The following is a 113,984-nucleotide window of genomic DNA, read 5'->3' as shown; positions in this document are numbered from 1 at the left end:
GAAGTCGGCGCGGCGAGCCCCGCAGCGTCCCCGAACCCCGTGACCTTCCGGCGGTCGAGGTCGATCCGGACGACCTTCGGCCGTGCGGTTCCGGCGGTGACGTCGACGGCGATGAGTCGCCCGTCAGCAGCGAACGTCGGCCCTTCGAGCAGCGGTCCGTACCCGGTGCCGGCTTCCGGTGCAGGCGCGACCTGGACGACGCGGCGTGCTGTCCGATCGTCCGTGCGCGCTGTAGCCGGGGCCGCGTCGTCCGCGGGCGCAGCGCAGCCCGACAGCATGACTGCTGCGGCCACCGACATCGTCAGCACCGCGCCGATTCGTACTCCGCCGGATCGCGCGGCTCGTTCCCGCGGCGTACCGCTCGTGTGCAGCTGACGCATCAGGAGGCGCTGACGGCGAGCTCCGACACCAGGACCTCGTCGATCGAGGTCTCCCGCCACTCCCGGAGCAGCTGGTGGAACCGCACCGGGCCCGGGCTGTACCCACCGCCGCCGCGCTTCCGGGTGCCCTCTCCGTTGTAGTAACCCGGTGTGCACTCCGCCAGGAACGCCGCGTTGTCCACCTCCACTTCCCGGATGGTGTCGAGCCAACGCTCCTCTGCCTCCACCGTCGGTTCGACCTGCCGCGCACCCTCGTCACGAGCGTGCTCGAGGATCGCCGCGATGTGGGTCGCTTGTTCCTGGAGGATGTGGACGAAGTTCACCGAGTTCGCGTTCTGCAGTGCGCCCAGGTGGAACAGGTTGGGGAACCCGTGGGACACGAACCCGTGCAGGGTCCGGGGGCCTCGCGCCCACGCCTCGAGCAGTTGCGTGCCGTCCCGGCCGTGCACGGGCAGTGTCCCGGAGACGACCCCGGAGACACCGGTCTCGAACCCGGTGGCGAAGACGACGGCGTCGACTTCGTACTCGGTGTCGCCGACGACCACGGCGGTCTCGGTCATCGCGGTGATCCCGCCGGTGTCGGCGGTGTCGACCAGTGTCACGTTCGGACGGTTGAAGGTCTGCAGGTACTTGTCGCTGAACGTCGGCCGCTTGCACATGTACCGGTACCAGGGCTTGAGGACCTCTGCGGTCGCAGGGTCCGTGACGACGGAGTCGACCCGCGCTCGGATCTGGTCCATCTTGCGGGCGTCCGCGATCTCGATCAGCCGGTCGCGTTCCTCCGGGTCGAGCGTGTCCTCCGTCTGCCCGGTCAGCATCGTGCGTTGCAGCGCCGCGGTGGAGGTCCATCCGTCCTGGATCAGGTCCACGTCGGTCTCCTCGCCGGAGACGACCGCGAGGAAGTTCTCCATGCGTTCCTGCTGCCATCCGGTCGGGAGGCCCGTGGTCCAGTCCGCGGGCAGGTCGCGGTTGTTGCGGATGTCGACGCTCGACGGGGTGCGCTGGAACACGGTGAGGTGTTCGGCGTCCTCCGCGACGAGGGGGATCACCTGGATGCCGGTCGCACCGGTCCCGACGACCGCGACGCGCTTGTCGGCGAGGCCGGTCATCCCGCCGGTCTGGTCGCCACCCGTGTAGCCGTAGTCCCACCGGCTGGTGTGGAACGTGTGACCCGTGAACGTCTCGATGCCCGGGATGGCGGGGAGCTTCGGTTGGGAGAGCGATCCGGAGGAGACGATCACGTACCGGGCGCGCATCGCGTCGCCGCGGTCGGTCTGGACGTCCCACTCGGCTGCGTCGTCGTCCCATCGGAGCTCCGTCACGCGGGTGTGGAACAGCACGTCGTCGTACAGGTCGAAGTGCCGTGCCATCGCCATCGCGTGCTGCCGGATCTCCTCCCCCGGTGCGTACCGCCGTGTGGGGACCGTCCCGACCTCCTCGAGCAGCGGCATGTAGACGGAGGCCTCGATGTCGCAGTGGATGCCCGGGTACCGGTTCCAGTACCACGTCCCGCCGAAGTCGCCCCCTTCCTCGGTCATGCGGATGTCGGTGAAGCCCGCCTGCCGCAGCCGGGCCCCGGTCAGGAGTCCGCCGAACCCACCGCCGACGACGAGCACCTCGACGCGGTCGGTCTTCTCCGGCCGGTCGGTGCGGGGCGTGTAGGGGTCCGTCGCCCAGTACCCGAACGCTCCGCGTGTGCCCTGGTACTGCCGCAACCCGTCCGGGCGGACGCGTCGATCCCGTTCGACCCGGTACCGGGCGCGCAGCGCGTCCAACTCGGTCTCGCTCATTGTGCTGTCCGTGGCGATGTCCGTCATCGTGCTCCTCGCGATGGGCCTGGCGGCAACAGGTGTTGCCGCTCCGACCAGTCAACCTCGGGGCCATCAGTGAATCAAACGCATGATTTAAATTCTCGGGATACTTCCACGTGCCGCGAACGGGAGGTCCTCCGAACGGTGGACCTGGGTTCACGCCGGCGCCGGCCCGGCAGCACGTCCGGTCACCAGCGCTTCGGCGAGCCACAGGGACGACACGACGTCGACGAGGGAGCCAGCCACCGCCGGCCAGTCCGTCCAGATGCGAGCGCCGCCCCGTTCCAGCGCGCGCTCGTGCTCCGCGATGACCTGGGTCAGGAGGATCCGGCCCATCGTCATCCGTTCAGCGCGGACGCGGGCCGGGAGGTCCGGGAGGCACCGCTGGATGCCGTGCATGATCCGCATGAGACCGGGCGCTTCTCTCGCTTCGTCCATCGCGATGTCGGCCCATGCGGGATCGGTTGCGACCTGTGCGCTGAACCGGCCGTACCAGGTCGGGGAGCTCAGGGACTCGAGGTGCGTCGTGGTCGGACGCACGAAACACGCGATCCAGTCTCGGATGTCATCGGACCCTTCGACTCGTTCCAGTTCTGTGAGTCGGAGCGCGTTGATGGCGCCTTGGTGTCGGGCGAGGATCGCGCGGATGAGCTCTGCTTTGCCACCGAAGTGGTAGCCGACGGCCGCGGTGTTCCCCTGCCCGGCCGCCTCCCCGATCTGCCGGCTCGACACATGAGCGATCCCGTACTCGCCGAAGAGCTGTTCGGCGGCCGTGAGGATCGCCTCCCGCGTGGCGGCGACGCGGGACGCTCGGGTGTGCTGCTGGGCGTCGGTCATGGAGGCTCCTCACGGTCCCAACGGAGCCTAACGACCACGCGGCACAGCCGCGCCTGCTGTGTTGCGTGCCCGACCCGACCAGGGCCGGCAGCGACTGCTGCCAGCCCTGGTCGCTCGCGACGCATCAGTCGGTGTGCGCTGCGTTCGCCTGGTCGAGGACGTGCTGGATCATGCCGAGCTGCTCGGCACCGCCGAGTGACGCCACGAACCGACGGACAGGGGTGCTGCCGATCATCCTGAGGATGTCGATCCCGGTTCCGTGCACGGAAGTGTCGTCACCGCCGCCGAAGGCACCGGTGAGCATCGGCTCGAACGCCGCACCGGCGACCGGGTCCTGCAGGAGCTCCTCGATCGAGGACTCGAGGGTGAGGTGCACGCGACGGGGCTCACCGGCGACGTCGACGTGCCCCGTGGAGCGGACGTCCCGGCTGGATGCTCCGATGTCGATCCGGTAGGAACCCGGCTCGATCGTCCATCGGGCGAGCCGGGTGTCCCAGACGCCCAGGTCGTCACGGCGGACGTGCAGACGGACACGCCGCTGTTCGCCGGGCTCGAGGTACACCGACGTGAACGCCTTGAGCTCCCGGACCGGCCGGACGTGGGTCGACCGGTCGAGCCCGGTGTAGAGCTGGACGACCTCCCGGCCCGCTCGAGATCCGGTGTTGGTGACGGTCAGATGAGCGGTCACACCGTTGTGCTGGACGTCGAGTTCGAGGTCGGAGTAGTCGAACGAGGTGTACGACAGGCCGTGCCCGAAGGGGAACGCCACGCGCACGTCCCGAGCGTCGTACCAGCGGTACCCGACGAAGAGCCCTTCGCCGTACCGGACGTGCAGGTGCTCACCGGGGAAGTTGCCGAAGGCGGGCACGTCCTGCAGGCGCTCGGGAAGCGTCTCACCCAGCCGACCGGACGGGTTCACGACGCCGAAGAGGACGTCAGCGATCGCCCCGCCGGCGCCCTGACCCAGCAGCGGCGCGTCGAGGATCGCGGATGCCTGCTCCGTCACCGCGGCGAGCTCCAGCGCTCCGCCGTGCGAGAGGACGACCACCACGTCGGGTTGGACAGCGCGGACCGCGGCGAGGAGTGCGAGCTGGTCCGCGGGCAGCGCGATCGAATCGCGGTCGAAGCCTTCGGCCTCCTGGGTGCCGGCGAGGCCGAGGAACACCACCGCCACGTCCGCTGCCCGTGCGGCGGCGACCGCTTCGGTGCGGAGGCGCTCGGACACCCCGGGGTCCTCAGGATCGAAGCCCTGAGCCCATGCGACCGTGGCGGACGAAGCGGCCTTGCGGATCTCCTCGAGCGGCACCTCCATCCGGAGAGCGTTCACGAAGGAGCTCCCCCCACCCTGCGCACGTGGGACGGTGGCGAAGTGGCCGATGACGGCCACGGATGCTCCGGGGGACAACGGGAGCGTCTCGTCGTTCTGCAGGAGGACGATGCCGGCTGCTGCTGCTTCCCGCGCGAGGTCGTGGTGCTGCTGCTCGTCCCAGGCGATGTCGTCAGCCGCGGCGTGCGTCCGGATCGCGAGTTCTGCGACGCGTTCGGCGGCGGCACGAACCTCGCGGGCGTCGATCAGGCCGTTCTCGACTGCGTCCGCGAGGGCGCGGTCGTGGGACCCGTCGCTGTTGGCGGGCATCTCCAGGTCGACTCCGGCGTGCACGGACGCCACCCGGTCGTCGACGGCTCCCCAGTCGCTGACCACGGCGCCCGTGAACCCCCACTCTGCGCGCAGCACGTCGTGCAGGAGCCACCGGTTCTCGGCGACGGGGACGCCGTTGAGGCGGTTGTACGAACACATGACGGTCCACGGTTCGGCGTCCTGCACCACCCGCTGGAAGGCACGGAGGTAGATCTCGCGGAGCGTGCGCTCGTCGACGTCGGAACTCGACCGGAAGCGTTCGTGCTCGGTGTTGTTCGCCGCGAAGTGCTTCAGTGACGCGCCGACGCCGGTGCTCTGCAACCCCGTGACGTAGGAGGAGGCGAGCACGCCGGTGAGGTGCGGATCCTCGGAGTAGTACTCGAAGTTCCGCCCTGCGCGGGGATCACGCTTCATGTTGATCGCCGGGCCGAGCACGACGTTCGCCCCAGCGGCGCGGGCCTCCGTGCCGATGGCGCGTGCGACCCGTCCGACCAGCTCGGGGTCCCACGACTGTGCGAGCCCCGTACCGGACGGGAACGCGGTCGCGGGGAGGCTCGGCCGGAGCCCGAGGTGGTCGGCGCCCTTGGTGAGGTCCTGCATGCGCAGACCCGCCGGGCCGTCCACCATCGTCACCGACGGTACGGCGCCGAGCGCCTTCGTGGCGACGAAGTCAGCCCCGCTGCTCAGCGCCGCCTGCTGTTCGAGGGTGAGCGCGTCGACCGCGTCGGCGGGGCTGACCGAGACCTCGGTCGGGGGGACGGTGGGTTGGGTGGTCATCGGACTCCCTTGATGAACCAGACGGCGAAAGCGCCGAGGACGGAAAGCACGATCCCGATCGGGAACAGTGCGAGGTACCCGCCGAAGAGCAGGATGACAGCGCCGGCGACGGCGGGGGCGATGACCTGTGGCAGGGTGGCGGCGATGTTCACCACGCCGAGGTCCTTGGCGTACGAGCTCGCCGAGGGCAGGACGTCGGCCATGAGCGCCTGGTCGACCGCGCTGAACGCGCCGAACCCGACCCCGGCGATCGCGGAGAGCAGCAGCCATGCGCCGTAGGTGTGCGAGACCATCGGGATGACCAGCGCGATCGCCACGATGAGCGACGATGCGAAGACGAACGGTTTGCGGCGACCTCCGAAGCGGTCGGAGATCGGCCCGCAGACGGCCGTCGAGACGATGATGCCGGCGAGGTTGAGGAGACCGGCGACGGGGACGGCGGCCGCGGCGTCGGCACCGAGTCCGATGTAGTCCTGCAGGATGTACAGCTGGTACCCGAGTACCCCGAAGTAGCCGGTGTAGAGCAGCAGCCGGCCGGTGAACGCCCAGAAGAAGTCCGGGTGGCGGACCGGGTTGATCCAGAACGTGTGCAGGAAGAGGCTGACGGAGAACGGCTCGCGGTCGGCGTCCTTGCTCGCATGGTCGGGGTTGAAGACCAGGAAGAGGGCGAGCACGACGACGACGAGGCCGGCGAAGATGACGTACCCCGTGCCGACCGACCGCGCGAACGTCGCCCCGACGACCTGACCGGCGGAAGCGCCCACGAGCGCCCCGAGACCGGCGAGCGCCGAGAAGGTACCCCGAGCTCCCCGCGGTACGCGGTCGGGCAGGATCGCGCTCAGTGGCGCCTGCATGAAGTTGATGGCGAGCTGCAGGATGACGTAGGAGATCGTCACCTGCACGATCCCATTGGCCGAGCCCATGCCGACCAGGGCGAGCCCGGCCACGATCGCTCCGCCGAGGATCCACTGGGCGCGCTTCCCGAACCGCGATCGCGTGCGATCGGAGACGAGACCCGCGACCGGCTGCGCGATCATCGCGACGACGGCACCGATGGTGGACACGAGCGCGAAGGACGCCACCTTGCCACTCGAGTCGAGTTGCTCGAGCTGGAGTGGCAGGAGGACACCGGGAACGGCGCCGTTGATGAGGAAGAGGCTGATGTTGGCCGGGATGATCCACGCCAGGAGGCGGCGCATGGTCCCACGCACGAGGGGAGCAGGCTCGGTCGTCCCGCCGAGGACGGGTGGCTCGGAGCTGCGGTCGGACGTCGTCGTCATGGTCGGGTTCCTTCGAGGAGGCGCTCTACGGTGAGCGTGCCTCGATACCGTACAACGTTCGAGTTTCAAACTCAAACGTTGTCCTGGTTTCAGGACCGACCGTGCTCCACATCCGCTCCGACCAGTTCGAACAAGTACCGGATGTGGGCGGACATGTCGATCGACTCGTCGAGCATCCACTGGGTCTGCAGGCCATCCGTCACCGCGGCGAGGATGGTCGCGAACCGCGTGGGATCGAGGGAGGCGGGCATGCGCCCCGCGGCCTGCTCAGCGACGACCATCCTCCCGATCCGCTCCCGGTACTCGGCGAAACGTTCCTGGAAGTACGGTCGAGCCGGATGGCCTTCCTCCGCCGCGGCCGTCGAGAACTGCGCGTAGAGCTGCACGAGCCCAGGCACCTCGGCGTTCCGCCTGCCGATGTCGATGAGCCCCTCGATCTCACCCGGGACGGCTGGTGGCTCCTGTGCCGCGGCGTCGGCATCGCGCCGACGCAGGATCTCGATGAAGAGCTCCTCCTTCGTCCCGAAGTAGTGCAGCAAGCCGGACGTGCTCGTACCGGCCGCTTCGGCGAGGTCACGCACCGTCGTCTTGTGGAACCCCCGCGCGGCGATGACCTCGAGCGCGGTCGCCAGGATCGCGTTGCGCTTCTCGATGCCCTTCGCGTACGCGCCCCGTTCCGCCATGGGATCGAGCATAGCCACCGGTGTCAGGACGCCAGGCCCGCGCCCGGTCGGTCGTGTTCGATCGCGGATCGTAGACCCGGACGCGTTCCATGCGTACTCCCTTCCGATGAGATCGGCCGCTCCACTCGGACTAGGTACGCCAGGTGTTCCGCTGGAACGCTCGGTTCATCGACTTCCGGATGAAAGGACAGCAACCATGGACAAGAGCGTCATGACCAAGAGCTTCTCGGAGCGGGCGAAGGATCGACTGTACGAGGCGTGGGACGCGTGGAAGCCGGGGTACGCGGACTGGGTCGCGTGGTCGAACGAGCTGTACCACCCCGATGCGGAGATGATCGCGATGAGCGGGGATGCTCCGGAGGTGTTCAGCGCGTACCAGTCGAAGATGAAGGGGTTCCGCGATGCCTACGACATGGAGATGGGCGTCATCGAACGCTGCATCGTCGCTGACGGTGTCACCGCGCACACCTACCGCATGTCCATGACGCCGAAGGGCGCGGGCCCGGAGGCGACCGTGGTGATCCCGGTCACGGAGTTCAACCACTTCGCCGACGTCCCCGGGTACGACAAGCCGATGGTCGTCAAGCTGGAACTGGTGACCGCGGGGTCCCTGTGATGCGGGTCATCGATTCGCAGCTGCACCTGGGGCCAGGCCAGATCGACACCACCCTCGCTTCCATGGACGCGCTGGGCATCGACTCGGTCCTCGTGGACGAGTTCTGGGCACGGCACCCGTCCGGGCACCCGGATTTCTTCGAGCCCGGCCGACGGTTGCCCGGTGGAGCCTGGCGCAGCGCCTTCCCGACGGCCGAGACCGCCGCGCTCCTGCACGAGGACCGTTTCGCGACCGTCGTGCGCGTGGATCCGGACGACGACGGTCTGTCATGGCTCGTCCCCGCGCTCGCGGCGGAACCCCACGTCAAGGCGCTCCGGGTCCTGCCGACGTGGTCGGAGGGGGCCGCCAGGGCTTTCGCCGAGGGATCCTGCGACCGTCTCTTCGGCCTCGCCGCCGACGTGGGACTTCCGGTGTTCGTCTACACTCCGGGTCGCACAGCCCTCCTCCGCGGGTACCTTCGTCGGTTCCCCGCCCTCACGGTCGTCATCGACCACTGCGGCATGCCGCAACCCGGACTGCCGGTCCCGTCGCCGAGCGCAGAGCCCGGCGACGGGAGGACGCACCCCTTCGACGCCGTCCTCTCGCTCGCCGAACACGGCAACGTCGCCCTCAAGTGGAGCCACGAGCAGGTGGTGTTCGGGTCGGAGCAGTACCCGTTCCTCGGGACGCGTCCCCATCTGCGCCGCGCGCTCGACGCCTTCGGGGCAGAACGCATCATGTGGGCGGGCGACCACACCGCGCTCCCCGGGATGCGCTGGTCGGAGGTGCTCCACGCCGTCCGTGACAACCCCGAGCTGGGTGCCGCGGAGCGCGACGCCGTCCTCGGCGGCACCGCGGAGCGGATCCTGCGGTGGACCCCCGGCGCCGGTGCGGCGGACGGTGTCGACCCAGCGTGATCCGCTGCGGGCCATCCACACCGAACGTCCTGTGGCTCGCGCACGGACACTCAGGACGCGACGAAGAACCGGTCCGCGAAGTTGTCCCAGACCGCCAGGAAGTCGACCGACGGGTCCATGACCCATTGCCGCTCGAGCCCGGTCCAGAACGCGAGCAGTTCCCGCGCAGCGAGGTCGGGGTGCGTCTTCCACCGGACCAGTCGCTCGAAGCCTTCGTACGTCGACTGCTCTCGTCGGACGAAGTACTGGTGAGCAGGGTGTGCCGGATCGACCGCCTCCGCGCCGAGCACGACGTAGAGCCGGACGAGCTGACCGCGCTCGAGATTGCGCAGCACCCTCCCCCGGAGGAAGACCTTGACCGACTCCGGCGTGGAGATCGCGTTCGAGGCGGGCGGGTCCGTCGAGTCGACCTCGTCCCGGTAGGCCAGTACGGCCGCGAGCAGGTCGTTCATCGACGGGAAGTGATGGAGGACCGAGGGGCCGCGGATACCGCACGCGTCAGCGACATCGGTCAGGGACACGGCGTTGAAGCCGGCGACCGAGATCAGCCGCGTGGCTTCGGTCACGATCTGGCGCCGCCTGACCTCGGGAGCGAGACGGGTCTGCGTCCGCTTCTCCCTGGGGGGTGCTGTCGTCACGTGCTACTCCCTGACTTGTTGTCCGGACCCATTGTATTCGCAGCACGATCGGCGCTAATCTAGCGACCACTAGGTCTTATCTAGTGGTCGCTAGATTGGTGTCGTGCGCTGTGATGCGACGTTCCTCGGTCCGGCGGACCGCGAGTTGGCTCTCTTCTTCACAACAACGAGGTTATGAAATGACAGACGCGCCCGATCCGACGTCCCTTCCCCCCAACGCCTCGGGCACCGCGGGAGCCGCCTTCGAGCGTGCTGCCGAGGAGTTGGGCATGGCGAGCTCCACTCCATCCGCACGAGGTGACCAGGGGCGGATGCCGAAGCGCCGCATCCTGCCGGCCCTCATCGCACAACTCACCCTGTACATCGCCTTCGTCGCACCGTCGTCCTACTCGCTCGCGGTTCGCATCCAGGACCTCGCGCCGGAGTCCCGTGACACCGCGCTGTCGCTCGCCATCGGCATCCCCTGCGCGATCGTCATCCTCATCACGCCACTCGTCGGCGTCCTGAGTGACAGAACGCGTTCCGCCTGGGGGCGCCGGCGGCCGTGGCTGCTGGCCGGGATCGCCACCGGCGCCGCCGGCTCGGTCATCATCGCCGTCGTTCCGAGTCTCGGCGCGCTCATCGCAGGGTGGACCGTCGCCTACATCGGGTACACGATCACCGCGATCATGATCCTCGCGTTCTTCGGGGACCAACTCCCCGAGAACCAGCGCGGCCGCGTCATGGGCCTGAACGGATCCATCACCTACATCGGCCCGATCATGGGCATCCTCGTCGCCACACAACTGCACGAGTCCCCCGCTGCAATGTTCCTCGTCCCCGGCGCCCTCGCGCTGATCGGCGGCCTCGTCTTCGTCCTCGTGATGCGAGACGAGGTCGTCACCACTCCGAAGGTCGCCGTCCGGATGAGCGAGATCTTCAACGGGTTCTGGTTCAACCCGCGGAAGTACTCGAACCTCGGGTGGGTGTGGCTCAGCAAGGCGCTCGTCTTCCTCTCCCTCGCATTCACGAGCATCTACTCCGTGTTCCTGCTCACGTCGCGCCTCGGATTGGACGCGGCAGCAGTCGGAGGAGTGGTGGCCTTGACCGGAGTCGCCGGTGTGGCCACCTCCATCATCGGAGCGATCGGCTCGGGTTGGGTGTCCGACAAGGTCGGGAGCCGCAAGCCCTTCCTCTTGGTCAGTGCGCTGCTCATCGGCGTCGCCGCCCTGATCGTCGGCACCACGGGCAGCATCCCGCAGTTCGTCCTCGGTTCGATCCTGGGGTCCTTCGCCATCGGCGTCTACGGCGCCGTCGACCAGGCAGTCCAGCTGGACGTCCTCCCGCAGGAGGAGGACCAGAACGGACGGTTCCTGTCCACGCTGGGCCTCGCCAACCAGATTCCCCAGGCCGTCGGCCCCTTCCTGGCAGGTGCCGTGGTGGCGATCGCGGTCGGCAACTACACGGCCGTCTACATCGTTGCTGGCGTCTGTGCTGTTCTCGGTGCCGCGGCGATCCTGCCCATCAGCCTCGGCCGACGCTCACTCGAGTCCACCACGAGCATCGAGGTCCCGCGGTGACGCCGACACGACCGCCGGGACGGGTCGGCACCATCCACCGTCCACAGTCCACAGTCCACGACGAAAGAAGACCGCGTTCCATGAGCACACTCCCCACGTCCTTCCTCTGGGGCGCGTCGACCGCGCCACACCAGGTCGAAGGCAACAACATCAACAGCGACTGGTGGACGTACGAGCAGATGATGCCGCACTTCGGGCCGAGCGGCGACGCGGTCGACAGCTACCACCGTTTCGAGGAGGACATGCGGCTGCTGGCCGACGCCGGCCTCACCGCTTACCGCTTCGGGGTCGAGTGGGCGCGCATCGAGCCGCTGCCGGGCCAGTTCTCGGTCGCCGAACTCGCGCACTACCGGCGCATGATCGACACGGCGATCGGGCTCGGCCTGACTCCGGTGGTGACCCTGCACCACTTCACGGCGCCGCGGTGGTTCGTCGAGGAGGGCGGCTGGCTCGGCGACACAGCCATCGCCCGTTTCACGGCGTACGTCTCCCGCGTCGCTGAGATCCTGGACGGCGTGGAGTGGGTCTGCACGATCAACGAGCCCAACATGCTCGCGCTGATGGTGCTCATGTCCCGAGCCATCAACCCCGACGCGGTCCCCGCGTTCGCCACACCGACCGTGCAGACCCGGCAGGGAGTCGTCATCCCCGCACCGACCCTCGAGGTCGGGCAGCGGCTCGTCCAGGCGCACCACGCCGCGCGGGACGTGCTGCGGCAGCGGACCGACGCGAACGTCGGGTGGACAGTCGCGTGCCTCAACCTGTGGGCGACACCCGAGAACGCCGAGCACCTCGAGCGGGAGCGCTCCGCACGCGAAGACCTCTACCTGGAGGCGGCTCGCGGCGACGACTTCATCGGCGTGCAGGCGTACTCCACCCGCGAGGTCGACGAGAACGGTCTCGTCACCGCAGCCCCGCACCCCGACAACACCCTGACCGGTGACGCCTACCGGCCGGAATCGCTCGGCATCGCCCTGCGCCACGCAGCCGACGTCGCCGGTGTGCCGGCGCTCGTCACCGAGAACGGCATCGCCACGGCGGACGACGACCAGCGGATCTCCTACACCACAGGCGCATTGGCGGGTCTGCTCGCGGCCGTCGCCGACGGCGTCGACGTCCGCGGGTACCTGCACTGGTCGGCACTGGACAACTTCGAGTGGGGCCACTGGGAACCCACCTTCGGACTGATCGCCGTCGATCGCTCCGACTTCTCCCGCCATCCCAAACCGAGCCTCGCCTGGTTGGGTGGCATCGCCCGCAGCAACGCCGTGGACCTGGAAGCGACCCCATGAGCACGTACCCTGCTCCCCACCTCGACCCAGCCAGACCCGTCGATGAACGAATCGACGACCTCCTCGGCCGGATGTCCGTCGAGGACAAGGCGGGCCAGCTCAGCCAGTACTTCTACCTGGCGGGGTTCGGCGAGCCACCGGCAGACCTCGACATCGACTCGCTCCCCCCGGAACACCAGGCGTACCTGCGGCAACCGAAGATGGTCGAGGACGCGATCGCCGCCGGCCACGCCGGCTCAGTCCTGTTCGTGACCAAGGCCGACATGGCCAATCGGCTGCAGAAGCTCGCGGTCGAGACCGCACCCCTCGGGATCCCCCTCCTCTTCGGGTTCGACGTCATCCACGGACTCCGGACGATCTTCCCGCTACCGATCGCCCTGGCCGCGTCCTGGGACGAAGGGACGATCAGCGCATCGCAGGCCGTGGCGGCACGCGAGGCCCGCGCTGTCGGCATCCACTGGACGTTCGCACCGATGGTCGACATCGCCCGAGACGCTCGCTGGGGTCGGATCATCGAGGGCGCCGGCGAGGACCCGCACCTCGGAGCGGCCGTCGCTGCAGCGCAAGTCCGCGGATTCCAGGGCGATCTCGGCTCCGAGAACGTGCTCGCGGGTCCCAAGCACTTCGTCGGCTACGGCGCCGCCCGCGGTGGCCGCGACTACGACGACGTGGAGGTGTCCGATTCCGAACTCCACAACGTCTACCTGCCTCCGTTCCGAGCGGCGATCGAGGCCGGCGCGCAGAACGTCATGAGCGCCTACATGGACTTCAACGGCGTACCGGCGAGCGGGAACGCGCGCCTGCTCACGGACCTCCTCCGGGACGACCTCGGCTTCGACGGTTTCGTCGTCTCCGACGCCAACGCGGTGAAGTCGATGGAGACCCAGCACTTCGCGGCGTCGCCCACCGAAGCCGCTGTGAGGGCGATCACCAGCGGGCTGGACATGGAGATGTGCACGTTCGACCCGGCGTTCTCCCGCCTGCCGGACGCCGTGGCCCGAGGGCTGGTCAGCGAGGACGTCCTCGACACCGCCGTCCGCCGGATCCTCGCGGTCAAGTTCGCCCTGGGGCTCTTCGAGCACCCGTACGTCGACGCCGGGGCCAGCGACGCGATCCTGTCGACCGAGCACCACCGCGAACTGGCGCGGGTCGCCGCAGAGCGGACGATCGTGCTCCTGAAGAACGACGGCACTCTGCCGCTCGCCGCCAGCACCGCCGGCTCCATCGCCGTCATCGGGCAACTGGCCGAGAGCAAGCGCGACACCCTCGGCCCCTGGGTCTTCGCCCACGCGACGGACGAGACCGTCAGCATCCTCGAGGGGATCACGGCGCGAGCGGACGGCGAGGTCCGGTTCGCACCGGGCGCGGGGATCCCGTCCCGCGAGTTCGCGTCGATGTTCGATCGCTCGGACCCGACCGTGGTGAACACGCCAGCCGACCACGACGACGACGCGGAGATCGATCGCGCGGTCGCGATCGCGGCGGACGCGGACGTCGCCGTCGTGGTCGTCGGGGAGCGGCAGAACCAGATCGGCGAGAACGCCTCGAGGTCGACGCTCGACCTCCCCGGCCGGCAACTCGAGCAGCTGCAGCGCATCGCGGCGACGGGCACACCGGTCGTCCTGGTCGTGATGTCGGGCAGACCGCTCGACCTGCGGTGGGCGGACGAGAACGTCCCGGCGATCCTCCAGGCCTGGTATCCGGGCAGTCGCGGTGGTGACGCCGTCGCCGACGTCGTCTTCGGGGACGTGTCCCCGGCCGGGCGCCTGCCGTTCACGTGGCCCCGCCACGTGGGTCACGTGCCGATGGTCTACTCGCACCTCCGGACCTTCCAGCCCGAGGACCAGGACAAGCGGTACTGGGACGAGGAGTCGACCCCGCTCTACCCGTTCGGACACGGACTCAGCTACGGCAGCTTCACCTACGACCAGCTGCGGACGGATCGTGACCAGGTCGCTCGAGGCGACACGGCGACCGTCTCCGTGCAGGTCACGAACACCTCCGACCGCGCCGCGGACGAGGTGGTGCAGCTCTACATCCACCAGCGACACGGCACGTCCTCCCGACCAGTGCAGGAGCTGAAGGGGTTCCGGCGCCTGGCGTTCGCTCCGGAGGAGACGAAGACCGTCACCTTCACGCTCGGCCCGGACGAGCTCCGCTACTGGAGCGCGGTCACGGGGGGCTGGGTCCAGGACGCCACCGTGTTCGACATCTGGATCGGTGGCAGCTCGCAGGCCACGCTCATGACCGAGCTCATCGTCGTCTAGCCGACGACGCAGCGATTGGTACCGCCTCGAGCGATCGAGGCCGAAGGACGACAGAGAGAACTCGCATGACCACCACTTCCTTCAACCTGGGTTGGACCGTCCGGCCGAAGGTCAGCCCGTACGCGCAACTCCAGAACCCGCAGGGCGCCGGAGTCCCGGTGACGCTGCCCCACGACGCCACGATCACGCGGGAGCGCTCGGCTGACGAACCCCAGGGCGGACGCAGCGCCTACTTCCCCGGTGGGGTGTACGAGTACACGAAGGTGTTCGACGTGCCGGCGGAGTACCGGGGGAAGCGCGTCTCGGTCGAGTTCGAGGGCGTCTACCGGGACGCCATGGTCTTCGTCAACGGAGCATTCGCCGCCCAGCGCCCATCCGGGTACTCGACCTTCGTGGTCGAACTGGACCCGTACCTGCGCTACGGGGAAGCGAACACCATCCGGGTCGATGCACGCGCCCACGACGACTCGCGGTGGTACACCGGCGCGGGCATCTACCGCGACACCGCCCTGATCGTCACCGATCTGGTCCACATCGCCCCGGCCGGACTCCGGGTGTCGACCCCGGACATCGAACCCGCGCGCGCTGTCGTCGAAGTGGCCGCCGAGATCAGGAACGACAGCGGCGGTACGCGGACCGTCGTCGTCGCGACCGACATCACCGATGCGACGGGGGCGATCGTCGCTCGTGGGAGTTCGCCGGTCACCGTGCGGGCGGGTGGCTCAGCGGTCGCACGACAGCGCCTGTACGTCACGCGACCGTCCCTGTGGAGCGTTGAGACGCCGACGCTGTACCGGGCCACCACGCGCGTCACGTCGGGAGGCACGGAGGACGACGCCGAACCGCTCGACGTCCGCGAGACGACGTTCGGTGTCCGCACGCTGCAGCTCGACCCTGAACACGGCCTCCGCATCAACGGCGAGCGCGTCAAACTCCGCGGCGCCTGCGTCCACCACGACAACGGGATCCTCGGTGCTGCGACGATCGCACGAGCGGAAGAACGTCGCATCGAGATCCTGAAGCGCGCCGGGTTCAACGCGATCCGCAGCTCGCACAATGCTCTGAGCCCGGCGATGCTGGACGCCTGCGACCGCCTCGGGATGCTGGTGATGGACGAGACCTTCGACATGTGGACCGAGGGCAAGTCCACCTTCGACTACGCCCTGGCGTTCCCCGAATGGTGGGAGCGCGACGTCGAGGCGCTCGTCGCGAAGGACCACAACCACCCGAGCGTCGTCTTCTACTCCATCGGCAACGAGATCCTCGAGACCGGTGATCCGCTGGGATCCGAGTGGGGCCGCAGGCTCGCCGAGAAGGTCAGGTCCCTGGACCACACCCGTTTCGTGACGAACGGTATCAACGGCTTCGTCTCGGTGCTGCGGGATGTCGTCCAGATGATGGAGGCCCACGGTAGCGACCAGGGTGGCGCCGCCGAGGGCGGAGTCAACGGCCTGATGAGCTCAGCGGCCGACTTCATGAACCAGGTGAGCGCCTCCCCGCTCGTCACGTCGAAGACGGAGGAGTCCTTCTCCGTCCTCGACGTAGCAGGGCTGAACTACGGCGACGCCCGCTACGTCGTCGATAAGGACCTGTTCCCGGACCGGGTGATCGTCGGCAGTGAGACCTTCCCACCGCAGATCGCGCGGTACTGGCGACTCGTCGAGGACAACGCGCACGTCCTCGGTGACTTCACCTGGGCCGGGTGGGACTACCTCGGCGAAGTCGGTATCGGCCGCGTCCAGTACACCGACGAGCCGCCCGCGTTCGAGGCTCCTTTCCCCTGGATCACAGCCTGGGTCGGGGACATCGACATCAGCGGTCACCGCCGCACCATCTCCTACTACCGCGAGACCGTCTTCGGTCTGCGCCACGAACCGTACATCGCCGTTCTCCGTCCCGAGCACTTCGGCCGTCCGACCAGTCAGGGCATGTGGGCGTGGAGCGACACCCTCTCCAGCTGGACCTTCGACGTGCCTGACGAGACGATGACACAGGTGGAGGTCTACAGCGACGCCGACGAGGTCGAGATCCTCGTCAACGGCGTCTCGGCAGGCCGTCAGCCCGCCGGCCGGGATCACGCATTCCTCGCTCGGTTCGACGTCCCGTACGCACGCGGGGAGATCACCGCGATCGGCTACACCGGCGGACGAGAACACTCCCGCAGCCAGGTGGTCTCCGCCTCGGAGCGACGGCGTCTCGACGTCGTGCCGGACCGCACCACGATCCGTGCGGACGACACCGACCTGTCCTTCGTCACCATCGAGATCCGTGACGAGCAGGGCATCCTGGCGACGACCGAGAACCGACCCGTGACGGTGACCGTCGAGGGTGCAGGAGTGCTCCAGGGGTACGGCAGCGCCCGCCCTGACAACCCGGAACGCTACGACAGCGACACTCACGACACGTTCGACGGTCGGATCCTCGCGGTCGTCCGACCGACCGGTGCGGGCCCGATCACCGTCACCGCCACCTCGGCTGGGTTGGAACCCGTCGCCGTGACCGTGACATCGCAGGAGTGCCCATGACCGGTATCGACCGCCACGCGCTCGTCACCCGTCACGACGTGCATCTCACCGAGGCGCGTCCCGACCACGTGCTGACCGTCGGGAACGGTGACTTCGCGTACACCTGCGACATCACCGGGATGCAGACGTTCACGACGTTCCACGACCCGCTCGCCGCCATGACCCGGGCCACAGCAGCAGGCGACCCTGGGGCCGCCTCACGCGGACCCACCGTGATCAACACGGCCACGATGAGCAACTGGGGCTGGCACGAGATGCCGAACCCGAACGGCTTCGTGCTGGACGATGCCCTCAGCGAGCACACCACCAGCCGGGGCACGGTGCGCTACGCCGACAAGTTCGACATGCAGGCCGCCATGCAGGGCACGCTCCCTGCAGACCATCTCGCCGGCGCATGGCTGAACGCCAATCCGCAACGGATCGACCTGGGACGGATCGGTCTGCTCCTCCGAGAGACCATGGACAGCCCATGGCTGGACGACCCCACTGGCCTGCAGGACCCATCGCAGCGCCTCGACCTCTGGACCGGAACGATCACCTCGACGTTCGAGTTCGCAGGCGAACCGGTCACGGTGACCACCGTCGCCTCGCCGTCCACCGCCACCGTCGCGTTCCGTGTCGAGTCCGCGCTGATCAACGCAGGTCTGCTGCGGGTCGGAGTCCGGTTCCCGTACCCGAGCGATGGGTTCTTCCACACGGACGACTGGGCGCATCCGGACCGACACCTCACCGACGTCCTGCCGAGCGACACAGGGAGGACACGCCTCCGTCGTGAGATCGACGGCACCACCTACGACGTCTTGCTCGACCACGGCTCCGCAGGGCTGACCGCCGCAGCGGAACCGCACACGTTCGAGTTGTCGTCGTACGCCCAGCGGATCGAGATCGTCGCGACCTTCAGCCCGGACGCCGCCGACGAACCGGCCGACGAGCGCGTCCCGTTCTCCGTCGTCGCTGCCGACTCAGCCGAACACTGGGCGGAGTTCTGGCAGTCCGGTGCTGCGATCGACTTCACGGGCAGCACGGACGCACGAGCCGACGAGCTCGAGCGGCGCGTGGTGCTGTCGCAGTACCTCACTGCCGTGCACGCAGCCGGCACCCTCCCTCCCCAGGAGACGGGGCTCGTCACGAACTCGTGGCAGGGCAAGTTCCACCTCGAGATGCACCTGTGGCATGCAGCCCACTTCGCCACCTGGGGTAGACCGGAACTCCTCGCGCGGAGCCTCCCGTGGTACCTGTCGATCGCTGACTCAGCGCGGGAAACCGCCCGGATGCAGGGGTACGAGGGTCTGCGATGGCCGAAGCAGGTCGGACCGGACGGACGTGAGAGCCCCGATCCCACCGGCTCACTCCTCATCTGGCAACAGCCGCACTTGCTGTACCTGCTGGAGCTCCTCTGGACGAGCTCCGCAGGCGACCGCCACGCGGAGCTCCTCGACGACTTCACGCAGGTCGTTGACGACACGGCCGCGTTCATGGCGTCGTTCGTCGAGGAGCGCGACGGTGTGTTCCACCTCCCCGCACCCCTCATGCCGGCCCAGGAGTTCTACGAGACCGCGACGACGGAGGACCCGACGTTCGAGCTGGCGTACTGGTGGTGGGGACTGGAGCTCGCGCAGCGTTGGCAGGAGCGGTCAGGACGCCCCCGGAGAGGAGACTGGGCCGATGTCCAGGCCCGACTGGCGATGCCTGGGATCCTGGGCGAGCATTACGCCGCGATCGCAACGGATCCGCATCTCCGGCGAGACGACCACCCGTCGCTCCTCGCTGCTCTCGGTCTCCTGCCGCCGACACCGATCATCGATCAGGACCTGATGGCTGCCACGCTCACGAGCGTGTGGGAGGCGTGGGACTGGTCGTCGGCTTGGGGGTGGGACTTCCCGGTCATGGCCATGACTGCTGCACGGATCGGACGGCTGGATCTCGCCGTCGACGCCTTGCTCAGGGACGAGGCCAAGAACACGTACTCCGCAGTTGGTCACAACGCACAGATCGGCTCGATCCTGCCCGTCTACCTGCCCGGGAACGGGTCGTTGCTCGCCGCTGTGTCACTCATGGCCTCAACGGGATCGTTCCCGAAGGAAGGGTGGATGGTCCAAGCCGAGGGGTTCCTGCCCTGGCCGTGATGCCGTGGTGTCGTCGAGCAGGCCTGGAGCTTTCTCCCTCGGCCGGTACCGCTCCAGGCGACGAGGCCGGCCGGTTCAGGCGATGAGCCCGGCTTGGTAGGCGTACGCGACCAGTTGGGCCCGGTCGCGGGCGCCGACCTTGGCCATCGCACGGCTCGCGTGGGTCTTCACGGTGAATGGTGAGACGAACAACTCCGCTGCGATGGTGTCGTTGTCATGGCCCTCAGCGATGCTGAGGACGACGTCCCGTTCGCGGGCTGTGAGGGCAGTGAACCGGTCGGCGAGGTCGGCGTCGACGACGCGGACCGGGCTGTCGGTGACGTGCCCGATGAGCGCGGCAGAGGCAGCTGCGGACAGGGCACCTCCCCCGGCGATGACTTCCTGCAGGCTCGCGATCAGCTCAGCTGGTCCGACGCCCTTGCCGAGGAACCCGTTCGCACCAGCCCGGAGCGCCGCGAGGACGGTGTCGTCGTGCTCGAAGGTGGTCAGCACGACGATGCGGGTCTGTTCGGACGGGATACCCTCCCGGATGCGTCGCGTCGTCTCGACGCCGTCGATCCCGGGCATACGGACGTCCATGAGGATGAGGTCGACATCGTGGTCCCGGAGGAAGGCGAGCGCGGCGAACCCGTCCCCTGCTTCACCGACCACGGCGAAGTCGGGGTGCACGTCGATGATGGTCCGCAGTCCGAGCCGGATCATCTCTTGGTCATCGACCAGCAGCACGCGTGTCACGGGGTTGCTCCTTCGCTCCATGGGATCCGCGCCGTGACGGTGAAGACGTCGTCGTCGGTGCCGAGCTGCAGGGTGCCGCCGGCGGACTCGACGCGTTCGCGCATGCCGACGAGTCCGTACCCGCTGCCGTGGGCGGTCGGCGGTGTGGACGCGATCGGGTTCGTGACGCTGATGATCAGGTCGGCCTCGTCCGTCAGCACCGTCAGCGCGGCCTCACCGGTGCCGTACCGGTGCGCGTTGGTCAACGCTTCTTGCGCCACCCGGAACACCGTCACCCCTACGGCCTCATGCGCTCGGCGAGCTTGGTCGGTGATCTGTACGTCTATCGACAGGCCGGCGTCCTGGAACGAGGAGACCAGCTCGTCGATGCTCGACAGGCCGGGTGTGGGGCGGCCCGCCTGATCGTCGTCGGCGTCGTCGCTGCGGAGCATGGCCAGCGTCCGTTGCGTGTCACTGAGGATCGACTGCACCGCTGTGCGCGCCGCGACCAGCGACCGCTGGGTCGCGGCGTCGTCACGGCCGGCGGCGACCTCGACCGCGCCGAGGTGCATGCTCACGACGGCGACCTGGTGGCCGACGATGTCGTGCAGGTCACGGGCGATGCGGACCCGCTCCTCCGCCACTCGCCGCTCAGCTTCGGCCTCCCGCGTCGCGATCGCGTCGCGGGTGCGCTGCTCGAGCGACTCCCAGTACTGGCGCTGCAGCCGCAGTGCCGCGCCCACGGCACCCCCGGCGACGACGGCGACGATGACCGCGACGGCGTCGAGACCGACTGCGCGGCCAGCGGACAGGAAACTCGCGAGCCCGAAGATGACGGCCATCGCCAGCGCCGTGATCCCGGTGCTGCGCGTGGGCGGCAAGCCGCGCAGGGTGAGTGCGAACAGGACGAACACCACGACGGTGCATTCACCGATCGGGTCCCGCCCTCCGACGATCACCACGACGACGCCAGCCATCGTCAACGCGAGACCGACCTGCGGCAGCCGGACGGCGACGAGCGCTCCGGTGAGGGTCACGAGTGCGCCGACACCGGCGAGCAGACCATCGCCGTCGGTGGCGATGACGACCAGTTCCACGATCATCGCGGTCACGCTCACCCACAGCGGGAGGCGCTCGAGCACAGATTGCGCGCGCAGCCACAGCGGGCGCGGCGTCGCGGACACGCTGGGCGTCGGAACGGTCATCCCTCGATTGTGGAGGACGCCGCTGCTCTGCGCGTACTCCATCTGCATCAGGTTCGTCGGTCCCGGAGCACGACGGGCTCGGGTGCTCCCTCGGCGATGCTGGTGATCACAGTCGCACCGATCAAGGGACACGTCATGACCACGCTCATCGCCACCTCACCTTCCATACCGCCGATGTTCGTCTCGACGCCGGCGGAGCTCGACGACGGGTACGGCCAGCAGGTGCGCCGAACTCGTGCCGGGACGATCGCGCGCGTGCCGTTGCTGCCGCTCTGGGCAGCGGTCGCCACCACGAGCGCGGTGTTGCGGTTCGCCGGCTTCATGGTGCTGGCCACGTCGATGCTCCTCGAGAGCGCAGCGCGGGGCATCATCTCCCGCTGACGAACCCGCCCGCGCTGCAACGCCCTGGAGCGCGTGGGTCAGCGGAGGTGTTCGAGGAGGTGCGCGGTGAACGTGGCCATCAGCGTGTCGAGCGTCACCTTCGGGGTGGAGCCTGCGTAGTAGAAGTCGTGGTCGACCCCGTCGAACCGTCGGGTCTCGACCGGCGCACCGACCTCCACAGCACGCGCGGTGAACTCCTCGATCGAGGGACGCAGCGTGTCGTACTCCGCCGTGACGACCAGGGTCGGTGGCAGTGCGCGGAGCTCGGGCTCGGAGAGGAAAGCGGGCGAGACGAGCGGGTTCTTGCGGTCTGTGCTCTGCAACGGGTAGGCCGCGTCGACCATCTCGAGCATCCCGGCGTTGACGAACGGCTTCTCGATCAGCAAGGTCGCTCCGGCGGGCGGGATCGACAGGTCCACAGCGGGCACGATGAGGGCGGCAGCGCGAACAGCAGGACCGTGCTCGCGTGTCGACTGCGTGAGCGTGCCGAGGGCGAGGTTCCCACCTGCGCTGCTGCCGGTCACCGCGATCCGGGTACCGTCCCATCCCATGGTCTCCCCGGAGCGGGCGACCCACGTGAGCACGTCGAAGCACTCCTCCAACGCCTGCGGGAACCGGGCTCTCGGTGATGTGCTGTAGTCCACGTTCACGACGACGCTGCCGACTTCGCCCGCGATCCCTCGAGCGAGGTGGTTGTCCTGCAGCGGGTTCCCGATCACGAACCCACCACCGTGGGTGTTGATGACCACCGGCGGCGTGACACCGTTCCCGGCGAGCGGGGCGTCAGCGGGAGGCCGCGTGATGTAGCAGCGGATCGAACCGTGACGCGTGGGGACGTGCACGATCTCGTTGTCGGGAACGGTACGGGAAGTGAGTTCCACCTTCGGTGCCCGGATGATGCGCGTGACGAGGGTCGACATCGCCCAGGTCCGGACGCGCATGCCGAGGGGTGCGGCCATGATGTGCTCTCTCATTCGGTCGGGGCTGCTGATGGGATCTGCGGGTCGAGCGTCCTCGCTGGTGCGTGCGACGGACGCAGTGAGGGGGCGCCTCGCAGCGCCCTCCTCACTACGTCCCGGCTACTCGTCGCGCGGCGCGCCGGATCGGACGGAGTCCGGAACGGAGGGGGCTGCCGTTGCGGCTGGGTGGCCACCGGCGGCGGCGTCCTGTCGCGCCTTCTCGAGTTCGTCGGCTTCTGCGCCGCCGATGGCTTCGCCCCGAGCGACCATGCCGGCCGTGTCGGAGAGCTTGATCTGCGGCAGGAACAGGGCGAGCAGGAACGCCACGGCGATGAAGGGCAGCAGGTACCAGAACACCGGCGCGAGGGAGTCAGCGTACGCGTTGACGATGCCGTCCTGTACCGCCTCCGGCAACTTCGCCACGGTCGCCGGGTCGATGCTGCCCGCCGAGGACGCGGCATCGGTCGCGGAACCGCCGGCGCCGCGGAACACGTCGGTCAGCGACGTGGTCAACCGTGCGGTGAACAGTGCACCGAACACGGCGGTGCCGAGAGATGCACCGACCTCACGGAAGTAGTTGTTCGTCGAGGTGGCGGTCCCGACCTGCGATGCGGGCACGGCGTTCTGCGCGACGAGGACCACGACCTGCATGATCAGGCCGAGGCCAGCGCCGAAGACGAACAGGTACACGCAGATCAGCCAGATCGGGGTGTCCGCAGCGAGCTGCGTGAGGCAGAGCATCGCGGCCGCGACGAGGATCGTGCCGACGATCGGGAACACGCGGTAGCGGCCGGTCTTCGAGATCAGGTTGCCGGACGCGATGGAGGTCCCGATGAGGCCGACCATCATCGGCAACATCAGCAGGCCCGAGACCGCGGCCGAGGTGCCGGATGCCATCTGCAGGAACGTCGGGACGAAGCCGATCGCGGCGAACATGCCGATGCCGAGCACGAGACCGATGCCGGTCGCGAGCAGGAAGGTGCGGTTGCGGAAGAAGGACATCGGGAGCACCGGGTCCTCGACGCGGGTCTCGACGAGCACGAGCAACGAAGCGGCGACGACGAGGCCCGCGAACCAGGCCCACGTCTCGAGCGCGTCCCAGCCGTGGTCCTTGTTGCCGCCGAACTCGGAGAAGAACACCAGGCACGTCGTGGCAGCGGACATCAGGAGCACGCCGAGGACGTCGATCCTCTTCTCGGCCTTCTTGGTCGGCAGGGTGAGTGCGAACCAGGCGATGCAAAACGCGGCGATCCCGACGGGGATGTTGATGTAGAACGCCCAGTTCCAGGTGAGGTGGTCGACGAAGAAGCCACCGAGGAGCGGGCCACCGATGGCGGAGAGGCCGAAGATCGCACCGAGCGGGCCGAGGTACTTGCCGCGCTGCGAGGCGGGGACGATGTCCGCGATGATCGCCTGCGACAGGATCATCAGACCACCTCCACCGAGGCCCTGCACCGCACGCCACACGATCAGCTGTGTGAAGTCGCCGGCGAACGCGCAGCCGGCTGATGCGATGGTGAACAGCGCGATGGCGATGAGGAACAGGTTCCGCCGCCCGAGCACGTCACCGAACTTGCCGTAGATCGGCATCACGATGGTGGAGGCGAGCAGGTACCCGGTGGTCAGCCACGCCTGGTGCGCGACACCGCCGAGCTCGCCGACGATGGTCGGCATCGCGGTGGAGACGATCGTCTGGTCGAGGCTGGAGAGCAGCATGCCCGCGATGAGCGCCGAGAAGATGGTCCAGATGCGGCGCTGGGTGAGCAGGAGTGGCCCGTCGGACCGTCCTGCCCGGTTCGCGCTCTTGGTCGAGCTCATGGGGTGTTCTCCAGTTCGTTGATCGAGTGTGCCGCTGTGAGCGGCGTACTGCTGGCCGGGACAGCCGGGCTGTCCGAGTTCGCCATCGCTGTGACGAGGCGGAAGTTGGTGCGGAGGATGTCCTCGAAGGGCGGCCCGTCGTCCTCGGCGAAGAACCGCCACGCGGTCGCTTTGAGCAGTGCGCCGATGATCTCGGCAACGAGCCGCGCGCGGTCGTCGGCCGGGTCTGTCCATCCGAATCGGGAGCGCATGGCGTCGCCGACGAGGTTCATCTGCTGGTCAGTCGCGGTGACGAATCGCGCCACGAGGGAGGGCTCGCGTTCCAGGACGTCCCGCATGAGGGCTTCTTCGCCGCGGTCGAGACCGACGACGTGGAGGTGTTCGATCGCCAGGGCGACCGCCGCTTCGAAGGGAGCGAGGTCGGGATCGACCGCTGCTCCCGCAGCGAAGGTGGCAAGCAGGTCGTCTTCGACGCCGAGCTCGATCCCGAGCACGACGTCTTCCTTCGAGGCGAAGTGGTTGAAGAAGGTCCGACGGGACACCCCGACTTCTTCGCAGAGCTGCTCGATGGTGAACCCGTTCAGGCCGTCCGCGATCGTGCGGCGACGGGCCGTGGCGATCATGCGACGGCGAAGCAGTCGCGTCCGCTCAGTTGTGTTCACACTCTGCAGTTTTGCACTTTGCCGCAAGAAGTGCAACTACCCGAAGTCGGAGGTGCCGACTTCGTTGGCCGTGTGGCATGGATGCAACAACGCTCCGTGGTGCGGACGAAAGTGTCCGGCACCACGGAGCGTCGTGGATCCGCGGGTGGATCAGGCCGTGTGGAAGCGGCGGAAGGCTTCCTCGAGCGTCTCGGTCGGGTGACCGGTCAGCGTGGAGAGGACCGTCGAGGGTCCGTCGAGCGCGCCGTCGGCGACGGCGGCGTCGAGGCCGACGAGGAACCCGATCGTGCCTTCGTCGAGACCTGCAGCGACGAGTGCTTCCTGGTGCTCCTCCGACGAGACGCCGGCGTACGCGACGTCGCGTCCGAGGACACGGCTGGCGGTGGCGGCGAACTCGGCGCCGTCCCAGGCGGTGTCGCCGGCGAGCTCGAGTGTCTCGCCCCGGTGTGCGTCCGCCGCGGCGACGACGGCTGCGGCTTCGGCGTAGTCGGAGCGGGAGGCCGAGGCGATCCGGCCGGTGCCGCTGCTGGCGAGCCACTGGCCGGTTGCCGCGATCTGGGCGAACGCCTGCTCGTAGTTCTCGTTGTACCAGTTGTTCCGGAGCACGGTCGCCGTGACGGGCGAGGCCGCGAGGAGGTCCTCGGTGGCCTTGTGCTCAGGAGCGACGAACAGCGTCGACGTATCAGCGCGGGGAGCGCTGGTGTAGACGATGTGCTGTACGCCGGCCTGCTCCGCAGCACGGATGGCGTTGGTGTGCTGCGGCACACGCTGACCGACCTCGCTACCGGAGACGAGCACCAGGGTCTCGACGCCGTCGAACGCGGACGCGAGGGCCGCCGGATCGGTGTAATCGGCAACGGCGGTGCGGACACCGGAGTCAGCGAACAGCGCGGAGAGGCGCTCGGCGTTCCGGCCGATGGCGACGACGTCGCTGGATGGGACGCCACGAGCGAGGAGGTGTTCGACGATCAGGCGACCGAGGTTGCCGGTCGCACCGGTGACGGCGATCGTCACTTGATGACCCCGAGACCGTCGGTCCATCCGATCTGCTCGGAGACGGCCAGGCCCATCTGGAGGAAGCCGATGCCCTCGAGCTCGTGGGCACGGGCGAGGGGGCCGGCGTCGTAGGCGTCGAGGCCACCGGCGGTGATCGCGTCGCGGAGAGCGGCCTTCGCGTCGGCGTCGTCGCCGGCGATGAGCACGGCGGTCTTCTTGCCGCCGACGCTCTTCGTGGCCAGCGCGCCGGCGAAGTTGGTGTTGAACGCCTTGACGACGTGCGACTCGGGCAGGCGGGCGGCGAGGTCCGCGGCACCGCTGCCGGCGTCGAAGACGACCGGCTGGAAGGTGGCGAAGTCGACGGTGTTCGTGATGTCCACGACGGTCTTGCCGGCGAGGGCGCTCTTGTACTTGTCGGCGATCTCGGGGAGGGCGGCGTACGGCACTGCGAGGACGACGATGTCGCCGGCGAAGGAGGTGGGCTCGTCGCTGTGCTTGATCGACTCGACGGTGGCTCCTCCATCGGAGAAGACGGAGGCGATCGCGGTGCCCATGTTGCCGGTGCCGAGGATGCTGATGCTGGTCATGATGCGTGCTCCTGTTTCAGAGGTGGTGCGGTTGGAGAGGGTGATCAGAGGGCGGCGAAGCCGAGGATCGCGCTGACGATCGAGAGGATCGCCAGGACGATCGGAGCCGCCGGGGACTCCTTGCGGCGCACGTGGACGACCACGGCGCCGAGCATGAGGACAGCGAGGAGGATCGCGGCGATCGGGGTGAGGACCGGAGCGACGCCGAGCAGCAGGGGCAGGATCAAGCCGATCGCACCGAGGACCTCCGCGAGGCCGATGAGCTTGACGTGACTGCTGGCGAAGTCGGCTGCCCAGCCCATGCCGCTACTGGCGAGGGCCTCCGCGGGACGGGCCAGCTTCATCAGGCCGGCTCCGAGGAACGCGAGTGCCAGGAGGCCGTTGATGATCCAGAGTGCGATGAGCATGATCTTCCTTGTGCTTGAAAGTTGAAGTAACGAGGTCGACAATACACAGGGTTTTGTTGAACGGTCAAGTTTTTTCTGCGACGATGTGCGCATGGACGAACCGCGCTGGCTCAACAAGACCGAGGCGGCAGCCTGGATGGATCTCCTCGCGATCATCGAGCTGCTGCCCTCGGCGCTCGACGCGCAGCTCAAGCGTGACTTCGCGATGACCCGCTTCGAGTACAACGTCCTCGCGATGCTCAGCGAGTCACCCGACGACAGCGCTCCGATGAGCAGCCTGGCCTTCCTCACCAACGGCTCACTCTCCCGTCTGTCACACGCGGTGACGAAGCTCGAGAAGCGTGGGTGGGTGCGTCGCGTGCCGTCCGAGACGGACAAGCGCTCGCTCGTGGCCACCCTGACAGCGGACGGACGAGCACTCATCGAGCGGGCGGCTCCGCATCACGTCGAGGAGGCTCGACGCGCGTTCTTCGACGCGATCCCGCCCGAGCGGGTCGGCGATCTCGCCGAGATCCTGCGGCCGATCGCCGCGAACCTCCTGACACCGGACCCCGCCTGCGGGCCGGCGGTCCGCGCCGCCGCTGCGCCGGTGGCTCACGACTGACCGACGACTCCACAGGCCACCCACTCCACAGACCCCCGACCGCTCGGACTGGCACCCGTCAGTCCGTTGCTCCGCCGTGCCCGCTCATCCGATGCGGCCGCCCCTCTCAGAACGGAAGTCCCATGAGCACGATCGACACGACAACCCGCCGCCCGAGCCGCCTCCGCGGGGTCCTCGTCGCGACTGTCCTCGCCGCCGTCATCGGCAGCATCGCCAACGCGATCATCGCCGTCAGTGCCCTCGCGGCCGGTGCTGACCCCGCAGTGCAAGGCCTGACGCCGCCGGCCTACATCACCTTCACCGTCGTCGGGGTCCTGATCGGCGCGATCGGGTGGGCGCTCATCAGCCGCACGCGTTCGGCTGGGCGCGCGCTCGCGATCCTCGTCCCGGTCGTACTGGTGCTCTCCCTCATCCCCGACGTGCTCCTCGCCGTCAGTGGTGACTCCGCTGCGATGACAGCAGGAGTGGCGCTGGGCATCATGCACCTCGTGACGACGGCGGTTGCGGTGCCGATCTACCGCACGTTCCTCCCGATCGCACGCTGACTCCTCCTCCCGCCCGCCAGCTGACGACACCTTCGTCGCCCAGCTGGCGGGCGTCCTGCATCCAGGCCCGCTCCTGCCGCGACGAGCCATCAGGAACCGGTTCCAGGAGGTTGTTGACAGTTCAACAAAACCGCGTACAGTGATGGGCATTACTTGATCGTTCAAGTATCCGGTTCCGGCAGCAGCAGCTCGCGCGGCCCGGGACCCAACGACGTCGAACTCTGCAGGAGCAGCAATGAACCCCCTCGACACTTCTTCGGACCCGCACCCCGCCCCGAACGCGGCCGCGCCTGGCACCCCGGACCGTGAGGTCGCGGAGTTCGGCGCCGTGCACCTCGAGGTCACCGACCTCGGCCGTTCCACCGCGTTCTGGACCGATGTCATCGGTCTCGTCGTGCGGTCCGAGTCCCAGGACGAGGTCGAGCTCGGTACGAAGGCGCGGACGCTCGTCACCCTGCACCCGGGCGCTCGGACCGGATTCCTGCAGGGCCACAGTGGGCTGTACCACCTCGCCGTGCACCCGCCGACAGAAGCGGACTTCGCACGGATCCTGCTCCGCCTCATCCGGGTCGGCTGGCAGATCTCGCCGACCGACCACGTCATGTCGAAGGCGATCTACCTCCTCGACCCGGACGGCATCACCGTCGAGATCACCCTCGAGACGCCGGAACGTCTCCGCGGGTTCCACTTCGACGACAACGGCCCGTACGTGCTCCGCCAGGACGGCAGCCGTTCCAACGGTCGCGAGCCGCTCGACGTTCGCACCGTCCTGAACGCACTGCCGGACGACGACACCGCCCTCCCCGTCCCGGAGGGCACGAAGATCGGCCACGTTCACCTGTACGTCGGTGACCTCGAAGCCGCATACGGCTTCTACCGCACGTTCGGGTTCAACCAGGCCGTGTGGGCACCCCGATTCCACATGGGCGACCTCGGTGGTGGCGGCGCGTTCAACCACCGCATCGCAGTGAACACCTGGCAAGGCGTCGGCGCACCGCAATCACCCGCAGGGACCGCCCGCATGCGCGCCTTCACCCTCCGCCTCGACACCCACGAGCGCCTCGACCACGTCCTCGGAACCGTCGACGGACCCATCGAGGAATCCGACGCAGGCTTCCTCGTCCGTGACCCCAGCCTGAACACGCTGCTGCTCTCCGCCAACTGACCACCGCTCCCAGCCGAAGGACAAGACCATGAGCACCACCGACGACAACAAGACCATCGCCCGCGCCTTCTACGACGCCTACAACGGCAGCGACCTGCAGGGCGCGTTCGACACCTACGTCTCGCAGGACCTCGTCAACCACACCAACGGCGGCGCGATGGACAGGGACATGTGGATGGGTTCCGACCTCGCCGCGAAGACTGCGGTCCCGGACCAGACCATGACGATCCTCGGCCAGGCCGCCGACGGCGACACCGTCTACACCCACTGGGTCCTCGAGGGCACCTTCAGCAACGGGGACCTGTTCGGCATCCCCGCCAACGGCAACGCGACCCGCCTCGAATCCGTCGCCGTCGACGTCATCCGCGACGGCCAGGTCGTCGAGCACAACGCCATCGGCGACTTCACCGCCTTCATGAGCCAGCTCACCGCTCAGTGAGCACCGTCCACGAGCTGATGCAATAGCGGACTCACTCGACAACCGGCGGAACGATCGCCGGCGGGACCGCACCGGATGAGCCGGGGTCGAGCACACCTCCCCCGGCTCAGCCGGCCACCTTCGACTCCGCCAGCTGTTTCAGTCGCCGATCGTCTACCGAACGAGGCTTCCTTGCAACGAACGCGAGCCTCGTACCACGACCGAGGTCGCAGAATCGCTGACGCCTTGCGCGAGCGGAGCGGCCCTCGCGTCGCGTCGTGGACCGGAACGTCCCAACCGGAACCGTTCGGCGACAAGTTGAACGCGGAGGAGACACGTTGCGTGCGCGGCGGCGACAACTCCCCTACTGCGGCATGTCCACGAACCGCGAGAACATCCCGTGGAACGCCACCGTGATGGTGTCGGTGGGCCCGTTGCGGTGCTTCGCCACGATCAGATCGGCTTCACCCTGACGCGGGTTGTCCTTCTCGTACGCCGACTCGCGGTGCAGCAGGATGACCATGTCGGCGTCCTGCTCGATCGACCCTGACTCACGGAGGTCGGAGATCATGGGCTTCTTGTCGGCACGCTGCTCGGGGCCACGGTTCAGCTGCGACAGGGCGATGACGGGCACCTGCAGCTCCTTCGCCATGAGCTTGAGCGCACGCGAGAACTCGGAGACCTCCTGCTGGCGGCTCTCGACCTTCTTGCCCGAGGTCATCAGCTGCAGGTAGTCGATGACGACGAGCTTCAGGTTGTGCTGCTGCTTGAGTCGACGGCACTTGGCACGGATCTCGACGAGGGTCATGTTGGGGGAGTCGTCGATGAAGAACGGGGCGTCGTTGATGCGGCCGCGGGTCTGCGCGATGGTGGTCCAGTCGCGGCTGTCGACGGTGCCCTTGCGCATGTTCTGCAGCGGCACGCTGGACTCGGCGGACAGCAGGCGCATCGCGATCTCGGCGCGACCCATCTCGAGCGAGAAGAACGCGGCGGTCTGGTTGTGCTTGAGCGCTGCGGAGCGGCACAGGTCGAGCGCCAGGGTCGACTTGCCGAGTGCGGGTCGTGCCGCGACGATGATCAGCTGTCCGGGGTGGAAGCCGTTGGTCAGGGCGTCCATCTGGGCGAACCCGGTGGGGACGCCGGTCATCTGTCCGTCGCGGCCCTTGGCGGCTTCGATCTCGTCGATGGCGGTGCCGATGGCTTCGGTGAGGGGCACGTAGTCCTCGGTCTGCACCCCGCCGGCGACGTTGTAGACCTCTGCCTGGGCACTGTTGACGAGGTCGGTGACCTCACCTTCGCTGGCGTAGCCCATCTGGACGATGCGGGTGCCGGCTTCGACGAGGCGGCGGAGGACCGCCTTCTCGGCGACGATGGCGGCGTAGTAGCCGGCGTTCGCCGCCGTGGGCACCATGCTCGTCAGGCTGTGCAGGTACTCCGCGCCGCCACCGCGGGACAGGAGGCCCGTCTTCGTCAGCTCGTCGGTGACGGCGATGACGTCGGTCGGCTCGCCGTGGGAGTACAGCGACAGGATCGCGTCGAAGATGACCTCGTGCTTGGGGATGTAGAAGTCGACGCCGCGGGCGGTCTCGATGACGTCGGCGACGGCGTCCTTCGACAGCATCATTCCGCCGATGGTCGACTGCTCTGCGAGCATGTCGTGCGGGGGAGTCCGGTCGGCGTTCCGCTCGGCGTACTCCCGGGGGGCCGGCTCCAGATGCGCGATCGACACACGTGCTCCTCAGTGTTTGGCGGTGCTGGCGGACGGCTCTGTGAACCGTTCCCCACCGAGCAGTTCTACCCCGGGCGACCGACATCCCCGAGTCGCTGGCTCAAGCTACGGGTACGGAGTTATCCCCAGCAAACAGCCCTGTGGACAACTCTGTGGAGAGATCGTGGAACACGCCGGACTCCTGTGTGGAGGGTTGTGCACTCAACTGTGGACAACTCGGCCGGGGAACACACTTTCGACCGTTGATCAGGGCTTTCGTGTCCACACCATGTGTGGAGAACTCGGCTTCAAGCGTGAGTCGAAGGTTGCCGTTGGAGCCTGTCACTGTGCAGAACCGACTTGACAAACGGCACCCGCGTCCCGTCTCACTCGGCTGGCTCCCAGGTGGCAGAGCCGAGCCGGACGTAACCGGCCAGCGGTGTTTCGGGTGCCGGACCTGCTCAACCGGCGCGCACCTCCAGGACGTTCCCGGCAGCCGCCGACACGCCCAGCACCACGAGGTACACGTCCGCCGAGCAGTCACCGTCGACCGGCCGTTCGGGGCGGAGACACCACGTGCACCCGGGCATGCGAGAAGGGCGGGCCTCCACTGGGGGAGACCCGCCCTTCCGGCGGTGCTGGTGCTGCCGGAGCAGCGACCGGGACTACTTCGCGGCCACGACCTTCAGCGAGATGGTCGCGACGATGTCCTCGCGCAGACGCACGGTGGCCTCGTGGTCACCGACGGTCTTGATGGTCGCGGGGACCTCGACCTTGCGCTTGTCGAGCGAGCCGACGCCCTGCGCCTGGACGGCGTCAGCGACGTCACCCGGGCGGACGGAGCCGAAGAGACGACCGTCCTTGCCGGCCTTGACAGACAGCTGGATGGTGGCGTTCTCGAGCTTCATCTTGAGGTCCTGTGCCTCTTCGATGGTGGCGAGCTCGCGTGCGGTACGAGCTGCACGGATCGACTCGACCTGCTTCTCGCCGCCCTTCGACCACGACACGGCGAAGCCCTGCGGGATCAGGTAGTTGCGGGCGTAGCCGTTCTTGACGTCGACGACGTCACCGGCGGAACCGAGGCCAGAGACCTCGTGGGTGAGGATGAGCTTCGACATTCGTCGACCTCCGATCAGCGGCCGGAGCCGGCGTAGGGGAGGAGCGCCATCTCACGGGCGTTCTTCACGGCACGGGCGATGAGGCGCTGCTCCTGGACGGAGACGCCGGTGATGCGACGGGCGCGGATCTTTCCACGCTCCGAGATGAACTTGCGAAGGGTCGCAACGTCCTTGTAGTCGATGACGCCGACCTTGATCGACTTCGCGGGAGCGGCGTTCTTGCCGCCCTTACCGCGAGGCTTCCGGCGATCGCCGGTGCTCTTTCCAGCCATTGTGTGTCCTTAGAGAAGAAGAAGTTGTGTCGTCAGACCGCTGAGGATCAGAACGGGGTCTCGTCGTCGTAGGTGCCGCCGGGGGTGGACCACACGTCGTTCGACGATGCGTTCCCGCCACCCTGCTGACCACCCTGCGGCGACCACGGGGCGTCGGACTGACCGCCACCGTTGCCACCGGACGCGCCACCGTTGTAGCCGCCGTTGCCGCCGGAGGAGTTGCCTCCACCGACCTGGCCACGGCCACCACCGGCGCCACCACCACTGCCACCCGGTGCACGGGTGATCTGGGCGGTCGCGTACCGGAGCGAGGGGCCGATCTCGTCGACCTCGAGCTCGATGCTCGTCCGCTGCTGTCCCTCACGGTCCTGGTAGGAACGCTGACGGAGACGACCCTGCGCGATGACGCGCGAGCCCTTCGTCAGCGACCCCGCCACGTGCTCGGCGAACTCGCGCCACACACTCGCACGGAGGAACAGCGCATCGCCGTCCTTCCACTCGTTCGCCTGACGGTCGAACGTGCGAGGAGTCGACGCGATGGTGAAGTTCGCCACGGCGAGCCCGTTCTGCGTGTAGCGCAGCTCCGGGTCCGCGGTGAGGTTGCCCACCACCGTGATGACGGTTTCGCCGGCCACGGGCTACTCGGCGCTCGCGGTCGTGGCGGCCGAGGCCGACGCGTTGGCGGCCTTGCGGGCGGCACGGGCTTCGTCGCGCTGCTTCTGCGCGGCGACCTGGGCCATGCCCTCTTCGGCGCGGAGGACCTTGGTGCGCAGGACGGCCTCGGAGAGACCGAGCTGGCGGTCCAGCTCCTTGGCGGAGTCGGCGGACGACGTGAAGTTCACGACGGCGTAGATGCCCTCGTTCTTCTTCGCGATCTCGTAAGCGAGCCGGCGACGGCCCCAGACGTCCACGTTGTCGACGGTGCCACCGTCGTTGCGGATGACCGCGAGGAACTTGTCCAGGCTGGGAGCGACGGTGCGCTCATCGATCTCGGGGTCGAGGATCGCCATCAGTTCGTACTGGTGCATGCGGAACCCACCTCCTCTGGTCTCAGCGGCCCCGGGCAGTTCCCGGGGCAGGAGGGTTGATGCATGTGCCTCGGCACGCTGAATGCGCGCGAGACAACCTGCCCATCGTAGCGGACGGCCTGGAGGCGCGCCACCGGCTGTGCAGAGCGACCGGCGTCGGTCAGGCGGACGCGTCGCGCGACGCCCACCACGTGCGGAGGCGCGCCTCGGCGTCCTCGGGCCCGAGCGGCCCCTCGTCCATCCGCGCCTCGAGCAGGAACCGGTACGCCTCGCCCACCGCGCGCCCCGGCGGGATGTCGAGGATCCGCATGATGTCGTCCCCGGAGAGGTCGGGACGCATGGAGTCGAGTTCCTCCTGCTCTGCGAGGACGGCGATCCGGGCCTCCAGGTCGTCGTACGCGAACCCGAGCCGGTCCGCCTTCCGACGGTTCCGGGTGGTGACGTCCGAGCGGGTGAGCTCGTGCAGCCGCTCGAGCTGGTCGCCGGCGTCCCGGACGTAGCGGCGGACGGCCGCGTCGGTCCAGGCGCCCTCGGTGTAGCCGAAGAACCGCAGGTGCAGTTCGATCAGGCGGGACACCGAGGCGATCGTGTCGTTGTCGAAGCGCAGGGCGCGGAGCCGTTTCTTCGCGAGCTTCGAGCCGACCAGGTCGTGGTGGTGGAAGCTCACGGCGCCGCCCGGCTCGAGCTTCCGGGTCGCCGGCTTGCCGATGTCGTGCAGCAGTGCGGCCAGACGCAGGACCGTGTCCGGGGCGTCGCCGGGGTGGCGTTCCGCCTCGTACCCGATGGCCTGCGTCAGGACGGTGAGCGAGTGCTCGTAGACGTCCTTGTGGTGGTGGTGCTCGTCGATCTCGAGCTTCATCGCGGGGAGCTCGGGCAGGATCCGCTCGGCGATGCCGGAGTCGACCAGCAGCCGGATGCCCTCGACCGGGACCGCCGTGTTCAGGAGCTTCACGAGTTCGTCCCGCACGCGCTCGGCGGAGATGTTCTCGATCGAGTCGGCGAGGTCGGACATGGCGTCACGGACGTCGTCGGAGACGGTGAACCCGAGCTGGGCCGTGAACCGTGCCGCGCGCATCATCCGGAGCGGGTCGTCGCGGAAGGACACCCGAGCCGCCTGCGGCGTCGCCAGGCGCTGCGTGAGCAGGTCCTCGACGCCGCCATGGACGTCGACGAGTTCGCGCTGGGGGAGTCGGAGTGCCATCGCGTTGACGGTGAAGTCGCGGCGGAGCAGGTCGGCCTCGATGGTGTCACCGAAGGTGACCTCGGGCTTGCGGGTCTCGCCGTCGTAGACGTCACTGCGGTAAGTGGTGATCTCGACCTGCTCGCCGCGGACCATCGCGGCGATGGTGCCGAACTGGCGGCCGACGTCCCAGGTCGAGCTGGCGAGGGGCTCGACGATCGCCAGGACGGCGTCGGGTCGGGCGTCCGTCGTGAAGTCGAGGTCGGTCACCGGACGGCCGAGGAAGGCGTCCCGGACGGGCCCGCCGACGAGCGCGAGCTCGTGACCGGCGGCGGCGAACGCCCGTGCGAGGACGTCGACGGTGTCGGTGGCGGCGAGTGCGTCGAGTCGCTCGACGGCCTGGGCTACGGACTGCATGACGCCGTCGATCATCCCAGATAGTGGGCGGGAGCACCTGCGCGCTCGCCTGCTGTCATGGTCGCGCCTCATACACTCGTCGTGGCCCGCTGAAGACCAGGACCCTCCCACATGCAGATTCTCCGTACCGTGCTCGCCGCCGCCGCGTCCGCCCTGGTCGCCACCGGTCTGGTCATCGCGCCCGCAGCGGTGGACGTCGCCGACGCCGCCACCACCTCGAAGCCGGCGACGCCGACGACGGCCCAGGCGGGCACCACGTCGGTCCAGGTGACCCCCTCCGGACGCGGCGTGCTCGACCTCGGCGACGACCTCTCGCTGTCCGTCACGGTGACGAACGACACCGACACCGCTCTGCCCGCGGGCCGTGCGGACCTGGACATCATCCGGCCGGTGGTGGGGACGCGCGACATCCTCACCGACTGGCTCAACGACACCTCGTCAGACGGTTACCCCGGCGAGCCCATGGACCGGGTGACGATCCCGGAGGTCCCGGCACATCGATCAGTCACGGTCGACTCGATCTCGGTGCCGTTCGCCGACGTCCGTCTGGGCACGCTCAACCCCTTCGGCGCCCGACGCATCGCGGCCTCGTACGTCGCCGGATCGACCCTCGCGGTCGGGCGCTCCGCCTTCACCTGGAACCCCGGGCCCGACGCCGCACCGGTCGACGTCGCGGTCGCGATGCCCGTCACCGTCCCGGCGACCGAGGACGGCCTGCTCAGCGCGAACACCCTGGCCGCCGACACCGCGCTCGACGGCACCCTCACCCAGCAGCTCGACGCGGCGGCCGGCCACAGCGTCGCCCTCGCCGTCGACCCCCGCATCATCGCGTCGATCCGCATCCTCGGCGACGACGCCCCGAGTTCCGCGACGGCGTGGCTCGAGCGGCTCGAGGGCCTCCGGAACGAGAAGTTCCCGCTGTCCTACGCCGACGCGGACGTGACCGGGCTGCGCCAGGCCGGGCTGTCGGGCATCGCCGCGCCGATCTCCTTCGACCAGGCCATCGCCGCCGCCGTGGACGCCGACCGGTTCCCGGGGGCGACCCCGAGCCCGACCGCCACCGCGACCCCGGCGGACCCGGCCACGGACCCCGCGCAGGACCCGGCCGACCAGGACAGCGGCACCACCACGCAGACCCCCGACGACACCGCCACCGGACCGACCGACACCGCCACCGCGGACGCGGCAGACGGCAACGCCGACGGCAACGGCAACGGCAACGGCAACGGCGCCGACGAGACCGACCCCGCCACCATCCCCACCTCGGCCTCGCTGGTGTCCTTCCCCTGGACCGTCGACACCGTCGCCTGGCCCGTCGAGGGCACCGTCGCCGCCGACGACCTCCCCGCCCTGCGCACCGCCGGCTCCACCTCGACGATCATCTCCAGCGGGAACACCTCCGCCGGCCGGGACACCACGGTCGCCGCCGCCGAGCAGGTCGGCTCGACCAAGGCCCTCGTGTCCGACCAGGGCATGTCCGACCTGCTGCGCCAGGCCGCCGACGCCCGCTCCGCACGGGCCACCGACCGCGCCATGGCGACGCTCCGCGCCACCCTCGCCACCGTCGCCGTCCAGGGCAGCGCCACGGGTCCGGTCCTGCTGACCCTCGGCCGGTCCTGGCCGACCGACTCCGCGCGCCTGGAGCAGGCCCTGGACGCCCTCGAGGACACCGCCTGGATCTCGCCGACGGACTTCTCCACGGTCGTCGACGCGAAGCCGGGCTCGCTCACCCTGCAGAGCAGTGACGACGGTGCCGACCGGCTCACCGTCCTCCGGCGCCTGGTGCGGTCCGAGCAGGCGCTCGTCGACTTCGCGAGCGCGGTCACCGACCCGGTCCAGGTCACGGCTCCGGCCCGCCTGCGGACCCTCGCCGCCGCGTCGAACGCCTGGCGTGCGGACACCGACGGACTGACGACCGTCGTGGACGGCATCGACGCGGACCACCGGGAGACCATCGGCAGCGTCGGGATCGTCAACTCGAGTGACATCACGCTGCTCGGTGACCGGTCCTCGCTGCCGATCTCGGTCCGGAACCGTTCCGACTGGCCGGTCACGGTGTTCCTGACCGTCACGCCGTCGAACTCGTTCCTGCGCATCGAGCGGAACGCCGTCGAGGTCACGATCCAGCCCCGCTCCTCGACCCGCACCACCTTCCCGGTGCAGTCGGTAGCGAACGGCAAGGTCGCGCTGTCGATGGCGCTGACGAGCGCGAGCGGTGCCCGCATCGCCACCCCCGCCACGGTCGAGATCAACGTGCAGGCGCAGTGGGAGACCGTGATCACGGCCCTCGCCGCGATCGCCGTCGTGGCGGTCTTCGGCCTCGGGATCCTCCGCAACGTCCGCCGCCGCCTCCGTCGCCGCAACGGCGAGCCGGAACCCGAGGACGACGACCCCAACCGTCCCCTCGAGATCCAGCCCCCCGGCCCGGGCGAGCGTCCGCTGCCCGCCGAGACGGTCCGGCCTGGAGGCCCCACCACCGTCCCCGGGGCCGCCACCGCCATCGCCGTGGCCAGCTCCGGCACCGACACCGTCGCTGGCGACGGCGACCGTCTCGAGGACGCGATCGCGCGGGCCGGGATGGAGTCGAGCCTCCCGTCCGACCGAGACGACCAGGGCGACCGACACGACCAGGGCGACCGCCCGCACCCCGAGGAGCCGACCATCAGCACCACCCAGCCCAGCGCCGAGGTCGACGCCGAACAGGGCGAGGGCCGCGGGCTCGGCCGGGCCAGCGCGATGCTGGCGGCGGGGACGATGATCTCCCGCCTGCTCGGGTTCGCGAAGACCTTCGTGCTCGCCTACGCCATCGGCCAGGCGAACTCCCGGTCCGCCGACGCGTTCGCGGTCTCGAACCAGCTGCCGAACAACATCTACGCGCTCATCGCCGGCGGACTGCTGTCGGCCGTGCTCATCCCGCAGATCGTGCGCTCGATGTCGCAGAACAGCGACGGCGGGCGGGCCTACGTCAACAAGATCGTGACCCTCGGTGGCTCGGCCTTCGTCGTCATCACGATCATCGCGACCCTGCTCGCGCCGCTCCTGGTCCGTCTCTACTCGGCGCAGACTCAGGACGGCAAGGGCTTCTCGCCGGCGACCACCGACCTGGCCGTGGCGTTCGCCTTCTGGTGCCTGCCGCAGATCCTCTTCTACGCGATCTACTCGCTGCTCGGTGAGGTCCTCAACGCCAAGCAGGTGTTCGGGCCGTTCACCTGGGCGCCGCTCATCAACAACGTCATCGCGATCTCCGGCCTCGTCGTCTTCATCGCGATGTTCGGGAACCGCGCGGTCAACTCCGGCACCGACGACTGGACGCCGCTGAAGATCGCGGTGCTCGCCGGCAGCGCCTCGCTCGGCGTGCTGGCACAGGCCGCGTTCCTGCCGTTCTTCTGGAAGCGCGCGGGCCTGACCTTCCGCCCCGACTTCCGGTGGCGCGGCGTCGGGCTCAAGGCGACCGGGACCGCCGCCGGCTGGCTCTTCGCGATGATCCTCGTCACGCAGCTCGCCGGCATCGTGCAGTCCCGCGTGGCCTCGCTCGGCTCGGGCAACGCCGGCAACGCGGTCCTGCAGAACGCCTGGCTGCTGTTCATGCTGCCGCACTCGATCATCGCCGTGTCGATCGCCACCGCGTACTTCACCCGGATGAGCCACGACGCCGAACGCGGCGACCTGGCAGCCGTCCGGCGCAACCTGTCGCTGTCGCTGCGGATCGTCGGGCTGTTCACGGTGTTCTCGTCGGTGGCGCTGATGGTGGTCGCCGCACCGTTCGGCCGGATGTTCGCCGCGGACTTCGACGGTGCGTTCTCGATCAGCGCCGTCCTGCTCGCCTACATGCCCGGACTGGTGCTGTTCAGCATGCTCTTCATCATCCAGCGGGTGTTCTGGGCGATGCACGACCACCGGACGCCGTTCTTCATGCAGCTCGTGCAGTCGGTCCTGTTCGTGATCGGCGCGCTCGCGGTCACCCTGCTGCCGGGGAACATCATCGGGCTCTCGCTCGCCGCGTGCACGACGATCGCCGGCTCGGCCCAGACGATCGTGGCCCTCGTCGTGGTCCGCCGTCGACTCGACGGCATCGAGGGTCGCATCGTCACGCGTTCGCACCTGCAGTTCGTCACGGCCGCAGTCGTCGCCGGCGTGGTCGGGTTCCTCGTCACGACGTTCTTCGGTGGGTACTCCCGCACCGGGTTCGCCATGTCCGACTTCACGAGCGCGTTCATCACCGTGGTGCTCGCCGGCGCCGTGATGGTGGCCGTCTACTTCGCGGTGCTGGTCGTCGTCAAGAACGCCGAGGTCCGCAGCGCCGTCGAACTGGTGCGTGCCCGGCTCGGACGCTGACCGGGGAGCCAGTCCCGGGAATGGTGCGCAGCTACCATGGGTTGACCCGGTCAGCAAGCAACGGAAGGGCAATCACGCATGCGCGAGCTCATCATCATCGGTTCCGGTCCTGCCGGGTTCACGGCCGGCATCTACGCCGCGCGCGCTGAACTGAAGCCGCTCATCGTCGCCTCCAGCGTCGAGACCGGCGGTGAACTCACCAAGACGACCGAGGTCGAGAACTTCCCGGGCTTCCCCGAGGGCGTCCAGGGCCCCGACCTCATGATCAAGATGCAGGAACAGGCCGAGAAGTTCGGCGCCGAGGTCCTGTACGACGACGCCGTCTCGGTCGACCTCACCGGCCAGGTCAAGAAGATCACGGTCGGCTCCGGCGAGACGTACGAGGCCCTCACGGTCATCTACGCGACCGGTTCCGCCTACCGCCACCTGGGTCTCGCCGACGAGGAGCGCCTCTCCGGCCACGGCGTCTCCTGGTGCGCCACGTGCGACGGCTTCTTCTTCCGCCAGAAGAACATCGCCGTCGTCGGCGGTGGCGACTCCGCGATGGAAGAGGCCACCTTCCTCACCCGCTTCGCCGACAAGGTGACGGTCATCCACCGCGGGGACTCCCTGCGCGCGTCGAAGATCATGCAGGACCGTGCGATGAACGACCCGAAGATCGAGTTCGCGTGGAACAAGGAGGTCACCGGCATCACGGGTGGCTCCGCTGTCGAAGGCGTCACGCTCAAGGACACCGTGACCGGGGACGAGTCCTCGCTCGCCCTGGACGGTCTGTTCATCGCGATCGGCAACGACCCGCGCACGCACCTGGTGCACGGTCAGCTCGAGATCGCCCCCGAGGGCACGCTCGCTGTCGAGGGCCGCTCGTCCCGCGCCGTCGGCGTCCCCGGTGTCTTCATCGCCGGTGACGTGCTCGACCCGACCTACCGCCAGGCGATCACCGCCGCGGGCTCGGGTGCGGTCGCAGCCCTCGACGCCGAGAAGTACCTCGCCGACCTCGACCGCGAACTCACCGACCAGGCCGAGGGCGTCACCCCGACCGAAGCGACCATCGACGTCACCGCCCGCGTCTGACCTGCGGCCCTGCACGCCACGGGAATGCGCGCAGCCGCGTCCCCGTTCACCACACCGAACCGACTTCCCGTCGAAGGAGCAAACATGTCCAGCGCAAAGGCAGTGACCGACGCCACGTTCGAGGCCGAAGTCCTCAAGTCCGACAAGACGATCCTCGTCGACTTCTGGGCCGAATGGTGCGGCCCGTGTCGCGCGGTCTCGCCGATCCTCGACCAGATCGCCGCGGAGCACGCCGACAAGATCGAGATCGTCAAGCTCAACGTCGACGACAACCCCCAGTCGGCCATGAACTACCAGATCACCTCGATCCCCGCGATGAAGGTGTTCAAGGGTGGCGAGGTCGTCAAGACCGTCATCGGCGCCAAGCCGAAGCCGGCCCTCGAGGCCGACCTCGCGGACTTCCTCGCGTAGGACCCGCACCCACAGACCCGGACGCCCCGTCCTCCATTCCATCGGAGGGCGGGGCGTTCGCCTGTCCGGAGGCCCGTCCAGCGTCTGCTGACCGGCGGAGGCTGAGGGGGCCTCCCGACCGGAGCCAGGCCACGGATCGCCGATCGGCCTGTGTCGTGGGACGACGGATGCCCGGCTGCATGTCGTACTGTGGCGAGAACGACCGAGTGGAGGAAACTCGATGACGAACGGCAACAGTCTCGATCCCTGGTACGACTCCTACGCCCAGCGCACCGCCGGGCTGAGCGCCTCCGAGGTCCGAGCTCTGTTCGCCGTCGCGTCGAGGCCCGAGGTGGTCTCGCTCGCCGGCGGCATGCCCTTCGTCTCCGCGCTGCCCCGTGAGCTGGTCACCGGCTCGCTCGACCGCGTGATGGCCGAGGACTCCGCGATGGCGCTGCAGTACGGCGGCGGACAGGGCCTGCGGTCCCTCCGCGAGCACATCGTCAACGTGATGTCGCTCGAGGGCATCCGTGCCAGCGCGGAGGACGTCGTGGTCACCACGGGGTCCCAGCACGCGCTCGACCTCGTCACGCGGCTCTTCATCGACCCGGGCGACGTCGTCCTGGCCGAGTCCCCCTCGTACGTCGGCGCCATCGGTGTGTTCCGCTCGTACCAGGCCGAGACGGTCCACGTGGCGACCGACGAGCTCGGACTGGTCCCCGAGGCCCTGCGCGAGACGATCGCCCGTCTCCGGGCCGCTGGCAAGCGGATGAAGTTCCTGTACACGATCCCGAACTTCCACAACCCAGCCGGTGTCACGATGAGTCGGGAGCGCCGCATCGAGGTGCTCGACATCTGCCGCTCGAACAACATCCTGGTGCTCGAGGACAACCCGTACGGGCTGCTCTGGTTCGACGAGCCGGCACCCCAGGCGATCCGCTCGATCGACGACGAGGGCGTGGTCTACCTCGGCTCGTTCTCGAAGACTCTCGCTCCCGGGTTCCGCGTCGGCTGGGCCCTCGCACCGCACGCCATCCGCGAGAAGCTCGTGCTCGCGAACGAGTCCGCCGTCCTCGCGCCGAACTCGTTCGGCCAGTACGTCGTGAACGCCTACCTCGACGCCGCCGACTGGAAGGGTCAGGTCGACACCTTCCGCGGGATCTACGCCGAGCGCCGTGACGCCATGCTCTCCGCGTTGGGGGAGTTCCTGCCCGACCTCAGCTGGACCGTGCCCAACGGTGGCTTCTTCGTCTGGCTCACGCTGCCGGAGTCCCTCGACTCGAAGGGCATGTTGCCCCGGGCAGTGAAGGAGCTCGTCGCCTACACGCCGGGCACCGCCTTCTTCGCCGACGGGCGCGGAGCCGGCAACATCCGGCTCTCGTTCTGCTACCCGACGCCGGAGCAGATCCGGGTCGGGGTGAAGCGGTTGGCGTCCGTCGTCAACGACGAGCTCGAACTGGTCGAGACCTTCGGTTCCGCCAGTCGCTCGAGCGCTTCGGTGAGCACCTCGACGGTCAGCTCACCGCAGCCGAACTTGCCCTGAACAGGGCTTTCCGTTCCAATCAACGACATCCGCAGAGGATCGCCCCCATGGCCGAGTTCGCCAGCCGTCACGTCGTCGTCGTCGCCGGGGGGATCTCCCACGAGCGGGACATCTCCCTGCGGTCCGGTCGGCGGGTCGCGGACTCGTTGACCGGCTACGGGTGGCAGGTCGACCTGCGGGACGCGGACGCCTCCCTGTTGCCCGCGTTGGCCGCGGACCGACCAGACGTCGTCTGGCCCGCGCTGCACGGCGCGTCCGGCGAAGACGGAGCGCTCCGCGGCATCCTGGAGGCTCTCGACATCCCGTACGTCGGCTCACGCTCGACGTCCGCTCGCCTGGCCTGGGACAAGCCCACCGCGTCGGCACTCGTGTCCCGGGCAGGAGTCCGGACGCCGCGCTCGATCACCCTGTCGCACGACGTCTTCCGGGAACTCGGTGCCGTCGGCGTCCTCCAGGCCATCGCCGCTGAGCACCCCGTCCCGCTCGCGGTGAAGCCCGCACGCGGCGGCAGCGCCCAGGGCGTCACCCTGGTCGAGAACGCCGACGACCTGCCGCGTGCAATGGTCGCTGCGTACACGTACTGCGAGGACGCCGTCGTCGAACAACTCATCCGGGGGACCGAGATCGCCGTCGGCATCATCGACACCGGTGACGGCCCGACTGCGCTCTCGCCCGTCGAGATCGTGCCCCGCAACGGGTTCTACGGGTACGAGGCGCGGTACAACGCGGGGGAGACGACCTTCTTCACGCCCGCGCGACTCAGCGAGGAGCAGTCGCAGGCTGCTTCCGCTGCAGCAGTCCTGGCGCACCGAGCACTCGGGCTGCGCCACGTGTCCCGCGTCGACCTCATCATCGACGGCGCCGGCACACCGTGGTTCCTCGAGGCCAACGTGCTGCCCGGGCTGACCGAGACGTCGCTCGTGCCGCAGGCATTGTCCGCGTCAGGGTTCGACCTCGGGTGGACCTACGCCGAGTTGGCGGAGCAGGCCATCCGGGACCACTCGGCCTGACGCGTCGACCCGCCGGGCCAGCAGTCGGCACCCGGGACTCCCGCTGAACTTCGGCATCGCGGCCCGCCCGGGTAGCGGTGTGGTCGGAGCTCCGTCCTGGGACTGAGTCGGACCGTCGCCTCTTGGGGTTTCATTCCGGCGCTGGGGAAGTGGCGACGACGACGCTCCGATGTTCCACGTGGAACATCGATCGGAGTTCCAGCAGCTAGCATCAGCGCCCCCGGGTACTCGGGCGCTGCTCTCCGCCATCGCTGATGGCACGGACAGGGCGACACCCCGCGGCAAGAGATTCACTTCGCTCGAGCCGCTCGTACAGGATCGTGACGACCTCCATGTCCGGAGGAATGTCCGCTGACACTGCCGGGCTCGTCAGGGCGGCGCAAGGGAGCGCGTGACGAGGGCGTCTCACCGGTGGCGCCGTCGACGCGACTTCGCACCTACACCATCCCGACGACGACCCCGCAGAGCGGCCCCGCGGCTCGAGCCTCACACCCGAGCACTGGGGCCCGATCAAGAGCGGCGTCAACGTCAGTCGGAAGCAGTTCGATTCGCTCCACGGTTCCACAACCGTGGCTGCAAGCCGGGACAGCCGCACCTGTAGTCCGGAACCACCGGCGCGGGCAGGACGCCACTGCTCAGCCTGCAGACTCTCAAGCACTCGGGGCACGCCGTCGTACGAGCGGCCGGATCGCGGGGCGTCGGGCTGGCGAGCCAGGGTCTATGCCCGTAAGGCGTTCCACGTGGAACATTCGCCGTCGCACCCACTCCAGCGTGGGTTGGTCCAAGTACGACGCTTCAGTCCTGACCGATGGGCCGCCCCGGTCATGAGGCGCCCATAACGGCGTCGTCCGGTGATCGAGCACGAGGTGGCGCTCGTGGCGAGCGGGCCGCGGCGGTTCAGTCGGCCTGGTCCTGGGCGGAGATGTTCCACGTGGAACATCATCTGGGGCACGCAAGGGCAGCGTCGGCGCCGTGCTGTGCGATCCCGCTCCGGCGAGGGGTCACCTCCAGGTAGCCGCCCACCCTGCAGGGGGCAGTGCTCAACGACGGATAGCCGAGGGCTCCCGCTCGACCGCCTTTACGACGCTCCGCGTGCAGCAATGCGCCACACCCTACGACCGGCGCGACGCGGAGCACGTGGTCGCGTCCTCAACGCGACACAGGGCCCGCAGAGCACCGTTCGTGGCCCAGAGCGTGCCCAACCGCACGCAAGCACTCCCGACGCCGCAGACGGGCACACAGCCGCTCACCGCAGTGGCTGTGCCCTCAACCGGCCAGGTCCTGTACTCCGAGCTCCTTGAGGATCCGAGCCAGATCGTCCGGGTTCGCGAAGTCGATCGTCACCGAGCCCTTGCGGGCGCCCACGGCGATCTTCACGCGCGTGTTGAGCCGGTCACCGAGACGCTCCGCCATGTCGTTGAAGTGCACCTGCCGCTTCGACGGCTGTGCAGAAGTCTTCGGAGGTGTCTTCGTGGAGAGCTGCTGAGCGATCGCCTCGGCAGCGCGTACCGACAGATCCTCGTTGACGATCTTCTCGGCCAGGTACTCCATCGCCTCGGCGTCGGGCGCCGCCAGGATGGCTCGGGCGTGCCCGGCTGACAGAACACCCGCGGCCACACGGCGCTGCACGGGAGAGGGCAGGCGGAGCAGACGGATCGTGTTCGTGATCTGCGGACGGGAGCGACCGATCCGCTGCCCGAGCTGCTCCTGCGTGATGCCGAAGTCCGCCAAGAGCTGCTGGTAGGCCGATGCCTCCTCGAGCGGGTTCAACTGTGCCCGGTGGAGGTTCTCGAGCAGTGCGTCCCGGAGCATGGCGTCGTCAGGGGTCTCCTTGACGATGGCCGGGATCGTCGCGAGGCCGAGCTCCTTCGTTGCGCGGAGACGGCGCTCACCCATGATGAGCTCGTACTGCGGCGCGGTTCCGGTAGCACCCGGGATGGGTCGCACGACGATCGGCTGCAGCAACCCGATCTCGCGGATGGAGTGCACGAGCTCCTGGAGCTCTTCCTCGCGGAACTCCTTCCGCGGCTGCTGGGCGTTCGGCACGATGTCGAGCGGGTTGAGGTTTGCCAGGCGAGCCCCTGGGACAGCGAGGAGCTCCTCCGCGGTACCCGCGCCGGAACCACCGTTGGTCGTGTCCGCCGCCGAAGTACCGCCGGACGGGAAGAACACGTCGACGGGCCGCTCCTGCTGCTCGTTCGTCGTGGGGATGAGCGCGCCGATGCCGCGCCCGAGTCCGGTCCGCTTGGGTGCCATCAGGCCTTTGCTCCTCGTTCTGCGATCTCGGCTGCGGCCTCCAGGTAGGAGAGCGAGCCGGTGGAGTTGACGTCGTACGAGACCACGCTCTGCCCGTAGCTCGGCGCCTCGCTGACGCGGACTGAGCGGGGGATCATGGCCTGCAACACCTGGTCACCGAAGTGGGTCCGCACCTCGTTGGCGACCTGGTTCGCCAGGTTGGTCCGACCGTCGTACATGGTCAGCAGGATGGTCGACACGGCGAGGTGCGGGTTCAGGTGGCGTTCGATCAGTTCGATGTTCCGCAGCAGCTGGCTCAGACCCTCGAGCGCGTAGTACTCGCACTGGATCGGGATGAGCACTTCTTTGGCCGCGACGAAGGCGTTGATCGTCAGCAGGCCGAGCGACGGCGGGCAGTCGATGAAGACGTAATGGAACGGCTCGTCGACCGACGCCAGGTACTCGTCGAGCGCGGTCCGCAACCGCTGCTCGCGGGCGACGAGCGAGACGAGTTCGATCTCGGCACCCGCCAGGTGGATCGTTGCCGGCACGCACCACAGCGTCTCCGATTCGGGGGAGCGCTGGACCGTGTCCGCCATCGGAGCCTCGTCCACGATGACGTCGTAGATGCTCGCAACCTCCGCCTGGTGGTCGATCCCGAGCGCAGTCGACGCATTGCCCTGCGGGTCGAGGTCGATCACGAGGACGCGGGCTCCGCCGTGCGCCAACGCCGCCGCGAGGTTCACGGTGGTGGTCGTCTTGCCGACGCCACCCTTTTGGTTCGACACGGTGAAGACTCGCGTCTTCTCCGGCAGCGGGAACTGCTGGGTCGCGATGGCACGTCGGCGCCGGTTGAGATCAGCGATCTCGCGCGCGAGGGGCGTCGACGCGTCGTAGTCAGTGGACGAACTCAACGAGTGCCTCTTCCCCGGTCTGTGTTTCACGTGGAACATCGGGGCGCGTTGCGGTGCGGTCGCCCCTCGACGCATCAGCCCGCGCAGCGGCGGACCCGTGCAGCAGCTGAGCCCAGTCAGACCGGACCGGTGGCGTCAGTCAACTGTAGCCCGGAAGACACGCGTGGTCTCGTCGACCACACCCACCCCGAGCTCCAGGACCTCGACGTCTTCAAGTCGGCTGCGCAAGATCACCTTGCGAGCGGCCGTGACCTCGTCATCGACGCGCACGCCCTTCATGAGGATGAGTTGCCCGCCGGACCGGACGAGCGGGACCGTCAACGGGATGAGCTTCGAGAGCGCACTCACAGCGCGCGCAGTGACCTGGTCGAGCACGAGTTCATCGGCAACGTCTTCGGCGCGCGCCCGGACCACCGTGACGTTCTCGAGTCCCAGGCGGTCCGCTTCACCACGGAGCCAGTCCGTCCGCCGCTCCATCGGCTCGATGAGCGTCATCGACACGTCCGGACGAGCGATGGCCAGCACGAGCCCGGGCAGACCGGCGCCCGATCCGACGTCGCCGACGGATGCACCCTCATGGAGGAGCGGGGCCACCAGGGCAGAGTTGAGGATGTGTCGAGTCCAGAGTCGGGGGAGTTCGAGGGGACCGATCAAGCCCAGCTCTTCACCACGGCGGGCGAGCTCGTTCGCGAACGACCGTGCGCCGTCGATCTGTTCCCCGAAGAGGCTCGCGGCAACGGCCGGCTCGACCTCCAGGACAGGAGGCTCCGAACCGGCCGTGACGTCGACATCCGTCATCGCGTGATGACCGTGTGGCGGTCCCGGCCCTCGCCCTCGGACTCCGAGTGGAAGCCCTTCTCGGCGACCAGGTCGTGGACCAGCTTGCGCTCGTAGGACGACATCGGGGGGAGCGCCGCGGTGGTCGAACCGGCCTCGATGCGCTCGACAGCGGTGTCCACCAGACGCTGCAGCTCCGTGGCACGGGCGTCCCGCGATCCACCGATGTCCAGGATCAGGCGGCTGAACTCGCCCGTCTCGGCCTGCACGGCGATCCGGGTGAGCTCCTGCAGTGCCGTGACCGTGTCCGGCTTGGCGAGGACACGCAAGGCCGCCCCGTCGTCCGTGACGGACAGGTAGACGCGACCGCCACGCTCCTCGATCTCGATGTCGCCGTCGAGGTCGCAGATGTCGAGCAGCTCTTCGATGTAGTCGGCAGCGATGTCCGCTTCGTCGCGGGGCTCGTCGTCGCTCTCCACCTCATCGCCGTCCACGTCGTCGAGGTCCGCGTCGACCGTCGCGTCGGTGGGGTCGAGGTGCTGGTCGTCATCCGTGGTGTCGACGACCGCAGCAGTGTCCTGCTCGCTCACTTGGTCTTCCCGTTCTTCTTGGCGCGCGACTTGCCGACCGGCTGCTGGCGCTGGTTGTTCACGCGGGCTTCGACCTCGGCCAGGGACGCCCCGGCACCGGCTTCGGTGAGGACACCGGCGGCCGCGGAGGAACCACTGCGCTGGGCCTTCTTCGCGAGACGGGCCTCACGAGCGAGCGCGGCCTCGGAACCGGGCGTCGGCATGCTGCGGATGACGAAGTACTGCTGCGCCATCGTCCAGATGTTCGAGGCCAGCCAGTAGAACATGACACCGAGGGGGAACGACAGACCCGAGATCACGAAGACCAGCGGGAGCACGTACAGCATCATCTTCTGCTGGCGGTACATCGGAGACTCCTTGGTCTCCGGCGACATGTTCTTGGCGACGAGCTGCAGCTGCGTGATGAACTGCGAGGCCGTCATCACGACGATCATGAAGCCCGCGATCACCCGGACTTCCCAACCCGAGGCGTTCGTGAACGTCTCGTGCAGGGGTGCGCCGAAGAGCGAGGCGTTGCCGAACGACTTCGCGAGGTCGCTCGAGAGCAGGCCGATGCCCGTCTTGTTGATCTGGGCTTCGTGCAGCACGGAGTACAGCGAGAAGAAGATCGGCATCTGGATCAGGAGCGGCAGGCAGGAGCTCAGCGGGTTCGTCCCGGTCTCCTTGTACAGCGCCATCGTCTCGCGGGACATGGCCTCACGCGAGAACTGGTCCTTCTTGCCCTTGTACTTGTCCTGGATCTTCTTCAGCTGCGGGGCGACCTCCAGCATCCGTCGCTGCGACTTGATCTGTCGAACGAAGATGGGGATCAGCGCGCCGCGCACCACGAAGGTCAGGAAGATGATCGACAGCACCCACGTGATGCCCGCGGAGGGGTCCATCCCGAGGTTCTCGAAGACCCAGTGGAAACCGACCAGGATCGCGGACACCACCCATTTGAGTGGCCAGAGGATCATACCGATGAGGTCCATGGGGACGGTCACGCCTTTCGAGTGCGCTGGGGGAGCAGCACCGGACGGACCGTGCCGGCCGAGGTCTGCTGTTGCTGCGGGATCGGCGCGAGGACGAACCCGAACCGACTGACGGTGAAGGGGCGGCGACGTTCCCTGACGTCGTCGATCCCGCCGGCTGCCCACGGGTTGCACCGGGCGATGCGCCAAACGCCCATCGCCGATCCGCGGACCACGCCGTACTGCTGGATCGCCTCGAGCGCGTACCGCGAGCACGAGGGGTGGTACCGACAGACGTTGCCGTAGAGCGGTGAGATCACCGCTCGGTAGGCCCGGAGCACCACGACGCACGCGTTGCGTGGGAGCAACGCGAGGACCCAGAGGAACCGGTTCATGCTGCCTTCTCCACACCGCGCGCGAAGGAGCGCGTGATGTCTTCGAGCAGGGTAGGCCATGGGGCCTGCGCGGCGGCTGGCAGTGCACGCACCACCACGTCGTACCCGAGCGGTGCGCTCGGGAGGACCCCGTGCGCGATCGCCTTCAGACGGCGTCGCACGAGGTTGCGGGTCACGGCGTTCCCGACGGTCTTCGCCACGATGAACCCGAACCTGGTGGGACCTCGATCGTCATCGAGGCGACGGACCACCGACACGACGGCGTGCGCCGTGGCGCTCCTGCGGCCACGGCGCACGACCATCCGGTAGTCGTCGCCTCGGACGATGCGGTTGGCTCGGGCCAACACGACGAGGACCCCCGCGGATCAGGCGGAGAGCTCGGTGCGCCCCTTGCCGCGACGTGCGGCGAGGATGGCGCGGCCCGCACGGGTGCGCATGCGGGCGCGGAAGCCGTGCTTCTTGGCGCGGCGGCGGTTGTTCGGCTGGAAGGTGCGCTTGCTCATGATGATCTCCACACGGCTGCTCGCGGCGAGCCGTCACGTATGCGTTGGTTGACGCGGAAGGCGCGACCGAACGGCCGCAGTCAACTGGACAACGGTACGTGACGAGGGCTGCGAGGTCAAATACCCGTGGGCCCGTGGCCACCCGCAGCATGGCGTCCTCCGGATTCTCCACACTGGGGACAACTTCCGTTGGGTACGACGCGCCCCGGTCCTTTACAGTTGTGTCACCGCACCGCCGGAAGCCCGGTAGTCCGGGGGAGTACCCCCTCGACCTCGGTCCGTGCGGCCGTGGAGCAGACTGTGGACAACCCTGTGGGAAGCTCGACGGGGAAACGGCGCCAGAAGACCGCGCCGATCGCCTCCGGCAGTCCAGGAGGCGCGGGCCGGCCCGGCGTGGCTCGCTCGCCGGTCGACGCCCGGCCTTGTGCCGGACGGACCGGATCCGGACGGGACGGACCCGGACCGACCACGCCCGCAGAGCGACGCACCCGAGCAGTGAGACCAGGAGACGAGCACGCCATGACGATGCCGGCCGACCCCGTCGAGGACCTCTGGTCGTCGGTCCTCGGGATCCTCTCCGACGACGACCGGATCACGCCGCAGCTGCACGGGTTCCTCAACCTCGTCGAACCGAAGGGCGTCCTCGCCGGGACCCTCTACCTCGAGGTCCCGAACGACCTGACCCGCGGCATGCTCGAGCAGCGCATCCGGGTGCCCATCACCGAGGCGGTCTCGCGGATCGGTGACGACTCGGTCGCGAACTTCGCGATCACCGTCAACCCGGACATGGCCTCCGAGCCGCGGGTCGACGCCGTCGCGGTGCCCTCCTACGCCGAGCCGGTGCAGGAACACGTCCCGCAGACCGCTGCACCGCGCCAGTACATCGAGGCGCCGTTCATCCCGAGCCCGGTGGACTCACCCGGGACCGGCGGCCGCCCGGAGTCTCGGCTCAACCCGAAGTACAACTTCGACAACTTCGTCATCGGTGCCTCGAACCGGTTCGCCCACGCCGCGGCGGTCGCGGTGGCCGAGGCGCCGGCGAAGGCCTACAACCCGCTGTTCATCTACGGCGACTCGGGTCTCGGCAAGACCCACCTGCTGCACGCGATCGGGCACTACGCCGAGAGCCTCTACCCGGGCATCCGCGTCCGCTACGTGTCGAGCGAGGAGTTCACGAACGACTTCATCAACTCGATCGCCAACAACCGCTCGAACCAGTTCCAGCAGCGCTACCGCGACATCGACATCCTGTTGATCGACGACATCCAGTTCCTGCAGGGCAAGGACTCCACGCAGGAGGCCTTCTTCCACACCTTCAACACGCTGCACGACCACAACAAGCAGGTCGTCATCACGTCGGACGTCGCGCCGAAGCACCTGACCGGGTTCGAGGACCGGATGCGCAGCCGCTTCGAGTGGGGCCTGATCACGGACGTGCAGGCGCCCGACCTCGAGACGCGCATCGCGATCCTCCGCAAGAAGGCGCAGTCGGACCACCTGCAGGTGCCGGACGACATCATGGAGTTCATCGCCTCGAAGGTGTCGAGCAACATCCGTGAGCTCGAGGGCACCCTGATCCGGGTGACCGCGTTCGCGAGCCTCAACCGGACGGCCGTCGACATGGCGCTGGTGCAGACGGTCCTGAAGGACCTGATCACCCTGGACGAGGACAACGTCATCGCGCCGACGGACATCATCAACCACACCGCGGACTACTTCAAGCTCTCGGTCGACGACCTCTACGGCTCGTCCCGGTCGCAGGCGATCGCCACGGCACGCCAGATCGCGATGTACCTGTGCCGTGAGCTCACGAGCCTGTCGCTGCCGAAGATCGGCCAGCTGTTCGGCAACCGTGACCACACGACCGTCATGTACGCCAACAAGAAGATCGCCGAGCTCATGAAGGAGCGCCGCTCGATCTACAACCAGGTCACCGAACTGACCAGTCGGATCAAGCAGGACCGCCGGTACCGGTAACGCGCACCACCGCGCCACCCCCCGTCCAGGAGGCCCGTCCCAGACCCGGGATCGGCCTCCTTCTGCGTGCGTCCACCATCTGAGACGGTTCCATGCGGCGGATTCCCCACAGTGTGGAAAGCCTGTGGATAACTGTGGAGGACACGCCGCCCGCTTGTACACAGCCAGAGGGGCACCTGTGGAAACTGGGGAGAGAAGTGGATAGATGACTTTTGCTCATCCAGAGGTCGCTCACACGCCACCAACAAGTCACACGGTTGTAGTTCCCAGTCGGGGAGCGGCATCCCCAGAGTTGTCCACAGTGTGCACAGGCGTTAAGACCATTACTCCTCTCTTCTCTCTCCATCTCCCTGGGCCAACCTCTGGGGACGGCGAATGACACGGATCGGCGGTCTGCCGACGCTGTGCCACAATGGGGCGGCCGGGCAGTCAACCGATCGACAGGGGTCCACGCCGTGAAGTTCGAGGTCAACCGGGACGTCTTCTCCGAAGCCGTCTCCTTCGCGGTGAAACTCCTCCCACAGCGCACGACCCTCCCGATCCTGTCCGGTGTGCTGATCCACGCCGACGGTGATCGTCTGACGCTGTCGTCGTTCGACTACGAGGTCTCGGCGCAGACGTCGATCGCCGCGCAGATCGACGACCCGGGCACGGTGCTCGTCTCCGGCCGACTGCTGAACGACATCGCGAGCCGACTGCCGAACGCCCCGGTCAGCTTCTCGACCGAGGACTCCCGGATCACGGTCACCTGCGGCTCGGCGCACTTCACGCTGCTGTCGATGCCCGTCGAGGAGTACCCGACGCTCCCCGAGATCGGTCCGCAGACCGGTGTCATCCCCGGCGACTCCTTCTCCGAAGCCGTCTCGCAGGTGGCCGTCGCCGCCAGCCGTGACGACGTCACCCCGGTCATCACCGGTGTCCAGCTCGAGGTCGGCGAACACGACGTCTCGCTCATCGCGACGGATCGCTACCGCGTCGCGGTCCGCACCATCCAGTGGGACTCGGGCCGCGCCGGCAACGACGGCGACCCAGCCACGACCCTCCACGCCCTCGTCCCGGCCCGGACGCTGCAGGAGGTCGGTCGCACCTTCGGTTCGGCCACGACGGTGTCGGTCTCGATCAGCGGTGGCTCCGACCGCGAACTCATCGCGTTCCACGCCGACGACAAGACGGTGACCTCCCTGCTCATCAAGGGCAACTACCCGCCGGTCCGCCGGCTGTTCCCCGAGACGGTCCAGGACCACGCGGTGATCAACACCGCGGAACTGGTCGAAGCCGTCCGACGGGTCTCCCTCGTCCTGGAGCGCGAAGCCGCGCTCCGGTTCTCCTTCACGGTCGACGGGCTCACGCTCGAGGCGATCGGTTCCGAACAAGCGCAGGCGTCAGAGTCGATCGATGCGTTGCTGACCGGTGAGGAAACGGTTGTCTCCCTGAAACCGGCCTTCCTCCTCGACGGGTTGAATGCAGTGCACTCCGAGTTCGTCCGGATCTCCTTCACCAAGACGGAGAACCCGAACAAGCCGGGACCGGTGTTGATCACCGGTCAGTCCTCGCGAGAGGAACCGGCCACGGACGGATACCGGTACCTGCTCCAGCCCAACCTCCTGCTGCGTTAGTCGCAACGGGGATCCTGCGCTGACGCGCCACCACCTGCATCAGCGCGACATCGACGAAGAAGAGGAAATCATGCAGATCGGTCTTGTCGGCCTCGGGAAGATGGGCAACAACATGCGTGCGCGTCTGCGCAACGCAGGGATCGACGTCGTCGGGTACGACGCGAACCCCGCCGTGTCGGACGTCGCCGACCTCGGCGCATTGGCAGCGGCACTCACCGGGCCGCGCCTGGTCTGGGTGATGGTCCCCCACGGGAAGATCACCGACGACGTCATCACCGACCTCGCCGAGGTCCTCGAGCCGGGTGACCTGGTCATCGACGGCGGCAACTCGAAGTGGCTCGACGACGAGGTGCACGCGAAGCAGCTCGACGCCAAGGGCATCCGCTACATGGACGTCGGCGTCTCGGGCGGCATCTGGGGCAAGGACAACGGGTACGGCATGATGGCCGGCGGTGACGTCGCCGACGTCGAGCGTGCCATGCCCGTCTTCGATGCGCTGCGCCCGGAGGGCCCGCGCGAAGAGGGCTTCTCGCACGCCGGCGGCATCGGCGCGGGGCACTACGCGAAGATGGTCCACAACGGCATCGAGTACGCGATCATGCAGGCGTACGGCGAGGGCTACGAGCTCCTCGAGGCGAAGGACATCATCACCGACGTCCCCGCCGTCTTCGCCGGTTGGCAGCGCGGCACCGTCGTGCGCTCCTGGCTGCTCGACCTCATGGTCCTCGCGATCAACGAGGACCCGAAGCTCGACGCCATCGAGGGCTACGTCGACGACTCCGGCGAGGGTCGTTGGACCCTGGAAGAGGGCATCGAGCTCGCGGTGCCGATGCCGGCGCTCTCCGCGGCCATGTTCGCCCGCTTCGTCTCGCGTCAGGGCAGTGCGTCCCCGACGATGAAGGCCGTCGCGGCCCTGCGCAACCAGTTCGGCGGCCACGCCGTCAAGAAGGCGTAGTCGGTCGGGGTAACCCCCTCGACCCGTCTCGGCCCGCGTGCACGTCGACCATCTCCAGCTCTCCGACTTCCGGAACTACCGGGAGGCGGACGTCGACTTCGCACGCGGGCCGAACCTGTTCGTCGGCCGCAACGGTCAGGGCAAGACCAACCTCGTCGAGTCGATCGGGTACCTCTCGACCCTCGGCTCGCACCGGGTCCCGACCGACGCCGCGCTCGTCCGGCAGGGCTGTGACTCCGCGATCGTGCGGGCGCGGCTCGCGCACGAGGACCGGAGCATCCTCGCCGAGGTGCAGATCAACCGCACCGGGTCGAACCGGGCGCAGGTGAACCGGTCGGCGATCAAGCCACGTGAACTGCCGCGGTACTGCACGAGCGTGCTCTTCGCGCCGGAGGACCTGGCGCTCGTCCGCGGCGAACCGTCCGGGCGCCGTCGGATGATCGACGAGCTCCTCGTCCAGATCGCCCCGCGCATGCAGGGCGTCCTCGCCGACTACGACCGGACGCTCCGCCAGCGGAACACCCTGCTGAAGTCGGCGCGGGCGACCGGGGCGAAGGCCACCGCGCTCTCGACGCTCGACGTCTGGGACGACCGACTCGTCGAGTTCGGCGCCGAGATCATCGCGGCGCGCGACCACCTCACGCGGCGGCTGGCCCCGTTCGTGACGGAGTCGTACGCGACGGTCGCCGGCGAGCGACACCAGGCGTCGATAGCCGGTGTGCTCAGTGTCCGCGGTGCCGACCCGGAGGACGCGGCTGCGACCGACCCGGTGCTCGGGACCCCGGAGGAGCCGGTCACCATCGCCTCCGCTGCCGAGGCCTTCCGAGCCGCCCTCGAGCGGCGGCGGCGGGACGAGCTGGACCGGGGGCTGACCCTCACCGGTCCGCACCGGGACGACGTGCTCTTCGAGCTGAACGGGTTACCGGCCCGCGGGTACGCCAGTCATGGGGAGTCCTGGTCGTTCGCACTCGCCGTGCAGCTCGCTTCGGCGACCATCCTCCGCGCCGAGTCCTCGCTCGGAGACCCGATCATCATCCTCGACGACGTGTTCGCCGAACTCGACGAATCGCGGCGTGAGCGGTTGGCCGGAGCGGTCGCCGACTACGAGCAGGTGCTCATCACCGCGGCTGTGCACGGCGACGTCCCCGGCCAGCTCACCGCCCACACAGTGCGGATCGAGGCTGGCGCCATCGTGACCGACGAGGCGGACGTGGACCGTGCCTCCCGGCCCGATGTCGCCCATGAACCGGACCCGGCGGCGTCCTGATGCCCACCCCCCGGAAGCCCGCCGAACCCTCCCGCGTCTACCAGCACTTCAAAGCCGTCTTCGGTGACCCGTCGAAGCGCGGCCTCGATGCCCGACGCCGCCGAGCCGCCGGACAGGACCCGGACTCCGTGCCGTACGGCAAGGGACGGGAGCCCGCGGGCCTCGGCGACGTGATGGGCGCCCTCACCGCTGAGCTCGGTTGGACGGAGCCGTTGGCGCGTTCCGAACTGTTCGTGGACTGGCCGAGCGTGGTCGGTGACGAACTCGCGAAGCACTCCACACCGGTGACGATCGAGGACGGCGCGCTGGTCATCCGGTGCGACTCGACGGCCTGGGCAACGCAGCTCCGACTGATGCGCGGGACGGTCACGACGACCATCGCGCAGCGGTACCCGGCGGCGGGGGTCGAGTCGATCCGGGTTTCGGGGCCGGACGCCCCCACGTGGAAACGCGGCCTCAGGTCGGTCCAGGGGCGCGGCCCTCGCGATACCTACGGTTGACCAGACGAAATCATCCATCGGTATGGGATTCGTCGCTCTGTGAGGCGTACGGCCCCCGGACGGAGCCCTCCCTGCGGTAGACTGGGAAGTGCAGTGTGCGGGCGTTCCGCGCGCAGGCAGGAGCACTCCCGACATGACATCTGAATCTGACGACCAGCGAGACCCGCAGAACGACGAGGCCCAGCCGCAGGAGCAGGCCCCGAAGAGCGAACCATCGTACGGCGCAGACCAGATCCAGGTGCTCGAGGGGCTCGAAGCCGTCCGGAAGCGCCCCGGCATGTACATCGGGTCCACCGGTCCCCGCGGTCTGCACCACCTGGTCCAGGAGATCGTCGACAACTCCGTCGACGAAGCCCTCGCCGGCTACTGCGACACCATCAACGTCACCATCCGTGAAGACGGTGGCGTCCGCGTGGTCGACAACGGTCGAGGCATCCCGGTCGACATCCACCCCAACGAGGGCATCTCGACGGTCGAGCTCGTGCTGACGGTGCTGCACGCCGGCGGCAAGTTCGGCGGCGGCGGGTACGCGGTCTCCGGTGGTCTGCACGGCGTCGGATCCTCCGTCGTGAACGCGCTCTCGAGCGAACTCGACGTCGAGGTCCGCCGGCAGGGACACGTCTGGCGGCAGAGCTACACCGACGGCGTCCCCGTGGCGCCGCTGTCGCAGGACGAACCGTCCGACGAGACGGGCACGACGATCACGTTCTGGCCGAACGCCGAGATCTTCGAATCGGTCGAGTTCGACTACGAGACCCTGCGCGGCCGGTTCCAGCAGATGGCGTTCCTCAACAAGGGACTGCGCATCACGCTGCACGACGAGCGCACCCCCGACGAGGGCGAAGAGTCCCGCCACGACTCGTTCCGCTACGAGCGCGGCCTGGCCGACTACGTCGAGTACCTCAACGGGCAGAAGAAGGCCGACCTGGTCCACCCCGACGTGATCGGCTTCGAGTCCGAGGACCCGGAGCGCAAGATCGCGCTCGAGGTCGCGATGCAGTGGAACACCTCCTACCAGGAGAGCGTCCACACCTTCGCGAACACGATCAACACGCACGAGGGCGGTACGCACGAAGAGGGCTTCCGCGCGGCGCTCACCACGCTCGTCAACCGCTACGCGCGCGAGGCGAAGATCATCAAGGAGAAGGACGACAACCTCACGGGTGACGACATCCGTGAAGGGCTCACCGCCGTCATCTCCATCAAGCTCGGCGAACCGCAGTTCGAGGGCCAGACGAAGACCAAGCTCGGCAACACCGAGGCGAAGTCGTTCGTGCAGCGCGTCGTCGGCACGGAGCTCACCCACTGGTTCGAGAGCAACCCGACGCAGGCGCGCGACGTCGTGCGGAAGGCGATCCAGGCGTCGCAGGCCCGGCTCGCCGCTCGCAAGGCCCGTGAGACCACCCGGCGCAAGGGACTCCTCGAGTCGGGCGGCATGCCCGGCAAGCTCAAGGACTGCCAGTCGAAGGACCCGACCCTGTCGGAGATCTTCATGGTCGAGGGTGACTCCGCCGGTGGCTCCGCCGTGCAGGGGCGCAACCCGATGACGCAGGCGATCCTGCCGCTGCGCGGCAAGATCCTCAACGTCGAGAAGGCCCGGCTCGACCGCGCCCTGGCCAACCAGGAGATCCAGTCGATGATCACGGCGTTCGGCGCCGGCATCGGTGAGGACTTCGACCCGGACAAGGCCCGGTACCACAAGATCGTGCTCATGGCCGATGCCGACGTCGACGGCCAGCACATCACCACGCTGCTGCTCACGCTGCTCTTCCGCTACATGCGTCCGCTCATCGAGCGCGGCTACGTGTACCTCGCGCAGCCGCCGCTGTACCGCCTGAAGTGGTCGAACGCAGCCGACCAGTACGTGTTCAGCGACCGTGAACGCGACGCGATGCTGCAGTCCGGCATCGCCGCCGGCAAGCGCATCCCGAAGGACAACGGGATCCAGCGCTACAAGGGCCTCGGCGAGATGGACTACAAGGAGCTCTGGGACACCACGATGAACCCGGACACCCGCACGCTCCTGCAGGTCACGCTAGAGGACGCCGCCGCGGTGGACAGCGTCTTCGCGACGCTGATGGGCGAGGACGTCGAGTCCCGTCGCCAGTTCATCCAGCAGAACGCGAAGGACGTCCGCTTCTTGGACATCTAGGCCGGGAGGCGCGGCGCGAGCCGCGTCGACCCGTCCCGACCCCTCGTGGTCGCGCCCGGCGCGACCGACGGACGACGAGCCTCCAGGCTGTCAAGGAAGGCAACGCAAGCACATGGCTGACGACAACGAGAACGGCGCCGACGAGCCCGAGATCGTGCACGGCTCCAGCGGGGACATCGTCGTCTCCGGTGACCGCATCTCGCAGGTCGACCTGCAGCTCGAGATGCAGCGCTCGTACCTCGACTACGCGATGTCCGTCATCGTCGGACGCGCCCTGCCGGAGGTCCGCGACGGCCTGAAGCCCGTGCACCGCCGCGTGATCTACGCGATGTACGACGGCGGGTACCGACCGGACCGGGCCTTCTCGAAGTGCTCCCGCGTGGTCGGCGACGTGATGGGCCAGTTCCACCCGCACGGTGACAGCGCCATCTACGACGCACTCGTCCGCCTCGTGCAGCCGTGGTCGCTCCGGTACCCGCTCGCGCTCGGCCAGGGCAACTTCGGGTCCCCGGGCAACGACGGCGCCGCGGCCCCGCGGTACACCGAGACCAAGATGGCGCCGCTCGCGCTCGAGATGGTGCGGGACATCGAGGAAGAGACCGTCGACTTCCAGGACAACTACGACGGTCGTACGCAGGAGCCGTCGATCCTGCCGGCCCGGTTCCCGAACCTGCTCGTCAACGGCTCCGTCGGCATCGCGGTCGGCATGGCGACGAACATCCCGCCGCACAACCTGCGCGAGGTCGCTGCCGGCGCCGTCTGGGCGCTCGAGCACCCCGACGCGACGCGTGAAGAGCTCCTCGAGGCCCTGATGCAGCGGATCAAGGGCCCGGACTTCCCGACCGGGGCGCAGATCCTCGGTACCCGCGGGATCGTCGACGCCTACCGGACGGGCCGCGGATCGATCACGATGCGCGCCGTCGTCAGCGTCGAGGAGATCCAGGGTCGCACCTGCCTCGTCGTCACCGAGCTGCCGTACCAGGTCAACCCGGACAACCTGGCGATCAAGATCGCCGAGCTCGTGAAGGACGGTCGTCTCGCCGGCGTCGCCGACATCCGCGACGAGACCTCCGGGCGCACCGGTCAGCGGCTGGTCATCGTGCTGAAGCGCGACGCGGTCGCGAAGGTCGTGCTCAACAACCTGTACAAGCACACGCAGTTGCAGGAGAACTTCGGCGCCAACATGCTCGCGATCGTCGACGGTGTCCCGCGCACCCTGGCGCTCGACGGGTTCATCAGCGCGTGGGTCGACCACCAGGTCGAGGTCATCGTCCGCCGCACCCAGTTCCGCCTGCGCGAGGCCGAGAAGCGTGCGCACATCCTGCGCGGCTACCTGGCGGCGCTCGATGCGCTGGACGAGGTCATCGCCCTCATCCGTCGGTCGCCCGACGTGGAGGAGGCCCGCAACGGCCTCATGGAGCTGCTCTCGGTCGACGAGATCCAGGCCCGCGCCATCCTCGAACTCCAGCTGCGTCGTCTGGCCGCCCTCGAGCGCCAGAAGATCCACGAGGAGGCCGAGGCGCTCGAGCTGAAGATCGCGGACTTCGAGGACATCCTCGCTCGCCCGGAGCGGCAGCGCTCGATCATCATCGACGAGCTCACCGAGATCGTCGACCGTTTCGGGGACGACCGTCGCACCGAGATCATGCTCGGCTTCGACGGCGACATGAGCATGGAAGACCTCATCCCCGAGGAAGAGGTCGTCGTCACCATCACCCGTGGCGGCTACGTCAAGCGCACTCGCAGCGACCAGTACCGCTCGCAGCACCGTGGGGGCCGTGGGGTCCGCGGTGCCCAGCTCCGCGCGGACGACGTCGTCGAGCACTTCTTCGTGACCACGACGCACCACTGGCTGCTGTTCCTCACCGACCAGGGTCGTGTGTACCGGGCGAAGGCGTACGAGCTGCAGGAGGCCGGGCGCGACGCCAAGGGCCAGCACTCGGCGAACCTCCTGGCCCTGCAGCCGGACGAGAAGATCCAGCAGGTCCTCGACATCCGCGACTACGAGGCGGCTCAGTACCTCGTGCTCGCGACCGAGCAGGGCCTCGTGAAGAAGACGGCGCTCACCGACTACGACACGAACCGCACCGGCGGCATCATCGCCATCAACCTGCGCGAGGGCGACAAGCTCCGCTCTGCGCTGCTCGTCGACGAGCACGACGACCTGCTGCTCGTGTCCCGCCACGGGATGTCGCTGCGCTTCACCGCCACGAACGACACGCTGCGTCCGATGGGGCGCTCCACCTCCGGCGTGAAGGGCATGTCCTTCCGCGGGGACGACTCGCTGCTGTCGGCCTCGGTCGTCGCGGACGACGGGTTCGTCTGGGTCATGACGGAGGGTGGCTACGCCAAGCGCACCTCGGTCGACCAGTACCGGATCCAGGGTCGTGGTGGTCTCGGCATCAAAGTGGCGCGTCTGGCCGCCGATCGCGGTGACCTGGTCGGTGCCCTGATCGTCGGCGAGGACGACGAAGTGCTCGTCGTGCTGCAATCGGGCAAGGTGGTAAGGTCTGCCGTGGCCGAGGTCCCAGCCAAGGGCCGGGACACGATGGGCGTTGTCTTCGCGAGGTTCGCGGAGAACGACCGGATCATCGCTGTGGCCCGCAACAGTGAGCGGAACCTGGACGACCAGGAGGACGCCGAGATCGAGCCCGCGGGCCCGGTCGAGACCGTCAGCCCGGACGAAGCGGTCGCCGACGCCGCCGACGCAGAGCTCGTGGAGGAAGTCTCCACCGACGCACTGCCCACCGACGCCGCGCCTGTCGAGGCCGGAGAGGACGAGTCAAGCAATGAGTAGTGTCGCCGAGAAGCTCCAGCGGAAAGCGAAGCGGCCCGTCGGGACTCGTCAGGTCCGACTCCGCCTGGTCTACGTCGACTTCTGGTCGATGGTGAAGCTGTCCTTCCTCATCGCCCTGGCCGGCTCGATCGTGATCGTCGTGGCCACGGCGCTGGTGTGGGTCATCCTCAACCAGACCGGCGTCTTCGACCAGATCGACAGCCTGTTGAAGGACGTCACCGGCCAGAACAGTTACTCGATCATGGACCAGTTCTCGCTCGGCCAGGTCCTCGGGTTCTCGATCGTCGTCGGCATCCTGAACGTCGTCGTCGGGACCGTGCTCGGCGCGATCGTCAGCGTCCTGTACAACCTCAGCGTGCGGATCACGGGCGGCGTGCTCGTGGGCTTCACCAACAACTGACCCGGCCCGGGTGGGCCGACCCGCTCGATTTCGCTCAGGCGCGATCGTGGGGTAGGCTTTCATCCGGTCTGAGGGGCTATAGCTCAGGCGGTTAGAGCGCTTCGCTGATAACGAAGAGGTCCAAGGTTCAAGTCCTTGTAGCCCCACCACAACTCAACTCCCGCGTCGGAACTCTCGACGTTGCGTCCGGTCCGGTCGCTCCGGGGCCTTAGCTCAGTTGGTAGAGCGCTGCCTTTGCAAGGCAGATGTCAGGAGTTCGAATCTCCTAGGCTCCACTCCCTTTGCGTGAGCTCTGCTCCGCTCGTTCATCGTTCCGCCGCGGCCGGCAGTCGCGTCGATCCGCGCCGCCGCTCCTGCGACGCCACGTTCCGTGCGCTGTCCGTCGAGGTTCCAGAATGTGCTGCTCTCGGCGGTCGAGGTGCGCGGATTGTGGAACCTCAGCGATCGGTTCACGGCGTGTTGTGCGACCTCGAGCTTCGACACGACGCGCGTCCGGGGGCTCTGCTGGGGTGCCGTGCTCGCCGGGGCGTCGGTCCCCACGTGGTGTCACCCTCGTCGGTCGCGCCGTGGTCGCGCGACGTGCCGCGCGCTGTCCGTCGAGGTCCCGGAATGTGCTGCTCTCGGCGCTCGAGCTGCGCGGATTGTGGGACCTCGGCGTCGGGGCGGCGGCGAGTCGTGCGACCTCGGGCGGCTCGGGTCGGGGCCGGTGACCGGGCCCCGGGCCCCGGGAACGACGAAGGGCCCCGGCGCAGTGCCGGGGCCCTTCGAGCGAACCAGGAGGTCAGGCGGCGGGCTTGCCCGCGTTGTCCGCGTCGTCGGCGACCCAGAGGTCGTCGTCAGCGCGGAGCGTCTGGTACGCGGCGTACGCAGCACCGGCGACCGCCACGACACCGACGACGATGAGGGCGACCCCACCGAACCCGATGCCCTTCTTTTGCGGGACGGGAGCCTGCTTGAGGAACTTCCCGCCGCGCTTCTGTGCTTCCTTCACGATCTTCTGCACGCGCGGGTCCTTCGCCAGGTCTCCGACGCTGAGCACGGAGCCGGCGGTGGAGATGAGGCCGGGCACCACCTCGGACTGGAAACGGTGCGAAGCGCTCTGCGCTGCAGAGGTCGCGGCGTGCACGCCCGTTGCGACTGCGGGACGGAGCCCGTTGTCGATCGCGTTCTGCACGCGAGGGGCGAGGTCCTTCCGAGCGGCATCTGCTGCGTGCCCCCGGGCCTCGGCCAGGATGGCGTTCGCGTGCTCCAGGACCTTGCGCTGCTCACCGAGGAGCGTCGCGGTCTTGCCCTTGAGCTTCTTGATCTGCTTCCGACGCTTACGCGGGATGTCGATCGACATTCGGTACCTCCATGGGTCGACGTGACCCCATACTGCCACCCGAGCGCCTGACAGGTCACGGAACCCCGGCTGTGCGTCCCGTGCACATCCAGCGGCACATGCGAGAATCAGGTCATGTCTCTGCACACCGCTGTCGCAACGATCCACACCAACAAGGGCGACATCCGCGTCAACCTGTTCGGCAACCACGCACCGAAGACCGTCCAGAACTTCGTCGGTCTCGCGACCGGCACCCAGGAGTGGACGCACCCCGGCACCGGCAAGGTGTCGACCGACAAGCTCTACGACGGTGTCGTCTTCCACCGCATCATCAAGGACTTCATGATCCAGGGCGGCGACCCGCTCGGCCAGGGCATCGGCGGCCCGGGCTACCGCTTCGACGACGAGATCTCCCCGGAGCTCACCTTCCAGAACCCTTACATCTTCGCCATGGCGAACGCCGGCCTCCAGGGTGGCCGTGGCACCAACGGCTCGCAGTTCTTCATCACCACGGTGGCGACCCCATGGCTGCAGGGCAAGCACACCATCTTCGGTGAGGTCGCCGACGACGAGTCCCGTGCCGTCGTCGACGTGATCGAGGGCGTCCCGACCGACGGTCGTGACAAGCCCGTCGAGGACGTCGTCATCCAGAGCATCGACGTCGAGGACGTCTGAACCGAGTGACCGACTCCACCTCGGCTTCGCCCAACACCTGCTACCGGCACCCGGACCGGCCGAGCTTCGTGCTCTGCCAACGCTGCGGGCGGACCATCTGCCCGGAGTGCCAGACGCCGGCAGCGGTCGGGGTGCACTGCCCCGAGTGCGTGCGTGAGCAGCGGGCGAAGTTCACCGAGAACCGTCGTGCGTCCGGTCCGAGCAGCCTGACGGTCGCTCGGCGCCGGTTCGCGATGCTCGACCAGAAGGCGACGGTCGTCCTGATCGCCGTGTCGGTGGTCGTGTGGCTGCTCGACCGGGTGTCCGGCGGGTTCCTGAGCCAGTGGCTCGCGTACAACTCGGCGCTGCTCCCGACGCAGCCGTGGCGAATCGTGACCGTGCTCTTCGTGCACTCGACGTTCCTGCACCTCGCCTTCAACATGTGGGCGCTGTTGATCTTCGGTCGGATGCTCGAGAACATGCTCGGGACGTGGCGGTTCCTGGCGCTGTTCTGCATCGCCGGGGTCGGCGGCTCGGTGCTCGTCACCTTCCTGGCACCCGGTACCTGGGTCGTCGGGGCGTCTGGCGCGATCTTCGGATTGTTCGCGGCGTTCTTCGTCCTGCAGCGCAGCCTCGGCAACAACGCCGTGTCGCTCCTGGTCGTGATCGGCCTGAACCTGGTGATCGGTTTCCTGCCCGGCACGAACATCTCGTGGCAGGCGCACGTCGGTGGCATCATCGCCGGCTTCGTCACCGGGTTCGTGTTCGCCCGGACGCGCAACGTCCGGCAGCGTGGCCTGCAGGTGGCGCTGCTCGGACTGGAGGCCGTGGTCGCCATCGCGCTCTGCTTCGTCGGGTACGCGGTCACCACCGGCTGACGCCTCAGCACACTCCGGCCGACGGCTTCGCAGAACGCCCCACCGCTCGCTTCGGTGGGGCGTTCTGCATTGGCGACCGACCCGTGCGGTCGGACGCCGGAGCGAAGCGCACATCAGTTCTCCACACCTGCCGCCCGAGTTCTCCACACCTGGGGACAAGTCCGTGAGTTACACCGGTGTGATTATCCCCAATGTGGAGGAGCCTGTGGAAAACCAGGCATCTGGGGTGGGGACAGGTGTGTGGAGAACTGCACGATCTGTGGACAACGCGCCCTGAGCCTCCCGGCTGGCGATGCGCGGCACCCGCAGCTTGTGGAAAGACGACGACGCCCGCCGCACCAGGAGTGGTGCGACGGGCGTCGAGGGAGTGCGGAGCAGGCGGTCAGCGCCACCGCGTCGTCATCAGGAACCCGACGAACATGATGCCGAAGCCGATCAGGATGTTCCACGAGTTCAGCGACGGGACCGGCAGCGTGCCGCCGGAGACGTAGAAGACGATGACCCATGCGAGTCCGATCAGCATGAAACCGAACATGACGGGCTTGAACCAGACGGGGTTCGGCTGGTCCCCCGCGGTGTCGACCGAGTCGGCTCGGGTCGTCCGGGCGGGCTTGGTGCGGTCCTTGTCCATGGCCATGGCCGGTATCCTACCGTCACCATGCGTGCGTTCCCGCCCCGTCGGACGGGACTCACATCACACACGAGTACGGTGGACGGCCCATGACCAAGATCCTCGTCGTCGACAACTACGACAGCTTCGTGTACACGCTGAACGGCTACGTGCAGCAGCTCGGGGCGGACACCGACGTCGTCCGCAACGACGCGTTCCCGGTGGGCGAGATCGCCGATCGCATCGCCGAGTACGACGGTGTGCTGCTGTCTCCCGGCCCGGGTACCCCGGCCGACGCCGGCGTCTCGATCCCGACCGTGCGGGCAGCCATCGCGGCTGACAAGCCCCTGCTGGGCGTCTGCCTCGGACACCAGGCGATCGCAGAGGCTCTCGGAGCCACCGTCACGCACGCCGACGAACTCATGCACGGCAAGACGTCGCAGGTCGACCACGACGACAGCGTGCTCTTCGCCGGCGTCCCGCACCCCTTCACGGCCACGCGGTACCACTCGCTGGCGATCGTCGACGGCACGGTGCCCGACGAACTGACGATCACGGCCCGGACCGCGGGTGGCGTCATCATGGGCGTCCAGCACCGCGGCGCACCGGTCTACGGTGTGCAGTTCCACCCGGAGTCCGTCCTGACCGAGGGCGGGTACCGGATGGTGGGCAACTGGCTCGAGACTGCCGGGCTCAGCGGCGCAGCCGAGCGCGCAGCCGGTCTCGGTCCGCTCATCTCCGGACGCTGACCCGACCCCTGGTTCCCGGGTCCCCGGACTCGCGGACTGACCACTCGGAGGCGCAGAGGCGCTCCCAGCCGTCAGCCGTCGTCGCCCTGGTTCAGGGTCGCGCCGCCGCCGCCGGTCGTGCCGCCGTTGTCGGCTCCTCCGTCGGAGGGGGCCGCTGGCTGTCGTGACGGCTGACGCTGGGGCTGTGCGGTGCCGGCGCAGTAGGTCAGGGTCACGCTGCTGCCCTGGGCGACGTCGCCCGCGGGGACGCTCTGCTGGGTCACCGTGGTGCCCGTGCAGGCGTAGGTCGGCGCCGGCTGTACCGTGAGCCCGAGGCCGGCGAGGGTCGAACGGGCGGTGTCGAACGGCTGCTGCGTGACGTCCGGCAGCTGGACCTTGCCGTTGGACACGACGAGGTTCACGACCGAGCCCTTCGCCTGGGTGCCGCCCGACGCCGGGTCGCTGCTCAGGACGGTCCCTTCCGGAACCGTCGGCGAGTAGTCCGAGCTGACCGCTCCGACCGAGAAGCCGGCGGACTCGAGGGCCTTGGTCGCAGCGTCCTGCGTCTGCGACTGGACGTCGGGGACCGCGATCTGCTCCGGCCCCGTCGAGACGATGATGCGGATGTCCTGGTCCCGCGCCACGGAGGTACCGGAACCCGGGATCGTCCGGATGACGTCGTCCTCGTCCACGTCGTCGGACGGTTCGTCGTCGCGGACTCCCTTCAGACCCCGTCGTTCGAGTGTCGCCTGGGCCTCGTCGAAGGTCTGGCCGGACACGCTCGGGACCTTGATCGAGGAGCTCACCGGCGGCTTGCCCGGCTCGAGGTTCGCGACGAAGTAGGCCACGGCGGCGATGACGGCGATGGTCAGGACGATGCCGAGCCAGATCCAGGCGACCGGTGGACGGTTCTGGGTCCGCTGGGGACGGCGCTCCTGCGTGTCGTCGAGCTCGCGGAACGTGACGTCGGCAGTGGCGGCGGCGCGGGGGTTGACCCCGAACAGCAGTGCGGCGTCGTCCGCGGCGGCGGCCGCGAGCTTCTTCTTCGAGATCGGGACGTGGCCGGCGGCCGCCTGCTGCAGGTCCCGGCGGAACTCGGCGGCGTTCTGGAACCGGCGGGTGCGGTCCTTCACGAGGGCGTGCAGCGTGACGGCATCGAGGGCCGGTGACACCGTCGACGTGAGGGTCGACGGAGGGACGGGCTGCTCGCTGACGTGCTGGTAAGCCACGGCCACGGGCGACGCGCCCCGGAAGGGCGGGTGCCCGGTGAGCAGCTCGAACAGCACGATGCCGGTCGAGTACAGGTCGGTGCGGGCGTCGACGACCTCGCCGCGGGCCTGCTCCGGCGAGAAGTACGACGCAGTGCCGAGGATCGACGTGGTCTGCGCCACCGTGGCCGAGGTGTCGGTGATGGCACGGGCGATACCGAAGTCCATCACCTTGACCTGGCCCGAGTGGGTGATCATGACGTTGGCGGGCTTGATGTCGCGGTGGACGACGCCTGCGCGGTGGGAGAACTCGAGCGCGGTGAGGATGCCCTCGACGATGCGCGCGGCCTCTTCCTGCACGACCGGACCCTCCGCGACGATCTCGCTCAGCGGGCGGCCTTCGACGTACTCCATCACGATGAAGGGGACCTGCACCTCGGCGCCGGAGTTCTCGCGCACGGTCTCTTCACCGGCGTCGTAGACCCGGACGATCGTCGGGTGCGCCATGCGGGCTGCGGCCTGGGCCTCCTGCCGGAAGCGCGTGCGGAACGCCGGGTCGTTGGCGAGGCTCGGCTTGAGCAGCTTCACGGCCACTCGCCGGCCCAGTCGGGTGTCGGTGCCGACGTGCACGGTGGCCATGCCGCCGCGTCCGATGACGTCACCGATCTCGTACCGGTTGGCGAGGAGCGTGATCCCCGCGGTCACACCTTCAGGCACGTACTCCTCCGAATGTCCGTCCGGGCAAGTCTACGGCAGGGGTCTCTGGAGGGACGCTGGCTGACGGCGCTCCGCGAGCAACCGTTACCGGAACGTGGCGGGGCCCCGACACGTTCCGTGTCGGGGCCCCGGGCGGTGGCGCGTGTGGCGCGTCAGTCCTGCGGCGTCGCCGTCGAGCTCGGCGCGTCCGTGGGCTCCACCGGTGCCACCCACGTGGCCGTGGCCGGGTCGGAGCTGCTCGACGCGGCGAGGTTCCCGCACGTGACGGTGTACGACAGGGTGACGTCGTCGCCGGCCTGGTCGGCCTGGATGTCGACCGAGGTCTCCGAGGTGTCGCCGCTCGTCGCGCCGCTGGAGTCCTTGCCGCCGGAGACCGTCCACGAGTACTTCGAGACGGTGTACCCGGTCGGGCAGGTGGCGGTCGACCAGCTGAACGTCACCGCTCCGGTGGCGGAGACCGCGCCGGCGCTCGGGGTGTTCGGCTTGTTGACCGACGGCGGAGCCGTGAACTCCCGGAGGGTGATCAGCGTGCCGTCCGACAGGCTGCCGGTCGGGCTGATCGACTGCACGGTGTTCGCCTGCTCGGCGGTCTCGGCGGGGTCGCCGTCCTGGACCCGGACCGAGAAGCCCATGCCCTGCAGTTCACCCTGGACCTGGTCCGTCGGGCGCCCCACGAAGTCGGCCGGGTTGATCGTCGTCCGGACCTCCGTCGGGGTCGCCGAGGGTTCCTGACTCGGTGTCTGCACCTGGGACGGGGTGGCGCTCCGGCTCGGCGTCGTCGGCTTCGGGTCGGGGTCGCCGTTCGCGAAGACGAGCACGCCGATCACGATCGCGGCGATCACCACGACCGCGCCGACGAGCCACCAGATCCACGCGCGGCTCTTCCGCTCGTCGGTGTCCTCTCCGGGGCCAGCCGGGCTGCCCGGAGCGCCACCACCGACGACCGGGGCGTTCGCCTGGGTGCCGATGAGCGCGGTCGCCGCGTCGTTGCCGGGCGGCGGGTTGAACGCCACGGTCCCGGCGCCGCCGATGGCCGGTACGGCGACGGTCGCTGCGGCGACGTCGCCACGACGGAGGGCCTGGGCGGCGCGGGCGAGGTTGGCCGCGGTCGCCGGGCGGTCGGCGGGCTTCTTCGCGATGCAGGACATCACGAGGGCCGCCACCGGCTCCGGGACGGTCCCCGGGAGCGCGGGCGGCTGGTCGTTGATGTGCGCCATCGCGATGGCGACCTGCGACTCACCCGTGAAGGGTCGCCGACCTGCCAGGCACTCGTACGCGACGATGCCGAGCGAGTACACGTCCGTGGACGGGGACGCCGGGTGGCCGCTCGCCTGTTCGGGCGAGAGGTACTGGACGGTGCCCATGACCTGGCCGGTCGCGGTGAGCGGCACCTGGTCGGCGATGCGTGCGATCCCGAAGTCGGTGATCTTGACGCGGCCGTCCGGGGTGATGAGCAGGTTGCCCGGCTTGATGTCGCGGTGCACCAGGCCGACCGCGTGCGCTGCCTGCAGGGCGTTCGCGGTCTGGGCGACGATGTCGAGGACCTTGTCGACGGGCAGGGTGTGCTCGCGCTCGATCATCGTCGACAGTGCTTCGCCGGGGACGAGCTCCATCACGAGGTAGGCGCTGCCGTCTTCCTCGCCGTAGTCGAACACGTTGGCGATGCCCTCGTGGTTGACGAGTGCGGCGTGCCGGGCCTCGGCGCGGAAGCGCTCCAGGAACCCGGGGTCGCCGAGGTACTCGTCCTTGAGGATCTTCAGGGCGACGGTGCGCCCGATGACGAGGTCAGTCGCCTGCCACACCTCTCCCATGCCGCCGATGGCGACTCGGGAGGAGAGCTGGTACCGCCCACCGAAGGTGAGTCCGCTGGTGGGTCTCATTTGTTCAGCACCGCCTCCATGACCTTCTTCGCGACGGGAGCCGCGACCGTGTTGCCGACTCCGGACTGCCCGAGCCCGCCGCCGTTCCCGACGACCACGGCGACCGCGACCTCGGGGTCCTTGGCGGGGGCGAAGCCCGTGAACCAGAGTGTGTAGGGATCGCCCGTGCCGCCCTCGGCCGTCCCGGTCTTGCCGGCGACGTCGACCCCGTCGATCTTCGCATTCGTTCCGGTCCCCGCGTTGACGACGCTCTGCATCGCCTCGGTCAGGTCGGAAGCCGCGTCGGACGACAGCGGGGCGCTGTACTGCTTCGGCGAGAACGAGTCGACGGTCTTGAGGTCGCTCGTCTCGATCGACTCCACGAGCGACGGCTGCATGACGCGGCCGCCGTTCGCGATGCCGGCGGACACCATCGCCATCTGCAGCGGGGTGACGCGGTCGCTGGCCTGGCCGAACGAGCTGAGCATGAGCTCGGCCGTCGACTCGGGCTCCGGGTACTGGCTCGGGGTCGCCGAGGTCGGGACGTCGATGACTCTGCCGAAGCCGTACTCGTCCGCGGTCTTCTTGATGGCCTGGTACCCGAGCTTGCGACCGAGTTCGGCGAAGGGGATGTTGCACGAGTACTGGATCGCGACGCGGAGCTTCACCTCGTCGCCACCACCGCAGCTGCCGCCCTCGGCGTTGTTGATCCGTGAGCTGCTGCCCGGCAGGGTCAGGGTCGACGGGTTCGGGAGCGTCGAGTCGAGCGTGTAGTCCCCGCTCGCCAGTGCCGCGGAGGCGACCACGAGCTTGAACACCGACCCGGGCGTGTACAGGTCGCCCGCGATGGCACGGTTCGCCAGCGGCTTGGACGCGTCGGACTCGAGCGCCTCGTAGCGCGCGATGACGTCCTTCGTGTCGTGCGACGTGAGGGTGTTCGGGTCGTAGCCCGGCTTCGACACCATCGCCAGGATCTTGCCGGTCTTCGGCTGGATCGCGACGACCGCACCCGTGTTCGCACCGAGGGCGTCGTACGCGGCCTGCTGCACGTCGGGGTCGATCGTCAGGTTGACGTTGTCGCCCTGGACGTCCTGGCCGGTGAGGATCGCGTTGAGGTTCTGGAAGAACGAGTCGTCGCTGTTGCCGGACAGCACGGCGTTCTCTGCGCTCTCGATGCCGGAGTTGCCCTGGCCGATCGTGAAGTGGCCGGTGACTGCCGAGTAGAGCTCGCCGTTGTTGTACTTGCGCTGGTACTGGTACTGGTCGTCGACCGCGGTGGACTCGGCGATCGGCTTCCCGTCGACGAGGATCGCGCCGCGCTTGGTCGAGTAACTGTCCAGGATGGTTCGGGAGTTCCGGCTGTCGGCGCGGAGCGAGTCCGCCGCGAAGAACTGGATGGACGTCGTCGACACGAAGAGTGCGACGAACATGAGCACGACGACGGTCGAGACGCCGCGGAGTTGGCGGTTCACCGGCGCTCCTTCCTGGACCGGCCACGGCCGGTGTTGCCCCGCTCCGACAACGCACCCTGTTGGATGCGCTGTTCGGCGGGGATCGAGTCGGTCAGGCGCAGCAGCATCGCCGCGATGATCCAGTTCGCCACGAGGGACGAACCACCCGCCGCCATGAACGGCGTGGTGAGTCCGGTGACCGGGATGATCCGGGTGATGCCGCCGACGACGACGAAGACCTGCAGGGCGATCGTGAAGCCGAACCCGATGCCGAGCAGCTTCCCGAAGTCGTCCTGGGCCATGAACCCGACGCGGATGCCGCGGGAGACCAGGACGACGAACAGACCGAGGACCGCGAAGACGCCGATCAGACCGAGCTCTTCACCGATCGAGGCGATGATGTAGTCGGCGTTGGCGACCGGCGTGATGTACGGGCGGCCCTGCCCCAGTCCGGTGCCCGTGATGCCGCCGTTGGCGAAGCCGAACAGGCCCTGCACGAGCTGGTAGCTGCCCTGCGTCTGCCGCAGGAAGATCTGCTGGTCGAACGGGTCGAGCCACTGCTCGAACCGGCCCTGGACGTAGACCAGGACGCTCGCCGCGACGAGGGCGCCGCCGACGAAGAGGACGAGGCCGATCACGACCCAGCTGAGCCGGGCGGTCGCGACGTAGATCATCACGAGGAACAGGCCGAAGTACAGCAGCGCCGTGCCGAGGTCGCGCTGGAACACCAGCACGCTCATCGCCACACCCCAGATGATGAGGATCGGGCCGAGGTCACGGGCGCGCGGGAACGTCATGCCGAGGAACTTCCGGCCGACGATCGACAGGCTGTCCCGCGCGGTGACCAGGTAGCCGGCGAAGAACAGCGCCATCGTGATCTTCGCGAGCTCGCCCGGCTGGAACGAGAACGGTCCGATCCGGATCCAGACCCGGGCACCGCCGATGTTCGTGCCGATGCCGGGCAGCATCGGCAGCAGGAGCAGCACGATCGTGAGCAGCATGAAGATGTACCGGTAGCGCTGCAGGAACCGGTGGTTGCGCACGAGCAGGATCGTCGCGATCGCGAACACCATCGCGAGCAGCGTCCAGGCGATCTGCTTCACGCCGATGGCCGCCCAGCCCTCGACGCCGTTGTGGATGTCGATCCGGTAGATCTCGGCGATGCCGATGCCGTTCAGCACGAGCGCGACCGGGAGGATGAACGGATCGGCGTTCTTCGCGACGATCCGCAGGATGACGTGCATCACCAGCGCGAGGCCGAGGATCGAGGCCGCGGTCCAGAGCACCGAGGTGTCGAAGACCCGGCCCTTGGTACCGAGTTGCACGAGCACCATCGCCCCCGCGCAGATGCCGCATGCGATGACGAGCAGCACGAGCTCGAGGTTCCGCGCGCGAGCCGGCTCCCGGAGCTTGATCGTGATCGCCTGGGTCAACGAGGGTGCGGTCGTGGCGCTCATCGTGCGCTCCTCGACGGAGAGGGTGACGGGGTACGGGGCGTCGCGGACCCGGAGGGGGAGGCGGACGGTGACGACGTCGGGGAGTCGGCCGAGCCTCCCGTCCCGCTCTGGTCCTGGCCGGTCGCGGCGGCGGTGCGCAGGCGCTCGACGATCGCTCGCGCGTCCTGCAGCGAGGTCGCGTTGATCGTCGACCGGACGTTCTCACGCGTGTAGTCGGGGAGCTCGGTCAGCGCGATGTCGGTGTCCTCGTAGACATCGGACAGCGCGATCGGGCCGATCGACTGCTGGACGCCCTTGTAGATCGCGACCGAACCGCGGTCCGTGCCCACGTAGTAGTGGTCCTGCACGATGCGGTAGCCGAGGAAGAGTGCGCCGACGAGGGCCAGGATCGCGACGACGAGCGCGATCGACCACGAGACGCGGCGTCGGACCCGGCGGCGGCGGTCCTCGGCGATGAGTTCGGCGAAGTACTGGTCCGACTCGGGCTCGAAGTGCGAGTCCTCCGGAGCGCTCGAGACCTTGAGTGGGTGGAGCAGGATGGTGGGGAGCCGGATCGGCTTGCGGCCGGTGGACGCCTCGAAGGTGAGGGGGGCTGCGGCCGAACCGACCGTCGTGGCCGCGTCGTCGTCGTCGCCCGGCTCGGAGTCGGTGACGTCGAGCACGACGACCGTGACGTTGTCGGGCGCACCGTGGTCGAGCGTCTCCTTGACCAGACGCTGCGTCACCTGGTTGGCGTCCATCGTCGACGCGAGCGCGTGCCGGATGCGCTCTTCCGCCAGGTAGGACGACAGTCCGTCGGAGCACAGCAGCCACCGGTCGCCCGGGCGGATGTCCATGATCGCGGTGTCGACCTCCGGCGCGGCGTCGACGTCGCCGAGCACGCGCATCAGGACCGAGCGGCGGGGGTGCACGGCGGCCTCTTCGGGCGTGATGCGGCCGCTGTCGACGAGACGCTGCACGAACGTGTGGTCAGCGGTGATCTGCTGCAGTTCGCCGTCACGCCAGCGGTAGATGCGTGAGTCGCCGATGTGGGCGATCGCCAGCTGGTCGCCGACCCGGATCATGGCGCTCACCGTGGTGCCCATGCCGGTGAGTTCCTGGTGTTCGAACACCGTCTCGGTGATGAGCTGGTTCGCGGCGATCAGTGCGGACTGCAGCGCGAACTCGGCGTCGTGCGCGGACGGGAACTCACGGTCGACCTCGCGGATCCGCCGGATCGCGATGGCTGAGGCGACGTCACCGCCGGCGTGCCCGCCCATGCCGTCGGCCACCGCGAACAGGTGCTGCCCGGCGTAGCCGGAGTCCTGGTTGTTCGCGCGGATGCGTCCGACGTGGGACACAGCGGCGCTCAGCGTGCGAGCCGTCATCCCGGGACTACCGCCGCAGCTCGAACGTCGTCGTCCCGATGGTGATCGGGGTGCGTTCCGCCACGGTGGTGGGAACGGTGACCTTCTGGCCGCCCACGAAGGTGCCGTTGGTCGACCCGAGGTCGGTCAGCACCCAGGCACCGCCCTGCAGGTCGAGCCGGGCGTGGTTGGTGGAGGTGTAGTCGTCGCGGATCACGACGTTGCTCTCGCTGGAGCGGCCGATCGTGATGGGGCCGCCGCCGAGGGGCATCTCCATGCCCTCACGAGCACCTTCGGTGATGACGAGACGGGTGGCGACCGCTCCGGAGGGGGAGGCCGTCGGGGTGTTGGGCTGGCCGATCAGCTCGGTGAAGGCGCTGGGCGACGCCCCGGAGGCTGCGGCGGCGGTCCCGGCACCGGCCGGCATCGGCGGCGTGGTCGGCGTCGACGGGCCGGCCTTGGGGTCGGTCGGGATCGCACGGACGCGTTGGCCGAAGAGGTCGCTGCGCAGCGCGAAGACGATCACGAAGACGAACAGCCACAGCACCGCGAGGAACGCGAAGCGCAGGACGAGCAGAGTCAGGCCCGTGGTCATCGCGCACCTCCGTCGTTCTCCGGGATCACCCGGAACACCATACGGGTCCGACCGATCTCAATGGTTGAGTCCGGCTCGAGGATCGCCTGACTGAAGCGCTCACCGTTGAGTTTCGACCCGTTCGTCGACCCGAGGTCGTTCACCTGCGCGTGCTTGCCGTCCCACAGGACCTCGACGTGCTTGCGGCTCGTGCCGGTGTCGGCGACCGTGATGTCGGCGTCCGTGCCGCGGCCGATGACCGTGCGGCCGCGCTGGAGACGGTGGCGCTGCGAGCCGATGTCGAGGACCGCGACCCAGGCGACGTCACGTTGCACCGTCGTCGAGTCGATCTCGAGGATGCCGGTGGAGAGGGTGCCGTCCTGCTGCAGACGGATGGTGACGGGGCCGGAGAACGAGTAGTTCTGCGCCACCGCGTGCTGCTGCACCCGCTGCGTGAGCTCGTCGATGAGCGGCCGCCCGACGTCGTTCATCCGGGTGTGGTCCGGCGGAGCGAGCCGCACCGTGAACTCGTTCGGCACGAGGATGCGCTCGCGGGAGACCACGGCAGCCTTGGTGTCGAGTTCACGCCGCAGTGCCGCGGTGATCTCGACCGGCTGCACACCGGAGCGGAAGGTCTTCGCGAACGCGCCGTTGACGGCGCGCTCCAGCCCTCGCTCGAAGTTGTCCAGTAAGCCCATGGTCCCCACGTTCTCGGTCGCTGACCTCTGCATGGTAGTGGTTGGCTCCGGGCACCGTCTGTGCATGGTAGTGTTCTCGTCGCTGGCGCGAGTGGCGGAATTGGTAGACGCGCACGGTTCAGGTCCGTGTGCTGGAAACGGCGTGGGGGTTCAAGTCCCCCCTCGCGCACCAGGGCTCTCCGATGGAGAGCAGCACGACGAAGGCCCCGATCGAGAGATCGGGGCCTTCGTCGTTCGCGGCGGCTGGTCGGTCGGTCGTCGTGGCGGTAGGTCGTCGTGCGCCGTGTGCGCCGCCATCACGCCCCGAGCGTGCGCCGCCATCACGCCCCGAGCGCTGCCGCGACCTCCCGCGCCGTACCCGCCGGGTGGAGTGCATGGTCCTCCGACTCGGGGACGACCACGAGCCTCCCGGTCGGCAGGAGTTCCGCGAGCCGGTCGGTCGCAGTCACCAGGAACGGCCAGGTCCGCCCACCCCGCAGGACGGTCACCGGCATCGACACGGCCGCCATCACGGGGGAGGGCACCGGCGTCTCGGCGGTGATCGTCGCGTCGTACACGGTCGACTGCGCGACGGCGACGAGGGCCGGCCACATCGGTGCGTGCCGGATCTGTTCGATGACCTCGTCGGGCAGGCCCACGGCCTCGCGCTGGAAGAGGACGACGGCGTCCTCGGGTCGCCCGGCGTCGAGGTGCGCCTGCAGTCGGTCCACCAGGTCCGGGGCCTGCGGCGGGCGGGAGTCCTCGAACGCGAAGGGCGGCTCGGAGAGGAAGAGGTGGTCGACCTCGAGTCCACCGGTCGCCGCACGGAGGGCCAGGACGGCGCCCGAGGAGTGCCCGAGCGCGGCACGGACGCCACCGGCGGCCGCGGCGACGGCGATGAGGTCCTCGACCTCCCGTCCGGGCGCGTACGGCCACGTGTCCCCGGATCCGCCGCGGGCACGGCGGTCCAGGACCACACCCCGGAGGCCCGCCTCGGCGAGGGCGTGCGCGAGTGGTCGGGCGGCGTCGGCGGTGCTGAACGCCCCGCCGACCACGACGACTCCGGGGGCGTCGGACGGGCCGACGGCCTCCCAGGCGATGGAGGTGCCATCGGCGGAGTGGACCTGCTGCATGGCGGCAGTCAACACCCGCCCGTCGCGCGGCGGAAGAGACGTGCCAGCCGGTCAGACGGTGACGCTCCCGAGGACACGATGGGCGATCGAGATCGACTCGCCGGACACGACCGACAGCGGGGAGGACAGGAACGCGACCAAGTCGGCGATCTGCTTCGGGCTGGACTGGCCGCCGGCACCCGGTCGGACCTCGGCGTCGGGCTGATCGGTCACGGTGCCCGGGTTGACGACGTTGACGGTCACGCCGGTGCCCGCGGTCTCGTCGGCCAGGTTCTTCGCGATCACGTTCGTCGCCGCGTTGCGCAGCGAGGTCGTGATGTTCCCCGAGAGGTAGGCGTTCTGTCCACTGACGACGACGACGCGGCCGAAGCCGGCCCGGCGCTGCGCGGGCAGGACGGCGTTCGCCACGCGGAGGAACCCGAGGGCCTTGCCGTCGACGGCCGCGGCGACCTGGTCCGGGTCGGAGCGGCGCTCGGGGTCGAGGGTGTTCGCCGCCGGGGCCGCGGTGACCACGAGGACGTCGATGCGCGCATGGTCCTCGAGCACGCGGGCGACGGCGGTGTCGACCGATGCCTGGTCGGCGGTGTCCATCGCGACGGTTCCCGGGGCGTCGGCGGTGCGGGAGGCGACGACGACGGTGGCGCCCTCCTGGCGGAGGCGGTCGACGACGGCAGTGCCGATGTACCCCTTCCCGCCGACGACGAGTGCGACACGGTCCTGCAGCTGGAGATCCACGTCGTGGACGGTACGCCGGTGCCCGTTCAGGTGCCGGACGGGAGGCCCGTGCCGGGCCCGCCCCGCGCCTCCCGTCCGGCGCCGCGCGCGATCAGTGCGCCCGCAGTGCGTCGGCGAGGACGTCCTCGATGCTCCGCGGCTCGCGGCCGAGGAGGTCGGCGAGCATCGGGTCGACCGTGGCGAACTCGCCGTCACGTGCGGCTGCGAAGAACCCGGTCATCATCGGGGTGAACGCCTCGGGGAGTCCGCCGGCGACGAGTTCTGCGCGGTACTCGTCCTCGTCGACCACGGTCCGGGTGAGGGTCCGACCCGTGACCCGCGAGACGATCTCGGCGAGCTCGTCCATGTCGAGCGCCCGGGACGCGGTGAGCGGCGGGGTGATGCCGTGCAGGCGGTCGGGGTCCGTCAGGGCGATCGCGGCGGCCACGGCCAGGTCCGCCTGCGCCGTCCAGGCGACGGGACCGTCGGCGGGCAGGCGGAGCTCGCCGGTCCGGAGGCCGGCGCCGAGCATGAAGGGTGCGCTGGAGGCGTGGAAACCGTTGCGGAGGGACGTGGTGGCGATGCCGGTGGTGGCCAGGTCCTGCTCCGTGGCGGCGTGCTGCCGGGCGGGACCGAAGTGGGAGTCCGGGGAGGTCGCCATGTGTGCGGTGTAGACGATGTGTCCGGCGCCGGCGGTGACCGCTGCCTCGACGGCGACGCGGTGCGGCTCGGGGTCGGCCGGCCCGGAGACGATGAGCACCCGGCTGGCGTCCGCGAACGCCGTGGGGAGCGTGGCGGGCTCGGTGAAGTCACCCCGTCGGACCTGCACGCCCCGGTCGGCGAGCCGGCGTGCGGCGTCCGACCGTGGGTCGCGGACGCTGACGGCGAGCTCCCGAGCGGGGACGTGTTCGAGGAGGTGGGCGACGACTGCCCCGCCGAGCTGTCCGGTGGCTCCGGTGACGATGATCATGGCTGCTCCGATCGTGTTTCCAGTGGTAACACGAGGACAGTATCATTGGAAACGCCATGAGGGAAGCGGCGATACCACCGCCTCGGTAGCATCGGAACCATGAGCCCCGCACCGGATCCGCGCACCCGCATCGTCACCGCGGCCGCACGCCTGCTCGCCGAGGACGGTGTCGCCGCGGTCACCACCCGGAGCGTCGCGCTCGCCGCCGGTGTCCAGTCGCCGGCGATCTACCGGCTCTTCGGTGACAAGGACGGCCTGCTCGACGCGGTCGCCGAGCGCGTCCTGGCGGAGTTCGTCGCCGCGAAGACCGAGCACGCCGCCGCCGAGGTCGGCGGCGGCGGGGACCCGGTCGCGGACCTCCGCGACTCGTGGCGGGTGCAGGTGGCCTTCGGGCTCGCCAACCCCGCGCTGTTCCGTCTGCTCTACGCCTCGGACCGCGACGACGACTCCCCGGCGGTCGCTGCCGGACTGGAGGTGCTCCGTGCGCGGGTGCACCGGGTCGCCGCCGCCGGACGCCTCCGCGTGCCCGAGGAGCAGGCGGTCGCGATGATCCGCGCGGCCGGCGCCGGGTCGATGCTGACGATGCTCGCCGGCGGACACGGCGGCGGGCATGCCAGCGGACACGGCGAGGACGTTGGAGTCGGCGGAGACGGCGCCGGACCCTCGTTGCCCGAACTCATGCTCGACACGGTCCTGGCCGCCATCGTCACGGACCCGCCCGCATGGGCAGGCGGCGACCCTGACGAGGGAGCGTCGATGACCCTCGCTGCGCTGCAGGCCGTCCGTGCCGCCGCTCCGGCACTCCCCGGGCTGACCGACCCCGAGCGGGCGTTGCTGCAGGAGTGGCTCGGACGGGCGACCACCGCCTCCTGACCGGCGGGCACGCGGTGCCCGTCCGCGTGATCTGAACACTCCGGACGGCCGTCCAGCGACGCCCGCCGACCATGACCCCCTGCACGATGACCTTCGTCCAGGGAGTGACATGAGCGATCAACAGCAGCAACCCCCCGGTTCCGAGCAGGCGATGGGACCGAAGCCGGACCACGGCGAGACCAGCTACAAGGGATCCGGCAAGCTCGCCGGCAAGAAGGCCGTGATCACCGGCGGTGACAGCGGTATCGGCAAGGCGGTCGCGATCGCCTTCGCCCGCGAAGGTGCCGACGTCCTGATCTCCTACCTGCCCGAAGAGGAAGAGGACGCGCAGGAGACCAAGCACTGGATCGAGGACGCCGGTCGCAAGGCCGTGCTCTTCCCCGGTGACGTCAGTGACCCGGCCTACTGCCGCAGCATCATCGACACCGCGGTGTCCGAGCTCGGCGGCATCGACGTGCTGGTGAACAACGCCGCGTACCAGATGACCCACGAGACGCTCGAGGAGATCACCGACGAGGAGTGGGACCACACCCTCGCGACGAACCTCAGCGCCTACTTCCACCTCGTCAAGGCAGCACTGCCGCACCTGCAGTCGGGAGCCTCGATCATCGGCACGAGCTCGGTGAACTCCGACAACCCGGTGCCGACCCTGCTGCCGTACGACGTGACCAAGGCCGGGATCGCCAACTTCTCGGCCGCGCTCGCGCAGCTCGTCGGGGAGCGCGGCATCCGCGTGAACAGCGTCGCGCCCGGCCCCATCTGGACGCCGCTGATCCCCTCGACGATGCCCGCCGAGCAGGTCGAACAGTTCGGCACCCAGACACCCCTCGGTCGCGCCGGACAGCCGGCAGAGCTGGCCCCGGTGTACGTCCTGCTCGCGAGCGACGACGGCAGCTACGTCTCCGGTGCGCGCATCGCGGTCACCGGCGGCACGCCGATCCTCTGACCCGTCCACCCGAACCGAACAGAAACAGGAGAACGATTTGTACTTCCACAAGCAAGAGCTCCAGTTCAAGGCGACCCCCGACAAGCCCGACGCGATCTACGCGCGGAAGCTCCAGGAGGTGCTCGGTGGTCAGTACGGCGAGATCTCCGTCGCGCTGCAGTACCAGTTCCAGGCGTGGAACATGCACATCCCGGGCAAGTACCGCGACATGGTGTTCGGCATCGGCGCCGAGGAGATGGGCCACGTCGAGATGCTCGCGACGATGATCGCCCAGCTGCTCGAGAAGTCCCCGCTCGGCATCACCGAGGACGCGCTGCAGGACGACCCGACGGTCGCCGCGATCGTCGGTGGCACGGACGTCCAGCACGCCATCGTCGCCGGCGCCGGTGCGCGTCCGGTCGACAGCATGGGCAACCCGTGGCAGGGCTCCTACATCACGGCCAGCGGCAACCTGCTCGCCGACTTCACGGCGAACGAGAACGCCGAGATGCAGGGCCGCGTCCAGGCCGCACGGCTCTACCACATGACCGACGACCACGGCGTCCGGGACCTGCTGAGCTTCCTCATCGCCCGCGACACCATGCACCAGAACATGTGGGCGACCGCCGCCGCCGAGCTGCGCGAGCAGGGCCTCGAGACGCTGCCGGTCCCGAGCAACTTCCCGCAGAGCAAGGAGAACCAGGAGGTGCACTACCAGTACCTCAACTTCTCCGACGGTGCCCAGGCGAAGGAAGGCTCGTGGGCGAGCGGCCCGTCGTTCGACGGCAAGGGCGAGTACTCGTACCACGACGGCCCCACCACCTCGGTGCCGATGCCGCCGCCCACGCACCCGGACGCGCGCCTCTACGGCACGACCGAGCTGCCGAACACGGTCGAGAAGATCGCCGGCACGGTGCAGGACAAGCTCAACAAGGAGTAGTCCGTCCCGCTCCACACACGAGCCCTTCCTCCGCTGGAGGAGGGGCTCGTGTGCGTCCGCGGGGGACCGCAGTCGTTCGGTGCGCGAACTGTACAAGTGGCAAAACTGTTTGTTGCCCTCACAGTTCACGATGTGAAAGAGTTTGCTCGTCCGGACGGACAGCAGACCCTCGACGAGGAAGGCGCACCCATGCAGAGCACGTACCACAGCACGTCGCACGACACTCGGTTCGGCGGCTCCCACCCGCGAGTGGGACTCACCGATCCAGCCGTCATCGAGGCCTGGGTCGCCCAGCGGATCCAGGACCCGTCGCTGCTGTCCCGCCGCACCGAACTGTCCTACGCCGACTTCTTCGTCGCTCCGGCCGCCTGACGCATGCCGCTGACCGTCGTCCGCCGCGAGCACGTCCACCTCTACGCCCGCGAGCCCCGCACCCGGTCCGCCAAGACCGCGGTCGACGCCCTGCTGCGGCTGCAGCACGCCGAAGAGGACCAGCTCGAACGTGCCCGCGGCGAGAGCGGTCTGACGAAGAACGAGTTCCTCACCGTCCGCTACATGCTGCAGGCGCACCGCGACGGCCGGAGCATGGGCCCGAAGGACCTGGCCGTCATGCTGTCGGTCTCGAACGCCTCGGTCACCAAGATCGTCGACGGCCTGGTCGAGAAGGGCGACCTGCTCCGGGTCCCGCACCCCACCGACCGGCGGGCGCAGGTGCTCGAGCCCACGGTGCAGGCCGCCCGCAAGATCGACAAGTCGTACGAGATCTTCCACGAGGCAGTGGTCGAGGTCATCGACCACCTCTCGGCGGAGGACAACGAGGTCCTGGCGCGCTGCCTGGCGCAGATCACGGCCGCACTCGACGCGGGCCTGCCGACGCCGGTGGACGAGTACACGGTCCCGCAGGCCGGCGCTGACGCCGGCGAGTCGGCTGCCGGTTCCTGACACCCACCGGACGGGAGGCACGTCACCGGTGGTGATCCGGGCCTCCCGTCCGCCACTGGCCGCGAAAACCTTCCAGCGGTAAGTTGGCACGGTGAACGACCCCGCCGATGATGACGCAGCGACTTCGTCGCGCCGCGGCGGCTACCGCAAGGGCACCGAGCGACGGGCGCAGATCCTCGATGAGATGATCCGGATGGTCGCCGAGCAGGGTGTCGACGCGTCCTCGTTGCGGTCCGTCGCGGACGCCCTCGGCATCACGCACGCGGCTCTCCGGCACTACTTCCCGAGCCGCGACGAACTGCTGCTCGCCGTCTACCGCGAGCACGAGGTGCGCGAGCAGGGCGCACCGGAGCGGATGAAGTCCGCCATCGGCGACATGCGCGAGAGCGCCGCCCGCAACCGGGCCGTACCGGGGCTGGTGCAGCTCTACACGACCCTCTCCGCCGACGCCGTGCAGGAGGGGCACCCGGCCACCCGCGAGTTCATGCGCGACCGGTTCACCCGGCTGCGCGCCGACCTGGCCGACCTGATCCGGCGGGACCAGTCGGCAGGACGGATCCGTGACGACCTGGACCCGGAGGACCTGGCGAGCCTGAGCATCGCGGTGTCCGACGGTATGCAGGTGCAGTGGCTGCTCGACCCGGGCTCGGTCGACGGGGAGCGGGTGCTGCGACTGCTGGAACGGATCGTGCCCCCCGGCGGCACCGAGGGGCACGGACCGCACTGAGCGGTGCGGGGGTCACGCCTGTTGCCCGGGGCCCTCCGGCTTCCGGGTCTTGCCGCTCGCCTGGTCGTGCGTCGGCGCATCAGGGGCGTCCATCGCCCGACCCACACCGACGGGGACACCGGCCTCCGGGTGGTTCAGGTCGAACGCCGGCGACTCGGATCGGATCCGCGGGATCGCGGTGAAGTTGTGGCGGGGCGGCGGGCAACTCGTCGCCCACTCCAGCGATCGGCCGTAGCCCCACGGGTCGTTCACACGGACCCGTTGGCCGTGCCGCATCGTCTGCACGATGTTCAGGAAGAAGGGGAGCATCGACGCGGCGGTCACCATCGCCCCGACGGTCGACACCTGGTGCATCCAGGTGAACCCGTCCTCCGGCAGGTAGCTCGCGTAGCGGCGGGGCATGCCGACCACACCGAGCCAGTGCTGGATGAGGAAGGTCGTGTGGAACCCGATGAAGAGCATCCAGAAGTGGACCTTGCCCAGGCGTTCGCCGAGCATCTTCCCGGTGAACTTCGGCCACCAGAAGTAGAAGCCGGAGAACATCGCGAACACGACCGTGCCGAACACGACGTAGTGGAAGTGTGCGACGACGAAGTAGGTGTCGTGCACGTGGAAGTCCAGCGGCGGGGACGCCAGGATCACCCCCGTCAGACCGCCGAACGTGAACGTCACGAGGAACCCGATCGCCCAGAGGATCGGCGTCTCGAACGTCACCGAGCCCTGCCACATCGTGCCGACCCAGTTGAAGATCTTCACGCCGGTCGGCACCGCGATGAGCATCGTCATCAAGGAGAACCAGGGGAGCAGGACCCCGCCCGTCGCGAACATGTGGTGCGCCCAGACCGAGATCGACAGGGCCGCGATCGAGATCGTCGCGTACACCAGCGTCTTGTAGCCGAAGATCGGCTTGCGGCTGAAGACCGGGAACACCTCGGAGACGATCCCGAAGAAGGGCAGCGCGATCACGTAGACCTCGGGGTGGCCGAAGAACCAGAACAGGTGCTGCCAGAGCAGAGCTCCGCCGTTGGCCGGGTTGTAGACCTGCGCGTCGAACGCCCGGTCCAGCAGCAGCCCGAACAAGGCCGCCGCGAGCACCGGGAACGCCATGAGCACGAGGATCGAGGTGATCAGCACGTTCCACGTGAAGATCGGCATCCGGAACATGGTCATCCCGGGGGCCCGCATCGTCACGATCGTCGTGATGAAGTTCACCGACCCGAGGATCGTGCTGAACCCGGTGATGCTCAGGCCCGCGACCCACAGGGTCCCACCGAGGCCGGGCTGGAACGTCGTGTCCGACAGTGGCGCGTAGGCGGTCCAGCCGAACGACGCCGACCCGGCCGGCGTGAGGAAGCCACCCATCGCGATGACGCTGCCGAAGACGTACAGCCAGTAGGACAGGGCGTTCAGTCGCGGGAAGGCGACGTCCGGGGCGCCGATCTGCAGGGGCATGATCGCGTTCGCGAACCCGGCGAACAGCGGGGTGGCGAAGAGCAGCAGCATCACGGTGCCGTGCATCGTCATGAGCTGGTTGTACTGCTCGCGGGTGTCCAGGACGTCGAGTCCGGGGGTGAAGAGTTCGGTCCGCATGACGACGGCCATCAGTCCCGCGAGGCAGAAGTAGCCGAACGAGGTCACCAGGTAGAGGTTGCCGATCGTCTTGTGGTCCGTGGAGGTGTGCCAGTGCACCGCCCGGACACCCGACCGGAGCGGCCGTCGTCCGAGGAGTTCACCGGGCTCTTCCCCGAGGGCGGGGGGCGTCGTCGTCTGGGTCATGGGGTACTCCGTCCGATCACGGTCCGCGGTCGTGCTGCATCGAGGTGGGTGCTTGCGGCCGGGACGGCCCGGGCCGCGGCGAGGGCGATGTGCCCGAGGTCGTCCGACCCCGGTTCCGTCATCGGCAGACGGGCTGCGCGCTGGCGGGCGGCACCGGTGCCGCGGGCGAAGAGGTCGGCGATGCCCCGTTCGACCAGCTGGTCGTCGCCGTTCGCCGTCAGGGCCGGCAGGACGTGCGCCAGGAGCAGCATCACGACGTCCCGGGCCGGAGCCGGGCGCTCGGTCGTCGGATCGACGAGGCACCCGTCGAGCCCCTCGAGCGCCGCTCGCCAGTTCGCCAGCCGGACCGCACAGGCGGGGGTGTTGGGAGCCTCCCGGCCGATCGCGGCGTCGTTCGCCGCCGTGTCCACCAGGGCGCGGACCAGGCCGGCGACCGTGACGGTCGTGCCGGGGTCGAGCGGCACGTCGGCGACCCGGACCTCGACCGTCGGGTGGTTCTGCGACAGCCGGGCATCGAGGTAGAGCATGCCTGAGTCGAGGAGCGCACCGGTGCTGAGCATCGCGTCCATCACCGCTCGGTAGCGCGCCAGCGAACCGAAGCGTTCCTGCGGACCCGACGACGGCCACTGGTTCCAGAGCATCGACCGCCAACTGGCGTGGCCGGTGTCGGCGCCGTCGTGGAACGGGGAGTTCGCGCAGAGGGCGATGAGGATCGGGGTCCAGGTGCGGATCTGGTCGAGGACGGCGACGCCCTCCTCCGGGGAGTCCACCGAGACGTGCACGTGCAGCCCGGACGTGAGCACCCGCCGGGGCAGCGAGCCGTACCGCTGCATCATCGTCGTGTACCGCTCCGACTCCGTCGGGTGTGGCTCGACCGGGCAGGGCGAGGTCGCGAGGGGGGCGGCATGTGCTCCGGCCTCGGACGCGAGCATCTCGGTGAACTCACGGTTGGCGAGCACCTGGCCACCGAGCGCTGCGAGCGACGAGTGCGGGCGGGTGAAGACCTCGATGGCCTCCCGGTGCATCTCGCCGACGACTTCGCCACCGTCGCCGGGGCCGCCGGCAGCGACGGCACGGGCGAGCACCTGTTCCGCGACCGGGACGGGGTGACCCGTCGTCCGGTCGATGAGCAGCAGCTCTTCTTCGACTCCCATGGTGCGCATGCATTGAGTGAATCCTCGGGCGGCTGCGCATGGGCACCGGGTGGCCGGAGCACGCGGCAGGACGATCCGTGGAGCGCGGGTTCGGTCGCGGGGGAGGGTGGTGGGGGAGTTGGTTGCTGATTCGTCTGCCGAGGAGCGTGCAGCGCAAGATCGTGCGCGGATGGCGGTCCACATCCGGGCGCCGCCTCGCGCGCGTGGCTTCAGTACTCGAGCCGGGGCCACTCCTGCAGTCGAGGGAAGCGCGGACGTGGAGGCATCGGCTCGTCGTCTTCCATGAAGCGGAGCTCGGTGATCACCGTGATCTGATCCACTCCGTACGAGCGGTGTGCGACTCCGTCGCGCTCGTCGATGACCAGCGTCGTGCGTTGCGCGGGGTCGAGGTCGTGCTCGAACGTGAACAGCAGCCAGTGCTCGTTGATCCGCTGGACGAGCATCGGTGAGTAGCTCGCAGGTGACCCCCACAGGAGGAGCAGCTCAGGAGTGAGCAGCCGAACGGGAGAGGCAACCGTGCCGCTGCGAGCGAAGCTGACTTCCGACGGCCCGTCAACGGTGTGGAGGACGCCCTCCTCGTAGCGGTCGCGGTGGGTGTGCCCCTCCCGGTCGAACGTCCAACTCTCATCGCGCTCGTCAACGACCGCTTGGAACTGCCACGGGCGTTCGCGCCCGTCGCGTTGCATGCTCACGCCTCGCGCCAGTCGACGCCCTGGGAGCCGGAGCGCAGCAACCTCGATACGGAGCGTGGGGACGTCAGCCTGGGTCAGGACGGTGTCGAAACGCACGTGACCAGTGTGGAGGGTCCTCGTCGGTTCGGGCGCTGGAGCAGTCTCGTCGGCCCGTCGGTCCCCGGACGTGGCCTCGTCACCTGATCCGAAGGCGCTGTCCGATGAACAGGGCTGCCCGGGCTATTGCTTCGTCGGCTTCGTCGATCAGCCCGACGAACGCGGGGAACACGTGGGGCACGCCGGCAACGACGTCGAGGATGACGTCCGTTTCGGCGGCGCGTGCCAGGTCGGCGAGTCGGACGGCGTCGTCGAGGAGGAGCTCGTTCGTCCCGACTTGCAGGAGCATCGGCGGGAACCCCCTGAGGTCGGCGTGCACCGCTGGAGCGAGCAGCGGCTGCTCCGGGTCTTGACCGTCGAGGTACAGGGTGCCCGTGTGCTCCATCCCGGCGCGGGTGAAGAGCGGGTCGATGCCCTCCTTCGACGTCATCGACGCACCGGTACGCGTGTGGTCCAGCCCGGGCGAGAACGCGACGATCCCTGCAGGGACGGGGAGCCCGGCATCCCGGGCGGCGAGGGTCGTCGTCACCGCGAGGCCCCCTCCTGCGGAATCGCCCGCGAACACGATGCTCGCTGGGTCGACGTCGTGATCGAGCAGGTCGCGGTAGGCGGAGAGGCAGTCGTTGATGGCTGCCGGGAACGGGTGCTCCGGAGCGAGCCGGTAGTCGACCGAGATGGCTGCCACGCCTGTGCGTTCCACGAGGTGCGCGGTCAATGCCATCGCGGTCTCGGGGGAACCAAGCGAGAACGATCCACCGTGCAAGTACAGAATGATGCCCGGACGGGCGTCAGCGCTCGGTTCGACGCGGACAGCGCCTCGACCGCCGAGTTCGATTGGCGTTCGCGTGACGCCCGCGGGGACGGGGAACTGGCTCATGAAGCGAGCGAACCCCTGCCGCATCTGCTCGACTGGCACCGGCCCGCTGGCCTGCGGTGCTGCCCGAAGCATGTCGTCGAGTGCCTGTCGTTGTTCTCGGCTCATGGTGCTCCTCCCGCCGGGCGGTTTGGTTGCCGCGGCATGCAACGGTAGACTGTATGCCGTGGCAACCAAAACGGCAAGCAATGATCTCGTGCAGCTCTTCGACGACCTGGTTCGAGCCGAGACGCGTCTCTACAACGCAGTGAGTGACACCCTGCGTCGCGAGCACGGCATCGTGGCTACGCAGTACGAGTTCCTCTGCTACTTCCGGGACCACCCTGCGTCGCGGATCGCAGACGTCGCCACGAACTTCGCTGCCGGAGTCGGGGCGATCAGCAAGGGGGTGGATCGACTCGCCGCGCGCGGCTGGGTCGATCGCCGACCGAATCCCACAGATGGGCGATCGGTGCTCGTCTCCTTGACTGACACAGGTGCCGCAATCGTCGCTGCGGCAGAGGTGACGTTCCGTCGCCAGCTCGCCGAACTCGTCGCCCCGTCTCTCGACGACGACCAAGTGAAGATCGTCGGTGCTCTGCTCCACACGCTCCGAGCCAGGTTGGGGAATGACCGGCTCGGCATGCCCGTCGGATGATGCAAGCCACGCAGCGCAGTGCAGCGAGTCCCGCATCGGGTCCGACAGCGGAGCTCTACCCGCCACGTGGTGACTAGTTCTTCGCAGGAGGTGAGGACACTCCTCGCCTCTCGTGGAGCTTTTTGCGGTACGCCCGCTGACGACATCCCGTAGACGATCGGCTACGGACGTCTGGCTAGCAGGGGCGAAGGTCGAGCGTCGAGGTGACGAATGGCTTCCCGGTGACGCCTGCTCTGATCTGTTCGGTCGGTTGCCAGCCTCGGTGCGCGTAGAAGCGCTTTGCCCGGTCGTTCCCGTCCCAGACCTCGAGTTCAGCGGTACCCGATGAAACGACGTCGACGAAGCGCTGGTACAGCGCACTACCGACCCCTGAACCGAACCGATCAGGGTCGACGTAGAGACTTGACAGTTCGGCAGGCAGATCGTCCCGCTCGGGGAGGTGACCCGCGATGAAACCCACGAGGTCCTCATGCAGCACCGCGACGGCGCACCAGGTGTCAGCCCTGGTCAACGTGTCGACCCACATCGGGTACCGATCACGAGCCGCATCGACCGGGTCGAGGGCATCCCCGTAGTAGGCCTCGCGTGATCGTTTGTGCACCCGCGCGATCTGTAGAGCATCAACAGGAGTCGCGCCGCGGATCTCGAATGCCATCGCGTCAGTCAACCGGTGTGACGACGCTCGGCGAAGTTCCCACGGTGCGGGTCCGAAGGGCGGGTGAAGCAACCCGTCCCAGGAAGGGATCCCCTCCCGGAACGACCAAGAGCGACCGAGGTGGCGTTCGGTAGCCCACCGGGATCGAGACTCTTGCGGGCCGCGCGACCATCGAGCACGCTGCCGAGATGACTACAGGTACTCCACCCCTTGTCTACGTGGTCATTGCTGGGCCACAAGCGTCTGGGAAGAGTGCCCTCACTGTGGCTCTCAGCGATGAGCTTCGCGGGCAAGGAGAGCGGGTTGCGGCAGTTGAGCTGGACCAGATCGCCTCGATGGCGCTACCCACGCTCCCGGGCTGGGAAGTAGCGCATCAGATCACCGAGGCAGTCGCAGGGCTGTGGCTCCGCGCGGGGATGACCTGCGTCATCGTGGAGGGTGTCGGAACGGGCGAGAAGGTGCGCGGACTACTCCGGCAAGCACCTGACGAAGTCCCATCGTTGACGATCGCGACAACTGCACCTTTTGATGTCGCCTTCAAGCGCGCTTTGGCGGATCCAACCCGCGGAGTGTCGCGTCAGGAGGACTACCTACGCGCGGCCTACGACCATTGGCAGCGTGAGCTGCCACGGATCGGAGCTGACTTGACGCTGCACACGGACCGAGAGTCGCTGGGGCAGTGCGTCGAGGCTGTGCGGTCGCGGATCGCTCTCACTCGGCGGCAGCGGTACCGATGACGGATCCGCTACCGGACGGCAGCTGCCGGTACGCTGCCGCCATGTTGGTGTCACGGTGAGCAGGCCCGAGGGGCCGTCAGATCAGCGGTCCTGGCGCAGGATCCGCCGGTGGCTCATCGTCGCGATCGTCTTCGGGGCACTCGCGTTGCTCTTTGCGGTTCTGAATCTGGCAGGTACGCCGTCGGTCGGTCACCTGGTGCCAGTCGTCTGCTGGGCCAGCTTCGTGGTCGCATTTTCGCTGGTGGCGAGGCGGGAAGACCACCGGCACCGTTGATCGGTAACTGCCGGCCGATGAGCCGTCAGCGGTCTCGAATTGCTCGATTGCCGCTCGACCCCACCCCGTGGGGTCGTCGCCAGGAGGCACGAGTGCCAGCGAGTACCAGAGCACGAGTACCGGCCACCAGTGCAGTTCCTCGTCCGTGAGGGCTCGGACCGTCTGGTAGCCGTCCAGGAACTGCTGCCGAACGGACACGGGAACAGGTCCCCAGTCCCGGAAGAGCGTGCCCAGCATGACCGCGGAGCGAGCGACCTCGACGATTCGATGGTCGAGTCGGAGCTCCTCGAAATCGAGGACGCCGACGACCGTGGTGCCGACGCACAGGATGTTGGCGGCGCGGTAGTCGCCGTGCACGATCTGGAGAGGCGGGAGATCCGCAGGCGCTCGTTCGAGCATCCGCCAGAGTACGTCGCGGGCCGTCTGAGACAGCGACGGCGGCTCGGAAGCGATCCAGCCCGCGATCTGGTCGGTGAGCCGTGCCGGCGCGGACAGCACCCCGGGTCGCGAGTCGTGCAAGGGACACGAGCGCAGCGCGTCGTGCAGTCGAGCGAGCGTCGCCCCCGCTGCACGGACCTGATCGGCGTCCTCGACATCGAGGTGTGCTCCATCGATGACGCGTTGCAGACCCAGCGAGATGCCGTCGTCCGTCACCTGAACCTCACCTTCGAGGGTCGGTACCGGCGTCGACACGGGCAGTCCCTGTGCTCCGAGCCAAGCAGTGAGATCTGAGGTGAACGCGAGTCGCTCGAACCGGTCGGGAGCGACCGACCACTTCACCAGGAGGCGTTCGTCCCCTCCACGAACCCACGCGAGGGCGTTGCTGTCGCTCATCACCATCCGCTCCGGTGGCCCGACACGAACACGCCAGTGACGCTCGACCGTCGACCTGACCCAATCGCCCACCGCCTCGGCGTCCGCGAAGCCGAAACGGTTCCGGAGCACGTCGGTCGGATCGTCCTGCTCCCACAACATCTCGATCGTCATCGATCCCCCTGCATCACGAGACGAGCGCCGAGCCCGACACCCCGCCCGATCTTGCCCCGCCTCACAGGCCCTGTCGACAGGCTCCACACAGAGGTCCGTGGAGCGCGGGGTCAGTCACCGGGGAGACCGACCTTCGAACCGCGTGGGTCGACGTTCCGACGCGGCGGTGCCGTGACGACCGGGGCCGGCTCGAGCGCGAGGGCGCGGCGGCGTGCGGCGTCGGACCGCCCGATGCCCGTCACCGCCGCGATGAAGGTGGCCGACTGCAGCAGCATGAGCATCGGCGGCCAGAACAACACGAGCGGGGAGTCGAGCGTGCCGAGGCCGGAGAGCAGCGCTCCCGCCCAGACGAGTGCCCAGGTGATCGGCAGCAGGACGAACCGCGCCGCGAGGGCTACGGAGGGTCCGAGGGAGCGCTCGGCCCGAGCGAGGACCTCGTCGCGGTCCTCCGGGAGCATCGCCGGGGGACGCGCGGCGAACTGCCGGTCGATGCGCTCGCCGCGGCGCCAGTCGCCCGCTCCGGTGCCGGTGCCCCGGAGGTCGAGATCCCGACGGTGGACCCGGAGGAACACCCCGACGAAGCAGCCGAGTGCGGCCGCGAAACAGACGATGGCCAGGAGGCGCAGGGGCCACGCTCCGTCGAGGGCGCCCCAGAGCAGGGACGCGATCACCATGATCGTGCCTGAGACGACGGCTACCGTGCCGGTCACGACGGTCCGTCGTCGGAGGCGCGCCAGGTCGAGGAACTCCGATCGGCGCGAACGGGCGATGCGCCAACCGGTCGAGAACGCGTTGCCCATGCCGTCATCCTGCTCCCTCGCCGGGGAACACGGAACGGCCGGCCCTCGCCGAGGGCCGGCCGTTCCGGTGGTGGAGCTGTCGGGCTACGCGCCGGCGGTCAGGACCGCGGCGGCCGGGTCGAAGTCCTCCGGCAGCGGCGGGACCGCGTCGACGGACGACGTGATCTCGACGGCGGAACCCGATTCGGCCGCGTCGCGGATGCCGAGCAGCACGTCCAGGACGTGCAGGGCCAGGGCACCGGAGGCGCGCTCCGGTCGGTCCTCGGCGATGGCGCGCGCGAGCTCCACGACCCCGGTGCCCCGGCCCCAGGTGGAGCCGACGGCGGGCAGGGTCTCGGGCTCGTCCTGGCCGAAGCGCCAGAGGGTCGACTCACCCTCGAACGTGTTCGGGTCCGGCAGCGAGATCGTGCCGAGCGTGCCGTTGATCTCCACGAAGCCCTGGCGTGGCAGCGCGTGCTGGAACGAGAACGTCGACTGGGCGGACTGCCCGCCGGCGAACTCGATGAGCGCGGCGTGGTGCGTCGGGACCTCGACCGGGAAGGTCTCCCCGGCACGGTCACCCGACGCGATGGTGCGACGGTCGAGCGACTTCGACGAGACGGCCTGCACACGGCTGGCGGTGCCGAAGGCGTGCACGAGCGTGGTGACGTAGTACGGGCCCATGTCGAACAGGGGACCGGCACCGGTGGCGAACAGGAAGTCCGGGTTCGGGTGCCACGCCTCGGGTCCGGGCACGTGGAACAGGGTCGTCGCGGTCAGCGGTTCGCCGATGTCCCCGCGGGCGATGGCCCGGAGCGCCGTCTGGATGCCCGCGCCGAGCACGGTGTCCGGAGCGGTCGCGACCCGGAGGCCCTTCGCCTGCGCCGACGCGAGCACGGCCGCGGCCGAGTCGTGATCGGTGGCGATCGGCTTCTCGCTCCACACGTGCTTGCCGGCGTCGATGATCTGCTGGTCGACCTCGGCGTGCACGGCCGGGATCGTCAGGTTGATCACGATCTGGACGTCGTCACGAGCCAGGAGCTCGTCGACGCTGCCGGAACCGGCGACGCCGTACCGCTGTGCCTGCGCGGCGGCCCGGTCGAGCAGCACGTCGGCGACGAAGCGGACCTCGACGTCGGCGAACTGCGTCAGGTTCTCGAGGTACTGCGTCGAGATGTTCCCCGCGCCGATGATGCCGATGCCGAAGCGGCTCACTTGTCGTTGTCCTCGAGCCAGGTGAGGGACTCGGTGATGCCCTCGAAGACGTCGCCCTTGTACGCGTCGAACTCGACGACGCGGATGGCCTGCGGCGCCGCGGCGAGGATGCCCGCGACGTCGACGTCGCCCTGGCCGGCCGGGGTCTGGTTCTCGAACGCGCGCTGGAGCGCCTCCGGCACGATGAGCGCGCTCTCGGACGAGGGCAGTGCGGTGCGGATGTCGCCGTCGACCTTGCCGTCCTTGACGTGGATCGCGACGACGCGCTCGCCGAGGCCGCGGAGCACGGCGGCGGCGTCGGCGCCACCGACGGTCGCCCAGAAGGTGTCGACCTCGAGGACGGTCTCCGGCGCGAGCTGCTCGACGAACAGGTCGTAGACGGTGCGGCCGTCGACCTTGTTCGTGAACTCCCACTGGTGGTTGTGGTAGCCGAACGCCAGGCCGCGGGCGGTGGCCTCGGCGGTGAGCACGTTGACGCGCTCGGCGATCTTCTTCACGTCGTCGGCGGTCTGCCAGCGGTCGGTCGGGATGAACGGGTCGATGACGGTGTGGATGCCGAGGCGCTCCGCCGCGTCCCAGATCGGGGCGGTGTCGTCGGCGTCGATCACGGCGACGTGGCCGGACGGGGCATTCAGGCCGGTGGCGGCGAAGGCGCGCTCGAGGTCGGCGGCACGTTCGACGAACGCGTAGGGCTCGACGTTCTCGTAGCCGATCTCCCGGACCCGGGCGATGGCCTGGTCGAGGTCTTCGGCGATCGCGTCGCGCAGTGAGTACAGCTGCACAGAGGTGGTGGGCATTGCAGAGGCTCCTTCGATCCTGACGTGGTGTGCGGCCGACGGAGACACTGCTCCACGGCGAGACGATCCGACGCTACCGCAGAAACCACCCGCTGTGTGGTTTTCGTTTCCCGATGACGTGATCCGCGCCGGGCGGACCGTCGTACGGTTGCCTGATGACCGCCGCGCCGACCCGCACCTTCGCCACCCCCGTCGGCCGGATCGTCGGCCACCGCGACGGCGGGGTGGTCCGCGCGCTCGGCATCCCCTACGCCCGCGCCGAGCGGTTCGGTCGACCGCAGCCGGTCCCGCCGTTCACGTCGGACTTCGTCGCCGAAACCCCCGCGCCGGTGCCGCCGCAGCCGGCGACGCCCGTCCTCGAGGAGCTCATCCACCCGATCGAGGCCGAGGTCTCCGAGGACTGCCAGGCCCTCTCGGTGACCGTGCCCGCGGACCTCGGCGAGGACGAACAGCTGCCCGTGATGGTGTGGATCCACGGCGGGTCGTACGTCGTCGGCGGCGGGGACATCCCGATCCACGACCCCCGCGCGCTCGCCGAGGAGCAGCGGGTCGTCGTCGTGGCCGTCACCTACCGGCTCGGCGTCCTCGGGTTCCTCGGCGACGGGGTACGTGTCCCGGCGAACCTCGGACTGCTCGACCTGGTCGAGGCGCTGCGGTGGGTGCACGCGAACATCGCGGGGTTCGGCGGCGCCCCGGACCGCATCACCCTGTTCGGGCAGTCGGCCGGCGGTGACGCGATCGCACACCTCATGGTGGCCGAGGGCACGAACGGGTTGTTCCAGCGGGCCATCGTCCAGAGCGCACCGCTCGGGCTCTCGCGCCGTCGGGCCCGGATGAACCGGGCCATGCTCCGCGCGGTCGGCACCGTCGCACCGGACACCGCGTTGCCGGACGTGCTCACGCTGCAGGCGGCGGCCGAGAGGGCGGCGCTGCCGTACGGGCTGCGCGGCGGGATGCCGTTCGGCACGCAGTACGGGCACGCGCCGCTGCCCGCCGAACGCGACCTGCCGGACGCCTGGCGTGAGGCGGCCCCGCACGTCGAGGTGCTCATCGGGTCCGCGACCGATGAGGCCGCCCTCTACGTGCCGATGATCCCCGGGCTGCCGGCCGTCGCGCGCACCCGGGTCGGACGAGCCCTGCTCCGTTGGTGGCTCGTCCGCCCGCTCAGCGAGGTCATCTACGGCCACGATGCGCGGGCCTTCGCCGCCCGACACCGCGCCGCGGGCGGTCGGGCCGTGGTCTACCGACTGCACCGCGGGGTGACCGTCCGGCCGACCGGCGCGGTGCACATGAGCGACGTGCCGCTGCTGCTCGGCGACCGGGCGGCGTGGGCCGGCAGCCGGTTCGTGCCGGAACAGGACTGGGCGGCCGTCGAGCGCCGCGGGCCGGGGCACCGCGCGATCTGGGCGGAGTTCGCGCGCTCCGGCAGGATCACCGCACCCGACGACGAGACGCTGACGTTCGACCGCGGCTGAGCGCGGTCCGTCCGCGCCCCTCGAACTGGCGGTCGCGCGACCGCCGTCCGGACCGGATGATCGTCCTCATGCCCGCGCCCGATGCCGATCTCCGTCCCCGCATCGTCCAGGCCGCGATCGAGGCCTTCCGGCGCTCGGACTTCCACGCCGTCGGGCCCGCCGAGGTCGCCGCGCTCGCCGACGTCACCGCCGATGACGTCACGGCTGCCTACCCGGTGTGGGAGCTGCTCGTCGTCGCCGTGATGAACCGCTGGGACAACGGCGACCGGGCAGCCCTGTGGCCCATCGCCGAGCAGCACGGCGCTGCCGCGTACCTCCGCGCCCGCCTGGAGTCCGGCCTGGCCGATCCCGGGCTCGTGCGCATCCGGATCGCCACGCTCAGCGCAGCCTCGGCGCCGACACACCCCGCCGCCGGGTGGTTCCGGACCCAGTACGTCCACGCGTTCGAGGACATCACCCTCGCCCTCGTGCGGGACGTCGTCGCCGGTCGCGAGCCGCGCGGGACGTCGCCCCGGCACGCGGCGGAGCAGCTGGTCGCGCTCTACGAGGGGTTGCAGGTGCAGTCGCTGATGCGGGACGACAACGACCTGCTCTCCGGGTGGGACCGGGCCGTCGCCCGGATGCGCGCCGGGTGGGGTGCGGTCACGCTCGTCTGAACGGCCGGCGGCGGCCTCCTGGGTTCGGCGGCCTGCGCCGCGCATGATGGCCCGATGACCACGACGACCGCCGGGACGGTGCGCAGCTGGAGTGCCGACGAGGGGTGGGGAGTCGTCGACCTGGACCCGGTCGTCGGAGGTGGTTCGGGCCTCCCGGCCGTGCGCGACGTCTGGGCGCACTTCAGCGCGGTCGTGGGGCGTGACGTCGGGTACCTCGTTCCGGGTGAGCGGGTGACCGTGGACTGGGAGGACGTCCCGCACCCCCCCCGTACGGCGGGCAGGCGAGCGCGGTGACCGTGGCGGACAGTGCGTCGACGGGATCGAGCACAGCCGCTCCGGGGGTGTCGGGCAGTTCCCTGACGATCGCGTGGGACGACGGCTCCAGGAGCTGACGTCGCGTCACCGCCGCGGACGGACACCGGGTCGGTCGTCGGACGCGTCGTCCTGGTTCCGTGATGGTGACGAGTGTGTGAACTCCTGTCCGGGAGGCCGTGGATCTGCGAGTATCCGACGAACAGCCACAGGAGGGCAACGCACATGGGATACATCACCACCGACGACGGGGCAGAGATCTACTTCAAGGACTGGGGGGACCCCGACGCGCAGCCGATCGTGTTCCACCACGGCTGGCCGCTGTCCTCGGACGACTGGGATGCGCAGATGCTCTACTTCCTGGCCGAGGGGTACCGCGTGGTCGCGAGCGACCGGAGGGGTCACGGCCGCTCGTCGCAGATCGGCACCGGCCACGACATGGACCACTACGCCAGCGACGTGTCCGCCGTCGTCGAGCACCTCGACCTGCACGACGCGATCCACATCGGCCACTCCACCGGCGGTGGCCAGGTCGCTCGCTACGTCGCCCGGTACGGCCAGCCGCAGGGGCGGGTCGCGAAGGCGGTCCTCGTCTCCGCCGTGCCGCCGCTGATGCTCAAGACGGAGTCGAACCCGGAGGGCACCGACATCTCGGTGTTCGACGGGTTCCGTGCGGCACTCGCCGCGAACCGTGCCGAGTTCTTCCAGGCGGTGGCCTCCGGCCCCTTCTACGGCTTCAACCGTCCCGGCGTCACCACGTCGGAGCCGGTGGTCGCCAACTGGTGGCGCCAGGGCATGACGGGCAGCGCACTCGCCCACCTCGAGGGCATCAAGGCGTTCTCGGAGACCGACCAGACCGAGGACCTGCGGGCGATCACCGTGCCGGTCCTGGTCCTGCAGGGCGACGACGACCAGGTCGTCCCGTACGAGGACGCAGCCCTGAAGCAGGCCGAGCTCCTCAGCGACGCGACGCTGAAGATCTACGAGGGGTACCCGCACGGCATGCTGACCACGCACGCGGACGTCATCAACCCCGACATCCTCGCGTTCATCCGGAGCTGACGCCGCGGGCGCTGCGTCCGCAGCCGACCGGACGGGAGGCGCGGTGCCGGTGGGCCGACGCGCTCACCTGCACCGCGCCTCCCGTCCGTCAGACGGTCCGGGTCAGTCCAGCTGATGGACCAGGGCCTCGCTCGCCGCCCACGAACGATCGGCGTTGGCGGTGCTGATCGTCGGCGGCAGGGCGACCGTCCGTCCGTGGTCGTCGACCATCCCTCCGGCCGGACCGAGGTCTGCGGTCCGTGACGCCAGGTGGTCCGCGACCGGGCAGGTGGAGCTGGCGAACCGGTTCGTGACGCTGCCGACGAGCCGCAACGGCAGCGCCTGTCGACCGAGCAGGTCGGACTTGATCAGACCGGGGTGGAAGACCGCGGCGCTGATGCTGGTCTCGGTCTCCGCGAGGTGCCGTGACAGGAGCAGCTTCCACGCGACCGCCTGCGTCAGGACCCGTACCCCGGAGGCGTTCGCGTCCACGCCGTCCACCGCGAACTCCTTGAGACGCCGGACGAGTGCCGGCGCCACACCGACCGTGAGGACGCGTGCGGCCGGAGCGTCGCGGAGCAGTGGCAACGCGGCCCGCGTCAGGAGGTGGTGGGTCAGGTAGTTGGTCGCGAAGCTCCGGGGGATCCCGGGCCGCAGGTCACCGCGTTCACCGACCGCTCCCGTGGCGTTCACGAGCACGTCGAGCGTGCCCGCAGTGTCACGGAGGTCGTCCACCAGGCGAGCCACCGAGGCGGGGGACGTGAGGTCGGCGACGCGCGAGTCGACGTCCGCACCGGGCGCTGCCTGCTGCACGGCCCGCACCGCGTTGCGCCCGCGGTCGCTGTCTCGCGAGAGCAGCACGGTGCGGGCACCCAGGCGGGCGAGCCCCTTCGCGACGGCGAGCCCCACACCGGACGAGCCACCCGAGACGAGGACGGTCTTGCCCTCCATGCGCTGTGTTTCCATGACGACCTCCGGTTGATGACACGACGTGTCGTCAACCTAGCACCGGGGTGGGGCTGGCTCCACCCCTCAGCGGCCCGCCCAGTGCGGCCCGTCGTCACCGCCCGCGCACGGTCCGCGCCACACCCGGCAGGACCCCGAGCACCGCGACCACGACTGCGGCCCCTGAGAACCCGGCCCACGCCCCGACGTCGAACCCCGAGGACGGCGCCCCGGCGAGTCCCTGTCCGACCCCGACCAGCGCCGGAACCACCGCCACCGTGCCGATCACCACGGCGGCGACCGCCGTGAACGCCGTCTCGACCCCTGCCATCCGCAGCAGTTGCGCGCGGGTCGCGCCGGTCCGTTGCAGCAGTCCGAACTCGCCGCGACGCCCCCGCATCGCGGTGAGCAGCGTGTTCCCCGCCGCGGCGGCCACGAAGGCGAGCAACGCGATGACGAGCACCAGGGACAGCCGCCGTTCGCCGTCTCCGGACCGCAGCACGCTCGCGGCGTACCCGTCGGCGGTGGTCACGCGCAGGTCCAGGGCGAGGAGGGCCTCCCGGACGGCCGCACGGTCACCCGGACGAGCGTCGACCAGCAGCGTGTCGACGGGTCCGGCCGACCGGTCGCGGACCAGCACGTCCCCGAACGCCAGCCCCCGGTCGTAGACCGCGACGACGCGTGCCGAGGTGGCCGGGCTGTCCCCGGACCGCAGCTGGACGGTGTCGCCGAGGCCGGTGGGCGTCAGCGCGACCAGGTCGTTGCTCACCGCGACGGTGCCGGGGGCGTCGAGCGCGGCGAGGGACCCGGACCGGACGTCGGGGTCGACCGAGCGGGTGTCCGCGGACAGGCCGCGGACGACGGTCGGTTCCCACTCCAGGCCGCCGAGGCCGCCGAGGTCCTCATCGGGCTGCTCGACCTGCACGGATCCGGCACGGTCGCGCATCGTCGTGGTCGCACGGACTCCCGGGACGGCGGCGATCCGCTCGAGCTGGTCCGCCGTCACACCTCCTGAGGAGGTCACCACCAGATCGGCCGGGAGGCCCGCCACCAGCTGGTCGGCAGTGGCCCGGTCGACCGCGGCGTCCGTCCCGGTCTGCACCGTGCCGAGCGCGACGAGGAGCGCGAGAGGCACCACGGCCGCGCTGAGCCGCCGGGAGGCTCCGCGTGCGTTGAGGAGGGCGAGCACGCTGGCCGCGCCGCCGACTCCGCGACGGGCGACGGCGAGGCCACGACGAGCAGCCCACTGCACCAGGAGCGGTCCGGCGAGGGCCGCGGCGACGACGAGCACGATCGCCGAGGTGGCACCGGCGGCGCTGCCGACGAGGCCCGGGGTGAAGAAGGGGGTGGCGGCGATGCCGAGTCCGGCGAGGGCGGTCACCCCGGCGGCGATCCGGCGACCGGTGGACAGCGTCGGGACGTCGGTCGTGCTGGCGCGGACGGCGTCCGTCGGACTCGGACGGGTCGCGGCCCGGGCGGCCATCGCCGCTGCGAGGAGCCCCGTCGGGACGAGGACGACCAGTGTGGTGAGCAGCGGCACGACGCTCGCCGTCAGGGTGAAGCCCGCCGGGACGATGTCGCTCGCCCGCAGCAGCGGTGTGACCGAGGCGGCAGCGAACGTGCCGACCACCGCGCCGAGCGGAGCGACGAGCGCGAGCAACAGCAGCACCTCGGTCCGGACCGTTCCGCGGATCTGCGCGGCGGTGGCGCCGACCGCGCGGAGCAGCGCGAACTCGCGGCGGCGCTCGCGGAGGACCCCGGCGAAGACGTTGGCCACCATGAACACGGTGATGAGGAGCAGCGTGCCCGCGAACGAGCCGGCGACGCTGGACAGGAACGGCAGTTCGGGGTGGCGGACCCCGGCCTCGAGCCAGGCGGTGGTGATGCCGAGGAGCATGGCGGCCAGGGCCACGACGATCCCGGCACCGAGCACCGCGGCCCGGTTGACGACGAGCAGGGAGCGCAGGGCGACGCGCACGGCTCAGCGCCCCAGACCGAGGACGCGGGCGGTGACGGACTCGAGCGTCGGGGCGACCAGCTCGTCGCGCACCCGGCCGTCCGCCAGGAACACGACCCGGTCGGCGTAGGTGGCAGCGCGGGGGTCGTGGGTGACGAGCACCAGGGTCTGCCCGAGGGACCGCACCGCGTGCTGCAACAGCTGCAGGATCCGGTCCGCGGTCGCGGTGTCCAATGCCCCGGTGGGCTCGTCGGCGAACACCACGTCCGGCCCGGCGACGAGCGCACGGGCGATCGCGACGCGCTGTGCCTGGCCGCCGGAGAGCTCGCCCGGCAGCCGGTCGGCCATGCCCTCGAGCCCCACGGCGTGCAGCAGTCCGGCCACGCGGTGGTCGTCCTCGCGGACCCCGGCCAGGGTCAGGGGCAGCCGGACGTTCTCGCCGACGGTCAGGTGGGGCACCAGGTTGTAGCCCTGGAAGACGAAGCCGACGTGGTCGCGTCGGAACCGGGTCACCGCGTCCGGGGAGAGCGTGCCGAGGTCGACGCCGCCGATGACGACCCGGCCGCTGGTGGGGGTGTCGAGTCCGGCGGCGCAGTTGAGGAAGGTGGACTTGCCGGAGCCCGACGCTCCCATCACGGCGGTGAAGGTGCCGGCGGCGACGTCCAGGCTCACGCCGTCGAGCGCGCGGACCGTCGACGGGCCGTTGGGGTACGTCTTGGTGACGTGGTCGAGGTGCACGGCGGTGCCGCTCGGGCGGGCGGCGGTTCCGGGCTCGGGGTGGAGGGCTGTGGACACGGGGGACTCCTCGCTGTGCGGTGCGCGGGTTCGCACGACACCGTCCACGCTAGGAATCCGGACCCGCCCGCCCCAGGGCCGAACGGTGGGACCGTCGGAGTTGCGTCCTTCGATGCAGGCCGCGCCGGATGCAGACCCGGCAGACCCGGCAGACCCGGCAGATCGGCAGACAGGCCGGACGGGAGGCGCGGCGCGGCGTTCCGGCATCGGCCCGGTCCCTGGGATGGTCGGCACATGGAGTACACGGACTACGACACCCGGCTGGCGTCCTACGCCGTCGTCACCGACGGGGACCGGGTGCTGCTCGCCCGGTTGAGCTGGCCGGACGCCGGGCTCTGGACGTTGCCGGGCGGCGGGGTGGAGCTCGACGAGACCGTCGAGGAGGGTGCGGTCCGCGAGGTGCTCGAGGAGACCGGGTACGACGTGGTCGTCGAGGAGCTGCTCGGGGTGCGTTCCCACGTCGTCCCGCCCGAGCGTCGGAAGACCCGGAACGGCCGACCGATGAAGGCCGTGCAGGTGGTGCACCGAGCCCGGGTCGTCGGGGGAACGCTGCGCCACGAGGCCGAGGGGACGACGGACCTGGCGGCGTGGGTGCCGATCGCCGAACTCGGGTCGCACCGCCACGGGCTGCTCGTGGCGCAGGCACTGCGGTGGGCGGGCGTCACGGCGGGGTGAGCCGCGCCTGCCGGCCGCCCCGTCAGTGCTGACCCGGTCGGTGCTGCGCGACGAACGGGTCGAGCACGGCCCAGGTGGCCTCGGGTGCTTCGAGGTGTGGCAGGTGTCCGGCCGCGGGGACCTCGGCGAACGCGGCACCGGGGACGGCTGCGGCGACGGCGCGTCCGTGGCCGACGGTGACGACGCGGTCGCTCGCGCCCGAGACGACGAGGGTCGGCACCTCCACGGACGCCAGGCGCTCCAGCAGGGTCGGGTCGCTCATCCCCCGACCGGCGAGGACCGCCATGGTCTGCCCGTTCGACCGCAGGACGGCGCGCTGCTCCTCGGTCACGAGTGCCGGGTCCTGGTACCCGCGCTCGGGGTCGTGCCAGGCGACCTCGGCGAGTCCGCGGGCGTCGAGCGCGAAGAAGTCCGCGATCGGTTCGCCCTCGACGACGACCCCGACGGTGTCGATGACGACCACGCTGCCGAGCACGCCGGCGGAGCGCTCGTCCGCCGCGGCCTGCACGGCCATCTCGAGAGCGATCCACCCGCCGATCGACGACCCGACGACGAGCACGTCGCGCTCGCCGTGGTCGCGGAGCCGGGTCAGGTACGCCGAGGCCAGGTCGGCGATCGTCGTGATCGACTCCGGTCGGTCGGTGCCGTCCCAGCCCGGGTGGGTCGGGGCGTGGACGGACCGGGAGGCAGCGAGGTGTCCGACGATCGGGGCGACCGTCCGGGGTCCACCGCCCCCGTGCAGCACGAGGGCGGTCGGTGCGGTGGGGTCGCCCGCGCGGAGGACGGGCAGGTCGTCGGGGAGGGTGTTCGGCATGGTCGTGGCTCCTGAATCAACATGTTGATGTAAACGTGTTGATACCGTAGCACCATGACGACGGACCTCGAACGGCTCGGGCAGGCCATCAAGCGGGCGCAGTACCGGAACCACCGCACGATGGACCTCGCCCTCCACGACGTCGGGGTGACCCTGGTGCAGTGGGACGCCCTGCGCGCCGTCGACCGGATGCCGGGTGCGTCCGGCCACGACCTGGCCGTCGCCACGTTCCAGAGCGACCAAGCGTTCGGCACCCTCGCGGCGCGACTGGTGGAGCGCGGACTCATCGAACGGTCGGCCGGTCGCGGGCGTCGGCTCGTGCACACCCTCACAGACACCGGTCGCGAGGCACTCGACGACGGACACCGTGTGGCCGCCCGGGTGCTCGACGAGCTGTTCGCTCCGCTCGACGAGCCGGGTCGTGCGGCGCTGATGGCCGCCCTGACGACCCTCACCGAGGGGGAGTGACCGCCGCTCCCGGCTCCGGGTCGTAGCGGACCGCCAGCACCGTGACGTCGTCCGCGTGGTGCCCGGCGCGCCCGAGCTCCTCCAGACGGGAGACCAGGCGTTCCGGGTCCGGCTCGGTCACGGCGAACGCCTCGAAGCGGTCGAGTGCGTCGAGTCCGTCGCCGAACAGGTCCAGGACGCCGTCGCTGACGACGAGGACCACGTCCCCACGGCCGAGCAGCGTCTCCTGCGTCGTCCAGCTCGTCCCGACGCCGATCGGGGTGTCCGTGCTCCGCAGCCATTCGTGGCCACCCTCGGCGCGGAGCACCAGGGCCAGTCCGTGCCCGGCGTCGACCCACCGGGCGACCCCGTCGACGTCCAGGTGCATGTGGAAGCACGTGGTGAACTGCTCGGTCGCCGGCGCGTCCAGGCCCACGTCCAGACCGGTCGCGGTCCGGCTCACCGCTTCGTCCGGTGCACCCACCCGCACCGACGACCGGAGGACCGACCGCACCACCGCGGCGATCATGCCCGCGCCGACGCCCTTGCCCATGACGTCCCCGAGGGTGAAGGCAGCGCCGCCGGCGGTGGGGAACCAGTCGTAGAAGTCGCCACCCACCGAGCGGGTCGGCAGGCACACGGCCCGCACCGTGAAGGCCGCCGGGAGGTCCGCCGTCGACACGGGCAGCAGGGAGCGCTGGACGAGCGCCGCCTGGGAGATCTCGGCCTCGGCCTGTCGCCGCAGCTCCTGGACGGTGTGCAGACGGACCGCACCCTGCCGGGCGAGTTCGTTGGTGACGCCCGCGACGGCGGTGAAGACGACCAACACGACGACGAGCCGGACGACCTCGCTCGCGACCAGGTCGGCGTGCCCGAGGAGCATCGGCACCAGGAAGGTCCCAGCCGTCCCGACCAGGGGGTAGAGGACGTTCTGCCGGCCCGGCCGTGCGGCGATCCAGATCACCGGCAGCAGGACCGCGGCGAGGAACGGGGACCGCGAGTCACCCGTGCCGTAGCGCAGCAGGCCGATGGCGACGAAGTCGAGCGCCGGCACCAGGAGTTCGAACCGCATCAGCGACGGTCGGGCCATGAGCAGTGCGGTGAACGCCAGCCCGAGGACCGCCAGCGCCGTCCCCGTCCACATGCTCGTCGCGTTCGTGACCGTCAGCCAGGGCAGCAGCACGCTGCACACCGCGGCGAGGAGCGACACCACGACGATCACTGCCTGGTTGGTCACCGGGGTCGTCCTCGCCCCGGTCCGCCCGGGGGCGGTACCCGCTCGGTCGGTCGCGGTGTCCGGGACGACGGTCCGACCGGCAGCCGTCTTCGTCATCAGGACCTGACGCTACCGGCAGCAGGGGCACGGGGGAACGCGCCCGTTCGTGGGTCAGAGACGGCCGGCTCGGCTGCCACGTGCGGCTGGCTGGAGGCCGATGCAGCAGGATGGGGGCGTGAGCACGCCGGAGACCCTGTCCGCCGACCAGGCCGTCGCACGCGCGGTGGCGCTCGCCGCAGCCGGTGGCCGGAGCGTGCTCGGCATCGCGGGCGCTCCCGGTGCGGGCAAGTCGACGCTCGCCCGACGCGTGGTCACCGCGGTCACCGAGCAGCTGGGTCCGGGCATCGCCGTGCAGGTCCCGATGGACGGCTTCCACCTGGCGAACGCCGCGCTCGACGCCCTCGGCCGGCACGACCGGAAGGGCGCGATCGACACCTTCGACGCGGCCGGGTACGTCGCGCTGGTCCGACGGCTGACCGGGGGTGCGGGCACCGACAGCACCGACAGCACCGACAGCACCGACACGATCTGGGCCCCGGACTTCGACCGCCGTGTCGACGAGCCCGTCGCCGGCAGCATCGCCGTCCCGCCGGAGACCGTGCTCGTCGTCTCCGAGGGCAACTACCTGCTCGACCAGAGCACGCCGTGGCGCGAGCTGCCGGGGCTCTTCACCGAGACCTGGGCCTGCGTCGTCGACGAGGACGTCCGCGTCGACCGCCTCGTCGGTCGACACATGCGCCACGGCCGAGACCACGGGTCCGCCCGGGCCTGGGCCGTGGAGGTGGACGGCGTCAACGCCGCACGGGTCGCGGCGGACCTGCACCGGGCCGCCGTCCTGGTCCGGACGTAGCGTCAGACCACGCCACCACCGCGCCACCCCTGGACCACCGACCGACAGGAGCACGACGTGACCATCGCCATCACCGGGGCCACCGGCAACATCGGCGGGTCCGTCGCCCGCGCGCTCGCCGCGGACGGCACGCCGTTCCGCATGGTCGTCCGCGACGCCTCCCGCGCCCCGGAGCTGCCCGGTGCCGACGTCGCGGTCGCCACCTACGCCGACGCTGATGCCGCCCGAGCTGCCTTCGCGGGCGTCGAGGTCCTGTTCCTGGTGTCCGGCGCGGAGGCCCGTGACCGGCTCGACCAGCACCGCACCGTCATCCGTGCCGCGGCCGACGCCGGGGTCCGGCACGTCGTCTACACGTCCTTCCAGGGCGCGGCCGCCGACGCGACGTTCACCCTCGGGCGTGACCACTTCTGGACCGAGCAGGCGATCCGCGACACCTCGATGGCGCACACGTTCCTGCGCGACTCGTTCTACCTGGACTTCGTCGAGGACCTGGTCGGCGAGGACGGCGTGATCCGCGGTCCGGCGGACGACGGCGCGATGGCCGCGGTCGCCCGGGCGGACGTGGCGCGGGTGGCGACGGCCGTCCTCCGCGAGCCGGCGCGACACCTCGACCGCACCTACGACCTGACGGGTCCGGCGGCGATCACGCTCGAACAGGCGGCCGCGGTGGTCAGCGACGTGCGTGGCCGTCCGGTGTCGTACCACCGGGAGTCCCTGGAGGAGGCGTACGCCTCCCGCCAGCGCTGGCAGCCCGAGCCGTGGCAGGCGGACGCCTGGGTGAGCACCTACACGGCGATCGCGGACGGGTCGCTCGCGAAGGTGTCGGGTGACGTCGAGCGCGTCACGGGCCGTCCGCCGATGACGCTCCGCCAGGTCCTGGAGGCCCGGGGTGCCTGAGGCAGGCCGACTGCGGGCGCTGCGGCAGGCCGGCAATGGGCGCTGACCGGCTCGGTTCAGCGCACCTTCCGCGCCGACACCGACCCGACCACGCCGAGCAGCAGCACGGCGACCAGGACGGTCAGCAGCGGAGCCGTCCAACCACCGGTCGCCCCGTGCAACGCACCCGCGACGAGGGGGCCGGCGGAACCGAGCAGGTACCCGCCGCCCTGCACGAACGCGGACATCCGGCGGGCGTCGTCGTCGTTCGACACCAGCCGCACGATGACGATGAAGATGATCGTGATGCCGCCACCCTGGGCCGCACCGCCCAGGACGGACCAGAGCAGCCAGAGCTGCGGGGCCACGAGGAGCCCGAGCGGCATCGCCAGCCAGAAGAACGCGACGAGGACGATGATGACCCGCGGCCGGAACCGGCTGGCGAGCACGGGGACCCCGAGCGCACCGACGACGGCCAGGATCTGGAACACCGACGAGCTCGCGCCCGAGGACGCCGTGTCGAAGCCGATCTCGTCGTGCAGCAGCGTCGGGATCCATGCCGTCAGCGCGTAGTACGAGAACGCCTGCCCACCGAACGCGAGCATGAGTCCCCATGTCACCCAGCGCTTGGCGGGGTGCGGCAGGGTCTCGATCACGGCAGCCCGTTGCTCGGCGACGGGCCGCAGCGACCCGGTGTCGAGCACCTGGTCGATCGGTCCCGTGACGGGCAACGGCTCCGAGTCGTGGTCGGTCCCGCGCCAGGCCGCACCGGCACCGACCGTGTAGGTCCACGCCGCCGCCGCGACGAGCGCCAGGACGCCCCACACCGCGATCGCGACCGGCCAGCCCCACGCGGCCGCGATGGGCGCGGTGCCGAGCGAGGTGATCATCGACCCGATGTTGAGCGCCGACGTGTAGACACCCGTGACCAGACCGACCCGTTCCGACGAGGTGTCGCGACGGATCACGACCGGGATCACCACGTTGCCGATCGTGATGCCGATGCCGATCACCGCGGTGCCGATGAGCAGGGCGGCCTCGTGCGGGACCGACCGGACGACGGTCCCGACCAGCACGATGAGCAGCGACAGTGACACCGCGCGCTCGGCGGTGAAGCGGGCGATCACCCAGCTGGCGAACGGTGTCGCGAGGGCGAAGCAGAGCACCGGGATCGTGGTGAGCAGGCCGGCGACCGTCGCGGTCATGCCGAGGTCGGCGCGGACGTCCCCGATCACCGGCGCCGGTGCCACGATCGGGCCGCGGAAGTTCAGCGCGACCAGGACGATCGCGGCCGGCAGCAGCCAGGCGGCGCCGCGCAGGCCCGTCTGCACGGTGCCGGACCTCCCCGTGCCGGACTTCCCCGTGCCGGACGTCATGCGCTCGGCAGCAGGATCGGCAGCAGGTCGAGCGGGGTCGCCGCCTGCGCGATGGTGCCCACGGCCTCGGCGGGCGAGCCGTAGCCCCACTCGGCGAAGACGGTCGGGACGCCGTGCGCCGCCGCGCCCTCGACGTCGTGCAGGCGGTCCCCGACGAGCACCGGGCGGGACACGTCGAAGCCGTGGGCACGCAGGCGGCGCAGCGCTTCCTCGACGACGTCGGCCTTGGCGGAGCGGACCTCGTCGTCGCTCGCGCCGGTGATGATGTCGATGTCCCCGGTCAGTCCGTAGTGCTCGAGGATGTACGTCGCCGGCGTCTCGGGCTTGCTCGTCGCGGTCGAGATCGGCACGCCGGCCTCGTGCAGGGTGTGCAGGACGACGTCGATGTCCGGGTACATCCGGCTGTCGAGGGCCCCGTGCGAGAAGTAGTGCTCGCGGTACACGGCGAGCGTCCGTTCGGAGAGCTCGTCGTCCATGCCCATCGCGATGCGGAACGTGTCGAGGATCGGGGGACCGACGAACGACAGCAGCGTCTCGTGGTCCGGCACCGGGACGCCGACCTGCTCGAACGTGTACGTCAGGCTCTCGAGGATGCCCGGTGCCGAGTCGCTGATGGTGCCGTCGAGGTCGAACAGGACGGCGGTGAACGGACGCTCGGGGCTGTTTGTCATGACCTGCCAAGCCTAGCCGCGCCGGACGGGACGACCGAGGAGGCGGTGGTCCGCGCCTCCGGTCAGAACAGGCGGGCGTGCCCGCCGTCGATGCCGCGCATCTCGTCGTAGTCCAGGACCAGGCAGCGGATCCCGCGGTCCTCGGCCAGGGTGCGCGCCTGCGGGGCGAACGACTGCGCTGCCAGGACGCCCTGCACCGGACGCAGGTGCGGGTCACGGTTCATCAGCTCGAGGTAGCGGGTGAGCTGCTCGACCGCGTCGATGTTGGCGTTCCGCTTCATCTCGACCGCGACGCTCGCACCGGCGTCGTCCCGAGCCAGGATGTCGACCGGTCCGATGGCCGTCATGTACTCGCGGCGGACCAGCGTGTGGCCGTCGCCCAGGAGCTCGATCTGCTCGGCGAGGAGCTGCTGCAGATGTGCCTCGACCCCGTCCTTCACCAGACCGGGGTCGACGCCCAGGTCGTGGGACTCGTCGGCGAACACCTCGTGGATGCTGACGATCAGACGGTCCTGCGTCTTCTTCTGCGTCACCGTCCACACCTGGGTGATGCCGGCGGCGGCCTGGTCCTCGTCGGGCTCCGCGATGGCGATCGAGCACGGCGGGCTCATCCAGTTGAGCGGCTTGTAGCTGCCGCCGTCGGAGTGGACGAGCAGCGAACCGTCGGCCTTCAGCATGAGCAGGCGGTTCGCGAGGGGCAGGTGTGCCGACAGGCGACCGGCGTAGTCGACGGAGCAGCGGGCGATGACGAGACGCACCCGGAGAGCCTAACCGGGATCGCGTGCCCCCCGGCGGGTCGCGGTCAGCTGCGGTCGGTGTCGGCGGTCGCGGTGGCGTCGCGCTCCGCGTCTGCTCCGGACTGGAGGCGCGGCTCGCCACCCTTGTGCGCGTCACCCGACGGGGTGGTCGCCGCGGCACCGGCACCGGTCCGCTCGCGCGCTGCACCGGAGGCGAGGCCCGCCGCGATGATGAACACGAACACGATGAGCAGCCCGTTGAGGAGACCCACGTGCTCGCCCGCGAACCCGATGATCGGCGGCCCGGCGAGGAACGCCACGTACCCGATGGTCGCGACCGCGCTGACCTTGGCAGCCGCGGTGCGGGGATCGTCGGCGGCGGCGGACATGCCCATCGGGAACCCGAGCGACGCCCCGAGCCCCCAGAGCACGACGCCGACGATCGCGATCGGGACGCTCGGTACGAAGATGAGCATGCCGAGGCCGACCACGGCGACGACGGCGCTGGCGCGGAGCACCGGCACCCGGCCGAACCGGTCGATGAGCGGGCTGCCGGCGATCCGACCGGCGGTCATGGCGGCGAGGAACACCGCGAGGACCGCGGAACCGCCGTCGTTCGCCAGGCCGTGCCCGTCGATCATGGCGAGGGGCAGCCAGTCGTTCGCGGAACCCTCGGCCAGGGCCATGCCGAGGACGATGACCCCGATGAGCAGGGTCGACGGCTGCCGCCAGACGGCCCAGCGGGAGACCGGCAGGGCGACGGGACTGGTGTCGGTGGCCTCGGGCTCGACGTGGCGGTCGTCGCCGAACCAGCGGATGGCGACGATCATCGCCAGGCTCGTGAGGATCCCGACGACGATGAAGTGCACCGCGACGGGGACCTCGAACCGTTCGGCGAGCGAGCCGATGCCCGCGCCGGCGAGCGTGCCGACGCTGAACGCGGCGTGGAACAGCGGCATGATCGTCCGGCCGCCCAGGCGCTCGGCCGTCGCGCCGGCCACGTTCATCGACACGTCGCACAGCCCGTTGCCGAAGCCGAACGCGATGAGGCAGACCCAGATCGCGGCGAAGCCCCAGCCCAGCGTCACGGCGACGCCCGCGGTGACCATGCCGAGCGCCAGGCACGCCGACGCGACGAGCACCCCGCGGCGGGCGCCCAGGCGGGCGACGATGTGGCCGGCGAAGGTGAGCCCACCGATCGAGCCGATGGACATGCCGAGGACCAGGAGGCCCATCGTGAAGGTGGAGGCGTCGAGGGAGTCCCGGACGCTCGGTACACGGCCGAGCCAGGTGGCGATGTCGAGCCCGGAGAGCGTGAACACCACGAACACCGCGTTGCGCCAGGCGCGCGTCGTCGGTGCGCTGCCGGTGGTGGCCGTCGTCATGGTCCTGTCCGATCGAATCGATTCGAGCTGGTGTTCCCGTTACGCTAGCCAGCGATGGACGAGACGGCAAGCGAACCCGGCGAGTCGGATGACCGCGCCCCGGTGTCCCGCGCGTCCCGACCGGGCGGGGCCGGACCGGCGGCCGGTGCTGCCCGCACGGGGCGTGCCTCCCGGCCGACGCTGGCAGCCGTCGCCCGCGCTGCCGGTGTCGCCCCGTCGACCGCGTCCCTCGCGTTCAGCGGCAGCGGACCCGTGTCCGAGGACACCCGACAGCGGATCCTCGCCGTGGCCGCCGAACTCGGGTACGACGGTCCGGACCCCCGAGCCCGCTCGCTGCGCCGTGGGCGTTCCGGCGTCATCGGCGTCGTCCTCGACGACCGCCTGAGCGACGCCTTCCGCGACCCCGCCAACATCCTCACGCTCGACGGCATCGCCGAGGTCGCCGGCGCCGCCGGGGTGTCGCTGCTGCTCGTGCGGAGCCCGCTCGACGACGAACGCGGGATGGCCCCGCTCGTCGACGCACCGATGGACGCCGTCATCCTGATCGGCTGCAACGTGCGGATCGACCCCGCCGTAGCCGTCCTCCGACGTCGGGCGATCCCCGTCGTCGCGATCGAGGCGGACGCGATCGAGGGGGCCGTCCCGGTGCACCTCGACAACCGCGAGGGCTCACGCCGTGCCGCCGAGTACCTCCGGGAACTCGGCCACCGCGCGGTCACCGTCGTCACCCTGCCCCTCGACAGCGCGCGCGAACGCGGCCCGGTCGACGAGGCCCGCGAATGCTCGTCCTCGGCGTTCACCACCATGGAGCGACTCCGCGGGGTCCGCGACGTCTACCCGGAGGCACCGGCCATCGCGGCCGGCGGGAGTTCGGTGGAGGAGGGCCGCATCGCCGGCGCAGCGCTCTTCACCTCGGGGGCCGAGGCACCGACGGCGGTCGTCGCGCAGAGCGACCTGCTCGCCGTCGGGGTGATCTCGGCGGCGCTCGAGGCCGGACTCCGCGTGCCCGAGGACGTCAGCGTCGTGGGGTTCGACGGCATCCAGGTGGACGACAGCCTGCTGCACCGCTCCCCGATCCGGCAGCTGACCACGCTCGTGCAGCCGTTCGTGCCCAAGGGCGAGGCCGCCGCACGGGCCGCGCTCGCCATGCTCGAGGGGGAGTCGCCGGAGCCGGCCTCGTTCCGGTCCGAGCTGCGGATCGGGGACACCACGGCGGTGCCGCGGGCGTAGGGCCGGCCGGCTCAGGCCGGCCCCGCCGGCGACGCTGCTACGCGCCGCGCCTGTTCCGTGCGGCTGCGCCCAACAGGAGCCGGTCTGAACCACGGGAAGCAGTGGTTCGGACGGGATCGGGCCGCGCGGGTCCAGCCCGAACCACCGGCACGGTCCGGTCCAGGAGCGTCGGCCGGGAGGCGCGGCGCCGGCTGGCCAGGCGCCTCCGGTCCGGCTGTGGCCGGTCGGGCACCGCACCGGTGTCGCTGAGGCTGTGGTTGGTTGGGGTCGTGACCACCATCCCGGCCGCCGGTGCGGCGTCGAAACCGAACGGTGCCCTCGACGAGGCCACCCGCCGGGCCGAGCGGCTCGCGGAGCACGGGCCGACCGTCCGCGGGCCGTCGGTGACCGCCTCGCTGGCGGTTATCTCCGTGTTCATGACCGTCGTCGTGCCCGTCCTGGTGTTCGGCGGGCCCTGGTGGTCCGGTCCGGTCGTCGTCGCGGTGGTCGGCATGGTGCTCGCCATCCGCGCCTGGGTCGTCGGACGTCGACACCACACCCTGCAGCCGTTCCGCATCGCGACCGAGGAGCGTCCGTTCTCGGTCCTCGATCGAACGCAGCGACGACTGCTCTGGCGTCACATCACCGGTCGGGCATCGGCGACGGCGGACACCGCGCCGCTCGTGCGCGCCTTCCTGGGTTGGCAGCGGCGGTCTTCACGGGGAGCCGTGCCGAGTCTCATCGCACTCGGGGTCGTCATGCTCGGATCCGCCTGGGCGATCGCGCTGTCGTCGGGCGAGGTGCTCCTCCTGGTGCTCCTGCTCGTCGTGGCGGTCTTCATCGGCGTCATGACCACGCTCGAGTCGCGCCGTCGGGAACGGGTGCTCCGGTCGTTGCCCGATCCGCAGGCGGCGCCGCGCAACCAGGACTGACGAACGGTACGCCCGGGTCAGCGGGCGAGCGCCGCCGCGATCCACCCCGGCCGGTGCGCCCGTACCCCGAGCGTCACCGCCCGCACCCCGATGTAGCCGAACGAGAAGACAGCCCAGAGTCCCGCAAGTCCGTCCCCGAGCCACCAGAGCAGCGGCAGGTACACGACCAGGTTCACCACACCGACCAGGGCCAGGTACCGGGCGTCACCGGCACCGATGAGCACCCCGTCGAGGACGAACACGTACCCGGCGATCGGCAGCCCAGCCGCGATGAGGACCAGGACCAGGGGCAACGCGGACCGAACCTGCTCCGAGTCGGAGAACACCGGCCCGAGCAGGCCGCTCGCGGCCAGTGTCAGCGCACCGAGCAGGACGCCACCGGCGATGCCGAGGACCACGAGCCTCCCGGTCACCAGGCGCACCCGATCGGCGTCCCGTGCACCGAGCGCGTGGCCGACGAGGGCCTGCCCGGCGATCGCCAGCGCGTCGAGCGCGAAGGCGAGCGTGCTGAAGACCGTCAGTCCGATCTGCGTCGTCGCCAACCCGATGGTGCCGAGCCCGGTCGCGGCGGCGATCGTGGCGAGCATCGCGACGCGCAGTGACGCGGTGCGCAGGAACAGCCACGCCCCGGACCGCAGCGCCCGGACCACGCCGGACGCTCCCGGCCGCAACGGAGCCCCGGACGCCCGCGCGGCCCGGACCGCGATGACGACGTACACGGCTGCCATCGCCCACTGCACGACGACGGTCCCGGACGCCGACCCCGCGACCCCCCAGCCGAGGCCGTAGATGAGCAGCGCATTGAGCAGCCCGTTGGCGATGAAGCCGACGGTCGCGACGACGAGGGGTGTCCGGGTGTCCTGCAGCCCCCTGAGCAGGCCCGTCGAGGCGGTGACGACCAGGATGCCGGGCAGCCCGATCAGGGAGACGAGCAGGTACGCGGTCGCTGCGTCCGACACCTCGGGGGCGGCGCCGAACACGTCGATGAGCGGGCCAGCGACCGGCCAGCCGACCAGTGCCAGGACGACACCGAGGCCGAGCGCGAGCCACATCCCGTCGATGCCCGCATGGACCGCACCGCGGCGGTCGCCGGAACCGAGGGCGCGGGCGACGGCCGGGGTGGTGGCGTAGGCCAGGAAGACCAGGAGGCCCGTGACCGTCTGCAGGACCGCGCTCGCCACGCCGACTGCGGCGAGTGACGACGCACCGAGGTGCCCGACGAGGGCGGTGTCGGTGAGCAGGAAGAGCGGCTCGACGACGAGCGCCCCGAGCGCGGGCAGCGCGAGCCGGACGATGTCGCGGTCGACGGCACGGCGGAGCCGACGGGGCTCGGTCTCGGACGCGGTGGGCACCAGGACATCCTGCCAATGGCTACGGTCGAGGGGTGGACGTCGTCGCACTGGTCCCCGCCGTGGTGGGGATCGCACTGAGTCCGCTCGTGATCGCCTCGGTCGTGTTCCTGCTCGGCCATCGCGGTGGGTACGTTTCCGCGGCGGCGTGTGCCACCGGATGGGTCCTCAGTGTCGCGGTGGCGCTCGTCGTGGCTGTCCTGCTCGGTGAGCGGCTGCCGGCTCCCTCGGACGGTGGGACCGACGTCCGAGCGGTGGTCGAGGTGGTCGCCGGCGTGCTGCTCCTCGGCCTCGCGGTGTGGCAGTGGACCGTCCGTCGGCTGCCCGGCGGTCGACCGAGGAGCGCCGGTTGGTCGGACCTGATGGCGTCGATCGGGCCCGCCCGCGCCTTCGCCGTCGGCGTGGCCTGGTTCGCGACGAACCCGAAGGCGGTGGTGCTGTCGCTGACGGCCGGTCTGGTGGTGGGCGACTCGGATCCGTCGGTCGCGGCCATGGTCGGAACGGGCACCGCCTACGTGGTGTTCGCGGGGTCCACCGCCGTGCTGCCGATCGCGGTCACGGCCGCACTCGGGCACCGAGCTGAGCCGATCCTCGCGGTGACGAGGCGGTTCATCGCACAGCGTGGCTCGGTCGCCCTCGTCGTCGTCCTCGTGGTGCTCGGACTGGTCCAGTTCGTGACGGGCGTCGTCGCGCTGATCTGAACCGTCGTGCTGCTCTGGTCCGTCGTCCGCGGACCGGGTCGTCGTCGACGGTTGCGGGTCAGTCGCGTTCTGCCGCGCCGACCCGCGGCTCGACGGGGACCCCGCCGGTTGCCGCGCGCTCGTCGTCGGTCGCCGGGGGCGTCACCGGGTCGGTGCCGCGCGCACGACCGATCAGGTCCATCAGGTGGTACACCACGATCGCCGCGATGGTGCCGATGATGATGCCGCCGAACGTGGC

At 69.6% G+C, this 113,984-nt stretch carries 107 protein-coding genes and 3 tRNA genes (2 of these 110 running past the window's edge); 49 read left to right on the top strand and 61 right to left on the bottom strand.

All coding sequences use genetic code 11. The annotated features are described in order from the left end of the window. From DEJ31_RS08430 to DEJ31_RS08405, 6 genes are all read right to left on the bottom strand, one after another. A protein-coding gene (locus DEJ31_RS08430; protein WP_258366229.1) for an SMP-30/gluconolactonase/LRE family protein crosses the window boundary here: on the bottom strand, positions 1-293 show its start. It extends 700 nt beyond the left edge of the window; 293 of the gene's 993 nt are visible here — the first part of the coding sequence; its start codon is at positions 291-293; its stop codon lies off the left edge, out of view. A gap of 86 nt (positions 294-379) precedes the next feature. After that, positions 380-2,197 (bottom strand): NAD(P)/FAD-dependent oxidoreductase, encoded by a 1,818-nt coding sequence (locus tag DEJ31_RS08425; RefSeq protein WP_111121629.1) that lies wholly within the window; start codon positions 2,195-2,197, stop codon positions 380-382. A 150-nt stretch (positions 2,198-2,347) separates the two neighbouring features. Then, positions 2,348-3,028: a TetR/AcrR family transcriptional regulator gene (locus tag DEJ31_RS08420; protein WP_111121628.1), complete on the bottom strand. Its 681-nt coding sequence runs from the start codon at positions 3,026-3,028 to the stop codon at positions 2,348-2,350. A gap of 124 nt (positions 3,029-3,152) precedes the next feature. Then, positions 3,153-5,444, bottom strand: a complete 2,292-nt coding sequence (locus DEJ31_RS08415) for a glycoside hydrolase family 3 C-terminal domain-containing protein (RefSeq protein ID WP_111121627.1) — start codon at positions 5,442-5,444, stop codon at positions 3,153-3,155. Beyond that, positions 5,441-6,724, bottom strand: a complete 1,284-nt coding sequence (locus tag DEJ31_RS08410; RefSeq protein ID WP_111121626.1) for an MFS transporter — start codon at positions 6,722-6,724, stop codon at positions 5,441-5,443. Before DEJ31_RS08410 ends, DEJ31_RS08415 begins: the two co-directional genes overlap by 4 nt. A gap of 89 nt (positions 6,725-6,813) precedes the next feature. Further along, on the bottom strand, positions 6,814-7,407 hold the full coding sequence (locus DEJ31_RS08405) for a TetR/AcrR family transcriptional regulator (RefSeq protein WP_110826173.1): 594 nt from the start codon (positions 7,405-7,407) through the stop codon (positions 6,814-6,816). Positions 7,408-7,603: 196 nt separating this feature from the next. Here DEJ31_RS08405 and DEJ31_RS08400 point away from each other — a divergent pair, with 196 nt between their 5' ends. Beyond that, positions 7,604-8,023, top strand: a complete 420-nt coding sequence (locus tag DEJ31_RS08400) for a hypothetical protein (RefSeq protein WP_111121625.1) — start codon at positions 7,604-7,606, stop codon at positions 8,021-8,023. Positions 8,024-8,085: 62 nt separating this feature from the next. After that, on the top strand, positions 8,086-8,919 hold the full coding sequence (locus tag DEJ31_RS08395; protein WP_146243120.1) for an amidohydrolase: 834 nt from the start codon (positions 8,086-8,088) through the stop codon (positions 8,917-8,919). A 50-nt stretch (positions 8,920-8,969) separates the two neighbouring features. Here DEJ31_RS08395 and DEJ31_RS08390 read toward each other — a convergent pair whose 3' ends face one another. Continuing rightward, positions 8,970-9,557, bottom strand: a complete 588-nt coding sequence (locus tag DEJ31_RS08390) for a TetR/AcrR family transcriptional regulator (protein WP_111121623.1) — start codon at positions 9,555-9,557, stop codon at positions 8,970-8,972. A 269-nt stretch (positions 9,558-9,826) separates the two neighbouring features. On the opposite strand from DEJ31_RS08390, the gene DEJ31_RS08385 reads away from it, so the two are divergent. The 5 genes from DEJ31_RS08385 (at position 9,827) to DEJ31_RS08365 (ending at position 19,326) form a co-directional block, all read left to right on the top strand. After that, positions 9,827-11,116, top strand: coding sequence for an MFS transporter (locus DEJ31_RS08385; protein ID WP_181433479.1), 1,290 nt, complete (start codon positions 9,827-9,829; stop codon positions 11,114-11,116). An 80-nt stretch (positions 11,117-11,196) separates the two neighbouring features. Continuing rightward, positions 11,197-12,408, top strand: coding sequence for a family 1 glycosylhydrolase (locus tag DEJ31_RS08380; protein ID WP_111121621.1), 1,212 nt, complete (start codon positions 11,197-11,199; stop codon positions 12,406-12,408). Further along, on the top strand, positions 12,405-14,675 hold the full coding sequence (locus tag DEJ31_RS08375) for a glycoside hydrolase family 3 N-terminal domain-containing protein (RefSeq protein WP_111121620.1): 2,271 nt from the start codon (positions 12,405-12,407) through the stop codon (positions 14,673-14,675). The genes DEJ31_RS08380 and DEJ31_RS08375 overlap by 4 nt, the downstream gene beginning before the upstream one ends. Positions 14,676-14,740: 65 nt before the next feature. Continuing rightward, positions 14,741-17,200, top strand: coding sequence for a glycoside hydrolase family 2 TIM barrel-domain containing protein (locus DEJ31_RS08370; protein ID WP_111121619.1), 2,460 nt, complete (start codon positions 14,741-14,743; stop codon positions 17,198-17,200). After that, entirely contained in the window at positions 17,197-19,326 is a 2,130-nt protein-coding gene (locus DEJ31_RS08365) for a hypothetical protein (RefSeq protein ID WP_111121618.1), read from the top strand. The genes DEJ31_RS08370 and DEJ31_RS08365 overlap by 4 nt, the downstream gene beginning before the upstream one ends. 75 nt (positions 19,327-19,401) lie before the next feature. Here DEJ31_RS08365 and DEJ31_RS08360 read toward each other — a convergent pair whose 3' ends face one another. Together DEJ31_RS08360 and DEJ31_RS08355 are read right to left on the bottom strand one after the other, a co-directional pair. Then, a complete protein-coding gene (locus DEJ31_RS08360; protein WP_110902859.1) occupies positions 19,402-20,061 on the bottom strand; it encodes a response regulator transcription factor in 660 nt (219 codons plus the stop codon). After that, entirely contained in the window at positions 20,058-21,245 is a 1,188-nt protein-coding gene (locus DEJ31_RS08355; RefSeq protein ID WP_181433478.1) for a sensor histidine kinase, read from the bottom strand. The genes DEJ31_RS08360 and DEJ31_RS08355 overlap by 4 nt, the downstream gene beginning before the upstream one ends. A 135-nt stretch (positions 21,246-21,380) precedes the next feature. Here DEJ31_RS08355 and DEJ31_RS08350 point away from each other — a divergent pair, with 135 nt between their 5' ends. Beyond that, the gene (locus tag DEJ31_RS08350) at positions 21,381-21,626 is read left to right on the top strand and encodes a hypothetical protein (RefSeq protein WP_146236676.1); all 246 of its coding nucleotides are present in this window, start codon (positions 21,381-21,383) and stop codon (positions 21,624-21,626) included. Positions 21,627-21,664: 38 nt separating this feature from the next. Here DEJ31_RS08350 and DEJ31_RS08345 read toward each other — a convergent pair whose 3' ends face one another. From DEJ31_RS08345 to DEJ31_RS08320, 6 genes are all read right to left on the bottom strand, one after another. Next, positions 21,665-22,585 carry an alpha/beta hydrolase gene (locus tag DEJ31_RS08345; protein WP_181421496.1) on the bottom strand — a complete coding sequence of 307 codons (921 nt, stop codon included), beginning with the start codon at positions 22,583-22,585 and terminating at the stop codon, positions 21,665-21,667. Positions 22,586-22,705: 120 nt separating this feature from the next. Then, a complete protein-coding gene (locus DEJ31_RS08340; protein ID WP_111121616.1) occupies positions 22,706-24,403 on the bottom strand; it encodes an MDR family MFS transporter in 1,698 nt (565 codons plus the stop codon). Next, positions 24,400-25,026, bottom strand: a complete 627-nt coding sequence (locus DEJ31_RS08335; protein ID WP_110902864.1) for a TetR/AcrR family transcriptional regulator — start codon at positions 25,024-25,026, stop codon at positions 24,400-24,402. Before DEJ31_RS08335 ends, DEJ31_RS08340 begins: the two co-directional genes overlap by 4 nt. A gap of 189 nt (positions 25,027-25,215) precedes the next feature. Next, positions 25,216-26,079 (bottom strand): SDR family oxidoreductase, encoded by an 864-nt coding sequence (locus tag DEJ31_RS08330; protein WP_110902865.1) that lies wholly within the window; start codon positions 26,077-26,079, stop codon positions 25,216-25,218. Further along, positions 26,076-26,648: an NADPH-dependent F420 reductase gene (locus DEJ31_RS08325; protein WP_110902866.1), complete on the bottom strand. Its 573-nt coding sequence runs from the start codon at positions 26,646-26,648 to the stop codon at positions 26,076-26,078. The genes DEJ31_RS08330 and DEJ31_RS08325 overlap by 4 nt, the downstream gene beginning before the upstream one ends. 44 nt (positions 26,649-26,692) lie before the next feature. Next, positions 26,693-27,055 carry a DoxX family protein gene (locus DEJ31_RS08320; RefSeq protein WP_110902867.1) on the bottom strand — a complete coding sequence of 121 codons (363 nt, stop codon included), beginning with the start codon at positions 27,053-27,055 and terminating at the stop codon, positions 26,693-26,695. A 91-nt stretch (positions 27,056-27,146) separates the two neighbouring features. Between DEJ31_RS08320 and DEJ31_RS08315 the strand changes: the two genes are divergently transcribed. The 4 genes from DEJ31_RS08315 to DEJ31_RS08300 all read left to right on the top strand — a co-directional run bounded on the left by DEJ31_RS08315 (position 27,147) and on the right by DEJ31_RS08300 (position 29,808). After that, on the top strand, positions 27,147-27,659 hold the full coding sequence (locus DEJ31_RS08315; RefSeq protein ID WP_110902868.1) for a MarR family winged helix-turn-helix transcriptional regulator: 513 nt from the start codon (positions 27,147-27,149) through the stop codon (positions 27,657-27,659). Positions 27,660-27,781: 122 nt separating this feature from the next. Beyond that, on the top strand, positions 27,782-28,204 hold the full coding sequence (locus DEJ31_RS08310) for a DUF6069 family protein (RefSeq protein WP_220033149.1): 423 nt from the start codon (positions 27,782-27,784) through the stop codon (positions 28,202-28,204). A 235-nt stretch (positions 28,205-28,439) separates the two neighbouring features. Beyond that, positions 28,440-29,369 carry a VOC family protein gene (locus DEJ31_RS08305; protein ID WP_111121615.1) on the top strand — a complete coding sequence of 310 codons (930 nt, stop codon included), beginning with the start codon at positions 28,440-28,442 and terminating at the stop codon, positions 29,367-29,369. Between the two features lie 28 nt (positions 29,370-29,397). Then, a complete protein-coding gene (locus DEJ31_RS08300) occupies positions 29,398-29,808 on the top strand; it encodes an ester cyclase (RefSeq protein WP_111121614.1) in 411 nt (136 codons plus the stop codon). 343 nt (positions 29,809-30,151) lie between these two features. Here the strand turns inward: DEJ31_RS08300 and dnaB are convergent, their stop codons facing one another. The 6 genes from dnaB to DEJ31_RS08270 all read right to left on the bottom strand — a co-directional run bounded on the left by dnaB (position 30,152) and on the right by DEJ31_RS08270 (position 35,510). Beyond that, the gene (dnaB, locus tag DEJ31_RS08295) at positions 30,152-31,516 is read right to left on the bottom strand and encodes a replicative DNA helicase (protein WP_110902889.1); all 1,365 of its coding nucleotides are present in this window, start codon (positions 31,514-31,516) and stop codon (positions 30,152-30,154) included. A gap of 644 nt (positions 31,517-32,160) precedes the next feature. Beyond that, entirely contained in the window at positions 32,161-32,613 is a 453-nt protein-coding gene (rplI, locus tag DEJ31_RS08290) for a 50S ribosomal protein L9 (RefSeq protein WP_110902890.1), read from the bottom strand. Between the two features lie 14 nt (positions 32,614-32,627). Then, complete coding sequence (gene rpsR, locus DEJ31_RS08285) at positions 32,628-32,885, bottom strand: 30S ribosomal protein S18 (protein ID WP_017887834.1); 258 nt, start codon at positions 32,883-32,885, stop codon at positions 32,628-32,630. A gap of 47 nt (positions 32,886-32,932) precedes the next feature. After that, positions 32,933-33,520 carry a single-stranded DNA-binding protein gene (locus DEJ31_RS08280; RefSeq protein ID WP_110902891.1) on the bottom strand — a complete coding sequence of 196 codons (588 nt, stop codon included), beginning with the start codon at positions 33,518-33,520 and terminating at the stop codon, positions 32,933-32,935. Between the two features lie 3 nt (positions 33,521-33,523). Continuing rightward, entirely contained in the window at positions 33,524-33,913 is a 390-nt protein-coding gene (rpsF, locus tag DEJ31_RS08275; RefSeq protein ID WP_110902892.1) for a 30S ribosomal protein S6, read from the bottom strand. A 160-nt stretch (positions 33,914-34,073) separates the two neighbouring features. Next, positions 34,074-35,510 (bottom strand): CCA tRNA nucleotidyltransferase, encoded by a 1,437-nt coding sequence (locus DEJ31_RS08270; protein WP_111043719.1) that lies wholly within the window; start codon positions 35,508-35,510, stop codon positions 34,074-34,076. A gap of 111 nt (positions 35,511-35,621) precedes the next feature. On the opposite strand from DEJ31_RS08270, the gene DEJ31_RS17420 reads away from it, so the two are divergent. The 5 genes from DEJ31_RS17420 (at position 35,622) to DEJ31_RS08245 (ending at position 43,862) form a co-directional block, all read left to right on the top strand. Next, positions 35,622-39,845: a DUF6049 family protein gene (locus DEJ31_RS17420; RefSeq protein ID WP_220034851.1), complete on the top strand. Its 4,224-nt coding sequence runs from the start codon at positions 35,622-35,624 to the stop codon at positions 39,843-39,845. Between the two features lie 78 nt (positions 39,846-39,923). Next, positions 39,924-40,919, top strand: coding sequence for a thioredoxin-disulfide reductase (gene trxB / locus DEJ31_RS08260; protein WP_110902893.1), 996 nt, complete (start codon positions 39,924-39,926; stop codon positions 40,917-40,919). A gap of 84 nt (positions 40,920-41,003) precedes the next feature. Then, on the top strand, positions 41,004-41,330 hold the full coding sequence (trxA, locus tag DEJ31_RS08255; RefSeq protein ID WP_110902894.1) for a thioredoxin: 327 nt from the start codon (positions 41,004-41,006) through the stop codon (positions 41,328-41,330). 220 nt (positions 41,331-41,550) lie between these two features. After that, the gene (locus DEJ31_RS08250; protein ID WP_111043624.1) at positions 41,551-42,852 is read left to right on the top strand and encodes a PLP-dependent aminotransferase family protein; all 1,302 of its coding nucleotides are present in this window, start codon (positions 41,551-41,553) and stop codon (positions 42,850-42,852) included. Positions 42,853-42,899: 47 nt separating this feature from the next. Then, a complete protein-coding gene (locus DEJ31_RS08245) occupies positions 42,900-43,862 on the top strand; it encodes a D-alanine--D-alanine ligase (protein WP_111043625.1) in 963 nt (320 codons plus the stop codon). Positions 43,863-45,128: 1,266 nt separating this feature from the next. Here DEJ31_RS08245 and DEJ31_RS08240 read toward each other — a convergent pair. The 8 genes from DEJ31_RS08240 to rpmH all read right to left on the bottom strand — a co-directional run bounded on the left by DEJ31_RS08240 (position 45,129) and on the right by rpmH (position 50,226). Further along, a complete protein-coding gene (locus tag DEJ31_RS08240) occupies positions 45,129-46,118 on the bottom strand; it encodes a ParB/RepB/Spo0J family partition protein (RefSeq protein WP_111043626.1) in 990 nt (329 codons plus the stop codon). Continuing rightward, entirely contained in the window at positions 46,118-47,050 is a 933-nt protein-coding gene (locus DEJ31_RS08235) for a ParA family protein (protein WP_111043627.1), read from the bottom strand. The genes DEJ31_RS08240 and DEJ31_RS08235 overlap by 1 nt, the downstream gene beginning before the upstream one ends. A 96-nt stretch (positions 47,051-47,146) precedes the next feature. Continuing rightward, entirely contained in the window at positions 47,147-47,809 is a 663-nt protein-coding gene (rsmG, locus tag DEJ31_RS08230; RefSeq protein WP_111043628.1) for a 16S rRNA (guanine(527)-N(7))-methyltransferase RsmG, read from the bottom strand. After that, on the bottom strand, positions 47,806-48,282 hold the full coding sequence (locus DEJ31_RS08225; RefSeq protein ID WP_111121673.1) for a R3H domain-containing nucleic acid-binding protein: 477 nt from the start codon (positions 48,280-48,282) through the stop codon (positions 47,806-47,808). Before DEJ31_RS08225 ends, rsmG begins: the two co-directional genes overlap by 4 nt. Before the next feature lie 92 nt (positions 48,283-48,374). Continuing rightward, entirely contained in the window at positions 48,375-49,349 is a 975-nt protein-coding gene (yidC, locus tag DEJ31_RS08220; protein WP_111121613.1) for a membrane protein insertase YidC, read from the bottom strand. Between the two features lie 8 nt (positions 49,350-49,357). Beyond that, positions 49,358-49,723 carry a membrane protein insertion efficiency factor YidD gene (yidD, locus tag DEJ31_RS08215; RefSeq protein WP_111121612.1) on the bottom strand — a complete coding sequence of 122 codons (366 nt, stop codon included), beginning with the start codon at positions 49,721-49,723 and terminating at the stop codon, positions 49,358-49,360. After that, entirely contained in the window at positions 49,720-50,070 is a 351-nt protein-coding gene (gene rnpA / locus DEJ31_RS08210; protein WP_110902901.1) for a ribonuclease P protein component, read from the bottom strand. The genes yidD and rnpA overlap by 4 nt, the downstream gene beginning before the upstream one ends. 18 nt (positions 50,071-50,088) lie before the next feature. Beyond that, positions 50,089-50,226: a 50S ribosomal protein L34 gene (rpmH, locus tag DEJ31_RS08205; RefSeq protein ID WP_043595303.1), complete on the bottom strand. Its 138-nt coding sequence runs from the start codon at positions 50,224-50,226 to the stop codon at positions 50,089-50,091. A 519-nt stretch (positions 50,227-50,745) separates the two neighbouring features. On the opposite strand from rpmH, the gene dnaA reads away from it, so the two are divergent. From dnaA to DEJ31_RS08155, 10 genes are all read left to right on the top strand, one after another. Then, positions 50,746-52,203 (top strand): chromosomal replication initiator protein DnaA, encoded by a 1,458-nt coding sequence (dnaA, locus tag DEJ31_RS08200; RefSeq protein ID WP_110902902.1) that lies wholly within the window; start codon positions 50,746-50,748, stop codon positions 52,201-52,203. A 455-nt stretch (positions 52,204-52,658) separates the two neighbouring features. Next, the gene (gene dnaN / locus DEJ31_RS08195; RefSeq protein ID WP_110902903.1) at positions 52,659-53,819 is read left to right on the top strand and encodes a DNA polymerase III subunit beta; all 1,161 of its coding nucleotides are present in this window, start codon (positions 52,659-52,661) and stop codon (positions 53,817-53,819) included. Positions 53,820-53,889: 70 nt separating this feature from the next. Continuing rightward, positions 53,890-54,774: a phosphogluconate dehydrogenase (NAD(+)-dependent, decarboxylating) gene (gene gnd / locus DEJ31_RS08190; RefSeq protein ID WP_110902904.1), complete on the top strand. Its 885-nt coding sequence runs from the start codon at positions 53,890-53,892 to the stop codon at positions 54,772-54,774. Positions 54,775-54,811: 37 nt separating this feature from the next. Next, the gene (gene recF / locus DEJ31_RS08185; protein WP_110902905.1) at positions 54,812-56,041 is read left to right on the top strand and encodes a DNA replication/repair protein RecF; all 1,230 of its coding nucleotides are present in this window, start codon (positions 54,812-54,814) and stop codon (positions 56,039-56,041) included. Further along, positions 56,041-56,541: a DUF721 domain-containing protein gene (locus tag DEJ31_RS08180; protein WP_110902906.1), complete on the top strand. Its 501-nt coding sequence runs from the start codon at positions 56,041-56,043 to the stop codon at positions 56,539-56,541. The genes recF and DEJ31_RS08180 overlap by 1 nt, the downstream gene beginning before the upstream one ends. A 133-nt stretch (positions 56,542-56,674) precedes the next feature. Beyond that, positions 56,675-58,693 carry a DNA topoisomerase (ATP-hydrolyzing) subunit B gene (gyrB, locus tag DEJ31_RS08175; protein WP_110902907.1) on the top strand — a complete coding sequence of 673 codons (2,019 nt, stop codon included), beginning with the start codon at positions 56,675-56,677 and terminating at the stop codon, positions 58,691-58,693. A 112-nt stretch (positions 58,694-58,805) separates the two neighbouring features. Next, positions 58,806-61,490, top strand: a complete 2,685-nt coding sequence (gene gyrA / locus DEJ31_RS08170; protein WP_181421500.1) for a DNA gyrase subunit A — start codon at positions 58,806-58,808, stop codon at positions 61,488-61,490. After that, complete coding sequence (locus DEJ31_RS08165) at positions 61,483-61,890, top strand: DUF3566 domain-containing protein (RefSeq protein ID WP_110902908.1); 408 nt, start codon at positions 61,483-61,485, stop codon at positions 61,888-61,890. The genes gyrA and DEJ31_RS08165 overlap by 8 nt, the downstream gene beginning before the upstream one ends. A 72-nt stretch (positions 61,891-61,962) precedes the next feature. Beyond that, positions 61,963-62,039: transfer RNA gene (locus DEJ31_RS08160), tRNA-Ile, on the top strand. A 53-nt stretch (positions 62,040-62,092) separates the two neighbouring features. Then, positions 62,093-62,165 (top strand) — tRNA-Ala (locus DEJ31_RS08155). Between the two features lie 506 nt (positions 62,166-62,671). Here the strand turns inward: DEJ31_RS08155 and DEJ31_RS08150 are convergent. Then, positions 62,672-63,232 (bottom strand): hypothetical protein, encoded by a 561-nt coding sequence (locus DEJ31_RS08150; protein ID WP_110902910.1) that lies wholly within the window; start codon positions 63,230-63,232, stop codon positions 62,672-62,674. 114 nt (positions 63,233-63,346) lie between these two features. Here DEJ31_RS08150 and DEJ31_RS08145 point away from each other — a divergent pair, with 114 nt between their 5' ends. Together DEJ31_RS08145 and DEJ31_RS08140 are read left to right on the top strand one after the other, a co-directional pair. Beyond that, positions 63,347-63,886, top strand: a complete 540-nt coding sequence (locus tag DEJ31_RS08145; protein WP_110902911.1) for a peptidylprolyl isomerase — start codon at positions 63,347-63,349, stop codon at positions 63,884-63,886. 5 nt (positions 63,887-63,891) lie between these two features. Then, positions 63,892-64,743, top strand: coding sequence for a rhomboid family intramembrane serine protease (locus tag DEJ31_RS08140; RefSeq protein ID WP_111121611.1), 852 nt, complete (start codon positions 63,892-63,894; stop codon positions 64,741-64,743). A gap of 382 nt (positions 64,744-65,125) precedes the next feature. Here DEJ31_RS08140 and DEJ31_RS08135 read toward each other — a convergent pair whose 3' ends face one another. After that, a complete protein-coding gene (locus tag DEJ31_RS08135) occupies positions 65,126-65,380 on the bottom strand; it encodes a cell division protein CrgA (RefSeq protein ID WP_110902913.1) in 255 nt (84 codons plus the stop codon). Between the two features lie 83 nt (positions 65,381-65,463). Between DEJ31_RS08135 and DEJ31_RS08130 the strand changes: the two genes are divergently transcribed. After that, a complete protein-coding gene (locus DEJ31_RS08130) occupies positions 65,464-66,102 on the top strand; it encodes an aminodeoxychorismate/anthranilate synthase component II (RefSeq protein ID WP_110902914.1) in 639 nt (212 codons plus the stop codon). A gap of 71 nt (positions 66,103-66,173) precedes the next feature. On the opposite strand, the gene pknB is transcribed toward DEJ31_RS08130, so the two are convergent. The 7 genes from pknB to DEJ31_RS08095 form a co-directional block, all read right to left on the bottom strand. After that, positions 66,174-68,006, bottom strand: coding sequence for a Stk1 family PASTA domain-containing Ser/Thr kinase (pknB, locus tag DEJ31_RS08125; protein WP_258366228.1), 1,833 nt, complete (start codon positions 68,004-68,006; stop codon positions 66,174-66,176). 152 nt (positions 68,007-68,158) lie between these two features. Next, positions 68,159-69,886, bottom strand: coding sequence for a serine/threonine-protein kinase (locus DEJ31_RS08120; protein ID WP_110902916.1), 1,728 nt, complete (start codon positions 69,884-69,886; stop codon positions 68,159-68,161). Continuing rightward, positions 69,883-71,337: a penicillin-binding protein 2 gene (locus DEJ31_RS08115; protein WP_111121609.1), complete on the bottom strand. Its 1,455-nt coding sequence runs from the start codon at positions 71,335-71,337 to the stop codon at positions 69,883-69,885. Before DEJ31_RS08115 ends, DEJ31_RS08120 begins: the two co-directional genes overlap by 4 nt. Further along, the gene (locus DEJ31_RS08110) at positions 71,334-72,773 is read right to left on the bottom strand and encodes an FtsW/RodA/SpoVE family cell cycle protein (RefSeq protein WP_110902918.1); all 1,440 of its coding nucleotides are present in this window, start codon (positions 72,771-72,773) and stop codon (positions 71,334-71,336) included. Before DEJ31_RS08110 ends, DEJ31_RS08115 begins: the two co-directional genes overlap by 4 nt. After that, positions 72,770-74,140, bottom strand: a complete 1,371-nt coding sequence (locus tag DEJ31_RS08105; protein ID WP_110902919.1) for a Stp1/IreP family PP2C-type Ser/Thr phosphatase — start codon at positions 74,138-74,140, stop codon at positions 72,770-72,772. Before DEJ31_RS08105 ends, DEJ31_RS08110 begins: the two co-directional genes overlap by 4 nt. A gap of 7 nt (positions 74,141-74,147) precedes the next feature. Beyond that, positions 74,148-74,714 (bottom strand): FHA domain-containing protein, encoded by a 567-nt coding sequence (locus DEJ31_RS08100; protein WP_110902920.1) that lies wholly within the window; start codon positions 74,712-74,714, stop codon positions 74,148-74,150. After that, positions 74,711-75,391: a DUF3662 and FHA domain-containing protein gene (locus tag DEJ31_RS08095; RefSeq protein ID WP_110902921.1), complete on the bottom strand. Its 681-nt coding sequence runs from the start codon at positions 75,389-75,391 to the stop codon at positions 74,711-74,713. The genes DEJ31_RS08100 and DEJ31_RS08095 overlap by 4 nt, the downstream gene beginning before the upstream one ends. 85 nt (positions 75,392-75,476) lie before the next feature. Between DEJ31_RS08095 and DEJ31_RS08090 the strand changes: the two genes are divergently transcribed. After that, positions 75,477-75,563, top strand: a tRNA-Leu gene (locus tag DEJ31_RS08090). A gap of 148 nt (positions 75,564-75,711) precedes the next feature. On the opposite strand, the gene DEJ31_RS08085 is transcribed toward DEJ31_RS08090, so the two are convergent. The 3 genes from DEJ31_RS08085 to DEJ31_RS08075 all read right to left on the bottom strand — a co-directional run bounded on the left by DEJ31_RS08085 (position 75,712) and on the right by DEJ31_RS08075 (position 78,187). Continuing rightward, positions 75,712-76,503: an alpha/beta fold hydrolase gene (locus tag DEJ31_RS08085; protein ID WP_111121608.1), complete on the bottom strand. Its 792-nt coding sequence runs from the start codon at positions 76,501-76,503 to the stop codon at positions 75,712-75,714. 51 nt (positions 76,504-76,554) lie between these two features. Beyond that, positions 76,555-77,238 (bottom strand): SDR family NAD(P)-dependent oxidoreductase, encoded by a 684-nt coding sequence (locus DEJ31_RS08080; RefSeq protein WP_111121607.1) that lies wholly within the window; start codon positions 77,236-77,238, stop codon positions 76,555-76,557. A gap of 91 nt (positions 77,239-77,329) precedes the next feature. Continuing rightward, positions 77,330-78,187 (bottom strand): NmrA family NAD(P)-binding protein, encoded by an 858-nt coding sequence (locus DEJ31_RS08075; RefSeq protein WP_111121606.1) that lies wholly within the window; start codon positions 78,185-78,187, stop codon positions 77,330-77,332. Positions 78,188-78,286: 99 nt separating this feature from the next. Here DEJ31_RS08075 and DEJ31_RS08070 point away from each other — a divergent pair, with 99 nt between their 5' ends. The 6 genes from DEJ31_RS08070 (at position 78,287) to DEJ31_RS08045 (ending at position 82,594) form a co-directional block, all read left to right on the top strand. Further along, on the top strand, positions 78,287-79,060 hold the full coding sequence (locus DEJ31_RS08070) for a TetR/AcrR family transcriptional regulator (RefSeq protein WP_111121605.1): 774 nt from the start codon (positions 78,287-78,289) through the stop codon (positions 79,058-79,060). 109 nt (positions 79,061-79,169) lie between these two features. Next, positions 79,170-80,006 (top strand): SDR family oxidoreductase, encoded by an 837-nt coding sequence (locus DEJ31_RS08065; protein ID WP_111043639.1) that lies wholly within the window; start codon positions 79,170-79,172, stop codon positions 80,004-80,006. A 37-nt stretch (positions 80,007-80,043) separates the two neighbouring features. Then, positions 80,044-80,925: a manganese catalase family protein gene (locus DEJ31_RS08060; RefSeq protein WP_110902927.1), complete on the top strand. Its 882-nt coding sequence runs from the start codon at positions 80,044-80,046 to the stop codon at positions 80,923-80,925. A 189-nt stretch (positions 80,926-81,114) separates the two neighbouring features. After that, positions 81,115-81,297 carry a hypothetical protein gene (locus tag DEJ31_RS08055; RefSeq protein WP_110902928.1) on the top strand — a complete coding sequence of 61 codons (183 nt, stop codon included), beginning with the start codon at positions 81,115-81,117 and terminating at the stop codon, positions 81,295-81,297. Between the two features lie 3 nt (positions 81,298-81,300). Next, positions 81,301-81,867, top strand: a complete 567-nt coding sequence (locus tag DEJ31_RS08050) for a MarR family winged helix-turn-helix transcriptional regulator (RefSeq protein WP_110902929.1) — start codon at positions 81,301-81,303, stop codon at positions 81,865-81,867. A 91-nt stretch (positions 81,868-81,958) separates the two neighbouring features. Continuing rightward, the gene (locus tag DEJ31_RS08045) at positions 81,959-82,594 is read left to right on the top strand and encodes a TetR/AcrR family transcriptional regulator (RefSeq protein ID WP_258366227.1); all 636 of its coding nucleotides are present in this window, start codon (positions 81,959-81,961) and stop codon (positions 82,592-82,594) included. Between the two features lie 12 nt (positions 82,595-82,606). On the opposite strand, the gene ctaD is transcribed toward DEJ31_RS08045, so the two are convergent. The 4 genes from ctaD to DEJ31_RS08025 form a co-directional block, all read right to left on the bottom strand. Then, positions 82,607-84,370 (bottom strand): cytochrome c oxidase subunit I, encoded by a 1,764-nt coding sequence (ctaD, locus tag DEJ31_RS08040; protein ID WP_110902931.1) that lies wholly within the window; start codon positions 84,368-84,370, stop codon positions 82,607-82,609. Continuing rightward, positions 84,367-85,533, bottom strand: a complete 1,167-nt coding sequence (locus DEJ31_RS08035; RefSeq protein WP_111121604.1) for a glutamate--cysteine ligase — start codon at positions 85,531-85,533, stop codon at positions 84,367-84,369. The genes ctaD and DEJ31_RS08035 overlap by 4 nt, the downstream gene beginning before the upstream one ends. A gap of 200 nt (positions 85,534-85,733) precedes the next feature. Beyond that, positions 85,734-85,967 carry a hypothetical protein gene (locus DEJ31_RS16870; RefSeq protein WP_146240598.1) on the bottom strand — a complete coding sequence of 78 codons (234 nt, stop codon included), beginning with the start codon at positions 85,965-85,967 and terminating at the stop codon, positions 85,734-85,736. 424 nt (positions 85,968-86,391) lie between these two features. Further along, the gene (locus tag DEJ31_RS08025; protein WP_111121602.1) at positions 86,392-87,294 is read right to left on the bottom strand and encodes an alpha/beta hydrolase; all 903 of its coding nucleotides are present in this window, start codon (positions 87,292-87,294) and stop codon (positions 86,392-86,394) included. Here DEJ31_RS08025 and DEJ31_RS08020 point away from each other — a divergent pair. Further along, positions 87,293-87,823: a MarR family winged helix-turn-helix transcriptional regulator gene (locus DEJ31_RS08020; protein WP_181421501.1), complete on the top strand. Its 531-nt coding sequence runs from the start codon at positions 87,293-87,295 to the stop codon at positions 87,821-87,823. The two genes, DEJ31_RS08025 and DEJ31_RS08020, sit on opposite strands and share 2 nt — an antisense overlap. 175 nt (positions 87,824-87,998) lie before the next feature. Here DEJ31_RS08020 and DEJ31_RS08015 read toward each other — a convergent pair whose 3' ends face one another. From DEJ31_RS08015 to DEJ31_RS07990, 5 genes are all read right to left on the bottom strand, one after another. Continuing rightward, a complete protein-coding gene (locus tag DEJ31_RS08015; RefSeq protein WP_111043641.1) occupies positions 87,999-88,478 on the bottom strand; it encodes a GNAT family N-acetyltransferase in 480 nt (159 codons plus the stop codon). 813 nt (positions 88,479-89,291) lie between these two features. Then, positions 89,292-90,476 (bottom strand): phosphotransferase, encoded by a 1,185-nt coding sequence (locus tag DEJ31_RS08005; protein WP_111121600.1) that lies wholly within the window; start codon positions 90,474-90,476, stop codon positions 89,292-89,294. Positions 90,477-90,586: 110 nt separating this feature from the next. Then, entirely contained in the window at positions 90,587-91,276 is a 690-nt protein-coding gene (locus DEJ31_RS08000; protein WP_111121599.1) for a hypothetical protein, read from the bottom strand. A gap of 84 nt (positions 91,277-91,360) precedes the next feature. Further along, positions 91,361-92,470, bottom strand: a complete 1,110-nt coding sequence (locus DEJ31_RS07995; protein WP_110902939.1) for a Gfo/Idh/MocA family protein — start codon at positions 92,468-92,470, stop codon at positions 91,361-91,363. Continuing rightward, on the bottom strand, positions 92,467-93,267 hold the full coding sequence (locus DEJ31_RS07990; protein WP_181421502.1) for a sugar phosphate isomerase/epimerase: 801 nt from the start codon (positions 93,265-93,267) through the stop codon (positions 92,467-92,469). The genes DEJ31_RS07995 and DEJ31_RS07990 overlap by 4 nt, the downstream gene beginning before the upstream one ends. 155 nt (positions 93,268-93,422) lie before the next feature. On the opposite strand from DEJ31_RS07990, the gene DEJ31_RS07985 reads away from it, so the two are divergent. From DEJ31_RS07985 to DEJ31_RS07970, 4 genes are all read left to right on the top strand, one after another. Continuing rightward, positions 93,423-94,742, top strand: coding sequence for a carboxylesterase family protein (locus tag DEJ31_RS07985; RefSeq protein WP_111043645.1), 1,320 nt, complete (start codon positions 93,423-93,425; stop codon positions 94,740-94,742). Positions 94,743-94,810: 68 nt separating this feature from the next. After that, positions 94,811-95,398: a TetR/AcrR family transcriptional regulator gene (locus DEJ31_RS07980; RefSeq protein WP_146243119.1), complete on the top strand. Its 588-nt coding sequence runs from the start codon at positions 94,811-94,813 to the stop codon at positions 95,396-95,398. A gap of 54 nt (positions 95,399-95,452) precedes the next feature. Further along, the gene (locus tag DEJ31_RS07975) at positions 95,453-95,692 is read left to right on the top strand and encodes a hypothetical protein (protein WP_111121597.1); all 240 of its coding nucleotides are present in this window, start codon (positions 95,453-95,455) and stop codon (positions 95,690-95,692) included. Positions 95,693-95,935: 243 nt separating this feature from the next. Next, entirely contained in the window at positions 95,936-96,772 is an 837-nt protein-coding gene (locus DEJ31_RS07970; RefSeq protein ID WP_110902943.1) for an alpha/beta fold hydrolase, read from the top strand. 102 nt (positions 96,773-96,874) lie between these two features. Here DEJ31_RS07970 and DEJ31_RS07965 read toward each other — a convergent pair whose 3' ends face one another. From DEJ31_RS07965 to DEJ31_RS07955, 3 genes are all read right to left on the bottom strand, one after another. Beyond that, the gene (locus DEJ31_RS07965; protein ID WP_110902944.1) at positions 96,875-97,717 is read right to left on the bottom strand and encodes an SDR family NAD(P)-dependent oxidoreductase; all 843 of its coding nucleotides are present in this window, start codon (positions 97,715-97,717) and stop codon (positions 96,875-96,877) included. 94 nt (positions 97,718-97,811) lie between these two features. Continuing rightward, positions 97,812-99,674, bottom strand: coding sequence for an FtsX-like permease family protein (locus DEJ31_RS07960; RefSeq protein WP_111043648.1), 1,863 nt, complete (start codon positions 99,672-99,674; stop codon positions 97,812-97,814). 3 nt (positions 99,675-99,677) lie between these two features. Next, the gene (locus DEJ31_RS07955; RefSeq protein WP_258366226.1) at positions 99,678-100,448 is read right to left on the bottom strand and encodes an ABC transporter ATP-binding protein; all 771 of its coding nucleotides are present in this window, start codon (positions 100,446-100,448) and stop codon (positions 99,678-99,680) included. A 234-nt stretch (positions 100,449-100,682) separates the two neighbouring features. On the opposite strand from DEJ31_RS07955, the gene DEJ31_RS07950 reads away from it, so the two are divergent. Next, positions 100,683-101,123, top strand: a complete 441-nt coding sequence (locus tag DEJ31_RS07950; RefSeq protein WP_110902946.1) for an NUDIX hydrolase — start codon at positions 100,683-100,685, stop codon at positions 101,121-101,123. 22 nt (positions 101,124-101,145) lie between these two features. Here DEJ31_RS07950 and DEJ31_RS07945 read toward each other — a convergent pair whose 3' ends face one another. Beyond that, positions 101,146-101,937, bottom strand: a complete 792-nt coding sequence (locus DEJ31_RS07945; protein ID WP_110902947.1) for an alpha/beta fold hydrolase — start codon at positions 101,935-101,937, stop codon at positions 101,146-101,148. 54 nt (positions 101,938-101,991) lie between these two features. Here DEJ31_RS07945 and DEJ31_RS07940 point away from each other — a divergent pair, with 54 nt between their 5' ends. After that, positions 101,992-102,405 carry a MarR family winged helix-turn-helix transcriptional regulator gene (locus DEJ31_RS07940; RefSeq protein WP_110902948.1) on the top strand — a complete coding sequence of 138 codons (414 nt, stop codon included), beginning with the start codon at positions 101,992-101,994 and terminating at the stop codon, positions 102,403-102,405. On the opposite strand, the gene DEJ31_RS07935 is transcribed toward DEJ31_RS07940, so the two are convergent. Beyond that, entirely contained in the window at positions 102,389-103,717 is a 1,329-nt protein-coding gene (locus tag DEJ31_RS07935; protein ID WP_111121596.1) for a PP2C family protein-serine/threonine phosphatase, read from the bottom strand. The two genes, DEJ31_RS07940 and DEJ31_RS07935, sit on opposite strands and share 17 nt — an antisense overlap. A 118-nt stretch (positions 103,718-103,835) precedes the next feature. Between DEJ31_RS07935 and DEJ31_RS07930 the strand changes: the two genes are divergently transcribed. Beyond that, on the top strand, positions 103,836-104,510 hold the full coding sequence (locus tag DEJ31_RS07930) for a nucleoside/nucleotide kinase family protein (RefSeq protein ID WP_258366225.1): 675 nt from the start codon (positions 103,836-103,838) through the stop codon (positions 104,508-104,510). A gap of 57 nt (positions 104,511-104,567) precedes the next feature. Then, positions 104,568-105,407: an NmrA family NAD(P)-binding protein gene (locus tag DEJ31_RS07925; protein WP_111043650.1), complete on the top strand. Its 840-nt coding sequence runs from the start codon at positions 104,568-104,570 to the stop codon at positions 105,405-105,407. A gap of 56 nt (positions 105,408-105,463) precedes the next feature. On the opposite strand, the gene DEJ31_RS07920 is transcribed toward DEJ31_RS07925, so the two are convergent. From DEJ31_RS07920 to DEJ31_RS07905, 4 genes are all read right to left on the bottom strand, one after another. Then, positions 105,464-106,762 carry a CynX/NimT family MFS transporter gene (locus DEJ31_RS07920; RefSeq protein ID WP_111043651.1) on the bottom strand — a complete coding sequence of 433 codons (1,299 nt, stop codon included), beginning with the start codon at positions 106,760-106,762 and terminating at the stop codon, positions 105,464-105,466. Next, a complete protein-coding gene (locus tag DEJ31_RS07915; protein WP_111121594.1) occupies positions 106,759-107,433 on the bottom strand; it encodes an HAD hydrolase-like protein in 675 nt (224 codons plus the stop codon). Before DEJ31_RS07915 ends, DEJ31_RS07920 begins: the two co-directional genes overlap by 4 nt. Before the next feature lie 62 nt (positions 107,434-107,495). Next, positions 107,496-108,191 carry an endonuclease NucS gene (nucS, locus tag DEJ31_RS07910; RefSeq protein WP_110902954.1) on the bottom strand — a complete coding sequence of 232 codons (696 nt, stop codon included), beginning with the start codon at positions 108,189-108,191 and terminating at the stop codon, positions 107,496-107,498. A gap of 44 nt (positions 108,192-108,235) precedes the next feature. Then, the gene (locus DEJ31_RS07905) at positions 108,236-109,555 is read right to left on the bottom strand and encodes an MFS transporter (protein ID WP_111121593.1); all 1,320 of its coding nucleotides are present in this window, start codon (positions 109,553-109,555) and stop codon (positions 108,236-108,238) included. 54 nt (positions 109,556-109,609) lie between these two features. Here DEJ31_RS07905 and DEJ31_RS07900 point away from each other — a divergent pair, with 54 nt between their 5' ends. Both DEJ31_RS07900 and DEJ31_RS07895 read left to right on the top strand, forming a co-directional pair. Further along, the gene (locus tag DEJ31_RS07900; protein ID WP_111043655.1) at positions 109,610-110,785 is read left to right on the top strand and encodes a LacI family DNA-binding transcriptional regulator; all 1,176 of its coding nucleotides are present in this window, start codon (positions 109,610-109,612) and stop codon (positions 110,783-110,785) included. 269 nt (positions 110,786-111,054) lie between these two features. Continuing rightward, the gene (locus DEJ31_RS07895; protein ID WP_110902957.1) at positions 111,055-111,696 is read left to right on the top strand and encodes a hypothetical protein; all 642 of its coding nucleotides are present in this window, start codon (positions 111,055-111,057) and stop codon (positions 111,694-111,696) included. Positions 111,697-111,713: 17 nt separating this feature from the next. On the opposite strand, the gene DEJ31_RS07890 is transcribed toward DEJ31_RS07895, so the two are convergent. After that, positions 111,714-113,048 carry an MATE family efflux transporter gene (locus DEJ31_RS07890; RefSeq protein ID WP_220034850.1) on the bottom strand — a complete coding sequence of 445 codons (1,335 nt, stop codon included), beginning with the start codon at positions 113,046-113,048 and terminating at the stop codon, positions 111,714-111,716. Positions 113,049-113,080: 32 nt separating this feature from the next. Between DEJ31_RS07890 and DEJ31_RS07885 the strand changes: the two genes are divergently transcribed. After that, positions 113,081-113,746, top strand: coding sequence for a GAP family protein (locus tag DEJ31_RS07885; RefSeq protein WP_111121592.1), 666 nt, complete (start codon positions 113,081-113,083; stop codon positions 113,744-113,746). Positions 113,747-113,804: 58 nt separating this feature from the next. Here DEJ31_RS07885 and DEJ31_RS07880 read toward each other — a convergent pair whose 3' ends face one another. After that, a protein-coding gene (locus DEJ31_RS07880) for a uracil-xanthine permease family protein (RefSeq protein WP_111121591.1) crosses the window boundary here: on the bottom strand, positions 113,805-113,984 show its end. 1,173 nt of this gene lie beyond the right edge of the window; the window shows 180 of its 1,353 coding nt (coding positions 1,174-1,353); its start codon lies beyond the right edge, outside the window; it ends in the stop codon at positions 113,805-113,807.

Origin of the sequence: Curtobacterium sp. MCPF17_031, assembly GCF_003234035.1 — a bacterium.
In the GTDB taxonomy this organism is placed as follows: Bacteria; Actinomycetota; Actinomycetes; order Actinomycetales; family Microbacteriaceae; genus Curtobacterium.
This window is presented reverse-complemented; position numbering and strand designations above follow the sequence as displayed.

Coding starts and splice junctions, on each gene's coding strand:
- trxA (WP_110902894.1), top strand. CDS start 41,004: ATGTCCAGCGCAAAGGCAGTGACCGACGCCACGTTCGAGGCCGAAGTC.
- rplI (WP_110902890.1), bottom strand. CDS start 32,613: ATGTCGAAGCTCATCCTCACCCACGAGGTCTCTGGCCTCGGTTCCGCC.
- DEJ31_RS08100 (WP_110902920.1), bottom strand. CDS start 74,714: ATGACCACGGGCCTGACTCTGCTCGTCCTGCGCTTCGCGTTCCTCGCG.
- DEJ31_RS07915 (WP_111121594.1), bottom strand. CDS start 107,433: ATGACAAACAGCCCCGAGCGTCCGTTCACCGCCGTCCTGTTCGACCTC.
- DEJ31_RS08300 (WP_111121614.1), top strand. CDS start 29,398: ATGAGCACCACCGACGACAACAAGACCATCGCCCGCGCCTTCTACGAC.
- DEJ31_RS07920 (WP_111043651.1), bottom strand. CDS start 106,762: ATGACGTCCGGCACGGGGAAGTCCGGCACGGGGAGGTCCGGCACCGTG.
- DEJ31_RS08410 (WP_111121626.1), bottom strand. CDS start 6,724: ATGACGACGACGTCCGACCGCAGCTCCGAGCCACCCGTCCTCGGCGGG.
- DEJ31_RS08315 (WP_110902868.1), top strand. CDS start 27,147: ATGGACGAACCGCGCTGGCTCAACAAGACCGAGGCGGCAGCCTGGATG.
- DEJ31_RS08270 (WP_111043719.1), bottom strand. CDS start 35,510: ATGCAGTCCGTAGCCCAGGCCGTCGAGCGACTCGACGCACTCGCCGCC.
- gnd (WP_110902904.1), top strand. CDS start 53,890: ATGCAGATCGGTCTTGTCGGCCTCGGGAAGATGGGCAACAACATGCGT.
- DEJ31_RS08070 (WP_111121605.1), top strand. CDS start 78,287: ATGAGCCCCGCACCGGATCCGCGCACCCGCATCGTCACCGCGGCCGCA.
- rsmG (WP_111043628.1), bottom strand. CDS start 47,809: ATGACGGATGTCGACGTCACGGCCGGTTCGGAGCCTCCTGTCCTGGAG.
- DEJ31_RS08345 (WP_181421496.1), bottom strand. CDS start 22,585: ATGGCCGCACCCCTCGGCATGCGCGTCCGGACCTGGGCGATGTCGACC.
- gyrB (WP_110902907.1), top strand. CDS start 56,675: ATGACATCTGAATCTGACGACCAGCGAGACCCGCAGAACGACGAGGCC.
- DEJ31_RS08020 (WP_181421501.1), top strand. CDS start 87,293: ATGGTGCTCCTCCCGCCGGGCGGTTTGGTTGCCGCGGCATGCAACGGT.
- rpmH (WP_043595303.1), bottom strand. CDS start 50,226: ATGAGCAAGCGCACCTTCCAGCCGAACAACCGCCGCCGCGCCAAGAAG.
- DEJ31_RS08340 (WP_111121616.1), bottom strand. CDS start 24,403: ATGAGCTCGACCAAGAGCGCGAACCGGGCAGGACGGTCCGACGGGCCA.
- DEJ31_RS08055 (WP_110902928.1), top strand. CDS start 81,115: ATGCAGAGCACGTACCACAGCACGTCGCACGACACTCGGTTCGGCGGC.
- DEJ31_RS16870 (WP_146240598.1), bottom strand. CDS start 85,967: ATGCTCGTCCAGCGGATCAACGAGCACTGGCTGCTGTTCACGTTCGAG.
- DEJ31_RS08400 (WP_111121625.1), top strand. CDS start 7,604: ATGGACAAGAGCGTCATGACCAAGAGCTTCTCGGAGCGGGCGAAGGAT.
- DEJ31_RS08365 (WP_111121618.1), top strand. CDS start 17,197: ATGACCGGTATCGACCGCCACGCGCTCGTCACCCGTCACGACGTGCAT.
- DEJ31_RS08085 (WP_111121608.1), bottom strand. CDS start 76,503: ATGCAGCAGGTCCACTCCGCCGATGGCACCTCCATCGCCTGGGAGGCC.
- DEJ31_RS08130 (WP_110902914.1), top strand. CDS start 65,464: ATGACCAAGATCCTCGTCGTCGACAACTACGACAGCTTCGTGTACACG.
- trxB (WP_110902893.1), top strand. CDS start 39,924: ATGCGCGAGCTCATCATCATCGGTTCCGGTCCTGCCGGGTTCACGGCC.
- DEJ31_RS07950 (WP_110902946.1), top strand. CDS start 100,683: ATGGAGTACACGGACTACGACACCCGGCTGGCGTCCTACGCCGTCGTC.
- DEJ31_RS08380 (WP_111121621.1), top strand. CDS start 11,197: ATGAGCACACTCCCCACGTCCTTCCTCTGGGGCGCGTCGACCGCGCCA.
- DEJ31_RS07945 (WP_110902947.1), bottom strand. CDS start 101,937: ATGCCGAACACCCTCCCCGACGACCTGCCCGTCCTCCGCGCGGGCGAC.
- rpsF (WP_110902892.1), bottom strand. CDS start 33,913: ATGCACCAGTACGAACTGATGGCGATCCTCGACCCCGAGATCGATGAG.
- rpsR (WP_017887834.1), bottom strand. CDS start 32,885: ATGGCTGGAAAGAGCACCGGCGATCGCCGGAAGCCTCGCGGTAAGGGC.
- DEJ31_RS07990 (WP_181421502.1), bottom strand. CDS start 93,267: ATGCCCACCACCTCTGTGCAGCTGTACTCACTGCGCGACGCGATCGCC.
- DEJ31_RS07985 (WP_111043645.1), top strand. CDS start 93,423: ATGACCGCCGCGCCGACCCGCACCTTCGCCACCCCCGTCGGCCGGATC.
- DEJ31_RS08240 (WP_111043626.1), bottom strand. CDS start 46,118: ATGGCACCCAAGCGGACCGGACTCGGGCGCGGCATCGGCGCGCTCATC.
- DEJ31_RS08350 (WP_146236676.1), top strand. CDS start 21,381: ATGACCACGCTCATCGCCACCTCACCTTCCATACCGCCGATGTTCGTC.
- yidC (WP_111121613.1), bottom strand. CDS start 49,349: ATGGACCTCATCGGTATGATCCTCTGGCCACTCAAATGGGTGGTGTCC.
- DEJ31_RS07905 (WP_111121593.1), bottom strand. CDS start 109,555: ATGACGACGGCCACCACCGGCAGCGCACCGACGACGCGCGCCTGGCGC.
- DEJ31_RS08050 (WP_110902929.1), top strand. CDS start 81,301: ATGCCGCTGACCGTCGTCCGCCGCGAGCACGTCCACCTCTACGCCCGC.
- dnaA (WP_110902902.1), top strand. CDS start 50,746: ATGACGATGCCGGCCGACCCCGTCGAGGACCTCTGGTCGTCGGTCCTC.
- DEJ31_RS08005 (WP_111121600.1), bottom strand. CDS start 90,476: ATGACGATCGAGATGTTGTGGGAGCAGGACGATCCGACCGACGTGCTC.
- DEJ31_RS08065 (WP_111043639.1), top strand. CDS start 79,170: ATGAGCGATCAACAGCAGCAACCCCCCGGTTCCGAGCAGGCGATGGGA.
- DEJ31_RS17420 (WP_220034851.1), top strand. CDS start 35,622: ATGCAGATTCTCCGTACCGTGCTCGCCGCCGCCGCGTCCGCCCTGGTC.
- DEJ31_RS08150 (WP_110902910.1), bottom strand. CDS start 63,232: ATGTCGATCGACATCCCGCGTAAGCGTCGGAAGCAGATCAAGAAGCTC.
- DEJ31_RS08425 (WP_111121629.1), bottom strand. CDS start 2,197: ATGACGGACATCGCCACGGACAGCACAATGAGCGAGACCGAGTTGGAC.
- DEJ31_RS07980 (WP_146243119.1), top strand. CDS start 94,811: ATGCCCGCGCCCGATGCCGATCTCCGTCCCCGCATCGTCCAGGCCGCG.
- DEJ31_RS08235 (WP_111043627.1), bottom strand. CDS start 47,050: ATGTTCCACGTGAAACACAGACCGGGGAAGAGGCACTCGTTGAGTTCG.
- DEJ31_RS08355 (WP_181433478.1), bottom strand. CDS start 21,245: ATGACCGTTCCGACGCCCAGCGTGTCCGCGACGCCGCGCCCGCTGTGG.
- DEJ31_RS08420 (WP_111121628.1), bottom strand. CDS start 3,028: ATGACCGACGCCCAGCAGCACACCCGAGCGTCCCGCGTCGCCGCCACG.
- DEJ31_RS08320 (WP_110902867.1), bottom strand. CDS start 27,055: ATGCTCATCGCACTCTGGATCATCAACGGCCTCCTGGCACTCGCGTTC.
- DEJ31_RS08035 (WP_111121604.1), bottom strand. CDS start 85,533: ATGCGCACCATGGGAGTCGAAGAAGAGCTGCTGCTCATCGACCGGACG.
- DEJ31_RS08415 (WP_111121627.1), bottom strand. CDS start 5,444: ATGACCACCCAACCCACCGTCCCCCCGACCGAGGTCTCGGTCAGCCCC.
- DEJ31_RS08000 (WP_111121599.1), bottom strand. CDS start 91,276: ATGGGCAACGCGTTCTCGACCGGTTGGCGCATCGCCCGTTCGCGCCGA.
- DEJ31_RS08180 (WP_110902906.1), top strand. CDS start 56,041: ATGCCCACCCCCCGGAAGCCCGCCGAACCCTCCCGCGTCTACCAGCAC.
- DEJ31_RS07975 (WP_111121597.1), top strand. CDS start 95,453: ATGACCACGACGACCGCCGGGACGGTGCGCAGCTGGAGTGCCGACGAG.
- DEJ31_RS08015 (WP_111043641.1), bottom strand. CDS start 88,478: ATGGCATTCGAGATCCGCGGCGCGACTCCTGTTGATGCTCTACAGATC.
- DEJ31_RS08305 (WP_111121615.1), top strand. CDS start 28,440: ATGAACCCCCTCGACACTTCTTCGGACCCGCACCCCGCCCCGAACGCG.
- DEJ31_RS08310 (WP_220033149.1), top strand. CDS start 27,782: ATGAGCACGATCGACACGACAACCCGCCGCCCGAGCCGCCTCCGCGGG.
- DEJ31_RS08370 (WP_111121619.1), top strand. CDS start 14,741: ATGACCACCACTTCCTTCAACCTGGGTTGGACCGTCCGGCCGAAGGTC.
- DEJ31_RS08250 (WP_111043624.1), top strand. CDS start 41,551: ATGACGAACGGCAACAGTCTCGATCCCTGGTACGACTCCTACGCCCAG.
- DEJ31_RS08145 (WP_110902911.1), top strand. CDS start 63,347: ATGTCTCTGCACACCGCTGTCGCAACGATCCACACCAACAAGGGCGAC.
- DEJ31_RS08105 (WP_110902919.1), bottom strand. CDS start 74,140: ATGACGGCTCGCACGCTGAGCGCCGCTGTGTCCCACGTCGGACGCATC.
- DEJ31_RS08385 (WP_181433479.1), top strand. CDS start 9,827: ATGGCGAGCTCCACTCCATCCGCACGAGGTGACCAGGGGCGGATGCCG.
- DEJ31_RS08110 (WP_110902918.1), bottom strand. CDS start 72,773: ATGAGCGCCACGACCGCACCCTCGTTGACCCAGGCGATCACGATCAAG.
- DEJ31_RS08165 (WP_110902908.1), top strand. CDS start 61,483: ATGAGTAGTGTCGCCGAGAAGCTCCAGCGGAAAGCGAAGCGGCCCGTC.
- ctaD (WP_110902931.1), bottom strand. CDS start 84,370: ATGACCCAGACGACGACGCCCCCCGCCCTCGGGGAAGAGCCCGGTGAA.
- DEJ31_RS08375 (WP_111121620.1), top strand. CDS start 12,405: ATGAGCACGTACCCTGCTCCCCACCTCGACCCAGCCAGACCCGTCGAT.
- DEJ31_RS08075 (WP_111121606.1), bottom strand. CDS start 78,187: ATGATCATCGTCACCGGAGCCACCGGACAGCTCGGCGGGGCAGTCGTC.
- DEJ31_RS08095 (WP_110902921.1), bottom strand. CDS start 75,391: ATGGGCTTACTGGACAACTTCGAGCGAGGGCTGGAGCGCGCCGTCAAC.
- DEJ31_RS08335 (WP_110902864.1), bottom strand. CDS start 25,026: ATGATCGCCACGGCCCGTCGCCGCACGATCGCGGACGGCCTGAACGGG.
- DEJ31_RS07970 (WP_110902943.1), top strand. CDS start 95,936: ATGGGATACATCACCACCGACGACGGGGCAGAGATCTACTTCAAGGAC.
- DEJ31_RS07940 (WP_110902948.1), top strand. CDS start 101,992: ATGACGACGGACCTCGAACGGCTCGGGCAGGCCATCAAGCGGGCGCAG.
- DEJ31_RS08135 (WP_110902913.1), bottom strand. CDS start 65,380: ATGGCCATGGACAAGGACCGCACCAAGCCCGCCCGGACGACCCGAGCC.
- DEJ31_RS07900 (WP_111043655.1), top strand. CDS start 109,610: ATGGACGAGACGGCAAGCGAACCCGGCGAGTCGGATGACCGCGCCCCG.
- gyrA (WP_181421500.1), top strand. CDS start 58,806: ATGGCTGACGACAACGAGAACGGCGCCGACGAGCCCGAGATCGTGCAC.
- DEJ31_RS08120 (WP_110902916.1), bottom strand. CDS start 69,886: ATGAGACCCACCAGCGGACTCACCTTCGGTGGGCGGTACCAGCTCTCC.
- DEJ31_RS08025 (WP_111121602.1), bottom strand. CDS start 87,294: ATGAGCCGAGAACAACGACAGGCACTCGACGACATGCTTCGGGCAGCA.
- DEJ31_RS08245 (WP_111043625.1), top strand. CDS start 42,900: ATGGCCGAGTTCGCCAGCCGTCACGTCGTCGTCGTCGCCGGGGGGATC.
- DEJ31_RS08405 (WP_110826173.1), bottom strand. CDS start 7,407: ATGGCGGAACGGGGCGCGTACGCGAAGGGCATCGAGAAGCGCAACGCG.
- DEJ31_RS08395 (WP_146243120.1), top strand. CDS start 8,086: ATGGACGCGCTGGGCATCGACTCGGTCCTCGTGGACGAGTTCTGGGCA.
- DEJ31_RS07935 (WP_111121596.1), bottom strand. CDS start 103,717: ATGACGAAGACGGCTGCCGGTCGGACCGTCGTCCCGGACACCGCGACC.
- DEJ31_RS08325 (WP_110902866.1), bottom strand. CDS start 26,648: ATGACCAGCATCAGCATCCTCGGCACCGGCAACATGGGCACCGCGATC.
- yidD (WP_111121612.1), bottom strand. CDS start 49,723: ATGAACCGGTTCCTCTGGGTCCTCGCGTTGCTCCCACGCAACGCGTGC.
- DEJ31_RS07965 (WP_110902944.1), bottom strand. CDS start 97,717: ATGGAAACACAGCGCATGGAGGGCAAGACCGTCCTCGTCTCGGGTGGC.